This is a genomic window from Arthrobacter gallicola, assembly GCF_014836775.1.
In the GTDB taxonomy this organism is placed as follows: domain Bacteria; phylum Actinomycetota; class Actinomycetes; order Actinomycetales; family Micrococcaceae; genus Arthrobacter_B; species Arthrobacter_B gallicola.
Genome location: NZ_JACSQD010000005.1, coordinates 147,514 through 231,550 on the forward strand (window position 1 = coordinate 147,514; position 84,037 = coordinate 231,550).

General features: G+C 66.1%; 71 protein-coding genes, 2 tRNA genes and 1 riboswitch. Of the genes, 30 read left to right on the forward strand and 43 right to left on the reverse strand.

The features are described 5' to 3' along the window. The 5 genes from H9639_RS11840 to dusB form a co-directional block, all read right to left on the reverse strand. A tRNA-Asn gene (locus H9639_RS11840) sits at positions 1–72 on the reverse strand. Positions 73–199: 127 nt separating this feature from the next. Beyond that, a tRNA-Asn gene (locus H9639_RS11845) sits at positions 200–272 on the reverse strand. 105 nt (positions 273–377) lie between these two features. After that, positions 378–2,369, reverse strand: coding sequence for a DNA primase (dnaG, locus tag H9639_RS11850; RefSeq protein ID WP_191808276.1), 1,992 nt, complete (start codon positions 2,367–2,369; stop codon positions 378–380). Between the two features lie 61 nt (positions 2,370–2,430). After that, positions 2,431–3,714: a deoxyguanosinetriphosphate triphosphohydrolase gene (locus H9639_RS11855; protein ID WP_191808277.1), complete on the reverse strand. Its 1,284-nt coding sequence runs from the start codon at positions 3,712–3,714 to the stop codon at positions 2,431–2,433. 6 nt (positions 3,715–3,720) lie between these two features. Next, positions 3,721–4,893 (reverse strand): tRNA dihydrouridine synthase DusB, encoded by a 1,173-nt coding sequence (gene dusB, locus H9639_RS11860; RefSeq protein ID WP_191808278.1) that lies wholly within the window; start codon positions 4,891–4,893, stop codon positions 3,721–3,723. 220 nt (positions 4,894–5,113) lie between these two features. On the opposite strand from dusB, the gene H9639_RS11865 reads away from it, so the two are divergent. After that, a complete protein-coding gene (locus tag H9639_RS11865) occupies positions 5,114–6,562 on the forward strand; it encodes a short-chain fatty acid transporter (protein WP_191808279.1) in 1,449 nt (482 codons plus the stop codon). Here H9639_RS11865 and H9639_RS11870 read toward each other — a convergent pair. Then, positions 6,537–7,919, reverse strand: coding sequence for a YibE/F family protein (locus H9639_RS11870; RefSeq protein ID WP_404799755.1), 1,383 nt, complete (start codon positions 7,917–7,919; stop codon positions 6,537–6,539). The two genes, H9639_RS11865 and H9639_RS11870, sit on opposite strands and share 26 nt — an antisense overlap. 207 nt (positions 7,920–8,126) lie before the next feature. Here H9639_RS11870 and H9639_RS11875 point away from each other — a divergent pair, with 207 nt between their 5' ends. From H9639_RS11875 to H9639_RS11885, 3 genes are read left to right on the forward strand one after another with little or no spacing between them, the layout of a single operon-like run. After that, positions 8,127–8,804, forward strand: coding sequence for an ATP-binding cassette domain-containing protein (locus H9639_RS11875; protein ID WP_191808281.1), 678 nt, complete (start codon positions 8,127–8,129; stop codon positions 8,802–8,804). Next, positions 8,804–10,927 (forward strand): YhgE/Pip family protein, encoded by a 2,124-nt coding sequence (locus H9639_RS11880; protein ID WP_191808282.1) that lies wholly within the window; start codon positions 8,804–8,806, stop codon positions 10,925–10,927. Before H9639_RS11875 ends, H9639_RS11880 begins: the two co-directional genes overlap by 1 nt. Positions 10,928–10,979: 52 nt before the next feature. Then, on the forward strand, positions 10,980–11,543 hold the full coding sequence (locus H9639_RS11885) for a TetR/AcrR family transcriptional regulator (protein ID WP_191808283.1): 564 nt from the start codon (positions 10,980–10,982) through the stop codon (positions 11,541–11,543). 37 nt (positions 11,544–11,580) lie between these two features. Here H9639_RS11885 and H9639_RS11890 read toward each other — a convergent pair whose 3' ends face one another. From H9639_RS11890 to H9639_RS11900, 3 genes are all read right to left on the reverse strand, one after another. Further along, positions 11,581–12,486, reverse strand: coding sequence for a GNAT family N-acetyltransferase (locus tag H9639_RS11890; protein WP_191808284.1), 906 nt, complete (start codon positions 12,484–12,486; stop codon positions 11,581–11,583). Next, positions 12,486–13,874: a glycine--tRNA ligase gene (locus tag H9639_RS11895; protein WP_191808285.1), complete on the reverse strand. Its 1,389-nt coding sequence runs from the start codon at positions 13,872–13,874 to the stop codon at positions 12,486–12,488. The genes H9639_RS11890 and H9639_RS11895 overlap by 1 nt, the downstream gene beginning before the upstream one ends. 158 nt (positions 13,875–14,032) lie before the next feature. Beyond that, positions 14,033–15,019, reverse strand: coding sequence for a DMT family transporter (locus H9639_RS11900; protein ID WP_191808286.1), 987 nt, complete (start codon positions 15,017–15,019; stop codon positions 14,033–14,035). 108 nt (positions 15,020–15,127) lie between these two features. On the opposite strand from H9639_RS11900, the gene H9639_RS11905 reads away from it, so the two are divergent. Continuing rightward, a complete protein-coding gene (locus tag H9639_RS11905) occupies positions 15,128–15,358 on the forward strand; it encodes an RNA-binding S4 domain-containing protein (protein ID WP_191808287.1) in 231 nt (76 codons plus the stop codon). A gap of 4 nt (positions 15,359–15,362) precedes the next feature. On the opposite strand, the gene H9639_RS11910 is transcribed toward H9639_RS11905, so the two are convergent. Beyond that, positions 15,363–16,016, reverse strand: coding sequence for an alpha/beta hydrolase (locus H9639_RS11910; RefSeq protein ID WP_191808288.1), 654 nt, complete (start codon positions 16,014–16,016; stop codon positions 15,363–15,365). 74 nt (positions 16,017–16,090) lie between these two features. On the opposite strand from H9639_RS11910, the gene H9639_RS11915 reads away from it, so the two are divergent. After that, positions 16,091–17,005: an SGNH/GDSL hydrolase family protein gene (locus H9639_RS11915; RefSeq protein ID WP_191808289.1), complete on the forward strand. Its 915-nt coding sequence runs from the start codon at positions 16,091–16,093 to the stop codon at positions 17,003–17,005. A 13-nt stretch (positions 17,006–17,018) separates the two neighbouring features. Here H9639_RS11915 and metX read toward each other — a convergent pair whose 3' ends face one another. After that, entirely contained in the window at positions 17,019–18,155 is a 1,137-nt protein-coding gene (metX, locus tag H9639_RS11920) for a homoserine O-acetyltransferase MetX (protein ID WP_191808290.1), read from the reverse strand. Continuing rightward, positions 18,152–19,468, reverse strand: coding sequence for a bifunctional o-acetylhomoserine/o-acetylserine sulfhydrylase (locus tag H9639_RS11925; RefSeq protein WP_191808291.1), 1,317 nt, complete (start codon positions 19,466–19,468; stop codon positions 18,152–18,154). The genes metX and H9639_RS11925 overlap by 4 nt, the downstream gene beginning before the upstream one ends. A gap of 67 nt (positions 19,469–19,535) precedes the next feature. Beyond that, a riboswitch (SAM riboswitch) is annotated at positions 19,536–19,653 on the reverse strand. Positions 19,654–19,798: 145 nt separating this feature from the next. On the opposite strand from H9639_RS11925, the gene H9639_RS11930 reads away from it, so the two are divergent. Further along, positions 19,799–20,440 (forward strand): VOC family protein, encoded by a 642-nt coding sequence (locus tag H9639_RS11930; RefSeq protein WP_191808292.1) that lies wholly within the window; start codon positions 19,799–19,801, stop codon positions 20,438–20,440. Positions 20,441–21,661: 1,221 nt separating this feature from the next. Further along, positions 21,662–22,234 (forward strand): hypothetical protein, encoded by a 573-nt coding sequence (locus tag H9639_RS11935; RefSeq protein WP_191808293.1) that lies wholly within the window; start codon positions 21,662–21,664, stop codon positions 22,232–22,234. Between the two features lie 364 nt (positions 22,235–22,598). Here H9639_RS11935 and H9639_RS11940 read toward each other — a convergent pair whose 3' ends face one another. Together H9639_RS11940 and H9639_RS11945 are read right to left on the reverse strand one after the other, a co-directional pair. Beyond that, positions 22,599–24,416, reverse strand: coding sequence for a glycoside hydrolase family 2 protein (locus H9639_RS11940; RefSeq protein ID WP_191808294.1), 1,818 nt, complete (start codon positions 24,414–24,416; stop codon positions 22,599–22,601). 6 nt (positions 24,417–24,422) lie between these two features. Beyond that, positions 24,423–25,208, reverse strand: coding sequence for a CPBP family intramembrane glutamic endopeptidase (locus tag H9639_RS11945; protein WP_191808295.1), 786 nt, complete (start codon positions 25,206–25,208; stop codon positions 24,423–24,425). 158 nt (positions 25,209–25,366) lie between these two features. Here H9639_RS11945 and hutH point away from each other — a divergent pair, with 158 nt between their 5' ends. Then, complete coding sequence (gene hutH / locus H9639_RS11950) at positions 25,367–26,941, forward strand: histidine ammonia-lyase (RefSeq protein WP_318242073.1); 1,575 nt, start codon at positions 25,367–25,369, stop codon at positions 26,939–26,941. A gap of 9 nt (positions 26,942–26,950) precedes the next feature. Next, positions 26,951–27,256 carry an acylphosphatase gene (locus tag H9639_RS11955; protein ID WP_191808296.1) on the forward strand — a complete coding sequence of 102 codons (306 nt, stop codon included), beginning with the start codon at positions 26,951–26,953 and terminating at the stop codon, positions 27,254–27,256. 360 nt (positions 27,257–27,616) lie between these two features. On the opposite strand, the gene H9639_RS11960 is transcribed toward H9639_RS11955, so the two are convergent. From H9639_RS11960 to ligA, 11 genes are all read right to left on the reverse strand, one after another. After that, a complete protein-coding gene (locus tag H9639_RS11960; protein WP_191808297.1) occupies positions 27,617–28,591 on the reverse strand; it encodes a hypothetical protein in 975 nt (324 codons plus the stop codon). A 185-nt stretch (positions 28,592–28,776) separates the two neighbouring features. Further along, on the reverse strand, positions 28,777–29,868 hold the full coding sequence (locus H9639_RS11965) for an NAD(P)/FAD-dependent oxidoreductase (RefSeq protein ID WP_191808298.1): 1,092 nt from the start codon (positions 29,866–29,868) through the stop codon (positions 28,777–28,779). Further along, positions 29,861–30,676, reverse strand: a complete 816-nt coding sequence (locus H9639_RS11970) for a protein phosphatase 2C domain-containing protein (protein WP_191808299.1) — start codon at positions 30,674–30,676, stop codon at positions 29,861–29,863. Before H9639_RS11970 ends, H9639_RS11965 begins: the two co-directional genes overlap by 8 nt. 5 nt (positions 30,677–30,681) lie before the next feature. Further along, complete coding sequence (locus H9639_RS11975; protein WP_191808300.1) at positions 30,682–31,578, reverse strand: aminoglycoside phosphotransferase family protein; 897 nt, start codon at positions 31,576–31,578, stop codon at positions 30,682–30,684. A 125-nt stretch (positions 31,579–31,703) separates the two neighbouring features. Continuing rightward, positions 31,704–33,221, reverse strand: a complete 1,518-nt coding sequence (gene gatB / locus H9639_RS11980) for an Asp-tRNA(Asn)/Glu-tRNA(Gln) amidotransferase subunit GatB (RefSeq protein WP_191808301.1) — start codon at positions 33,219–33,221, stop codon at positions 31,704–31,706. Next, a complete protein-coding gene (gene gatA, locus H9639_RS11985) occupies positions 33,221–34,723 on the reverse strand; it encodes an Asp-tRNA(Asn)/Glu-tRNA(Gln) amidotransferase subunit GatA (RefSeq protein ID WP_191808302.1) in 1,503 nt (500 codons plus the stop codon). Before gatA ends, gatB begins: the two co-directional genes overlap by 1 nt. 7 nt (positions 34,724–34,730) lie before the next feature. Then, positions 34,731–35,027 (reverse strand): Asp-tRNA(Asn)/Glu-tRNA(Gln) amidotransferase subunit GatC, encoded by a 297-nt coding sequence (gene gatC, locus H9639_RS11990; protein ID WP_091606413.1) that lies wholly within the window; start codon positions 35,025–35,027, stop codon positions 34,731–34,733. Positions 35,028–35,226: 199 nt separating this feature from the next. Further along, positions 35,227–35,721, reverse strand: a complete 495-nt coding sequence (locus H9639_RS11995; RefSeq protein WP_191808303.1) for a GNAT family N-acetyltransferase — start codon at positions 35,719–35,721, stop codon at positions 35,227–35,229. Positions 35,722–35,860: 139 nt separating this feature from the next. After that, on the reverse strand, positions 35,861–36,307 hold the full coding sequence (locus H9639_RS12000) for a TraR/DksA family transcriptional regulator (RefSeq protein WP_191808304.1): 447 nt from the start codon (positions 36,305–36,307) through the stop codon (positions 35,861–35,863). 123 nt (positions 36,308–36,430) lie between these two features. Beyond that, positions 36,431–37,231 (reverse strand): inositol monophosphatase family protein, encoded by an 801-nt coding sequence (locus H9639_RS12005; protein WP_191808305.1) that lies wholly within the window; start codon positions 37,229–37,231, stop codon positions 36,431–36,433. Continuing rightward, a complete protein-coding gene (ligA, locus tag H9639_RS12010; RefSeq protein WP_318242074.1) occupies positions 37,228–39,453 on the reverse strand; it encodes an NAD-dependent DNA ligase LigA in 2,226 nt (741 codons plus the stop codon). Before ligA ends, H9639_RS12005 begins: the two co-directional genes overlap by 4 nt. 175 nt (positions 39,454–39,628) lie before the next feature. On the opposite strand from ligA, the gene H9639_RS12015 reads away from it, so the two are divergent. Both H9639_RS12015 and H9639_RS12020 read left to right on the forward strand, forming a co-directional pair. Then, on the forward strand, positions 39,629–40,072 hold the full coding sequence (locus H9639_RS12015; RefSeq protein ID WP_191808306.1) for a YciI family protein: 444 nt from the start codon (positions 39,629–39,631) through the stop codon (positions 40,070–40,072). A 136-nt stretch (positions 40,073–40,208) separates the two neighbouring features. Then, positions 40,209–41,405, forward strand: a complete 1,197-nt coding sequence (locus H9639_RS12020) for an RNA polymerase sigma factor (RefSeq protein WP_225219560.1) — start codon at positions 40,209–40,211, stop codon at positions 41,403–41,405. Positions 41,406–41,462: 57 nt separating this feature from the next. On the opposite strand, the gene H9639_RS12025 is transcribed toward H9639_RS12020, so the two are convergent. The 5 genes from H9639_RS12025 to H9639_RS12045 form a co-directional block, all read right to left on the reverse strand. After that, positions 41,463–42,332, reverse strand: a complete 870-nt coding sequence (locus tag H9639_RS12025; protein ID WP_191808308.1) for a PP2C family protein-serine/threonine phosphatase — start codon at positions 42,330–42,332, stop codon at positions 41,463–41,465. Between the two features lie 215 nt (positions 42,333–42,547). Further along, positions 42,548–43,690 carry an adenylate/guanylate cyclase domain-containing protein gene (locus H9639_RS12030; RefSeq protein ID WP_191808309.1) on the reverse strand — a complete coding sequence of 381 codons (1,143 nt, stop codon included), beginning with the start codon at positions 43,688–43,690 and terminating at the stop codon, positions 42,548–42,550. Next, positions 43,683–44,246: a PH domain-containing protein gene (locus tag H9639_RS12035; protein ID WP_225219562.1), complete on the reverse strand. Its 564-nt coding sequence runs from the start codon at positions 44,244–44,246 to the stop codon at positions 43,683–43,685. Before H9639_RS12035 ends, H9639_RS12030 begins: the two co-directional genes overlap by 8 nt. A gap of 28 nt (positions 44,247–44,274) precedes the next feature. Continuing rightward, positions 44,275–45,159, reverse strand: coding sequence for a biotin--[acetyl-CoA-carboxylase] ligase (locus H9639_RS12040; RefSeq protein ID WP_191808311.1), 885 nt, complete (start codon positions 45,157–45,159; stop codon positions 44,275–44,277). A gap of 162 nt (positions 45,160–45,321) precedes the next feature. Beyond that, positions 45,322–46,173 (reverse strand): SDR family oxidoreductase, encoded by an 852-nt coding sequence (locus H9639_RS12045; protein ID WP_191808312.1) that lies wholly within the window; start codon positions 46,171–46,173, stop codon positions 45,322–45,324. Positions 46,174–46,478: 305 nt separating this feature from the next. Here H9639_RS12045 and H9639_RS12050 point away from each other — a divergent pair, with 305 nt between their 5' ends. The 6 genes from H9639_RS12050 to H9639_RS12075 all read left to right on the forward strand — a co-directional run bounded on the left by H9639_RS12050 (position 46,479) and on the right by H9639_RS12075 (position 54,738). Continuing rightward, positions 46,479–48,074, forward strand: coding sequence for an acyl-CoA carboxylase subunit beta (locus tag H9639_RS12050; RefSeq protein WP_191808313.1), 1,596 nt, complete (start codon positions 46,479–46,481; stop codon positions 48,072–48,074). Further along, positions 48,071–48,319 (forward strand): acyl-CoA carboxylase subunit epsilon, encoded by a 249-nt coding sequence (locus H9639_RS12055; RefSeq protein WP_191808314.1) that lies wholly within the window; start codon positions 48,071–48,073, stop codon positions 48,317–48,319. Before H9639_RS12050 ends, H9639_RS12055 begins: the two co-directional genes overlap by 4 nt. A gap of 48 nt (positions 48,320–48,367) precedes the next feature. Further along, a complete protein-coding gene (locus tag H9639_RS12060) occupies positions 48,368–50,056 on the forward strand; it encodes a DUF885 domain-containing protein (RefSeq protein ID WP_191808427.1) in 1,689 nt (562 codons plus the stop codon). 306 nt (positions 50,057–50,362) lie between these two features. Beyond that, complete coding sequence (locus tag H9639_RS12065; protein WP_191808315.1) at positions 50,363–51,799, forward strand: dicarboxylate/amino acid:cation symporter; 1,437 nt, start codon at positions 50,363–50,365, stop codon at positions 51,797–51,799. A 107-nt stretch (positions 51,800–51,906) separates the two neighbouring features. Then, on the forward strand, positions 51,907–52,536 hold the full coding sequence (locus H9639_RS12070) for a Maf family protein (protein ID WP_404799753.1): 630 nt from the start codon (positions 51,907–51,909) through the stop codon (positions 52,534–52,536). 1,068 nt (positions 52,537–53,604) lie between these two features. Then, a complete protein-coding gene (locus tag H9639_RS12075) occupies positions 53,605–54,738 on the forward strand; it encodes an IS110 family RNA-guided transposase (protein WP_191808316.1) in 1,134 nt (377 codons plus the stop codon). A gap of 267 nt (positions 54,739–55,005) precedes the next feature. Here the strand turns inward: H9639_RS12075 and H9639_RS12080 are convergent, their stop codons facing one another. Next, positions 55,006–55,938, reverse strand: coding sequence for a DUF559 domain-containing protein (locus tag H9639_RS12080; protein ID WP_191808317.1), 933 nt, complete (start codon positions 55,936–55,938; stop codon positions 55,006–55,008). A gap of 231 nt (positions 55,939–56,169) precedes the next feature. On the opposite strand from H9639_RS12080, the gene H9639_RS12085 reads away from it, so the two are divergent. After that, the gene (locus H9639_RS12085; protein ID WP_191808318.1) at positions 56,170–57,954 is read left to right on the forward strand and encodes an acetyl/propionyl/methylcrotonyl-CoA carboxylase subunit alpha; all 1,785 of its coding nucleotides are present in this window, start codon (positions 56,170–56,172) and stop codon (positions 57,952–57,954) included. Between the two features lie 349 nt (positions 57,955–58,303). On the opposite strand, the gene H9639_RS12090 is transcribed toward H9639_RS12085, so the two are convergent. Together H9639_RS12090 and H9639_RS12095 are read right to left on the reverse strand one after the other, a co-directional pair. After that, positions 58,304–59,704: an MFS transporter gene (locus H9639_RS12090; RefSeq protein ID WP_191808319.1), complete on the reverse strand. Its 1,401-nt coding sequence runs from the start codon at positions 59,702–59,704 to the stop codon at positions 58,304–58,306. Positions 59,705–59,962: 258 nt separating this feature from the next. Further along, positions 59,963–61,366: an NAD(P)H-quinone dehydrogenase gene (locus H9639_RS12095; protein WP_191808320.1), complete on the reverse strand. Its 1,404-nt coding sequence runs from the start codon at positions 61,364–61,366 to the stop codon at positions 59,963–59,965. Between the two features lie 92 nt (positions 61,367–61,458). Between H9639_RS12095 and H9639_RS12100 the strand changes: the two genes are divergently transcribed. Both H9639_RS12100 and H9639_RS12105 read left to right on the forward strand, forming a co-directional pair. After that, positions 61,459–62,262, forward strand: a complete 804-nt coding sequence (locus H9639_RS12100) for a purine-nucleoside phosphorylase (protein WP_191808321.1) — start codon at positions 61,459–61,461, stop codon at positions 62,260–62,262. A 29-nt stretch (positions 62,263–62,291) separates the two neighbouring features. After that, positions 62,292–64,052, forward strand: coding sequence for a phospho-sugar mutase (locus H9639_RS12105; RefSeq protein WP_191808322.1), 1,761 nt, complete (start codon positions 62,292–62,294; stop codon positions 64,050–64,052). Positions 64,053–64,124: 72 nt separating this feature from the next. Here H9639_RS12105 and H9639_RS12110 read toward each other — a convergent pair whose 3' ends face one another. The 3 genes from H9639_RS12110 to H9639_RS12120 all read right to left on the reverse strand — a co-directional run bounded on the left by H9639_RS12110 (position 64,125) and on the right by H9639_RS12120 (position 67,352). Then, complete coding sequence (locus tag H9639_RS12110) at positions 64,125–65,690, reverse strand: putative bifunctional diguanylate cyclase/phosphodiesterase (protein WP_191808323.1); 1,566 nt, start codon at positions 65,688–65,690, stop codon at positions 64,125–64,127. Next, complete coding sequence (locus H9639_RS12115; protein ID WP_225219515.1) at positions 65,683–66,108, reverse strand: DUF7793 family protein; 426 nt, start codon at positions 66,106–66,108, stop codon at positions 65,683–65,685. Before H9639_RS12115 ends, H9639_RS12110 begins: the two co-directional genes overlap by 8 nt. A gap of 206 nt (positions 66,109–66,314) precedes the next feature. Next, the gene (locus H9639_RS12120; RefSeq protein ID WP_191808324.1) at positions 66,315–67,352 is read right to left on the reverse strand and encodes a hypothetical protein; all 1,038 of its coding nucleotides are present in this window, start codon (positions 67,350–67,352) and stop codon (positions 66,315–66,317) included. A gap of 240 nt (positions 67,353–67,592) precedes the next feature. Here H9639_RS12120 and H9639_RS12125 point away from each other — a divergent pair, with 240 nt between their 5' ends. The 4 genes from H9639_RS12125 to H9639_RS12140 all read left to right on the forward strand — a co-directional run bounded on the left by H9639_RS12125 (position 67,593) and on the right by H9639_RS12140 (position 69,263). After that, positions 67,593–67,733, forward strand: coding sequence for a hypothetical protein (locus H9639_RS12125; protein ID WP_191808325.1), 141 nt, complete (start codon positions 67,593–67,595; stop codon positions 67,731–67,733). A 201-nt stretch (positions 67,734–67,934) separates the two neighbouring features. Beyond that, positions 67,935–68,642 (forward strand): deoxyribose-phosphate aldolase, encoded by a 708-nt coding sequence (gene deoC / locus H9639_RS12130; protein WP_191808326.1) that lies wholly within the window; start codon positions 67,935–67,937, stop codon positions 68,640–68,642. 42 nt (positions 68,643–68,684) lie between these two features. Continuing rightward, positions 68,685–68,936: a hypothetical protein gene (locus tag H9639_RS12135; RefSeq protein WP_191808327.1), complete on the forward strand. Its 252-nt coding sequence runs from the start codon at positions 68,685–68,687 to the stop codon at positions 68,934–68,936. A gap of 189 nt (positions 68,937–69,125) precedes the next feature. After that, complete coding sequence (locus tag H9639_RS12140) at positions 69,126–69,263, forward strand: hypothetical protein (protein ID WP_191808328.1); 138 nt, start codon at positions 69,126–69,128, stop codon at positions 69,261–69,263. Here H9639_RS12140 and mfd read toward each other — a convergent pair. Then, positions 69,260–72,856 (reverse strand): transcription-repair coupling factor, encoded by a 3,597-nt coding sequence (gene mfd / locus H9639_RS12145; RefSeq protein WP_191808329.1) that lies wholly within the window; start codon positions 72,854–72,856, stop codon positions 69,260–69,262. The genes H9639_RS12140 and mfd overlap by 4 nt on opposite strands. Positions 72,857–73,041: 185 nt before the next feature. Beyond that, a complete protein-coding gene (locus H9639_RS12150) occupies positions 73,042–74,748 on the reverse strand; it encodes a M28 family metallopeptidase (RefSeq protein ID WP_225219516.1) in 1,707 nt (568 codons plus the stop codon). A 566-nt stretch (positions 74,749–75,314) separates the two neighbouring features. Here H9639_RS12150 and H9639_RS12155 point away from each other — a divergent pair. The 4 genes from H9639_RS12155 (at position 75,315) to nhaA (ending at position 78,326) form a co-directional block, all read left to right on the forward strand. Continuing rightward, the gene (locus H9639_RS12155; protein WP_191808330.1) at positions 75,315–75,983 is read left to right on the forward strand and encodes a hypothetical protein; all 669 of its coding nucleotides are present in this window, start codon (positions 75,315–75,317) and stop codon (positions 75,981–75,983) included. A 112-nt stretch (positions 75,984–76,095) separates the two neighbouring features. Continuing rightward, a complete protein-coding gene (locus H9639_RS12160) occupies positions 76,096–76,593 on the forward strand; it encodes a DUF2505 domain-containing protein (RefSeq protein ID WP_191808331.1) in 498 nt (165 codons plus the stop codon). 30 nt (positions 76,594–76,623) lie between these two features. Further along, a complete protein-coding gene (locus tag H9639_RS12165) occupies positions 76,624–76,845 on the forward strand; it encodes an SCO4848 family membrane protein (protein WP_191808332.1) in 222 nt (73 codons plus the stop codon). 122 nt (positions 76,846–76,967) lie between these two features. Beyond that, positions 76,968–78,326, forward strand: a complete 1,359-nt coding sequence (gene nhaA, locus H9639_RS12170; RefSeq protein ID WP_191808333.1) for a Na+/H+ antiporter NhaA — start codon at positions 76,968–76,970, stop codon at positions 78,324–78,326. A gap of 16 nt (positions 78,327–78,342) precedes the next feature. Here nhaA and H9639_RS12175 read toward each other — a convergent pair whose 3' ends face one another. The 5 genes from H9639_RS12175 to H9639_RS12195 all read right to left on the reverse strand — a co-directional run bounded on the left by H9639_RS12175 (position 78,343) and on the right by H9639_RS12195 (position 82,265). After that, the gene (locus H9639_RS12175) at positions 78,343–79,371 is read right to left on the reverse strand and encodes a hypothetical protein (RefSeq protein ID WP_191808334.1); all 1,029 of its coding nucleotides are present in this window, start codon (positions 79,369–79,371) and stop codon (positions 78,343–78,345) included. Further along, positions 79,368–80,285, reverse strand: a complete 918-nt coding sequence (locus tag H9639_RS12180) for a hypothetical protein (protein WP_191808335.1) — start codon at positions 80,283–80,285, stop codon at positions 79,368–79,370. Before H9639_RS12180 ends, H9639_RS12175 begins: the two co-directional genes overlap by 4 nt. Then, entirely contained in the window at positions 80,285–81,076 is a 792-nt protein-coding gene (locus H9639_RS12185; RefSeq protein WP_191808336.1) for a signal peptidase I, read from the reverse strand. The genes H9639_RS12180 and H9639_RS12185 overlap by 1 nt, the downstream gene beginning before the upstream one ends. Before the next feature lie 8 nt (positions 81,077–81,084). Continuing rightward, on the reverse strand, positions 81,085–81,636 hold the full coding sequence (locus tag H9639_RS12190; RefSeq protein ID WP_191808337.1) for a hypothetical protein: 552 nt from the start codon (positions 81,634–81,636) through the stop codon (positions 81,085–81,087). Between the two features lie 83 nt (positions 81,637–81,719). Then, entirely contained in the window at positions 81,720–82,265 is a 546-nt protein-coding gene (locus H9639_RS12195; RefSeq protein WP_191808338.1) for an alternate-type signal peptide domain-containing protein, read from the reverse strand. A gap of 337 nt (positions 82,266–82,602) precedes the next feature. On the opposite strand from H9639_RS12195, the gene H9639_RS12200 reads away from it, so the two are divergent. Then, positions 82,603–84,000, forward strand: a complete 1,398-nt coding sequence (locus H9639_RS12200) for an NAD-dependent succinate-semialdehyde dehydrogenase (protein WP_191808339.1) — start codon at positions 82,603–82,605, stop codon at positions 83,998–84,000. Positions 84,001–84,037 lie beyond the last annotated feature (37 nt).

The window sequence follows — 84,037 nt, forward strand, 5'->3', positions numbered from 1 at the left end:
TCCCCCGACTGGACTCGAACCAGTAACCCTTCGATTAACAGTCGAATGCTCTGCCAATTGAGCTACGGGGGAAAGCGGCGACATCAGTCTACAGGACTTTCAGGCTGTCACCGAACCGTTGATCCTGCCTCCCGCCGTCGGACACCCGGCAGGAAGAAGGCCCCTGACCTGCGATATCAACAGGTCAGGAGCCTATTTGCTCCCCCGACTGGACTCGAACCAGTAACCCTTCGATTAACAGTCGAATGCTCTGCCAATTGAGCTACGGGGGAAAGCGCGACTATTACTCTACAGAGGATCCGCCGAGAAACGAAATCCAGGCCCTCCCCGGCGGGCCGGCAGCGCGGACAACCCACCGGGAACGTTTTGGCGCCGCCCTACTGAATCTCCCGCAGCGCCCGGCGCTGCATCTCCAGTTCCATGAGTTCACGGTTCAGCTGCTGGAACAGCGCCGGATCAGCCCCCGGATCCAGCCGCTGGAGCTGGCCGAGTTTCTCCGCCTTGAGGTGGGTCACCTGGAGTTCAAACAGCCGGTTGAGGATGTCGCGGCAGTACAGCGCCAGGGCGTCGGCATCCCTGGCCGGAATCGGCGTCACCGCCAGTTCGCTGACAAACCCGCGCAGCGCATCCGGAAGCTCCTGCCGCACCTGTTCCACCCACGCGGCCGGCGAACCCGGAACCGTGCCGGCAGCGCGGATCGCATTGTGCACTGCCACATAGGCCGGGACGGTGAAGCGTGCGGCTTTGAACCTCTCCCACTGCCCCTCGTCCAGCATTCCGGGCTGCTGCAGGACAACCTCCAGGGACTGACGTTCCATCCGTGCCGCCGGATCGTTGGGATCAGGGCGTGCGAACGCCTGCTGCGCCTGCTCCGGCACCTGCCCGGGTGCCTCACCGGGAGACTGCTGGCCGGTGTGCTGGCCGGTGTGCTGGCCCGGATGCTGCCCGCCGGGCCGCTGGGAGCGGTCCGGGCCACCGCGCTGCGCACCGCTTCCGGCATCCCGGGCGTCCTGGCGGGTGCCGGTTCCCTCGCGCTGCCGTTTGGCGGCCGAGTTGACCGCGCGCAGGACGTCGTCCACTTCGCTGCCCAGCCAGCCGGCCAGTTCCCGGGCGTAGGCGGGGCGCATCGCGGGATCACGGATGTCCGCAACGACCGGAGCTGCTGCGCGCAGGGCCGCGATGCGGCCCTCCACGGTGTTGAGATCGAATTTGGCCAGCGTGGAGCGGATCGCGAACTCGAACAGCGGGCGCCGGGAGCGGATCAGTTCCGCGACGGCGGCGTCCCCCTGCTGCTGCCGGATGTCGCAGGGATCCATCCCGTTCGGGTCCACGGCCACGAAGGTCTGCGCGGTGAAGCGCTGGTCCTCCTCAAAGGCGCGCAGGGCTGCCTTCTGGCCGGCGGCGTCGCCGTCGAAGGTGAAAATCACCTCTCCCCCGGTGCCGTCGTCGGACAGCAGGCGGCGGGCAATCTTGATGTGATCCGTGCCGAAGGCCGTGCCGCAGGTCGCGACGGCGGTGGTGATCCCGGCCAGGTGGCAGGCCATCACATCGGTGTAGCCCTCCACCACCACCAGCTGACGGTCCTTGGCGATGGACCGTTTGGCGAGGTCGATCCCGTATAGCACCTGCGATTTCTTATAGAGCGGGGTTTCCGGGGTGTTGAGGTACTTGGGGCCTTGGTCATCTTCGTAGAGCTTGCGCGCCCCGAAGCCGATCACCGCTCCGGTGAGGTCACGGATGGGCCAGATCAGCCGGCCGCGGAACCGGTCATAGAAACGGGAGGCATCGGATCCGGTGGAGAACATACCGGTCTGCGCCAGCTCCTCGCGGGTGAACCCCTTGCCGGTGAGGTGCTTGAGCAGCGAGTCCCAGCTCTGCGGGGCATAGCCCACACCGAAATGCTCCGCGGCCGCCGGATCGAAGCCGCGTTCCTGCAGGAAACTGCGGGCCGCCGCGGCACCGGGCGTCAGCAGCTGGGTCCGGAAGAACTCAGCGGCTACCTTGTGGGCATCGAGCAGGCGCTGCCGCTTGCCCACGTCCTCTCGCCGGGGCCCGGTTCCGCCGTCCTCGTACCGCAGTTCGTAGCCCAGCCGGGCGGCCAGCTTCTCCACGGTTTCGGAGAAGGAGCCGTGGTCCATCTTCTGGACAAAGGAGATGACATCGCCGCTCTCCCCGCAGCCGAAACAGTGGTAGGTCCCCACCTGCGGACGGACGTGGAAGGACGGGGAGCGTTCGTCGTGGAAGGGGCACAGCCCCTTGTAGGAGCCGATCCCGGCGGACTTCAGCGTGACATATCCATCCACAACCGCCTTGATGTCGGTGCGGGAACGTACTTCGTCAATGTCTTCGCGTTTAATCAGGCCGGCCATATATCCAGCTTATTCTCCGGTGCCAAATTGGCCGGTCAGGATGCCTGCCGCTGTGGAGAACTCACCACAGTGCCGGGACCGGGCCCACCAGGCGCTCATGCAGCGCCAGCGCCGAGCCGTCCGTGAGTGAGGCGACCTGGTCGATCACCACACGCAGCCGGGCGCCGTCGTCGTCCGCCGCCCGCCAGTCCGCGGCGAACATCGGTTCCAGGTGGCGGTCCCCGGTGGCGGCGAGCTGGGCCACCAGGTTGGTGAGGACCTCGCGCTGGCGTTCGTAGAGCGGCTGGCGCTGGTCGGTGGTCATCACGAACGTGGTGGCCAGGCCCTTCATCACCGCGATTTCGAGCTGTGTCTCCTCCGGGACCACCATTTCGGCGTTGTACCGGGTCAGCGGGTCGGTGCCATAAATTCCGCGGGTCGCTTCCAGGGCGCTGGAGCAAAAGCGGCCGATGAGCTGGCTGGTCATGTCCTTCAGCGCGGCCATCGCCCGGCGGCTTCCATCGGATTCACGGACCCAGACGGCTTCGGCTTCGAGCCGCGCCAGTGCTGCCTCGACAGCCGCCGTTTCGGCCGTGGGAACGTACCACTGCTGGGTGTAGCCGATCACCCGGGCGCGCTGGTCCGGATTATCCAGCCACTTGAGCTGCACGTGCCCGGCAACGATGGCGTCCTCGACGTCGTGCACGGAGTAGGAGATGTCATCGGCCAGGTCCATGACCTGGGCTTCCAGGCAGGAACGGCCGGCCGGGGCACCGTCCCGCAGCCAGGTGAAAACCGGCAGATCGTCCTCGTACACCCCGAACTTGGTGGTGCGCTGCCCGTTGACCAGGGGGGCGTCGACGGCGGACCACGGGTATTTGCAGGAGGCGTCCAGGCTGGCCCGGGTCAGGTTCAGGCCCGCTGGCGAACCGTCGGGTGCGATGATCTTCGGTTCCAGCCGGGTCAGCAGCCGCAGGGTCTGGGCGTTGCCCTCAAACCCTCCGATGGCGTGCGCGATGTCGTTCAGCGCCGTCTCGCCGTTGTGGCCGAAGGGAGGGTGGCCCAGGTCGTGCGAGAGGCAGGCGGCATCAACGACGTCGGGATCGCAGCCCAGCGCGTTACCCAGTTCCCGCCCCACCTGGGCCACTTCCAGGCTGTGGGTCAGACGGGTCCGCACGAAGTCGTCGGTATCCGGGGCAACCACCTGGGTCTTCGCGCCGAGCCGGCGCAGGGCCGAGGAATGCAGCACCCGGGCCCGGTCGCGGCCAAACTGGGTGCGGTTGGTGTTCTTCGCCGGCTCGTCGACCCAGCGTGCCAGGTCGACGTCGGTGTAGCCTGCGGTGCGGAAAGCCTGCGGAAAGGTCATGGAGAATTAGCCGCCTGATACGTCGAGTTCGGCTGCCGCGATGATGGCTTTTTGGGCGGGGTTCAGTTCCCGGCCGTCAAGCCAGCCTTCGGGCAGGGCTGTCTTTTTGGGTGTTCCGGCCCGGCCGCGGGGACCTTCGGCGTCCGCGCCCGGGTACGGAGCGGTGGGGTCCAGCTCGGCGAGGAGCCCGCGCAGGACCTCGAGGGAGGGCACAGTGGCCAGCTTAGCCCGGAGGTCTCCGCCCACCACGTAGCCCTTGAAGTACCAGGCCATGTGTTTGCGGATATCCCGCAGGGCAATTACTTCGTCGCCGAAGGTCTCCACCAGCAGTTCGGCATGGCGGTAGACGCTGTCCGCCACTTCCTTCAGGCCGGGCCGGTGCCGCTCGTCGCGGCCCTCGAAAGCTGCCTGGAGGTCGGCGAAGAGCCAGGGGCGGCCCTGGCAGCCGCGGCCGATGACGACGCCGTCCACGCCTGTCTCATCCACCATCCGGACAGCGTCCTCCGCGGACCAGATATCTCCGTTGCCCAGCACCGGAACGTCCGGCAGTGCGTCGCGCAGCTCGGCAATGGCATTCCAGTCCGCCTTGCCCGAATAGAACTGGGACGCGGTGCGGCCGTGCAGGGTCACCGCCGCCACCCCGGCGTCGCGGGCGATCCGGCCGGCCTCGAGGAAGGTGAGGTGGTCGTCGTCGATGCCCTTGCGCATCTTGATGGTCAGCGGGACATTGCCCTTGGACGCTTCTCGGACGGCGGTCTGGACGATGGCAGTGAACAGGTCCAGCTTCCAGGGCAGCGCGGACCCGCCACCCTTGCGGGTGACCTTGGGAACCGGGCAGCCGAAGTTGAGGTCGATGTGGTCTGCGCGGTCTTCTTCCACCAGGATCCGGATGGCAGCGCCGACGGTGACCGGGTCCACACCATAGAGCTGGACGGAGCGGATCGATTCGTCGTCATCGTGCTCGATGATGCGCATCGATTCCGGCGAGCGTTCCACCAGGGCCCTGGACGTCACCATTTCAGTGACGTACAGCCCGCCGCCGTATTCACGGCACAGCCGGCGGAAGGCCCGGTTGGTAATGCCGGCCATGGGCGCCAGGATCACCGGCGTGTCCACGGTCAGCGGGCCCAGCTTCAAAGGCGGCAGTTCAAGCTTGAGGTTTGGGGTCGCAACAGTCACGTTTCTATTCTCTCAATACTGTGCAAATCCAAGTCCGGTGCGGATCAAACCTGTGCAAACCCTCCACGGGCCGCGGGGTGTCCTGAGCTGCGGATCGGAACCGTTGACACCGGCCAGCCTCCCTCCTAGGGTTCAGGTGCCACAGCAAGGCACTCCCGTGCCGTGAGGCACTTCCGTTTCAAGAGGTTCCAGCGCTGCAACCCGGAAATGAGGTCTCTCCATGTCAACTGCCACTCATCGGTCCGCCAGCTCCGAAAGAGGACTGGCCCGCACTGCCCAAGCTCTGGCCCGCTGGACTGAAAAGTGGTTTCCGGACGCGTACATCTTCGCTCTCGGCGGCGTCGTCATCATAGCGCTGGCTGCTCTGGTCAACGGCTCGTCGGCGCAGTCCGTGGTGGATGCCTTCGGTAACGGGTTCTGGGACCTGACGGCTTTCACCCTGCAGATGTCCATGGTGGTCCTCACCGGCTACGTCGTCGCGACCTCTCCCCCTGTGGCCAGGCTGATCAGCCGCCTGGCCCGCGTACCGCAGAGCGCTGCGACGGCGGTGAGTTTCGTGGCTCTCCTGTCGATGTCCGTTTCGGTGCTGAACTGGGGGCTCAGCATCGTGTTCGGAGGATTGCTGGCGCGGGCCATTGCCCGGCGCACGGACCTGCGGGTTGACTACCGGGCCCTGGGCGCGGCCGCGTTTATGGGCCTTGGGGCGGTCTGGGCGCTGGGACTGTCCTCTTCTGCCGCCCAGCTGCAGGCGACGGCAGCGTCCCTGCCTCCTGCCCTGCTGGAAATCACCGGTGTGCTGGACTTCGGCAAGACCATCTTCACCTGGCAGTCCATGCTCACCTGCCTCATCCTGATCGCCCTGACCACGGTAATCGCGCACTTCTCCGCCCCTACGGGAGATGCCATCCGCACCGCGAAGGACCTCGGCGTGGACCTGGACGATCAGCCGGAACCAGCCGCACAACGGGAACGGCCCGGTGAGTGGCTGGAGTACAGCGCGATCCTGCCCGTTCTGCTGGGGCTGCTGACTGCGGGCTGGCTCGTCTCGCAGTTTGCCTCCAAGCCGTTCCTCAGCGTGATCTCCAGCCTCAACGCCTATCTGCTGGTGTTCCTCGTGCTGGGACTTGTCCTGCACCGGACGCCCAGGAATTTCCTGCAGGCCGTCACCAAAGCCGTCCCGGCCACGGCCGGGATCCTCGTGCAGTTTCCCCTCTATGCATCCATGGCTGCCATCCTCACCAAGGCGGAAGGAGCCGGCGGTGTGACCCTGTCGGAGCATCTGGCCGGGTTCTTCACCGACATCGGATCGGGCGGGGCTTTCGCGGTCGTCATCGCCGTGTACACCATGATTCTCGGGATTTTTGTGCCGTCCGGCGGCGGCAAATGGCTGGTTGAGGCACCGTACGTGATGCAGTCCGCGACGGATGTGGACATGAACCTGGGCTGGACGGTGCAGATCTACAACGTGGCGGAAGCCCTCCCGAACCTGATCAACCCGTTCTTTATGCTGCCCCTGCTGGCCGTGCTGAAGCTGCGGGCACGGGACCTGGTGGGGTTCACCTTCCTGCAGTTCATCTTCCACCTGCCGGTGGTGCTGCTGCTGGTCTGGCTGCTTGGCATGACCTTCAGCTTCGAACCGCCGGTCATTCCCGAGCCGGCCGCCCCCTGAGGGCCGCCCGTTCGCGCAGGCCCGGCTGGGCTCCGGTAGTGGGGTCGATTCCCTGCCCCGGACCAGCCGGTGCCGCGGCGGAAACGGCATCCTCCCCGCCGGCATCCTCCGCGTCCTGCGCCGCCGTTTCTCCGCTCCGCGGGCTGCCTACGGCCTTGACCACCAGGACGGCGACGGCGGTGGTCACCGGGATCGCCAGCACCAGGCCGATAGAGCCGACCAGGGTCCGGATCACCTCTTCCGCAAGCTCCCCGCCGGTCAGGGATTCCAGCACGGTGCGGTCGTAGAGCGAGACCAGGATCAGGACCGGCAGCGCGGCACCGGCGTAGGCGAACGCGATGGTGTAAACAGTGGACGCAATATGGTCCCGGCCCACCCGCATGGCACCGCTGAACAGCCGCTTCGCCGAGGCACCGGGGGCCAGTTCATACATTTCCCAGACCGCGGAGGACTGGGTGATCGTGACGTCGTTCAGCACGCCCAGGCCGGAGATGATGAGCCCGCACAGAATGATGCCGGAGATGGAGAGCTGATCCGAGGCGTTGATCAGCGTGTAGGCATTTTCATTGTCGACGCCGATCAGATGGGCCGCGTCGGTAGCCCAGGCCGCCAGCCCGGCAGTGATGGCCAGCCCGAACAGTGTCCCCAGCAGTGCGGTGGAGGTTCGGGCGGAGAATCCGTGGGCGAAGTAGAGGACGCCGATCATGATGACGCTGGATCCCACCAGCCCGAGCAGCAGCGGCGGCTTGCCCTCCACCAGGCCCGGGAGGATGAACCCGGCGAGTACGGCGTAGGCTCCGCCCAGGCCGATCAGCGCCCGCAGGCCGCGCCAGCGCGCGACGGCGATCACCACCGCCGCATAGAGGACCGCCAGGACGGCAATGGGCACGCTGCGCACGAAGTCCATAAAGATATAGGGCGGCGCGCCGCTGTCCACCATCACGTTTTCCAGGTTGAGGTACCGGACGGTGTCGCCGGCTTCGATGGCATTGGTTTTTGCTACTTCCGGCGGCACCTCGACCGGAACAGCTGCTCCGCCGCCGGAGGGAAGTGTGTACGCGACCTGGCACTGGGGAGCCTGAACCCCTGCCTGGGTGAGGGTTGCCGAGGATGGGCAGTCCTCCACGGACACCCGCTGGACGGAACCGGTGTCGATGCTGACACCGTCTGCCGTGGCGTACGGATCGGCAACGTTGATTTCCTGTGCCTGCCCGTCCGGCCAGAGCAGCAGCATGCCGGTGACGGCCAGCAGTCCCAGGGGAACCAGGATCCAGGCCAGCAGCCGGTTGGCACGGCGCCGGGCTGCGAGCGCGGCCCGGGTGGGTTCGCCCGCGGTGGGGAGATGACTGTGTCCCAAAGTGTTCCTCACTGGTTCCTCGGCGGACCAGGTGCCCGCAGGGGTAAGCGTCCCCATTCTTCCAAGCCGGAGTACGGATGCCGAATCCGGTGCAGCATCCCGCCCAAAAGTGCGTTAGACTGACTGGTCAGATTAAAACTGACTGGTCAGTACAAAAACGTTCCAGTCCCGGCCGGGGTTTTCCCCCGAATCCCAGAAAGGCACCTAGTGCAACCGGTAATCACCGCGGAAGGCCTCAGCCTCTCCGCCGCCCGGGGCCGCGTCTACGGCCCGCTCAGCTTTGACGTAGCCGATCCCCTCAGCGTGCTCTGCGGCCCCGTCGGCAGCGGCCGCACCAGCCTGCTGCTTACCCTCTCGGGCCGGATGAAAGCCGGCAGCGGCAGCCTGACCGTCCTGGAGCGTTCCCTCCCCCGGGACGCCCGGGCGGTTCAGAAACAGACGGCAATCGCCGGTTTCGAGGGCATTGATGACCTGGAGCCCGGCGTCACCGTCGGCCAGGCTGTCCGTGAGCGGCTCGCCTGGCTCTCCCCCTGGTGGAGCTTCGTTCCCAAAGCCACGGACCGCCAGGTCACCCGCGCCTGCGCACCCGTGTTCGGGGAGACCGCCATTCCCGGCGCGTCCACCGTGATCTGGGATCTGGGCGAGGCAGAGAAGTTCCTGCTGCGCCTCTCCCTGGCGATGCTCAGCACGCCGCAGATCCTGTTCGTTGATGACATCGAGCAGCTTCACAGCGAAACCGCACGCCGCCTGGTCTGGGAATGCCTGGCCGCCATTGCCGCCGCCGGCACCGCCGTCGTTGTTGGCGCTGCGTCCCTGGAAAACGACCTCTGGGACTCTCTCCCCATCCAACCGTCCGCACTGCTGCTCAGCCAGGAGGCCCGCTGATGTTCGCCCTGTTTTCCCCCGGTACGGAGCTGAGCCGGTTCCGCCGCGGCACCCTGCCCAAGATCGCCGTCGTCGTGATGCTTTTTATCCCCCTGATCTACGGCGCACTGTACCTCTGGGCCTTCGATTCACCCGACAAAAACCTGGACGGACTCTCCGTTGCCCTGGTCAATGAAGATGCCGGGGCCGACCAGGACGGTGAGTTCCTCAATGCCGGCGAGGAACTGACGCAGAAGCTCCTGGACGGCGCGGATCTCGACTGGCACCCGACGGATGCAGCGGACGCCGCAGACGGTGTGGAGGACGGCACCTACTACCTCTCGCTGACCATCCCCGAAGACTTTTCCGCCAGCGCCGTTTCCGTCGGCACGGACAACCCCGTGCCGGCACGGCTGAAGGTCGATTACAACGACTCCAACAACTTCCTGGCGGGCGTGCTGGGTAAGCAGGCCATGGCCCAGGTCCAGGCCGCTGTCTCCTCTGAACTCGGCAACCAGGTGGCCTCGACCATGCTGGTGGGCCTGAACGACGCCGGAACCGGGCTCCGTGACGCTGCCGACGGCGCCGGGGAACTCAGCACGGGCATCGACTCGGCCGTCGACGGCGCAGGCCAGCTCGTCGCCGGACTCGGCAGCCTGGCTGACGGCACGCTCACCCTGCAGGACGGCGCCTTCCGCCTGTCCTCCGGAGCCGGCCAGCTGGCCTCCGGCCTCAGCGAACTGACCGCGGGCACCTCACAGGTGGCCGCAGGCAGCAACGCCCTTTCCGCCGGCGCCGATTCACTGGCCACCGGAACCTCCACCCTCGCAGCCGGCGCTTCCGACGTCGCGAACGGTGCCGCTTCCCTCAACAGCAACCTCGGGACCCTCTCGGACAAGCTGGGCGCAGCCGTCCCGCAGGCAAAGTCCCTGGACGCCGGCGCCGCGCAGGTCTCCACCGGACTGGACCAGGTCGTCTCCGCGCTCAAGGCCCAGGACCCCAGCAACCCGCTCCTGGCCCAGCTCGAACCGTTGGCTGCGGGCGCACAGCAGGTGGCCGGCGGCACCTCAACCCTGCAGTCGGGAATTGCCGAAGCGGCAGCCGGTGCCGGGCAGCTCTCCGCCGGCAGCTCCACGCTCTCCAGCGGCGCGGCCCAGGTGGCCGCCGGCGCACAGTCCGCCGCGGGCGGCGCAGCCGAACTCTCCGGGGGCGCCGCAACGCTCGCTTCCGGCGCTGCACAGGTTGATGCCGGTGCACGCAGTGCCGAAAGCGGCGCCAATGAGCTCGCCACCGGTGCCAGCACCCTCAGCAGCGGCACCACGGACCTGGCCTCCGGCGCCGGGGAACTGCTCGACGGCGGCACGGCCCTCTCCGAAGGCGCCGAACAGCTCTCCGACGGCAGCCACACCCTCGCTGATGCCCTCGCGGCCGGCGGCCAGGCACTGCCGGAGGACTCCAGCGACCTGATCGACGCCAAGGCATCCGTCGCGGCGAGCCCGGTGGAGCTGGACACGGAGTACACTTCGGAGGCTTCCAGCTTCGGTGAAGGTTTTGCCCCCTTCTTCCTGGCCCTGGCCACCTTCGTCGGCGCGCTCATCACCTGGCTGCTCCTGCGTGCCCTGCCCACCCGGGCACTGGCCGCCGGCGTCTCCGGCTTCCGCGCCGCCACCACCGGCCTGGTTCCGGCACTGGCGATCGGTCTGGGCCAGGTGCTCATCATGATGGCAGTGCTGGTCTGGGGCCTGGATATCCACCCCGCCTATCTGCTCGGCACCGGAGCCTTCCTGTACCTGACCACGGTGGCGTTCCTTGTCCTGCAGCAGATGCTGATCATTGTGCTTGGCACCGCGGCCGGCCGGGTTGCCTCCCTGGTCCTGCTGATGCTTCAGCTGAGCTCCTCCGGCGGCACCTACCCGGTGGAAACCACCCCCGGGTTCTTCCAGGCGCTCCACCCGTTTATGCCGGCCACGTACGTGGTCAACGGTCTGCGGGCTCTGATCACCGGCGGCGTGGACGCCCGGATGTGGATCGCCGTCGCATTCCTGGCCATTCTGACCGCAGTCTGCGTCGCGATCAGCGCACTGAGCGCCGGCAAGCAGCGCATGTGGACGATCAAGCGGCTGCACCCGGAGCTGCACCTCTAAGATCAATCATGGAAACAACGCATCACCCAACCCGGATAAAAGGACACATGGCATGGCACGGGTAACAGGCACCAAGCGGTCAATCCTCGACGCCGCGGTGGAGCTGGCATCCCTGAATGGGATCACCGGCACCACCATGGAGGATGTGGCCGTGCGTGCCGGCGTCGCCAAGGGCAGCGTTTATTACAACTTCTCCTCCAAGGACAAGCTGTTCGAACAGCTGCTGCTGGACGGTGTTGGCACCCTGGCGGAGACCCTGCGCGAGGCCCGGGGAACAAAAACCGGCACCCCCGCCCTGCGGTCCATGGTGGACGCCATCCTGGAACTGGTTGCCAGCAACCAGCCGATGGCGAAGCTGATCGCGGCGGAGATTTTCCGGACCGACCGGTCCTGGCAGTCTCCGCTGCAGCTGGTGCGCCGGGAAGCGCTCGCGGAGTTCGTGGCGGTAATCCAGCACGCCCATCCCGACCGCCCCGACGCGGAGCTGATGGCAGGCACCGTGTTCGGAGCGGTCCTGGTGGGCGGCATCGAATGGCTGGTCTTCAGCCCGGACCGTTCCCTGCAGGAGGTCTCCGATTCGGTGATGTTTATGCTCTCCGGCAATCTGACCGCCTAGCCGCCGAAGCTGGCCGCCGCTGTTTGTGCGCAGCAGGCTAGCTGCTGAGAATCAAGGTGTCCTTGCCGTCCTGCCGCGCAGCGCCCGTTGCCAGAAGCGGTTCGAGCACCCGGACCAGCGCCGTCATCGAATCATCGACTTCCAGCTGCACCGGGTACTGGTAGGCGACCATGGCCAGCAGGGAGGCCACTGCCGCTTCCGCCTCGGATTCCTCCAGGGTGGTGTCATAACCCAGCAGCACGTCCGCCGGAGCGTCCGTGCGTTCGGAGGTGTAGCTGACGGCGAAGGCGGCAATCCTGCCGCCCTCGGCCTTCGGCTTGTCCCGCAGCACCACGGCACCGGCGGCACCGGCCGCGTCGTTCAGCAGCATCTGCTGCGCGCGGCCCAGGCTCATATCCGAGCGGTCCCAGGCGTGGACGGCATTGTAGAAATCCGCCACGGCACGGGTCAGTTCCACCGACCCGGTGGCCGCCTCATCCAGCTGGGGCCCGTGGTCCTCGAAAACCGGCAGCTTCAGCCTGCCGGGTTCCACGACCACCACGCGGGAGCGCTGGATCGGTTCCAGGCCGGCTGCGGCCGCAAACGCCGCCCCCGGAGTGCCGGGCTCAACCTTCGCGCGCAGCTTGGTGACGCCCGACGGCGCGTTCTCGGCTTCCTTGCGGAGCATGCCAAGCAGGGTGGACCCGAGTCCGGCGCGGCGGTTCTCCCGCGCCACCTCGATGTACACCCACAGCCGGTCCGGGTGCAGGCTGGTCTCATAGACCACCCCTGCCGCCACCGGCACGCCGTCGTCCTCCGCCACGATGCAGCGGCTCCACGGCTCGTTGGAGGAGGGCCGCAGCACGGCCCGGAAGTGCCCGGCTTCGCCGGTCTCCGGATCGCCCCAAAGCTGGACCAGCGCAAGGTCATCGTCCTCGCGCCATTCGCGGAAAGTCAGTGCCATTACGCTCCAATCAGCCGTTCGGCGAGGTAACCCTCAACCTTGTCCAGGCTGACGCGCTCCTGGGCCATGGAATCGCGCTCGCGCACGGTCACGGCCTGGTCTTCGAGGGTGTCGAAGTCCACGGTGATGCAGAACGGGGTACCGATCTCGTCCTGGCGGCGGTAGCGGCGGCCAATCGCGCCGGCGTCGTCGAAGTCGATGTTCCAGTTGCGGCGCAGCTGCGCGGCGAGGTCCTTGGCCTTCGGGGACAGGTCCTCGTTGCGGCTCAGCGGCAGCACCGCGGCCTTGACCGGGGCCAGGCGCGGATCCAGGCGCAGCACGGTGCGCTTGTCCACGCCGCCCTTGGCATTGGGGGCCTCGTCCTCGGTGTAGGCGTCCACCAGGAACGCCATGAAGGAGCGGGTCAGGCCGGCGGCGGGCTCGATCACGTACGGGGTGAACCGTTCGTTGGTGGCCTGGTTGAAGTAGCTCAGCTCGGTGCCGGAGTGCTTGGAGTGCGTGCCCAGGTCGAAGTCGGTGCGGTTGGCAATGCCTTCCAGCTCGCCCCACTCGGAGCCCTGGAAACCGAAGCGGTATTCGATGTCCGTGGTGCCCTTGGAGTAGTGGCTGAGCTTCTCCAGCGGGTGCTCGAACAGGCGCAGGTTCTCCGGGTCGATGCCCAGGTCCGTGTACCAGTTCTTCCGGGTTTCAATCCAGTACTTGTGCCATTCCTCGTCCGTGCCGGGTTCAACGAAGAACTCCATTTCCATCTGCTCGAACTCGCGGGTGCGGAAGATGAAGTTGCCCGGGGTGATCTCGTTGCGGAAGCTCTTGCCGATCTGGCCGATGCCGAACGGCGGCTTCTTGCGGGAGGTGGTGAGGACGTTGTTGAAGTTCACAAAGATGCCCTGCGCAGTTTCCGGACGCAGGTAGTGCATGCCTTCTTCGCTGGCAACCGGGCCCAGGAAGGTCTTGAGCAGGCCGGAGAATTCCTGCGGCTCGGTCCACTGGCCCTTGGTGCCGCAGTTGGCGCATGCGATGTCCGCCAGGCCGTTTTCCGGAGCGCGGCCCTTCTTCTCTTCGTATTCCTCTTCGAGGTGGTCAGCGCGGTAGCGCTTGTGGCAGCTCAGGCACTCGACCAGCGGGTCGGAGAAAACCTCGACGTGGCCGGAGGCTTCCCAGACCGCGCGCGGGAGGATGACGGCGGAATCCAGGCCGACGACGTCGTCGCGTCCGCGGACCATGGACTGCCACCACTGCTTCTTGATGTTCTCCTTGAGCTCTACACCGAGGGGCCCGTAGTCCCAGGCGGAACGCGACCCACCGTAGATCTCACCCGACTGGAAAACGAAGCCCCTGCGCTTGGCGAGGGAGATGATCGGATCCAGTTTGGATTTGGTCGAAGCCATGGAATGGTACCGCCGTTCTTTCTGCTCATGCTGGCCGCTGGGTGCGGTCCGCTTCTGATCCCGTTCCCGCTCCTGAAACCCCGGCGGACGTGCACGGGGAGGGCGGCGAAGGGCAAAACCTATAGGTACCAGCTTAAGGTCACGGCGGCGAAAGGGGGCTATCGGCGCGCACGCCGGCGCAGCGGGCGGACTCCGGGCATGTTCCAGGGCAGGGTTGCGACGACGATCGCGGCCAGCGTCAACGCCGTGCCGAAGACGGTTGCCGCAACCACCGTGGAGCCGGGAGCCGGGAAAACAAGGTCCAGCAGCAGTGAGCCGGTCAGCTGACCGCCGATCAGGCCCAGGCTGGTCAGCAGCACACCGAGGGTCCGCACCAGCAGGGCACCCACCCCAATGAAGATGCAGCCCAGCGGCCCGCCAAGGTAGTACCACCAGGTGTCCGGCAGCGCATTTCCGGTTCCCGAGACGGCGACCTTCACCAGCCAGAGAACCAGCAGCGCCGCAAAGCCTGCCACGAAGTTCAGCAGCGTGGCGGTGATGGGCGATCCGTAGTGCATGCCGGTGGTCCCGTTCATCGCCTGCTGGAAGCTCATGGCCATGCCGGCGCTGAGCGGCAGCAGGACGGCCAGGAGCCAGTCCCCGGTTCCACCGCCGCCGGTGATTTTCGGGCTAACCGCCCACGCGACGGCCAAGATGGTCAGGACCGCTCCGACCACGCGCATCAGCGTCAGCGCTTTCTTCCCGCCGGGCCCAATGCCCATCCGGTCCACGACGAGTCCGGTGAGGGTCTGCCCGGCCACCGTCGCCACGGTAAACACGGCGACGCCGAGGATGGCGATGGTCAGGGTCTGCGTGAGGACGAACCATGCGCCGATCACCCCGGCCAGAATGTAGATCCTCGGGAACCGCCGCTCGCGCAGCGCCGGGAGGATCTGTCCGAAGCCTGCCCTGCCGCGCGGCAGGAGCACGCTGACCAGGATCATAACGGCCAGGCCCATGCCGAAGTTGACCAGCGCCGCTCCCAGGCTGTCATCCAGCGCTGCCCCCAGTTCTCCGTTGACCCGGGACTGGGCGGGGATGGCCATTCCGGCCAGCAAAGCGAGGGGAAGGCCGGCAGCGGCGGGAAGGCGAGAGGGCTGAAGCACCGTTAAACCTTACTCCTGCCCGGGTGGCGGGGCGTCCCGCCGGTGCAGGGGGGGGTGTCCCGCCGGCAGTGGTGCAGGCGCCGGCACGATTTCCGGCAGAATAGAGCCATGAGCTCAACCGATCCCCAAGACCTGCCCATCCGCGACGACATGATCCGCCTCGGCCAGGCGCTGAAGCTGGCGAACCTCGCCGAAGACGGCATTGATGCCAAAGAACTGATCGAGAACGGCATGGTCAAGGTCAACGGCGAGATCGAGGAACGCCGCGGCCGCCAGCTTCATGCCGGTGACACCATCGAGGTCAACGGGGAAGCGGTCCGGATCGCCTCCGAAAGCTAGGCGCCTAGCGCCGGCCCAGCACCGTGTGCGTCAGGAACTCCTTGACGTGCCCCAACTCCTGCATGCTGATGCTGTGTCCCATGCCCGCGTAGAGGACCTTCGTCAGCTTCGTGTACCCGTTCAGCCAGCCGTGGGTGTACTCCACCCGCGGTTCATCAATGACCGGATCGGCCTGGTCCCGGCCCCAGAAGAACGGCACCTTCAGTTCCGCAAGTTCCTCGTCGTGGAAGAAGGCATTACCTTCAGCCGGGACCACAAACCCTGAGAGGCCGACGACGGCGGCGAACTCCTCGGGCCGGTGCCGCAGCAGGGTGCTGGCCACGGCCATACCCATCGAGAACCCGAGCAGCGAGACGCTGGTGTGTTGGTCCCTGATGCTGTCCAGCCAATCGGAGACGTCCTGCACGGCGGAGACCACCCGGTCAACGGAGAAGTCGGGCTCGTTCATCAGCGGGAACCAGGTGTAGCCGGGTCCCAGCGCCATGGGCGCGCGGACCGAAGCAATGGTGAACTCTCCGGGCAGGTATTCGGCCAGGCCCATGAGGTCTTCTTCGTTGGCCAGGTATCCATGGAAGAGAACCAGCAGCGGAGTTCCGGCCCGCTCCGCCTCAGGCTTGGAGAAGAGCACAACCGGATTCCAAGGAGTGTTTTCAGTCATGATTTCCATTCTGGCATGCGCCTGGGCCCAACCTACGGTCGCGTAGCCGGCGCCCGGACAGCGATCATGGAGGAGTGACCCAAAATCCTCAGCATCTTTCACCGCGCCCCGACAACAGCACCGCCGAGCCAGCGCCCGGAGCGGTTCCTGCGCCGTCGGGGGAACACCCCGGACATCCCTTCAACCGCTACGTTGCGCTCGGTGATTCATTCACCGAAGGCATTGGCGACCCGAGTCCGGAAAGCCCGGGCGGGCACCGCGGCTGGGCGGACCGGGTGGCGGAGGAGCTCGCCCACGGGCACCCTGACTTCGCCTACGCCAACCTGGCCATCCGCGGCCGGCTGCTGAACCAGATCATCGACGAGCAGGTCCAGCCCGCCATTGACCTGCACCCGGACCTGATAACCATCTGCGCCGGCGGCAACGACGTCATCCGCCCCGGCGGTGATCCGGACCGGCTGGCAGAGAAGATGGACAGCACCATCGCCCAGCTCCGCGACACCGGGGCCACCGTTGTCCTCTTCACCGGACCCGACATCGGGGCGACGCCGGTGCTCGGCAGCGTCCGCGGCCGCGTCGCCATTTACAACGAGAATCTGCGCACCGTGGCCGCACGCCATGATGCAGTGCTGGCGGACATGTGGGCTCTGCGTGAACTCAGCAATCCGCAGATGTGGGCCCCGGACCGGCTGCATTTCTCACCGCTCGGACACCACACGATTGCTGCCATGGTGCTCGATACTCTCGGCGTCGACCACAGCCTGGAACCCCAGGAGGTCAAGGAACTCACGCACAAGAACTGGCGGACCGCGCGCTCGGAAGACCTCGACTGGGCCCGGGAGTACCTGGTCCCCTGGGTGGTCCGGCGCGTGCGCAAACGCTCCTCGGGTGACGGCATCTCGGCCAAACGCCCGGATGCCGGACCGTTCTTCGGCTCCGGCATGCCGCAGGGTTCAAGCGAGGCAGCCGACACCCTGGGTGAGGCGTAGCCGAGGGGTTTACTTAGGCGAAGAAGTCCTGGTCCAGGACGGCCTTGAGCTGCAGGATATCGGTGAGGAAACCGTCGTGGCCGATCGGCGCGTTGATCAGATGGACCGTGTTCTCTCCGGGCAGGGCGGCGGCCAGCTCGACGGACTGCTCCGGGAAGTACAGCCGGTCGCTGTCGACGGCGGCAACCAGGAATTCTGCTTCGGTGACCGAGAGTGCCTCAGCCAGGCTTCCCCGCCCGCGGGTGACGTCGTGGCTCATCAGCGCTTCGGTGAGGATGACGTAGCTGTTGGCGTCGAACCGGCTGGCGAGTTTCTGCCCCTGGTGGTCCAGGTAGCTCTCCACCTGATAGCGGCCGCGCTGGGCCGGGAGTTCCGCTGCCAGCGGGTCCTCCCCCGGCTGCGGCGTCCGGCCGAACCGGTACTGCAGTTCGGCCTCGGACCGGTAGGTGATGTGGGCGATCCGGCGGGCCAGGCCCAGGCCGGCCAGCGGTGCACGTCCGTTGTAGTAGTCGCCGCCGTTGAAATCAGGGTCCAGCCGGATCGCCGCGACCTGGGCCTGGGCGAACGCGATCTGTTCCCCGGTGCTCGCGGCCGTGGCAGCAATGACTGCGCAGCGGGCAACGCGGGACGGTTCGGTCACCGCCCACTCCAGGGCGCGGGCCCCGCCGAGTGATCCGCCCAGCACGGCGTGCCAGCGGCGGATACCCAGCTGGTCCGCCAGCCGGGCTTCCGCCCGCACGGAATCGCGGATGGTGACGAAGGGGAACCGGGATCCCCAGGGCAGCCCGTCCGGGTCCGCCGAGGCAGGTCCGGTGGAGCCGTAGCAGCCGCCCACCATGTTGATCGAGACCACGAAGAAACGGTCCGTGTCCACCGTGCAGCCCGGCCCGACGAACCCGTCCCACCAGCCAGGTTCATCGGTCTGCCCCTGGGCGACGTGCGTGCTGCCGGTCAGGGCATGCGGAATCAGGACTGCGTTGGAGGCATCGGCGTTCAGCTGCCCCCAGGTTTCATAGCCCAGCACTACGTCAGGCAGAATGCCGCCGGTCTCCAGCTCCAGGGTCCCGATCGAGGCGTACTGCAGCACCCCGTCGATGGTGCTGACGGGGTGCTGCGGTGCGGGGGGATACGTTGTCACGCTGTACTTCATGCTCCCTTGGCTGCGCGGAAACCGGCGTCGAGGTCCGCGATGATGTCATCCAGGTGTTCCAGGCCAACCGAGAGACGCACGAGGCCCGGGCTGACACCCGCGGCGGCCTGTGCTTCGGCACCCAGCTGGCTGTGGGTGGTCGACGCCGGGTGGATCACCAGCGACCGGACGTCCCCTACGTTTGCCACGTGGGAGTGCAGTTCCAGTGCGTCGACGAACCGTTTGCCGGCTTCCACTCCCCCGGCGATTTCGAAGGAGACGATCGCCCCGGTGCCGCGGGGACCGTATTTACGGCCGCGTTCGTACCACGGGCTGGACTCAAGGCCTGCGTACGCAACCGAGACGACGTCGTCGTGCCCTTCCAGCCAGCGCGCGACGGCGACGGCGTTGCTCACGTGCCGTTCCACGCGCAGGCTGAGGGTTTCCAGGCCCTGTCCGATGAGGAAGGCGTTGAACGGCGAGACCGCGGAGCCCAGGTCGCGCAGCAGCTGCACGCGTGCCTTCAGGATGTAGGCCAGGTTGGCGCCCAGCGCACCGTTGGCGCCGAGGTCGCGTGCGTAGACCAGGCCGTTGTAGCTCTCATCCGGAGTGTTGAAGCCGGGGAACTTCTCCGGGTCCGCTCCGAAGTCGAAGTTGCCGGAGTCCACAATCACGCCGGCGATCGCGGTGCCGTGCCCGCCCAGGTACTTGGTGGCTGAATGCACCACAATGTCGGCGCCCCATTCGATGGGACGGATCAGGTAGGGCGTGGAGAGGGTGTTGTCCACGATCAGCGGGACGCCGGCGTCGTGGGCAACGGCGGAGATCCCTTCCAGATCCAGGACGTCCTGGCGCGGGTTGGAGACCACCTCACCGAAGAACGCCTTGGTGTTTGGCTGGACGGCGGCACGCCACTGCTCCAGATTGTCCGGATCGGCCACGAAGGTGACGTCGATGCCGAACTTCTTCAGCGTGTGCTTGAACAGGTTGTACGTTCCCCCGTACAGGCTGGGGCTGGCCACAATGTGGTCCCCCGCCTCCGCAAGGTTGAGAATCGCATAGGTCTCAGCGGCCTGACCCGAGGCCAGCAGCAGCGCTCCCAGGCCACCTTCCAGCGACGCGATGCGGTTCTCCACTGCTTCCTGCGTCGGGTTCCCGATCCGTGTGTAGATCGGGGCGAGTTCCGCCAGGGCAAAGCGGTTGGCAGCCGCTTCAGCACTGGGGAAAACGAAGGACGAGGTCTGGTAAATCGGCAGGGCGCGGGCGCCGGTGACGGCGTCGGGCTCCTGTCCTGCGTGGATCTGGCGGGTTTCGAACGACCAATTGGCAGACATTGTGCTCCCTTTATGACCAGGGGCCCCACAGGAACCGATGCCGGAGGTACTCCGGGTACAGACGTGTGGCCCGCGCTTGCCGTGACATCCTTTTGATGTCCAGCCAGGTCTTCACCCGGGGCACCCCACCGCGGTTGGAGGGTTGCCGGCCAGCAAGCCGGGGCTATCTGCTGGCACTCATGACCTGTACCCATAGAACCAACGCACGGGCAGTTGCGCAACCCATGTGACGCAACGTGAATCCGTCGTCATTTGGTAACGGAGGCTTCTTTTTCCGTGCTTAGGGTCGCCTTAGTCGAGACACAGGTCACAACGTGTCAAGATGTTCGCATGCGCCTGGATCACGTCTCTTACGCCTGCGAATCCGACGGCCTGCTGGCCACCACGGAACGCATTGCTGCTGCCCTTGGAACCGAGTACGTCAAGGGCGGGGTGCATCCCCGCTTTGGCACCCGCAACATGATCCTCCCCCTGGCTAACCACCAGTACATCGAGGTGGTGGAGGTCCTGAACCACCCCGCGTCTGACAAGGCCCCTTTTGGCCAGGCTGTCCGGGCCCGGTCTGAGGCCGGCGGCGGCTGGATGGGCTGGTGTGTTGAGGTCGAGGACCTGGCCCCCTTCGAGGAACGCCTGGGCCGGGCTGCGGTTCCCGGGAACCGAAAATTCCCCGACGGCCAGGAACTGACCTGGCGGCAGATCGGCATCAACGGTCTGATCGCTGACCCGCAGGTTCCCTACATGCTGCGCTGGGATGAGGACAAAGCCGATCTGCACCCGTCCCGTGCCCTCAACGGAACGGTCTCCCTGGAGTCCTTGACCATTGCCGGCTCGGCCGCGCGGGTCACCGAGTGGCTGGGTATGCCCGTCGAGGAGCCGCTGGAATCCGTGGACGTCACCTGGGTTTCCCCGAAGGGCACCCCCGGCATCATGTCAGTGACTTTCGGGACTCCTGCCGGGCTCGTCGAGATCTAAGCCCCGAACTTTTAGCTGAGGTTGGACGGACTGGCCTGTGCCGGTCCGTCCAACCTTTTTGCTGTCCCGGGGCGCCTCGAGCGGGCCTTTCCTCCGTTGCGGGGCTTTCCTCCGCTTTGGGACAATCCCCCGCGGCCATTTCCCTCCCTTTGGGACTCCCCCTCCACACGGGGACACCACGCGCGGCCATTTCCCTCCGTTGGGAGTTCCCTCCGCTTTGGGACAATCCCCCCGCGGCCATTTCCCTCCCCTTTGGGACTCCCCTTGGACTCCCCGTCGCTCGGGGACACCACGCGCGCCCGTTTCCCTCCGTTTGGGACTTCCCTCCACTTTGGGACAATCCGCCGCGGCCGTTTCCCTCCCCTTTGGGACTTCCCTGTCGATCGGGGACACCACGCGCGGGCGTTTCCCTCCCTTTGGGACTTCCCTCCACTTTGGGACAATCCCCCGCCGCCATTTCCCTCCCCTTTGGGACTTCCCTGCCGATCGGGGACACCACGCGCGGCCATTTCCCTCACTTTGGGACTTCCCTCCGCTTTGGGACAATCCCCCGCGGCCATTTCCCTCCCCTTTGGGACTTCCCTGTCGATCGGGGACACCACGCGCGGGCGATTCCCTCCGTTCCGGGACTTCCCCGCCATTTTGGGACAATCCTGCGCGGCGCCGCGGCAGGAAAGTCCCAAACTGGGAGGGATGTCCCGAAAGGCAGGGTTTTGCGCGTGCCCGGATGATTCCGGGCAGCATCGCACCCAAGACAGGTTTTCCACAGAATGTCCCTTCCTGGGCTCAGGCCTGTGAAGAGCAGTGCACGGTTGTCGTATGTCGATGACCTTTCTGTATTCAGCTGAGGCAGACCTGAACGGGGGAAGCCGCCGTACCCTCGCACGCCGATGCAAATCAGGTGAGTTAATCCGGCTACGACAGGGCGTCTACATTCCGGCGGCCGAGTGGCTGAACCTGCCCCCTTGGGAGCGCGACCGCATTCGGCTGGCAGCGGCAGCCCCACCCGGGCAGACCTGCCGCGTTCTGATCCAGCAGTCGGCGGCCGCGATGTGGGGAATTCCAACCATCGGTTCACTTTCCGAAATCATGCTGTTGGCTCAAGGTGAGACGCATGGGCGGTGCCGAGGAGACCTTCGCTGGGCAGAGCGCCGTTTGCTGGAGCCGGCCACGTCCATCGACGGGGTTCCCGTTACGAGCAGGGCCCAGACAGTGCTGGATATGGCAGCTTATCTGCCCTTCGAACGCGCCGTTCCCGCGATGTACCATGTTCTTCGCCCTGACCGTAGCCGGGGGCTGCCGGCGCTGGCTCTGGACAACTTGCGAGATCTTGCCCAGGGACTGCCCTCCCAGGCCAAACGGATCCGGGCCCTGCACGTCATCGACTTCGCCAATCCGCGCTCAGAATCTCCGGGTGAGTCCTACTCCCGAGCCCTGCTCCACCGGCACGGCTTCGCTGTACCTGAGCTGCAGCACGAGTTCACCACTCCCGCAGGCCGCTTTCGCACCGATTTCTTCTGGCAGGACCAGGCCCTGGTGGGCGAGTTCGACGGCGCCGTCAAGTACGGTGCATCCAAGTACGGTTCGGTGAAGGACGGTCCTGCCCCCACTATTCAGGTCCCGTCGAGGGAAGCCCTGCTCCGGGAAAAACGCCGGGAAGACGCCATCCGTGCAACGGGCGTAGGGTTCGTACGCTGGACTTGGGCCGACGTACTCAGGCCGCCACAGGACCCGGAGGGCCTGGCACAAATACTGACTCGGGCAGGACTGCCCAGAGCCCGACGGCGGCAGTGAGGGCGGCGGTGAATCACACCCCGGGTGCCCGCGATGCTCAAAGCGGAGCTCCGTAGGACACGCACCACCGCGTCCGTAGCGAGGCACGTGCCTCTGCCCTACACCTCGGCTCCCCTACGCGTTCACACCCCGACCTGTCGATTCCCCACGCTCCCACCACCCCCTTATGCCCCATGCCTTATGCCCCATGCCGTCTGCCCTAGCTCCAGGCCGGCCCGGCCCCGGGCCGCTCCCCTACGCGCCTATACCCCTACCTGTCGATTCCCTATGCTCCCACCGGGCCCTTATGCCCTAGCCCCAGACCCGTCCCAGCCCCGGGGCGCTCGCTTACACACCTCGCCTATACGCCCCTACGCCCTACGCCCTACGCCGAGACCGACAGCGCCCGAACCAGCGCAGCATTGATGTCCCGGACCATGCCCGGATCCAGTTTCAGGACCTTCCGGTCGTAAGTGAGCAGCCCGTTGACTTCATCCTCGACGTCGCTGAGCTGGGTGTAGACCGTGGCTGCCAGTCCCTGCTTCACCGCAGGTTCAATCTGGGTGCGGTGCAGTTCCGTGAAGGCGCGTCCGAGTTCCTCCCGGCTGTGCAGGGTCTTTCCGTAGCCAAAGACCTCCGTGTTCCAAGTGTGTCCCGGCACCGGAAAACTGAAGCCGCCGTATTCGGAAAGCACAACCGCCCGGGGATCCCGCTGCCAGCGTTTCCGGACGTGGAAGGGAACCGCGTAGACATGCAGGCTTTTGGCGTCGCCGGCACCCTGGTCATGCCAGCCGCTGGCATGGTCAATCCCGCGGGTGGGATCCAACGAGCGCAGCTCCGCAGCAATCGCCGCGGCGTCGAATTGGCCCCAGCCTTCGTTGAATGGAACCCACATCACGAGACTTGGCACGCTGCGCAGCAGTTCCACTGTCTCCCGCATTTCCCGCCGGAAAGTTTCCCTCCCGGCTGCATCACTGCGGCCGAACTTGGCGTACCGGCGGTCGCTGCGGCTTCCGCGGCCCGGGAGCCGCAGCAATTCCGGCGCCCGGCCGTCGCCCAGGCCGCCGTTCACCAGGTCCTGCCAGACGAGCATGCCCAGCCGGTCGCAGTGGTAGTACCAGCGCAGCGGTTCGACCTTGATGTGCTTGCGCAGCATCGTGAACCCCAGGTCCTTGGCCGTCTGGATATCGTGGATCATGGCTGCATCGGCGGGAGCGGTATAGAGTCCATCGGGCCAATACCCCTGGTCCAGCAGTCCGGCGTGAAAGTACGGCTGGCCGTTGAGCAGCAGCCGCTGATGCCCACCCCGGTCCGCGCCCATTCCGAAAGTGCGCAGACCGAAATAGCTCTGCACCCTGTCCTCCCCGAGCCGCACGCTCACCGTGTAGAGGAAGGGATCCTCCGGACTCCACAAACGCGGTTCCGGCAGCTGCAGGAGCAGCGGTTCCCCCGGCGCCGCCCAGCCGTGGGCGACCTCCGTTCCGTCTGCCGTCACTGTGATTTCCGCACGGCCGACATCCAACCCCGCATCCACCCCCACACCGGCGTGGACCGTGAACTCGGCACCGTCCAACGACGCCAGCGGCGTGATCACCAGCCGCCGCACCCAGGTCGCGGGAACAGCTTCCAGCCAAACGGTCTGCCAGATTCCGGACTGCGCCGTGTACCAAATCCCCCCGCGCTCCAGTTTTTGCTTTCCCCGTGAGGCACCGTTGGTGTCGGATCCGTCGAGCACCCGCACCACAAGTTCCTGTTCCCGGCCGGGACGCAGCAGGTCGGTCACATCGAGGGTGAAGGGCAGGTACCCGCCGTCGTGCCTTCCTGCGGCGCGGCCGTTGAGGGTCACCGTGCAGGCCTGGTCGACCGCCCCAAAGTGAAGCAGCACCCGCCTACCCGTATCACCCGCAGCGTCGCCGCCCGCCGCCGGCAGCAGGCCGGACACCGAAAAGGTACGCCGGTACCAGAGCGCTTCCTGCGGCTGCAGTTGGCGTTCGACGCCGGAGAGCGGCGCTTCGGGCGAAAACGGCACCAGGATTTTCCCGTCCCAGGTCTCGGGCTGCTCCAGGACGCCGGCAGGAGTGAACGCGTAGTCCCAGCTTCCGTTGAGGTTGCTCCAGTTCTCCCGAACCAGCTGCGGGCGGGGATATTCCGGCAGCACATTGCCGGGGTCCAGAGCCGCGCCCCAGACTGTCTTCAGGGCCATACGGCGTTAGTCTCCAATTCCGATTGCTGAGCCAAACAGGGCAAAACCTACAAATCCGGCAATATCCACCAGTGCATGGGCGATGACCAGCGGCATCACGCGTTTGGTCTTGTAATAGACGTACCCGAAAAGCAGTCCCATCACGAAGTTGCCGATGCCGGGACCGATCCCCTGATACAGGTGGTAGCTGGCGCGGATCAGCGCACTCGTGAGGATCATGGCGGGCACTCCCCAGCCCAGCGCCCGGAGCCGGGTGAACAGGTAGCCCACTACGATTACCTCTTCCAGGACCGCATGCCGCAGCGCGGAGAGGATCAGCACCGGCAGGGTCCACCAGTAGGTATCCAAGGCCGCAGGAATCAGCGCCGTCGTAATTCCCAGTGCCCGGCCGGCAGCGTAGACGCCGAGCGTCCCTGCGCCGATCACGGCCGCGAGCCCTACACCGAGGCCGAAGTCCCGCACCGGGCGGGAGAACGTGAATCCGATCCGCCGGAAGGCGGACTTGCCGGGCTCCGTGAGCAGGAACAGCACCAGCGCCACGGGCATCAGCGAGAAGAAAATTCCCAGCAGCTGGTACAGCAAATCGAAAAACGGGCTCTGCGCCAGGACTGGGTTCAGAGTGGTCGTTTGGCCGGCAAGGGGTCCCTGCGTCATCTTGTCCGCCAGCCGGACGATGGCATACACCCCGGATTGGCCCAGCGAGAGTCCCAGCACGATAAGAATTTCCGCAGTGATTCTCCGGCGTGCCCGCGGTTCCAGGGCAGGGGCGGGAACGGTGGAGGCTGGGCGCATGTGCCTATTCTGCCTGATCCGCGGCTCACCTGCCCGGGCAGGAACGCTTGCGGAAGGCGGACGAATGCATTTCACTGGATGAAATGCCAGTACCATTCTTCGGCATTTGATTCCGTTCCCGTTGCACGCCGCATCGGATCCAGGCATTGTGAGGTTTCGTGATTTCCCCCCAAAGCACCGCCGTTACCGTGGCCATCGGCCCCGGCCCGCTCGACCCCGCCTCAATTCTCGCCGTCGCCCGGAACGGTGCCGCGGTCCAGCTTGCACCGGAAGCCCTGACGGCAATGGAGTCCTCCCGCACGGTCATCGAGGCCCTCGCAGCGGACACTCTGCCCCACTATGGGGTCTCCACCGGGTTTGGGGCACTCGCCACCAAACAAATCCCCACAGACCAGCGGGCAGAGCTGCAGCGCTCCCTGGTCCGCAGCCACGCGGCGTCCACGGGTGCGGAGGTGGACCGGGAGGTCGTCCGCGCTCTGATGGTCAACCGGCTCTCCACCCTCGCGACCGGACGCACCGGTGTCCGCCCCGCCGTCGCTCAGGCGTATGCAGCACTGCTCAACGCCGGCATCACGCCCACGATCGGCGAATACGGTTCGCTGGGCTGTTCCGGTGACCTCGCTCCACTGTCGCACTGCGCCCTGGCGCTGATGGGCGAAGGCCGGGTGCACGACGCCGGTGGGCAGGCCATGGACGCGGCCCAGGCGCTGGCGGCGGCTGGGCTGGAACCCCTGGAGCTACGGGAGAAGGAGGGCTTGGCGCTGATCAATGGCACCGACGGCATGCTGGGGATGCTGACCCTGGCCATCGCGGACCTGCAGCAGCTGCTGGCCGTCGCGGATATCGCCGCGGCCATGAGCGTGGAGGGACTGCTTGGGACTGCCGCTGTTTTCGCGGCAGATCTGCAGGGGCTGCGTCCGCAGCCGGGCCAGGCTGAGTCCGCAGCCAACATCCGGGCGGTGCTCGCCGGCTCTGCACTGGTGGAAGAGCAGAACGGGGAAACCTTCACCCGGGTCCAGGACGCCTATTCACTGCGCTGCGCACCCCAGGTGCACGGCGCGGCCCGGTCCACCCTCGCCCACGCCGAGCATGTAGCTGCGTGTGAGCGGGCGTCCGCCATCGATAATCCGGTGGTCACGGTGGACGGGCGGGTGGAATCGAACGGCAATTTCCACGGCGCCCCGGTGGGCTACGTCCTGGATTTCCTCGCGATCGCCGTCGCCGACGTTGCCTCCATGAGTGAGCGGCGGACTGACCGTTTCCTGGACCGTAACCGCAGCCACGGACTGAACCCGTTCCTGGCCCATGATCCCGGTGTCGACTCCGGCCACATGATCGCCCAGTACACCCAGGCCGGTATTGTCTCGGAGCTCAAGCGGCTGGCGGTTCCCGCGTCCGTGGATTCCATTCCCTCCTCTGCCATGCAGGAGGACCACGTCTCGATGGGTTGGGCCGCCGGACTGAAACTGCGCCGTGCGCTCGACGGTCTGGCACGGGTGCTGGCCGTGGAACTGCTGACATCAGCGCGTGCCCTGGATATGCGCGACGGCGGCATCGACACCGCCCGGACCGCTCCGGTCTCCACCGCAGTGCGCCGGATTATCCGCACCCAGGTCCAAGGACCGGGTCCGGACCGCTTCCTGGCACCGGAGATTGAAGCGGTTTATGCCCTGGTGTCCAGCGGGAGCCTGCTGGAAGCGGCGAACGGTGTGCTGGCGCAGCCGCTGGACTAAGCTGCGGGAATGGATTCAGGGCAGTCAACGCAGGAGCCAGGCAACAGCATCCGGGTCACGGCCGCAGTCAACGGGATGGTCCAAGGTGTGGGCTTCCGCTACTGGGTAATGCGGCGGGCGTTAAACCTGGGGCTGACCGGGACGGTGATCAACCGAGCCGACGGGTCCGTCCTCATCACGGCGGAAGGTCTGCCCTCGGCTGTGGACGGTCTCCTGGAGCAGGTGCGGTCCCCATCTGCTCCGGGCGCGGTTCACGACGTCGAAGAACACCGTTCCGCTGCCACGGGAGAATTTGAGGGTTTCGCCGCCGGATAAGCCGCCGCAGTAATGGGAGCAATTTACGGCGGCAGGGCCGGATAAAATGCGCCGCGGTGCTGAGCGGAAACAATGCGCGGCAGTGTAGAAAAAAGTGTCCGGACATGAAGAACGCCGGCAGACTATGGGCTGGTTGGGGGGAACAACCCTAGTCTGCCGGCGCCGGATAGTTCACTACGCTATCCATTCATCACTCGCACCCTTATGAGGTATTAACTACATTAGGACACCGGTCTGGAAGGCTCCTGTCAGCAAGCTGGCAACTCCCTGAGAACGGCTGCTCTGTCCTCCGGGCATAGCTCCCGTACCACCTTGAGGCTGACCTCGTTCGGCTGACTCCTGGGCCGTGGCCTGAGAGTCTTACGCTGCTTTCCGGAGCCCTTGGCCGGACTGCGCGTCCTGGCCGGGCTTCGTGCCTCGGCCCGACTGTGCGCCCTGGCCGGGCTTCGGGCCTTGGCCCGACTGTGCGCTCTGGCCGGGCTTCGTGTCCTGACTGGCTTGTGCACCGGACTGTGTGCCGCCGGCCGGGGATCCGCCGGTCTGGGTTCCAGTTGACTGCTTTCCAGCAGGTGCCTGGATCCCCTCAGTCTTATTGCCCTTGCCCCGCTTCTTTTTCTTGGACGCAGCCTTTTTGTTCACGGGGGATTTCACGGCTGGAGCTTTGGGCGCTGCGGACTCGGCCGCACCCGGCTTACTTCCGGAGGCACCTGCCGGGCTCCCGGAGCTGGAAGGCTTCGAGGCCTGTGCAGCCTTCCCCGGACCAGCAGCCTTCGCGGCCTGAGCAGTCTTTGCGGTCTGAGCTGACTTTGCTGACTTTGCAGACTTCCCCGGACCAGCAGACTTCGCGGCCTTCGCAGCCTGAGCAGTCTTCGCCGGCTGTCCAGGCCCGGAAGCTGCTTGCCCACCGGCACTTTTCGCCGGGGAAGCCGAAACCACTGCGGCCGTCTCCTCACCCAAGATAGACGCGGACTGCGGCTGGCGGGTGTGAGGCCGGCTCGAGAGGGGGCTGCTGAGGCGGGCGTCGTGGCGCGCCGGCAGCAGGGCTTCCATGAGCTCCTCCGTGGCGGAGCGCGTGGTGTCCAGGAACACGGCTGCTGCTGCGTCGTCCGGGGCGGTCTCCGTCCGGTGGATGGCGGAACGTTTCACCAGCCGGTACAGGGCCGAGGCAACCACCAGCAGGGCAATGCCGGTGCCGTACATCAAGGTCAGGGAGAGGGCCAGTGAAGTCGTCCCGCCGGAGAAGAACCCATATCCCGCAATTGCCAGGACCAGCCAGATAATGCTGACAACAGTGCAGACAGAACGCACTTTGATGTAGAAGGGACGTTGCTGCACGTCCGCAATCTGCGGCGGCAAAATATCAGGCACTGATGAGACCTCTCAAAGCACAAAACGGCAGGACTAAAAGTGGAAGTTGGCCGGGGCCATCCTGCTCTTCAACTGTAAGGACCGCCACGGACCTTGCTGACCATTCCCGCGCCCTTTGGCCGATTTGTTACTTACAGTCGATGAGATCTTGCTCACAGTCCATCGCGGGCGGGTGAGAGCGCCGCGGCGGCATCAACCGGGGTCCGCCTGCCGAGCAGTTGGGCCGCGGCCAATTCGGCAATTCCGGACGAGGTTTGAAACCCGTAACCGCCCTGCCCGGCGAGCCAGTAGAACCCGGGAACGACGTCGTCGTATCCCACCACAGGCAGACCGTCCGGAGCTTCGGTGCGCAGACCCGTCCAGGCACGCCGGACTTCCCCAAGCCCCAGAGACGTCACGGAATTGACCAGGGAGATCAGCGCATCGATGTCCTCGGGGCGGTGCCGGGCGTCCTCCGAGTGGCTGGGAACAGCTTCGGAGGGAGAGACCAGCACACCGTCGGCATCGGGCCGGTAATAAAAGGTTTCCAGCGCGCTTGCCACCATGGGACCGTCCGGTGCCGGCGGGTTGGCCGCCTCCACGATCGCGGCGGTCCGGCGGTAAGGCTGCAGGCGCCTCGAACGGGCTCCAAAGACGCCGGCGACGGAATCCGCCCAGGCGCCGGCGGCGTTCACCACGGTGGAGGCTCGGAACCTCTCCCCCGCCGCGGTGACCAGCCAGTCCCCGGATGCAGTCCATTCTGCCGTCTCCACCCGGCACCCGGTCAGGATGCGGCCGCCGAAGGATTCGATGCGTCTGTGGTGCCAGTCCAACAGAAGGCCGGTATCGCAGGATACTGAGGTGGTGTCCAGGCCGGCGGCCGCGAAGGCTCCGGCGTGCAGTTCCGGTGCCAGCCCGGCGGCCTCGGCCATGGTGATCGGGTGCATGTGTCCGCTGGCCTGGTCGCGGACGTCCTCTTCGTCGCCCACCAGGAGGAAGGAGCGAGGCGTCAGCATCGGCTGCGGCAGCTCCGCTTCCAGTTCCCGGATCAGGGCAAGCGTCCGTACGGTCAGATCCTGCACCGGAGGCGGCCCGTAACTGGGGATCAGCTGCCGGGCGGAGCGGGAGGAGGTGTGGTACGCCAGGGTGTCTTCGGCTTCAAGCAGCACGACGCCGGTGTCCGGGGCCAGCGCTGAAGCCAGCGACAGCCCGGCAATGCCACCGCCGATAATCAGGACCTGTGTCTGCGGAGGAGGACTAGGCACCGGGCACCACCGTCAGAATGGTCGCATCGTCAGCTTTCTCCCCGGCTGCCAGCTGCCGGCCGCGAAGCTCCAGCAGGAGCCGCTGGGCACCGATGGGAGTCGAGGCAGCACGCAGGAGGCCCGCTGGTCCGTCCACCAGGCCCAGCTCGACGGCGCGCCACGCGCCGTCGGAGACCAGGACCAGCCGGCGTGGCCGCGGCAGCCGCTGAAGGTGCGCGTGCTGGACAGCTTCCGGTTCCCGCCGCGCCACCCACAGCCGGCCCGGCGTATTCCGCAGTTCTCTGTCCCGGCGGAGCAGTTCCTGGGTCTGTTCGGGACCGGCCGGCTGTTCCCGGTGCACCCGCAGGTCTGCCGGCTCGCTGGTCACATGGGCCACGGATCTATCCTCCAGCTCGAGAACGGCGTGGCAGTCGGCGAGCACCAGCACCTCCACACCGCCGCCGGTCAGCTGTGCCAGGCACAGCGCTGCACTCGGGAACCTGGCCCGCTCCCCCGCGGCGCGTTCCTCCGCCACCGCATCCACCCGGCGGAGGGCGTCCGCAAGGACGGCACGGGCCGCTGAGTGCTCAGATTCAGCGGCAGCCGCCGAACGGGCAGCTTCCCCCAGCAGCAGGTCCAGTGTCCGGGCATACCAGGACGGATTGGACGGTCCCGGAAGATCAAGTTCGGGAAGCAGGGAGGTGGCTCCGTCTATCACCCAGGCGCTGGCTCCGGCGAACCCGCAGCTGTCCTCAATAACGTGCCCGTCACCTTCGGTCTGGACGCGGACGGAATGTCTCCAGTTGATGGGCATAGCCCATTGTGGCATGCACCCTAAAGCCACGTGAGATCGTCGGTGAGGATCTCCATCAGGGTCTCGGATCCCACCAGATACAGTCCCGGATGTCTTTCGGCTCCCGCCAGGAGATTCGAGGCCATGCAGACAGCCCAGCCGCGGGCCCGCAGCCAGACAGCGGGATCGCCGTCGTACTGGCTGCCCAGGAAACCGTGCAGGCGCCGGCGGCCCACGCCGTCGAAAACCAGCCAGGCGGCGGCAAGGTCGGTGGCCGGGTCCCCGGCGGTCAGATCCCCGAAGTCGATGACCGCCTGCAGGGTTCCGTTTTTGGCGATCAGGTTGGCGGGGTGCAGATCGCCGTGCAGCCACACGGGGTTACCGTTCCACGGCGGCAACGCGGCTGCCTGCTCCCAGATCTCGGTGATGCGGGCCGCGTGCGGGACCATGCCGGAGCGCAGCCGTTCCTGAACCGCCTGGCTGCGGGTGGCCAGGGGCCCGCCCACCACGGGGTTGGGCGGATAGTCCCGGGGCGCCTCACGGTGGAAGGTATTCAGGAAATCCCCCAGCGGTGCAGCCAGGGCGACGTTCCGGTCCCGCGGCTGGGAGGAGACGTCCAAGCCGTCAAACCACTCGCTGATGCTCCACGGGTACGGATAGGACTCCTCCGGTACACCCGCGTACAGCGGGACTGAGGTTCCGATTTTCAGGGACGCCGTGAGTTCGGGAAGCCAGCGCTGTTCTTTTTCCATCAGGCCGGCAACGCTCTGCCGGCGGGGAAGGCGGACCACCAGCTCCGGACCGAGCCGGTAGACGTGGTTCACCCACCCGTCCCCCACTTGTGTCAGCGGGTGGTGCGCCAGCTGCGGAAACTGGCTCTGCAACAGGGCACGGACCAGATCTGCATCCACTGCAAGCTGGGCCGGGACCGTAGACATGCTGAGCACCCTACCCTGCGCCCCGTCCCGTGCACAGACGCCTTAACGCAGCCCGGCTCCCGGTCCGGAACTCCCCGCAGGGAAGCACCGGGCCGGAAGCCGGAGCAGGAGTGAACAGGCCTGGGTCAGCCCTGCACACCCAGGCGTTCGAGGATCAGTTCGCGGACCCGGCCGGCGTCGGCCTGGCCGCGGGTGGCCTTCATCACGCCGCCGACGATCGCGCCGACAGCCTGGATCTTGCCGCCGCGGATCTTGTCTGCAACATCCGGAGCAGCCGCCAGGGCGGCGTCGATGGCTTCGAGCAGGGCTCCGTCATCAGAGACGACGGCGAGGCCGCGCTTTTCGATGACTTCCTCCGGGCTGCCTTCGCCGGCGAGGACGCCGTCCAGGACCTGGCGGGCCAGCTTGTCGTTGATCTTGCCGGCCTGGACCAGGCGGTCCAGCTCAACTATCAGTTCCGGAGTGACACCGGTATCCACCGGATCCACTTCGGCTTCCTTGGCACGCCGGGCCACTTCACCCATCCACCATTTGCGGGCCACCTGGGCGGAGGCGCCCGCTGCAATGGTTTCCTCGATGGCTTCCATCACTCCGGCGTTGACGACGTCGCGGAACTCGGCGTCGGAGTAGCCCCAGTCGGTCTTGAGCCGCTTGCGGCGCTCGGCCGGCGGCTCGGGCAGGCGGGAGCGCAGCTCTTCGATCCACTCCGGGGTGGTGACCACGGGCAGCAGGTCCGGTTCCGGGAAGTACCGGTAGTCATCGGCGTCGGACTTGGGCCGGCCCGACGTCGTCGAGCGCGTGTCCTCATGCCAGTGACGGGTTTCCTGGACGATCTTCTCGCCGGATTCCAGGACGGCGGCATGCCGCTGGATTTCGAAGCGGACCGCGCGTTCGACGGCGCGCAGCGAGTTCACGTTCTTGGTTTCGGACCGCGTGCCGAACTTTTCCTGGCCGTACGGGCGCAGGGAGACGTTGGCGTCGCAGCGGACGTTGCCGCGCTCCATCTTGGCGTCGGAAACACCGAGGTTCTTGACGATTTCCCGGATGGCAGCCACGTAAGCCTTGGCGAGCTCCGGTGCGCGGGAACCGGCGCCCTCGATCGGCTTGGTCACGATTTCCACCAGCGGTACACCGGCCCGGTTGTAGTCCACCAGGGAGAAGTCGGCGCCCTGGATGCGGCCTGCCGCACCGCCCATGTGGGTGAGCTTTCCGGCGTCTTCCTCCATGTGCGCGCGCTCGATCTCGACGCGGAACACGGTGCCGTCTTCGAGTTCAACATCCAGCCAGCCGTCGTACGCAATGGGATCTTCGTACTGGGAGGTCTGGAAGTTCTTGGGGGTGTCCGGGTAGAAGTACTGCTTCCGGGCGAAAGTGCAGGATTCGGCGATCTTGCAGTTCAGCGCCAGGCCGATCAGGATCGAGTACTCCACGGCGGTCTTGTTCACCACCGGCAGCACGCCGGGCAGGCCGAGGTCCACCGGAGTCACGTTCGTGTTCGGTTCGTCGCCGAAGACGTTCGGGGCGTCGGAGAACATCTTGGTTTTGGTGTTGAGCTCCACATGGACCTCAAACCCGAGAACCGGATCGTACTTCTCGATGGCCGTCTCGAAGGGAAGGGTCTCTTCCTGGGTGTGCACGGACATTACTTCACTCCTCCGAGTACGGGGGCTGAGGCCAGCAGCGGGCCGCCCCACTTCTGCTCCAACAGGCCTTCCAGGGCTGCGCCGGCCCGGTACAGGCGCACGTCCTCGCGGGCGGGTGCCAGGAACTGGATGCCCACCGGCAGCCCGTCGGCCAGGCCGCCGGGAATGGAGATGCCCGGGACGCCGGCCATGTTGGCCGGAATGGTGGCGACGTCGTTGAGGTACATGGCCAGCGGATCGTCCAGCTTCTCGCCGAGCTTGAACGCCGTGTTCGGCGAGGTCGGGGAGATCAGCACGTCAGCCTGTGCAAACGCGGCATTGAAATCGCGCTGGATCAGGGTGCGGACCTTCTGGGCCGAGCCGTAATAGGCGTCGTAGTACCCGGCGGAAAGGGCGTAGGTGCCCAGGATGATCCGGCGCTTGACCTCGTCGCCGAAGCCGGCGGCGCGGGTAGCACCCATCACGCGCTCGATCGTGAGCGGCGGTTCGGCGGGCAGCCGGCGCATACCGTACCGGACGCCGTCGTACTTCGCCAGGTTCGAGGAGGCCTCGGACGGCATGATCAGGTAGTAGGCGCCCAGGGCGTACTTGAAGTTCGGGCAGGAGACCTCAACGATTTCCGCGCCGGCGTCCTTGAGCAGTTCCAGCGACTCGTCAAAGCGGGCCTGCACGCCGGGCTGGTAGCCCTCGCCCTGCAGTTCCTTAATGACGCCGATGCGCATGCCGGCGACGCTGCCGTTGCGGGCAGCCTCCACCAGGTTGCCCACCGGGTCGGTGAGGGACGTGGAGTCGCGCGGGTCGTGCCCGCCGATGACTTCCTGCAGCAGGGCGGCATCCAGCACGGTCCGGGAGACCGGGCCGATCTGATCCAGTGAGGACGCCATCGCGATCGCACCGTAGCGCGAAACTCCGCCGTAGGTCGGCTTCACGCCCACCGAACCGGTCACGGACGCGGGCTGGCGGATGGACCCGCCGGTGTCGGTACCGAGGGCCAGGGGCGCTTCGAAGGCGGCGACGGCGGCTGCCGAACCGCCGCCGGAGCCGCCGGGGATGCGGTCCAGGTCCCACGGGTTGCGGGTGGGGCCGTACGCCGAGTGCTCCGTGGAGGAGCCCATGGCGAATTCGTCCAGGTTGGTCTTGCCAAGCATCGGCATGCGCGCAGCGCGGATCCGGGAGATCACGGTGGCGTCGTAGGGGCTCATCCAGCCTTCGAGCATCTTCGAGCCGGCCGTGGTGGGCTGGCCCACCGTGACGATCAGGTCCTTGATGGCGATCGGAACGCCGGCCAGGGTGTGCAGCTCTTCGCCGGCGGCACGGGCCTTGTCCACACCGGAAGCCACTTCGAGGGCTTCGTCGGTGTTGACGTGCAGGAACGCGTGGATGTCGCCGTCAACGGCGGCAATGCGGTCCAGGTGCGCCTGGGTGACCTCGACGGCGGAGACTTCGCGGGAAGCCAGCTTTTCTGCCAGTACGGCAGCGCTGGAGGTAATCAGTTCACTCATGGAAGTCTTACTCCTCATCCAGGATGGCAGGGACCTTGAAGCGGCCTTCAGCATTGTCCGGCGCGCCGGACAGGGCCTGCTCATTGGTCAGCGTCTGCCCCACCACGTCCTCGCGGAACACATTCGCCAGCGGGATCGGGTGGGAGGTGGCCGGGATGTCCTCGCCGGCAACTTCGCTTACGGATTTGATCGAATCCACGATGACGTCGAGTTCGCCGGCCATTTTGTCCAGCTCGTCGTCGGTCATCTCAATGTGGGCCAGCCGCGCCAGATGCGCCACCGCCTCACGATTGATCTCAGACATGAGTCTCCCATGCGTCTTATGCAGTATTTTCGGCTTCCACCGGTATCCCTACCAGTCTACGGCGTGCGGCAACACAGTTCAGGCGGCATGCGCCGGACGCGCTGCGGGAGGCAGGGTCGTCGCGGTCCGTGTGCAGATATGGCGACCTTTTTTCGCGGAAGGTCGCCATACCTGCACACTGAGCAGCGGCTGCCGGGAACTAGAGCTCCAGGCGGAAGACCCAGAGGACGTAATCTTCGCCAGGCACGGTCCAGTCACGTTCCGGAACCCGCTCGAAACCAAGCGAGAGGTACATGCTGTGCGCTCCGAGCATGCTGGTCATGCTGGTCAGGGAGACAGCGTGGATGCCGTCCAGGCTGCGGGCATAGTCCACAATGGCGCTGACCAGCGCCCGGCCCACTCCCCCGCGCTGCACGGCAGGATCGACGGCGAGCATGCGGAATTCCAGTTCACCCTCGCCCGCAATGTCCGCGTAGGGCTGGCCGGCGAAGGTGACTGCCGCAGACCCGGCGACGGCGCCGTCCTTTTCGGCCACCCAGAGTTCTGCGTGCTCGGCACGGTGTTCCACGTTTTCGAGATCCTGGACATAGGGATTGTCCGCGTCGATGAACCCGGCCTTCAGGTAGGCGTCACGGGTAATCCGGCGAATGTCTTCAAAGTCTGCTGGGGTAGCCCGCCGGACGGTGATGCTCATGGGTGTTACGGATCCTTACGTGGGGGTTGATTTCCAGCGTAAATTCTATCCGCAGCCAGGCATCCGTCCGGCCGGAGAAGGCCTTTGGCCCAGGTGAGCCCGAACACACGGCGGCCTGACCATCCGGTGGCAGGAGGGTTTAGTGCCTCCTGGCGGCCGCCGAACAGGCCACGCAGTAGCGGGCCTCGGGCCGGATTTCCAGCCTGGCTTCCGGGATCGGCTCCCCACAGCGTTCACAGATTCCGTAGACCCCGTCATCCAGCCGCACCCGGGCCAGGAGCATCTCCGCCAGCGAGGCCTCCAGCGCCGCGAGCATCGACATTTCATTGGCACGTTCCACGGTGACCGTGGTGCCCTCGGGATCATGCTCATCATCCGCCGGGGTGTCCTTAGCAGCGGCCGTGACTTCCCGGATATCTGCCAGGACGGAGTCGATCTTCCTGCGGACGTCGGCGATATGTTCGTCGATAATCGCGGCGAACCGGGCGGTATCCAGGTCCGGCGGGGTCTGGGGTTTGGGTGCCGGGACGCGTGTGGTGACCGCGGACGGCGACTTCCGCGCTGCCGGAGTGAGTTTACGGGTCATGATGCATCCTCCCGGGCTCCAAGGAGCTGTGCTGAACTCCCCCAATTATCCGCGCCCTGGTGTCCGTGGCCATCCCCGGAAGGCCCCGCTTTCCTCAGGGCTTAAAGTCCGCCCGGGTCTTGCTTAGAGGCCCGACGGCGGCACCAGCCAGGCGCTTGTCACCGCGGCCAGCCGCTCGGCGTCGTCCATCCGCCGTGCCGACGTGCCGGGGCGGTGCACGGTGGCGCCGGCCTCCTCGGCGATCAACGCACCTGCAGCAAAGTCATGTTCGTTCAGGCCCCGCTCCAGGTAGGCGTCCAGGGTGCCATCGGCAACCAGGCACAGGTCCAGGGCGGCTGAGCCCATGCGGCGCAGGTCGGCGTAGCCTTCCATCAGCTCTGGCAGCGCGGCGTACTGTTCCGCGCGCACGCCTGCTTCATAGGAGAATCCGGTTCCCAGCAGCTTTCCAATCCGCTGCGGATCTGGTCCGGAAAGCTGGCGCAGGCTGCCCCGCTCCGAGAGCCAGGCACCGTGGCCCCGCGCTGCCCAGTAAACGCGGACCAGGGCCGGGGCATGGACGACGCCGGCCAGCCAGTCGCCGTCGCTGTTCACGGCGGCAACAGACGTGGCGTAGAACGGAATGTTCCGGATGAAGTTAGTGGTCCCGTCCAGCGGGTCCACCGACCAGCGGATGCCGGACGGATCCGCGGGGACACTCGCCTCCAGTTCCTCTCCCGTGATTTCGTCGAACGGGCGGAGCTTGTTGATGACCTCGCGGACCGCGTACTCGGCCTCCGTGTCGTAGGAGGTGACCCAGTCGCCGGCGGACCCCTTGTTCACGGCGTTTAGTCCCTCCTCTGACCGCCGTGCCAGGACGGCGGCTCCGGCGGCGGCCGCCTGCCGGGCGACGTCGAGCAGGTCCAGGGGATCGGGTGCGGGGCTCATGGTGTGTCCTCAGGTTCTCCGCTGTTCAGCGGGCCGTGCTCCAGCAACCGGCGGAACCCGTCCTCATCGAGCACGGGCACCCCCAGCGACTCTGCCTTATCCAGCTTGGTGCCGGCGTTCTCCCCCGCCACCAGGTAGTCGGTCTTTTTGGACACTGACCCGGAGGCCTTGCCGCCGCGGCTGATGATGGCTTCCTTGGCCTCGTCCCGGCTGAAGTTCGGTAGCGTTCCGGTCACCACAATGGTGAGTCCCTCCAGCGTGCGGGGCTGGGTTTCGTCGCGCTCATCGGCCATCCGCACACCGGCGCGTGCCCACGCGTCCACGATCTCCACGTGCCAGTCCTCGGCGAACCATTCCTCCAGCGCCGCAGCGATGGTGGGGCCCACCCCGTCCACGTGCGCGAGCTGCTCTTCGCTGGCCGCCCGGATGTTCTCCATGGACCCGAAGGCCGTCGCCAGGGCGCGGGCCGCCGTCGGGCCAACATGCCGGATGGACAGGGCCACCAGGACCCGCCACAGCGGCTGGGACTTCGCCTTTTCCAGTTCCTCGAAGAGCTTGCGGGTGTTGGCGGAGGGCTCGGACGGCTTCTTCGCGGTGCCCTTGGTGTAGAAGTACGGCACCAGTTCAGTGCCCACCACCACGCCCTTGGAGCGTTTGGGACGTTCGATCCGGACGTCGGCGAGGTCTTCGACCTTGAGATCAAAGAGCCCGGCTTCGCTGGTCAGCGGCGGGGTTTCCGGTTCGGCGGGTGAGGTCAGGGCGATCGCTGCTTCCCAGCCCAGGGCCTCAATGTCGAACGCGCCGCGGCCGGCCAGGTGGAACACGCGCTCGCGCAGCTGGGACGGGCAGGAACGGGCGTTGGGGCAGCGGATGTCGACGTCGCCCTCCTTGGCCGGCTTCAGCTCCGTGCCGCAGGAGGGGCAGTGGGTGGGCATCACGAAATCACGGACGGGCGGATCCTGCGCCTCGCGCAGCGCGATCACCGGACCCACAATCTCGGGGATCACGTCCCCGGCCTTGCGCAGCACCACGATGTCGCCGATCTTGACGCCCTTGGCCTTGACCACGTCCTGGTTGTGCAGGGTGGCCATCTCCACGGTGGAGCCGGCGACCTTGACCGGTTCCATGATGCCGTAGGGGGTGACCCGGCCGGTGCGTCCCACGTTCACCCGGATGTCCAGGAGCTTGGTGTTCACTTCCTCCGGCGGGTATTTGTAGGCCACGGACCAGCGCGGCACCCGGGAAGTGTGGCCGAGTGCGCGCTGCAGCGCGAAGTCGTCCACCTTGACCACAATGCCGTCAATCTCGTGTGCCAGGTCGTGGCGGTGTTCACCGTTGGTGGCGATGAATTCCAGGACCTCGTCGTAGGTGTCCAGAACCTTGTAGTACGGCGAGGTGGGCAGCCCCCAGGCTTTGAGCAGCTCGTAGGTCTCAGACTGGGTGTTGGCCCCCAGGCCTTCCCGGGCACCGATGCCGTGGACGTACATACTCAGCGGACGCTGCGCCGTGACGTTGGGATCCTTCTGCCGGAGCGAGCCGGCGGCGGCGTTGCGCGGGTTGGCGAACGGTGCCTTGCCCGCTTCGACCATGGTCTCGTTCAGGCGGGCGAACTCCTTGGAGGGAATGAACACCTCGCCGCGGATTTCCACCTCCGCGGGGAGGTTCGTGCCCTTGAGCCGGCGCGGGATGGAGGCGATGGTGAGCACGTTGTGGGTGATGTCCTCACCGGTGGTGCCGTCTCCGCGGGTGGCCGCGCGGACCAGTTCACCGTTGCGGTAGAGCAGGTTCACTGCCAGCCCGTCGATCTTCAATTCGGTGAGCCACTGAACCTTCGAGCCCGGGGCGATGGAGGCGATGGAGGCAACGGCCCGCTTCACCCAGGCGTCGAGCTCGTCCAGGGAGAAGACGTCTTCCAGGCTGTACATCCGGGACAGGTGTTCCACCGGAGCGAAGGCCGCGGAGACCTCGCCCCCGACTTCCTGGGTGGGCGAATCGTTGGTCACCAGCTCCGGGTGCAGCGCCTCGAGTTCTTCGAGCCGGCGGTACAGCTCATCGAACTCGGCATCAGAGACCAGTGGGGCGTCCTCGTTGTAGTACGCGAACCGGTACTTGCGAACCTGATCAGAGAGCGCCTCATACTCTTCGCGCAGGCCGCCGCTGGGCGGCGTATCCGTGCTGACGGCGTCGACCGCTTCTTCCGGGGATGTCTTAGCTGTGCTCACCTGTCCAATCTTGCCGTATGTACGACGGCGTTGGGAGCTTTGCTGCGGACGTTGGGGATGGTGCGTCCCCTCCGGACAAAGAAAATTTCCCCGCGCCGTCGATATCCAGGCGCCCCGTTCGACGGCATAGTAGGAGGCGCACCAAAGCGCTCCCCTCACGAGCAGGAGATAAGCCATGAAATACATGATGATTATGCGCTCCACGGATGCAGCACTTGAGGCGTCCAAGAGCATGCCGTTTGAGGAAATGATCAACCGGATGGGCGCCTACAACGAGTCGATGATCAATGCCGGCGTCCTGCTGGCCGGAGAGGGCCTGGCCGAGGTCACGGAGGACAACAACTTCGTCGTCGACTTCTCCGAGGATCCGCCGCTGGTCACCGATGGCCCGTACGGCGAGACCCACGAACTCTTCAACGGATTCTGGATCATTCAGGCGGCCTCGAAGCAGGAGGCGGCGGAGTGGGCCAGCCGCTGCCCGCTGGGGCCGGGGTCCAAGCTGGAAGTCCGGCGGGTTACCGATGCCTCCGACTTCGAGGATTTCTCCGACAACGAGTACATCCAGAAGGAAGAAGGCTGGCGCGAGCAGGAAGAGAAGCTCCGCGCGGAGAATGCCTAGCCCCGTGGACCCCCTGGACACCCCGGACGACGGCGCTGCGGCGGCGGGCGCGGCGGCAGAAAGGGCTGCGGCTGCGGCGGCGGGCGCGGCGGCAGAGAGGGCTGCGGCAGCGGCGGTCCGGGACCGGATTGACGCCATGTGGCGGATCGACGGTGCTGGGATTGTCGCGGCCCTGGCCCGTGCCACCGGGGACCTGGGGCTGGCAGAGGATGTCGCCCAGGAAGCGGTGGCCGAGGCGCTGGCCCGGTGGCCGGCGGAGGGCGTGCCGCGGAACCCGGCGGCCTGGCTCACCACTGTCGCCAAGCGCCGGGCAATTGATGCCTGGCGCCGGGCGGCACGGCTGCAGGACCGTTATACGGACCTGGGCCGGCGGCTGGAGGACGAGGCGGCACCGCAGTGGGATCCGCTGCCGGACGACGTCCTGAAACTTATTTTTGTAGCCTGTCATCCGGTGCTGTCCCGGGAGGCGCAGGTGGCCCTGACGCTGCGGATTGTGGGCGGACTGTCCGCCAGGGAGATCGCCCGGCTGTTCCTGCTGCCGGTGGCCACGGTGCAGCAGCGGATTGTCCGGGCGAAGAAGACCCTGGCCGCGGCCAGGGTTCCGTTTGATGTTCCGGAGCCGAATGAGTGGCGCGCCCGGCTCGGCGGGGTGCTCGCGGTGATCTACCTTCTGTTCACCGAGGGGTACGCTGCCTCGTCCGGACCGTCGTGGATGCGCCAGGAACCGGCGTCGGAGGCCCTGCGGCTGGGCCGGCTGCTGGCCCGGCTTGTTCCGCGGGAGCCGGAGGCGCTCGCCTTGGTGGCCCTGATGGAGTTCCAGGCGTCCAGGTTCCGTGCCCGGACCAGGGCGGACGGGTCTCCGGTCCTGCTTTCCGACCAGGACCGGACGCTGTGGGACCGGGGTCAGATCGAGCGCGGGCGGGCCGCCCTGGCCCAGGCTGACGCGCTGGGACGGGGCCGGGGAAACTATGCGCTGCAGGCCGCGATCGCGCAGTGCCATGCGGTTGCGCCGAGTGTCGAGGGCACCGACTGGCAGAGAATCGTGCTGCTGTACGAGGCGTTGGGCCGCCTGGCGCCGTCTCCGGTAGTGGAGCTGAACCGTGCCGTGGCGGTGTCCATGGCCACCGGACCGGCGACGGCGCTGGAGCTGGTGGACCGGCTTGCCGCCACGGGTGCCCTGCGCGGCTCACACCTGCTGCCCAGCGTGCGGGCGGAACTGCTGTCCCGTCTCGACCGGGAGGAAGAAGCGCGGGCAGAATTCAGTGCTGCCGCCGCACTGGCACGCAATGACCGGGAACGGGAGGTCCTGGAGCGGCGGGCCTTGGGGCTGTGACCGTTCCGTGAATCCGTTTTCCGGACGGATCAGTTTTCGAGATCGATTCCGGACGGATCAGTTTTCCGGAGCCGGGTCGGGGCTGGAGGTCCCCGGTCCAGAGGGGTCTGGCTGCTGCGGATCCTCTGCGGCCGGTCCGGACTGCGTCTCTGCGTCCGGATCCGGGTGACCCGGTGCCGGTTCGGCGTCGATCACCAGAACGGTGACGTTATCCCGGCCACCAGCACGCAGTGCGGCCTGGACCAGCGCCGCACAGGCGTCCTGCGGGTTGGAGACGGCGGAGAGGATCTGGAAGATGTGCCCGTCGCTGACCTCGCCCGTCAAACCGTCGGAGCAGACCATCAGGCGGTCCCCCGGCTCCACCGGAAGCAGCCAGAAATCCGCACTGGTGTCGTTGCCGGTGCCCAGTGCGCGGGTCACCACATGGCGGCGGGGGTGAACCAGCGCCTCATCCGGGGTGATCTGGCCAAGGTCCACAAGTTCCTGGACCTCGCTGTGGTCCACGGTGACCTGCTCCAGGACGCCGCGGGACAGCCGGTAGGTGCGGGAGTCTCCCACGTTGAAGACCAGCCAGTACGGCTGGGAATCCTCCTGGACCAGCACCGCTCCCGTCAGTGTGGTTCCGGCGCGGCCGCCGGTTTCCTCACGGATCTGCCGGTCGGCCTTAGCCAGCAGTTCCTCCACCTCGGCGGCGGGCACCTCGGGGAGGTGTTCGCCAACAATCCGGGAGTCGGCCAGGGTCCGCACGCAGATGCTGCTGGCCACCTCGCCTGCTTCGTGTCCGCCCATGCCGTCTGCGACCGCGAAGATCGGATCCGCGGCGATCAGTGAATCCTCGTTTAGTTCACGTCTCAGGCCGCGGTCGGAGGCATAGCCGAAGACCGCCTCGAGTTCCAACGCCTCGGCTGTCGTTTCGTCGGAGTTCATTCACGCCCTATCCGGAAGCTGTGCTGTGATGATGCGCTGTGGTGATGTGTCTAACGTTCTCCCCATTACCCTAACGGACCACCACCTCATCAGCGGTGCTGCGGCGGGTCACGGTGCTGCGGCGGGTCACACGGCCCGCCCGGCGGGGCGTGGACGGCGGGAGCGCCGCGAGCCCGGGACCCCGGCGGCAGCGGCGGCAGCGGCGGCACCGGACCTTAGTCCAGGATCAGCCCCTGCCCGGTCCCCCTGGCCAGGGTCACGGGGTGAATCTCGCCGAAACCGCGTACGTTGCGCGGCGGATGCGGGATCAGGACGAAGCTGTCATTATTACGCAGCGCCGCGGCCGTGGATGCGTCGGTCAGCACCGTTCCGGGTTCTGCCAGCGAGGTCAGCCGGGAGGCCAGGTTGACGGTCGGTCCGTAAATGTCACCCAGCCGGGACAGCACCCGCCCCCACACCACCGCCACCCGGGCGGAGGGAAGCAGCTCATCTTCGCTGAAGGCCTTGGCCAGCGCCAGGGAGATCTCCGCACCGGCTTCCGGGGTTTCCGCGTTGAACAGGACTTCATCACCGATGGTCTTCACCAGTCGTCCGCCGCCTACGGAGATGATTTCGGAGCACTTGTGCTCAAAACGCTGGACCATTTGGGCCAGTGTCTTCTCGTTCATCTGCCGCGACAGGCTCGTGTAGGACACCAGGTCCGCAAAGCCGACGGCGCGGGCCAGCGGCAGCGGATTGTCGTCGGCATCGGCGTCGTGGCTCGCCAGTCCCGCTTCGGCCCGGAGCGCCAGCCGCTGAATCGCGGCGTTCAGCTGCCGTTTCCAGGCATAGACAAGGGTCTTTTCCAGCGGCTCAATGAGGTCCGGCAGCGCTGCGACCAGTTTTTTACGCGCCTCCGCATCGGTGATTCCGCGCTGGACCACCATCTCCTCCACGAGGGCTTCGACCTGCCACACCACCATGCGGTCGGTCATCTGCCCGATCGAGCGCATGATCGAAATGGCAGCTTCCTCGGTGAGCTGTTCGTCGCGGACCAGCTGAATCACGGTGCTCAGTGCATCGCGGTCCGCCTCGGTGAAGAACACCGCGTCGTCGTCGAGGTTGGGGAACCCCATGGCCCGCCAGAGCTTGCGGGCGGAGAGCAGGGAGACACCGGCTCCGGCAGCTGCTTCCCGCCGCTTGAGCGTCCGCGGACCACCGATCAGCTGCGCTTCAAGTTTGCGCACGTCCTCCCGGTCAATTGCCCCCGGGGAATCCGCAAGCGTGGACTTCTCAGGCAGCGGCACGGCATTCATGGACAGGGTCAGCGGCTCGGGTTCGACGGCGTCGTCAGGCGCTTCGGAGCCCTGATCACTCATAGCCGCTCCAATCGTCGTCGTAACCCGTGCTTCCTTCAATATCTACACCATCGAACATCGCTGTCATGGGCAGCTGCTCTATGGTGGCCAACACAATCGACTTGAATTTATGCACCTCAGGCACGGAGGGATAGTCAATCACCCGGCCGCGGCCAAGGTCGATCCGCAGGGTTCCGGCCCGCTGCATCCGCTGCAGGATCCCCTGCCGCGCTTCCAGCTGGTAGATCGAGGCCAGCGGCAGATCGTGCTCACGGCGCCGAAGAATGCCCCGGCGCTGGATCAGCCGCCGGCTGGTCAGCACATAGCGGGTGGCGTTCCACCGCAGCACCGGCGGCACACAGAACCGTGCCAGCAGCAGAACGGTCAGGAGAACGACGGCGGGCCCCAGCACAAACGTCCAGTCCGCCACGGCGGCAGGAAGCGTGTCCCGGCCCAGGTACCCCAGCGCGAAGCCCCCTGCAGCACCGGCCGCAGCGGCCAGCAGGATCGGACCCAGCAGTGGTCCGGCATGTGGCCGCGCAGCCACAATCACCTGTTCCCCCGGCTCCAGCCTCATCCGCACCGGAGCCCGTTTGGGCGCGCGCTCATGCCTCAGCGGCCCGGAGATGCACCACGTCTGCCGCGGTCACCGCATGCCGGATGCCCTCGCCGTCGACAATCAGCAGCCCACCGTGGGGATCGAGCCCGACGGCGCGGCCCACCAGTTCCGATTCGCCCGGAAGTAAGGCCCGGACCTGCCGGCCCAGCGTGATCATCCGCGCCGCGATGCTCTCCTTCAGGGTCCGGCCAGCCGCCTGGGGCACATCCGCATCCCCGTCAACGGCGCAGAACCCGCGGTAGTCCTCGGTGAACCGAAGCAGATAATCCTCCAGCAGGACGTTCCGGTCCGTGGTGGAGGCGTATTCCATCAGCAGACTGGTGGCGGTGCTTACCGGCTGGTCCTCGTCGGTAAGAGAGACGTTCAGACCGGTGCCGACCACGACGGCGGGCGGATTGCCGGAGGTCTCCGGAACCACCTGCGCCAGGACGCCGGCCAGCTTCCGGCCGTCCACCATGACGTCGTTGGGCCACTTCAGCTTGGGCTCCACGCCCGTGCGGGCGGCGATGCTCTCGGTGAGCGATAACGCTGAGAGCAGGGACAGCCATCCATAGGACTGGGTCGGCAGCGGCCGCCCCGAAGGATTAACCGGGCGCAGCAGGACACTGACGAACAGCGAGGACCGTTCCGGCGCTTCCCAGGTGCGGCCCAGCCGGCCCCGGCCGGCGGTTTGGAGTTCCGCGGTCAGCACGGAGAGGTCGGGGTACGCCGACGGCACCAGCCGCGCGGCGTCGGCAAGGTCAACGTTTGTGGATCCGGTCTCGGAAACCACGTCCAGCCGGGACAGGGGTCCTGCGGGGGCAACAAGGCGCGCCTGGAGCCGCTCCGGTTCCAGGGGTGGACGCTCCATGCTGGAGTAGTGCAAATGCATGCCTCCGATCTTACGCGCCGGGTCCCCCGGTCAGGCGGACCGGGTCCGCCTGACGCCGGGCTGCACCGGCCGGGCGTCGGGCTGCACCGGCCAGCGCCGGGCGGCCGGTGCCGGGCTGCACCGGCCAGCGCCGGGCGGGCGGGCCAGCCGGGCGGGCGCCGCTTAGAGGAAGAAGTCCGCCATGAGCTGGTCTTCCGGCGCACCGAGACTGTACTTGGTGAAGTCAGTGACCCCCTCTTCGGACAGGACCTGTTCGTCGGTGTAGAAGTTGCCGGTCGCTTCCTTCCCGGGGCGGGTCAGGATGGCGTGCGCGGCGTCGGCCATGATGTCGGCGCTGCGGGAAACCCGGGCAAGTTCGGAGCCGCCGGGCATGTTGCGGATGGCAGCGGTGTCAATGGAGGTGCACGGCCAGAGCGAGTTGACCCCGATCCCGTCCTTTCGCAGTTCTTCCGCCAGGCCCAGCGTGGTCAGGGACATGCCGTATTTGGCCATGGTGTAGGCGAGGTAGCTGCCGGCCCATTTCGGGTCCAGGTTCAGCGGCGGGGAAAGGGTAAGGATATGGCCGTTGTCGGAGTTCCGCAGGGCCTGCAGGGAGGACTTGGAGAGCAGGAACGTTCCCCGCGCGTTGATGTCCTGCATCAGGTCGTAGCTCTTCATGGTGACGTCGTCCGTGCCGCGCAGATCGATGGCGGAGGCATTGTTCAAAACGATGTCGATCCCGCCGAACCGTTCCACCGTGGCCGCGACAGCGTTGGCGACATCCTCGTCGCTGCGGACGTCCCCAATAATCGGCAGGGCTTTGCCGCCGGCTGCTTCCAGCTGCTCCGCGGCGGTGTAGACCGTGCCCTCCAGCTTGGGATGCGGTTCACCGGTCTTCGCGAGCATGGCGATGTTGGCGCCGTCGGCAGCCGCCCTCAGGGCGATGGCCAGGCCAATGCCCCGGCTGCCGCCGGACATCAGGATGGTGCGTCCAGCGAGGGAACGCGGGTTCGAAGAGGCTGTGTTCGAGGTCATACGGACAGGGTAATGCACTCGCGGCAAATATGTTACTCGTGAGTAACATCGGGTCCATAGCGGTTGCACCCACCCCCGCCCCAGCGGAATGGCCCCGGCCTTCCCGGCACCCACACCTGCCTTCACTGAGCCAACGCGCCGGGACCGAAATTGTAGGATTCCTACACCCGGGATGGGTGTTGCCGCTCACTAGACTGGGTAGAACGCGCGCCCCGTTGTGTAAAACCTACTGAAACCCACTTCAGGGATGCACCAGCAGGGCGGCACCGACCGGCAGCCATCCCCCAGAAGCACCCGGAGAGCACATGAGCATCGACCAGGACATCGACCTGCAGACCACCGCAGGCAAAATTGCGGACTTCCGGCGCCGCCAGGCCCTGGCCGCAGCACCTTCCGGGCCCGCTGCCATCGAGAAGCAGCATGCCCGGGGCAAGCACACCGCCCGCGAGCGCATCGACCTGCTGCTGGACGAGGGCTCATTTGTCGAATTCGATGCCCTGGCGGTCCACCGCTCCACCGCCTTCGGGATGGAAAAGAAAAAGCCGCTCGGCGACGGACTGGTCTCCGGCTACGGCACCGTCGACGGCCGCCCGGTGGCGGTCTACAGCCAGGACTTCACCGTGTACGGCGGTTCGCTGAGCCAGGTCAACGGCGAAAAGATCGTCAAGGTGCAGGAACACGCCCTGCGCAACGGCTGCCCGGTCATCGGCATCCTGGACGGCGGCGGCGCCCGCATCCAGGAAGGCGTGGCCTCCCTGGCGATGTTCGCCGATATCTTCCGCAACAATGTCCACGCGTCCGGCGTCGTACCCCAGATCTCCCTGATCATGGGCCCGTCGGCCGGCGGTGCCGCCTATTCTCCCGCCCTGACCGACTACGTGGTGATGGTGGACAAGACCTCCCACATGTTCATCACCGGACCGGACGTGATCAAGACCGTCACCGGTGAAGACGTGGACATGGAAACCCTCGGCGGCGCACGGCAGCACAACGCCAACACCGGCACCTCCACGTACCTGGCCTCCGATGAGGAGGACGCCATCGACTTCGTGCGGGAGCTGCTGGACTTCCTGCCCTCCAACAACCTGGCCGAGGCGCCGCTGGCGGCGTTCGACCAGGACATGGAGATCACCGACGGCGACCTCGCCCTGGACTCGCTCATCCCGGACTCGGCGAACCAGCCCTATGACATGCGCACGGTCATTGAACAGGTGGTCGACGACGGTCATTTCCTGGAGATGCAGGCCCTGTACGCTCCGAACGTGATCATCGGCTACGGCCGGCTCGAAGGCCACACGGTGGGCATCGTCGCCAACCAGCCCCTGCAGTTCGCCGGCACCCTGGACATCAATGCCTCGGAGAAGGCGGCGCGGTTTGTCCGGAACTGCGATGCGTTCAACATCCCCATCCTCACCTTCGTGGACGTTCCCGGCTTCCTGCCCGGCAAGGACCAGGAGTTCCAGGGCATCATCCGCCGCGGCGCCAAGCTGCTCTACGCCTACGCTGAAGCCACCGTGCCGAAGCTGACCGTGATCACCCGCAAGGCCTACGGCGGCGCATACATCGTGATGGGCTCCAAGAAGCTGGGGGCTGATCTCAACGTCGCCTGGCCCACCGCGCAGATCGGCGTGATGGGCGCCCAGGGTGCAGTGAACATCCTGTACCGCGGGCAGCTGGCAGCGGCGGCTGCGGAAGGCCGCGACGTCGACGAAGTCCGGCAGGGCTTTATCAACGCCTACGAAGAAGAGCTGCTCAACCCGTACCAGTCAGCGGAGCTGGGCTATGTCGACGCCGTGATCGCGCCGTCGGAAACCCGGCTACAGCTGATCCGCGGCCTGCGTGCCCTGCGGGACAAGCGTGCCGCACTCCCGCACAAGAAGCACGGAAACATCCCGCTGTGAGCACCGTAAACGACGCCGCCGGCGCCCCTGAAGAGCCGCTGTTCCAGGTACTGGCCGGCAACCCGACGGATGAGGAACTGGCTGTCCTGGCCGCCGTCGTCGTCGGTCTCAGCGCCGGTGCCGCAGACCCGGAACCGCAGCATGCGGCGGACCCGGCGAGCACCCGCCGCGCCTGGACCAGACGGCGCCAGCTCAGCCTGCGGCCCGCTCCCGGACCGGGCTCGTGGCGGCGCAGCTACCGCTGACCCGTTACGCTCGGGAGTGTGACTGAACAGACAACCTCGCCAGAATCCCTGTCCACCGCCGGGACGCGCACCCCTACCGCCATTGATGCCGTCGCCGAAGCATTCACCGAAAACCTGCTGCACCTGGATCCATCCTTCGCGACCACGCTGGGCATCCCGGGCCATGAAACGGAGTACGCCGACTACTCCCCCGCCGGCCTGGAATCCACGGCCGAAGCGATGCGGGAGACCCTCGACCGGCTTGAGGATCTCCAGCCCGCGGACGACGTCGACCGTGTCACCCTCGATGCCATGCGTGAACGCCTGGGCCTCGCCCTGGAAATCCACGACTCCGGCTGGGACCTCGCCGACCTGAACAACATCGCGTCCCCCGCCCAGGACATCCGCGCGATCTTCGATCTGATGCCCACGGACACCGTGGACGCCTGGGAGCACATCTCCGGCCGCCTGCACAACCTGCCCGACGCCGTCGCCGGGTACATCACCTCACTGCGCAGCGGCGCCGAGCAGGGCCGCGTGGCCGCCCGCCGCCAGGTGGAAATCGTGATGGAGCAGGCCGGAAAGTACGCCGAAGACGGCGGCTTCTTTGATGCGTTTGTTTCGCAGGCAGCCCTCGCCGACGGTGGTGAACTGCCGGACGCACTGCAGTCCTCACTGCGGCAGAACGCCGACGGCGCCCGCGCCGCCTACCGCTCGCTGGTGGACTTCCTCAGCGGGGAACTGCTCCCCGCCGCACCGGAGAAGGACGCCGTGGGAGCCGAGCGCTACGCGCTGATGTCCCGCCAGTTCCTCGGCTCCGCCGTCGATCTGGAGGAAACCTACCAGTGGGGTGTCGCGGAGCTGGACCGCATCATCGCCGAGCAGGAGGAGGTGGCCCACCAGATTCAGCCCGGCGCCTCGGTCCGCGAGGCCATGGACCTGCTCGACGCCGATCCGGGCCGCCAGCTGAACGGCACCGAAGAGCTGCGCACCTGGATGCAGGAACTCTCCGACCGGGCGGTGGCCGAACTCTCCGGCACCCACTTCGACATCACCGGCCCGATGCGCAAGCTGGAATGCAGGATCGCCCCCACCAATGAGGGTGGGATCTACTACACCGGACCCAGCGATGACTTCTCCCGGCCGGGCCGCATGTGGTGGTCAGTTCCCGAGGGCGAAGACACCTTCACCACGTGGAAGGAAACCACCACCGTCTACCATGAGGGCGTTCCGGGCCACCACCTGCAGATCGCCACCGCGGTGGCTTCCCGCGGTTTGCTCAACAGCTGGCGCCGCAACGTGTGCTGGGTGTCCGGCCACGGCGAAGGCTGGGCGCTCTACGCCGAACGGCTGATGGCCGAACTTGGCTACCTGAACGACCCCGGAGACCGGATGGGGATGCTCGACGCGCAGCGGATGCGCGCTGCCCGCGTGGTCTTCGACATCGGCGTGCACCTGGAGCTGGAGGTTCCGGAGCGCTGGGGCTCGGGCACCTGGACCCCGGAAAAGGGCTACGACTTCCTCAAGCAGAACATCGCAATCTCCGAGGGCCAGCTGAACTTCGAGTTCACCCGCTACCTCGGCTGGCCGGGCCAGGCACCTGCCTACAAGCTGGGACAGCGGCTCTGGGAGCAGATTCGGGACGAAGTCCGTGCCCGCGAAGGAGAGGCCTTCGACGAGAAGGCATTCCACACCAAGGCGCTGCAGCTCGGGTCGGTCGGCCTGGACACCCTGCGCCGGGCGCTGCTGGAGGGCTAGGTCCTCTGCCGAATAAGCACGGGGTGCCGGCTTCTCAGCGGGCACCCCGTGCGCGTTCCGGGCAGGCAGCGCCAGCTGGGGGCACCGCGCAGGGCCAACCGAGCGCCCCGCCGAGCGCCCCGCCGTCGTCGTCTTTTGGCTGCGAGAATCATCACAGGCGGGGCTGGAATAATGCCAGATGCCGGCTAATCACCGCCATATTCCGGCGTTCTAGCCGAAAACCGCGCGACCGGGCTGAATTCGCTGACGTAACATTTCGCAACCCTAAAAAGACTCTGGTAATGGGCCTCGTCTAGCATTTTCTACGTGACTTCTCCACAGACACCCCCACAGTCCCCGGCCGACGCCGCCACCCGCCGCCGGCTCCCCCGCTGGGCCACAGCCTTTGGCCCGCAGATCATCGCCGCGCTGGTGGTTGGCCTCTGCCTGGGCCTGCTGGCCAAGTCCATGGGCGAAACCGGCGGCGAACCGAACTGGCTCACCACCACGCTGGCCACCATCGGCTCCAGCTACGTCTCGCTGTTGAAGGCAGCCGTGGTTCCGCTGATCTTCACCGCCGTCGTCAGTTCCATCGCCAACCTCCGCCAGGTATCCAATGCAGCCCGGCTCGCCTGGCAGACCCTGCTGTGGTTCGGCATCACGGCGCTGATCGCCGTCGGCATCGGCATCGCCCTGGGTGTGCTGCTGCAGCCCGGCGCCACCGCGGACGCCGCCACGCCGGACGGTTACGAAGGCAGCACCGGCAGCTGGGTTGGGTTCCTGACCGGCCTCATCCCGGGCAACTTCCTGGGCCTGACCGCGTCCACCACGGAGTCCCTGACAACTTCGCTGAACTTCAACGTGCTGCAGGTCCTGGTCATCGCGATCGCCGTCGGCATTGCCGCGCTGAAGGTGGGCAAGCCCGCCGCGCCGTTCCTGGCCCTGAACGCCTCGGCCCTGGCTGTTATCCAGAAGGTTCTCTGGTGGATCATCCGCCTCGCACCGCTGGGTACCGTCGGCCTGATCGGTCGCGCCGTGGCCACCTACGGCTGGGACACCATCGGCTCCCTTGGCACCTTCACCGTGGCCGTCTACCTCGGCCTGGCCCTGGTCCTCTTTGTGGTCTACCCGGTGCTGATCAAGAGCCAGGGCCTCTCGGTCCGGCAGTGGTTCTCCGGCGCCTGGCCGGCCATCCAGCTCGGCTTCGTTTCCCGCTCTTCCGTTGGCACCCTGCCCCTGACCCAGCGGGTCACGGAGCGCAACCTCGGCGTTCCCCGGGCCTACGCATCCTTCGCCGTCCCCCTGGGCGCCACCACCAAGATGGACGGCTGCGCAGCCATCTACCCGGCCATCGCAGCGATCTTCGTGGCCCAGTTCTTCGGCATTGACCTGAGCATCGGCCAGTACCTGCTGATCGCCGTCGTCGCCGTCCTGGGCTCCGCAGCGACTGCCGGAACCACCGGCGCCGTCGTGATGCTGACCCTGACCCTGTCCACCCTGGGACTGCCGCTGGACGGCGTCGCGCTGCTCCTGGCGATCGATCCGATCATCGACATGGGCCGCACCGCCGTGAACGTTGCCGGACAGACTGTGGTTCCCACCATCGTCGCCAAGCGCAACGGCCTGCTGCAGCACGAGCTGTACAACGCCAAGCGCACCGGAGACCCGTTCGACGACGATTCCGATGATCCCACCAGCAACACCGAGTCCCCCGCCGAGCAGGGCGAAACGTCCCTTTCTTCGGAGGCCCCCGCACGCGCCTAAACCGGTGTAGGGTGCAGGTACTCGCATCTTTTTGGAATGGCCGTCCCGACGCCGGGGCGGCCATTCCGCTTTCCCGGGCACCTCATCCGCCCACTAGGCTGGGAAGCGTGACTGACCTGACGCTGATCCTTGCCTCCGCTTCCCCCGCCCGCACCAAGCTTCTGTCCAACGCGGGCATCGCCCACCGTGTGCTCGTCTCCGACGTGGATGAGGACGCGGTCACGGCCCGCTACGGGCTGACCGACCCGCACGACACCGCTCTCCTCCTGGCCCGCGCCAAGGCGGAGGCCGTGGCCTCGCTTCCGGAGGCGGAGGGCGCTCTGGTTCTCGGCTGCGACTCGGTGTTCGAATTCGACGGCGAGGCACACGGCAAGCCGTGGGAAGCCGACGTCGCCCGCGAACGCATCCGCCGAATGAGCGGCAATTACGGGGTGCTCCACACCGGCCACTGGCTGATCGACTGCCGGGACACGGACGACGACGGCTCCGGCGCCACCCTGGGTGCAGTCAGCTCCGCGGAAGTGCACTTCGCCAAGCTTCTCGACGAGGAAATTGAGGCGTATGTCGCCACCGGCGAACCGCTGGAGGTTGCCGGCTCTTTCACTATCGACTCCCTTGGCGGGGCTTTCATCGAACGCGTGGTCGGGGATCCGCATGCTGTCGTCGGGCTCTCCGTTTCCACGCTCCGGCACCTCCTGGCCAGTGCCGGCGTCGGGGTTACATCTCTCTGGAAGTAGTCCTCGTCAGCTGTGCCCTGTCCGGCGGGGTGGCCTCCTGCCGGTCCGGCCCTGAGGGCGGGGGTTTCCGGCGGGGCGGCTGCCGCCCCGGCCCTGCCCCGACGCGCCGCGGCCGCCCCCTGCCACCGAGCCGACCACCGCCGCGCGGCCACCACCGCCCGACGCCCATGCCCGACGCTCAGTGTGCAGATATGGCGACCTCCCGCCCCAAACCCGACGCTCGATGTGCAGATATGGCGACCTTCCGCGAGGGGAAGTCGCCATACCTGCACATCCACCGAGCCGGCCACCCCTGCACCGCCGCCCCGGCGCACCCCCTGCCACCCAGCCGACCACCGCCGCGCGGCCCCCACACCCCAACACCCCGCCACCACCGCCCACCGCCCACCGCCCAGAGTCTCCACACCACCCGCCCTTGCCGGACGCTCGATGTGCAGATATGGCGACCTTCCGCGAGGTGAAGTCGCCGTACCTGCACATCCACCGAGCCGGCCACTTCGTCCCGTCCGCCGACCCCGTGTGTGCAGCAGTCCAGGCACTCCGAACCGGCCTCCCCCGCAGACGAAAGCGCAACGCCCAGAGTCTCCACACCATTCACCCCTGCCCGACGCTCGATGTGCAGATATGGCGACTTTCGGCCCCAGACCGGACGCTCGATGTGCAGGTATGGCGACCTTCCGCGAGGTGAAGTCGCCATACCTGCACATCCACCGAGCTGGCCACTTCGTCCCGTCCGCCGCACGGTGTGTGCAGCAGTCCAGGCCATCCAAACCGGCCTTCCCCCGCAGACGAAAGCGCAACGCCCAGAGTCTCCACACCATTCACCCCCCGTTACCTTTTTCGTAGCCCGGGTCCTGATGCAGGATATGGGTGTGTTGGCCGGTCGGTTCCGGCATGGTTTTTGCCCCCAGTCACCCATGATCCGGGGGGTGTTGCCACCGGAACCGACATGGCAGCGGGGGAAACGCTAATAGAGGCACGACAATGGGTCCTTCGTAACGTGGATGCGACTCCTGCCGCCGGAACCAGCCAACGCGTCAGTCTCAGCACGAGCTACCGGGGGTAATCATGATCTTGGAGCAAGAGAGTGTCGACGTTTTCCTTGGCCTGGACGTCGGTAAGACCGGCCACCACGCCGTGGCTCTGAACCGGGCCGGGAAGGTCCTGGTCGTCGTGGATCAACCCGCGACGATCGGAGCGTTGCCTGTTGCGGTCGCGCAGGCAGCCGGAGCGACCGTGGGGTATCTGCCGGGGTTGGCGATGCGCAGGATCGCGGACCTGCACCCGGGGCAGGCGAAAACCGATGCCCGGGACGCGGCCATCATTGCCGAAGCCGCCCGGTCGATGCCGCATACGCTGCGGTCGGTGGAACTGGACGATGAAACCCTGGCCGAACTCGGAGTGCTCTGCGGGTTCGATGACGACCTCGCCGGACAGATCACCGCCACCTCCAACCGGATCCGCGGGCTTCTCACCCAAATCCATCCCGCCCTGGAACGGGCGCTGGGTCCGCATCTGGACCATCCGGCGGTCGCGGATCTGCTCACCCGCTATCCGACCCCGCAGGCGTTGAAGACCGCCGGCCGCGGACACGTGAAAGCACGGTTGAAGAAGCATGCGCCACGGGCTGCTGATCGTCTCACGGAGGCAATATTCGATGCTCTGGGCCAGCAGACGGTCGTGGTCGTCGGCACCGGCGCAGCCGGGATCGTGCTGCCCAAACTGGCCGAGCAGCTCCTTGCGCTGCGCCGGCAGCGCGACGAGATCACCGCCCAGGTCGAGGCTCTCGTGGAGGCCCACCCTCTTTACGAGGTCCTGACCTCGATGCCCGGCATCGGAGTCAGGACCTGCGCACGAATCCTCACCGAAGTCACCGGCAAACACTTCGCCTCCGCCGCCCATCTAGCCTCCTACGCCGGAATCGCCCCGGTCACCCGCCGCTCCGGAACCTCGATCCGGGGTGAGCATCCGAGCCGGCGGGGCAATAAGAAACTCAAGCGTGCCCTGTTCCTCTCTGCCTTCGCCGCCCTGCATCATCCGGCCTCAAGGGCGTACTACGACCGGAAACGTGCTGAGGGTAAACGGCATAACCAAGCGATCATTGCTCTTGCCCGGCGTCGTTCTGATGTCCTCTTCGCCATGCTCCGCGACGGAACACTCTATGAAGACCCGGCGCCTAAGAATCTGCCTTCAGCCGCTTGACGAAAACCATAGAGGCACCCCCCCCGCCCGACGCTCGATGTGCAGATATGGCGACCTCCCGGCCCAAACCGGACGCTCGATGTGCAGGTATGGCGACCTCCCGCGAGGTGAAGTCGCCATACCTGCACATCCACCGAGCCGGCCACCCCTGGGCCACCGCCGCGCGGCCCCCACACCCCCACCATCCCTGCACCGCCACACCCCCACCGCCCCCGACATGAACCCCACCCCGGCTACCTCCCGCGGGAAAGCACCACACCTATACGCTCACGGCGTCCAACCGCCGCGAACCAGCGCCTGCCGGACCTTGCCCACCACCCACTCCGGTCCTTGGGCCACATCGAACTTGTTGATCCGGACCTGATGCCACCCCAGTTGATGGGTGAGCAGATCCCGGTGATGGTCCCGGCTCTGCTGCGCCGGGGTGAGGTGATGCGCGCCGTCGTACTCGATGCAGGTTCGATACTGGCGGCAGCCCAGATCAACCCACAGCGCAGGATCACCCGTTTCATCAAGGATGGCGGTGTTCGGCGTGAACTCCGGCAGGCCGGCACGGCCGAGCAGCAGCCGGATCCGTGTCTCCGGCGGCGAGTCCACGCCCACCCGCATCAGGCCGACGGCGGCACGGAGCCTGGGCAGCCCGGGAACCCCTGCCTTCGCTGAGACATACCTGCGCAGCTCCTCCACCGGCAGCAGCGCCGTCCTCCGGCTGCCGAAGTTGCGCTGGTGCTCGCTGATGACCCAGTCGCCCGCCGCTACCAGGTCTTCCAGACTCAGCACGGTCGACAAGTCGAGCAGGGTCCGGGCCAACGATGTCACGGGCAGCCCGGAACAAACGGTCAACTCACCGGGCTCCAGCAGCAGCCGGTGCCCCGTGACGTTCCGTCTCCGCGGCACCGCCAGGGTGGACGCCCTGCTGAGATGAATCGTCGGTTCGGCCTGCAGAAGCCGGGGAAGCGGCAGGCCGTGAAGCCGGGCCGCCGTGACGTGAGACAGAAACGCGTCCGGAAGCAGGTCAAGGTAGGGCCGGCAGCGCTCGGCCAGGTCCGGCTCCGCGTCCCTGCGGAGCCGGATTTCCCGGCTGGGAATCAACAGGTCCTTCGCCCGGAGCCTTGATCGTCGAAGCCCCAGACTCCGGGCGCGCCCCAGCGTAAAGGAGTTTTCCGGCAGATTGGCGGGAAGCGGTTTGGCACGAGTCATACCCCTATTACCGCCCCTCAGCGGAAATCGAGGCGGCGGGGCTGTGGATAGACCGTTTTTCCACAGCCGGCCCCCACGGGGTTGCGTGCCCCTCCACGTCACACCAACGCAATACGTTTGTAGGGTTTCCACAACGAAACCAGCGGCCCCACGCAGAAACAGCACGGTTTATGGCGGGAGAGCACAAAAGCGCGCTAGGCTCCCAACAGATCAAAGGAGCCACTGCATTTCATGAGCCAGTTCACCACAGCCCCCCTGGGCAAGGTCCTGATTGCCAACCGCGGCGAAATTGCCGTCCGGATTATCCGGGCAGCACGCGACGAGGGAATCGACACGGTTGCCGTTTACGCGGAACCTGACCGGGACGCGCTGCACGTCCGGCTCGCGGACGAGGCCTACGCCCTCGGCGGCAGCACGGCCGCAGAGACCTACCTCGACATGGACAAGCTGCTGGCCGCCGCAGAGCGGTCCGGCGCGGACTCCATCCACCCCGGTTACGGTTTCCTTTCCGAAAACGCAGAATTCGCCCGCCGCGTCATCGCGGCCGGACTGACCTGGATCGGGCCCCCGCCCGCGGCCATCGACCAGCTGGGCGACAAGGTCCAGGCACGGCATCTGGCCGCCAAGGTCGGCGCTCCCCTGGTTCCGGGCACAGCGGACCCGGTCACCAGCGCCGATGAGGTGCTGGCATTCGCCCAGGAACACGGTCTTCCGGTAGCCATCAAGGCTGCCTTCGGCGGCGGCGGCCGCGGCATCAAGGTGGCACGTACGCTCGAGGAAATCCCCGAACTCTACGACTCCGCCGTCCGCGAAGCCACGGCAGCGTTTGGCCGCGGCGAGTGCTTCATTGAACGGTTCCTTGACTCGCCCCGGCACGTCGAAACCCAGTGCCTGGCAGACGCGTACGGCAACGTCGTCGTTATCTCCACCCGCGACTGCTCGCTGCAGCGCCGGAACCAGAAACTGGTCGAGGAGGCCCCGGCCCCGTTCCTCACGGCCGAGCAGAACCAGCGCCTGTACGACTCCTCCAAGGCACTGCTCCGGGAAGCCGGTTACCAGGGTGCCGGAACCTGTGAGTTCCTGGTCGGCACCGACGGCACCATTTCCTTCCTTGAGGTCAACACCCGCCTGCAGGTGGAACACCCGGTGTCTGAGGAAGTCACCGGAATCGACCTTGTCCGCGAACAGTTCCGCATCGCCCGCGGTGAGGAGCTCGGCTACACCGACCCGGAGGTCCGCGGACACTCCTTTGAGTTCCGGATCAACGGTGAAGACGCCGGCCGCGGCTTTATGCCCTCGCCCGGGACGGTGGAAACACTGCGCCTTCCCACCGGACCCGGCGTGCGTGTGGATTCCGGCATCGAAGCCGGCGAAGTAGTGGGCGGGAACTTCGATTCCATGCTTGCCAAGCTGATCATCACCGGCTCCACCCGCACCCAGGCGCTCCAGCGCGCCCGGCGCGCACTCCAGGAAATGGAGATCACCGGTCTCCCCACGGTTCTGCCGTTCCACGCCGCTGTGGTCTCGGACCCGGCCTTCGCTCCCGAGGAAGGCCCGTTCAGCGTGCACACGCGCTGGATTGAGACCGAATTCAACAACACCATTCCGGCGTTCTCCGGCGAGCCCGCGGCAGGAACGGGCGACGACGCTTCCCGGCAGCGCCTCACCGTCGAAGTTGGCGGGAAGCGGCTGGAAGTGGTCCTGCCCGCCGGACTGGCGGCGGCCCCCTCCCGCGGGGCTTCCGCGGCCAACGGCAAGCAGCGCAAGGGCCGGGCCCGGTCCGCCTCCGCCGCGGCAACCGGTAACGACCTCACATCCCCCATGCAGGGAACCATCGTCAAGGTGGCTGTGGAGGACGGTACCGTCGTGGCCGAAGGCGACCTAGTGGTGGTTCTGGAGGCCATGAAGATGGAGCAGCCGCTGACAGCCCACAAGTCCGGCACGGTGAGCGGTCTGAGTGCCCTGCCCGGCGCAACGGTGTCCGCCGGAGCGGTCATCGCCACCATCGTCGACTAACACAGCGTTGACGAAGGCCCGGATCCGCTTGGATCCGGGCCTTCGCGCGTTTGGGGGTGGACGACGACGGCGGGACGGCGGCACGACGGGACGGCGAGACGGCGGCACGACGGGACGCCGCTCACTTACCTGCGTAACCGGCACAGCGACGACGCTGGGACGCCGGCACAGCGCGCCGCCCCCGCAACTCCCCCACAAACGACACCGGCCGCCCCCGCAACTCCCCCACAACGACGCCGGCCGCCGCAGCGGCCCGGGAAAACCGGGTGCTGCAGCGGCCGAGGAGGCCCGGAAAGGTCCGGGACCGTTCTGGCGGACGGCTCTAGCGGACCGTACTGGCGAACGACTCCTAGCTGGAGTGGTTCACGTAGTCGACGTCCTTCGTCTCACGGGTCACCAGCAGAGCAATGAAAGTCAGCACCGCCATGGAGGAGAGGTAGACGCCCACCAGCCACGGGCTGCCGTCAGCGGCCTGCCAGAGGGCGACGGCGATGAACGGTGCAACGGCAGCGCCCAGGATCGAGGACACGTTGTACGCGATCGCCGATCCGGTGTACCGCACGTTGGTCGGGAAGAGCTCCGGCAGGACGGCGCCCATCGGTCCGAAGGTCAGGCCCATCAGGGTGAAACCGAGGATCAGCAGTGCCATGGTGCCGGCGAACCCGCCACCGAACAGCGGGGCGAAGCTGAAGCCGAAGACGAAGATGCCCGCGGTGACCACCAGCAGGGTCTTGCGGCGGCCGAACTTCTCCGCCAGCGGACCGGCAACCATGGTGAAGATACCGAAGAAGACGACGCCGACGATCAGCATGATCAGGAAGTCGTTCCGGGCGTAGCCGAGCCCGGCAGCGAACGTATCGGGGTCGAAGGCCTTGCCCGCAGCCTCGGCCTTGGCCTGCGCCTCTTCGGCAGTCTTGGCAGCGGTGCCGTAGGAAAGGGTGAACGTGGTCATCAGGTAGAAGAGCACGTAGGTGGCCAGCATGATGAAGGTACCGGCGATCATCGGCCGCCAGGAGAACTTGAATGCAGCGGCCAGCGGCAGCTTGCTGACTTCACCGGAATCGACCACCTTCTGGAAGGCAGGGGTCTCCACCAGCTTCAGCCGGACGTACAGGCCGATAATGACCATGACGGCGCTGGCCAGGAACGGAATACGCCAGCCCCAGGACATAAACTGCTCTTCGCTGAGGTTGAAGCTCAGGACCAGGAACAGGCCGTTGGCCAGGATGAAGCCGATCGGTGCGCCCAGCTGCGGGAACGTGCCATAGATGGCGCGCTTGTTGGCCGGAGCGTTCTCCGTAGCCAGAAGGGCCGCGCCGGACCATTCGCCGCCGAGGGCCAGGCCCTGGGCAAAGCGCATCACAACCAGCAGGGCCGGAGCCCAGAAGGTCCAGCCGGCAACGTTGGCAGTCGGCAGGCAGCCGATCAGGAATGTGGCGATCCCCATGGTCAGCAGCGAAGCCACCAGCGTGCCCTTGCGTCCTACCTTGTCCCCGAAGTGCCCGAAGATAATCGAACCCAGCGGGCGGGCAATGAACGCCACCCCGAAGACGGCGAAGGAGCTCAGCAGAGCGGTAACCCCTTCGGCGTTCGGGAAGAAGAGGACGGGGAAAACGAGCACGGCCGCGGTCGCGTAGACGTAGAAGTCGTAGAACTCGATCGAGGTGCCGACCAGGGACGCGACGATGACGCGTCCGCGGGAATTGGCCGGGGCCTTTGCAGCCTCGGCACTGGAGGTTTCTGTTGACATGGGAAGTCTTTCGGGTGCGGGATGGAAACAGAGTTCATCCTAAAACCCGGCGTCCGCCATTCGGACATCCGTCCACTATTTGGACACCGGGTGCGTCACACCTTGACAGACACCCCAGAATGCAGCAAAAGGCCCGGCACCGGATCGTGAGAACGTCCGGTGCCGGGCCTGCCTGGCCGCCGCGGAATGCGGGTGCCGCCACTGCCGCGGATTGCGCTTGCCGTAACCGCGGCCGCAGCCGCAGCTGCAGCCGCAGACCTAGAGGTGTACGTGCAGGCGGCGTGCGGCCTCCGAAATCGAGCCCGTGAGCGAGGGGTACACGGTGAAGGTGTTTGCCACGTCATCAACGTGCAGCTTCTGGGTCACCGCCAGGGCGATCGGGAAAATCAGTTCCGAGGCGCGCGGGCCGACGACGACGCCGCCGATCACGGTCCCGGATCCCTTCCGCGCGATGATCTTCACGAACCCTTCCTTCACGTCCATCATCTTGGCCCGGGCGTTCGTGTGCAGGGAGAGTTTGATGACGTCGCCCTGGTAGCGGCCGGCTGCAATGTCCGCTTCCGAAACACCAACGGACGCGATCTCCGGAGAGGTGAAGATGTTCGAGGCGACGTTCTTGAGTTTCAGCGGCTTCACGCTGTCGCCCATCAGGTGGGCAATGGCGATGCGGCCCTGCATGGCCGCGACGGAGGCCAGGTTGAAGACTCCGGTGCAGTCTCCGGCCGCGTACACGTTCGACGCCGTGGTGCGGGAGACGCCGTCGACCTTGATCTGTCCCTGCTCGTCCAGGGCGATTCCGGCCTCTTCCAGGCCGATGTCCCGGGTGTTGGGGATGGCACCGACAGCGACGAGGCAGTGCGATCCCTCGACCGTGCGCCCGTCGGAGAGGGTGACGAGTACGCCGTCGCCGGTGTTCTTGACCGATTCGGCGCGCGAGCGGGACAGCACCGTCATACCGCGGGCCTGGAAGACATCCTCCAGGACACGGGCGGCGTCGGCGTCTTCACCGGGGAGCACCCGGTCCCGGCTGGAAATCAGCGTGACCCGTGAGCCGAGGCCGTTGTATGCGGAGGCGAACTCGGCGCCGGTGACACCCGAACCGATGACAATCAGGTGTTCGGGAACCTCGGTGAGGTTGTAGATCTGCTTCCACGTGAAGATCCGTTCGCCGTCCGGCATGGACGTTTCCAGTTCGCGCGGGTTGGCGCCGGTGGAGATCAGCAGCGCCTCGGCCTCCACAGTGGTGGTGCCTTCGTCCGAAGTCACCTCGATGGTGCGGTTGTCCAGCAGCCGTCCCTCGCCCACCAGCACCTTCACGCCCATACGCTCCAGGGTGCGCCGGATGTCATTGGACTGTTCCTTGGCCAGGGCGAGCAGGCGGTGGTTAACCATCTTCAGGTCCGCCACCACCGGTTTGCTGGCGTCACCGAAATCGACGCCCAGGTTCGAGGCCGAGCTCATGCGGGTCATCACGTCGGCGGTGGCAATGAGGGTTTTGGACGGTACGACGTCGGTAAGGACGGCGGAGCCTCCCAGCCCGTTGCGCTCCACGATGGTGACATCTGCACCCAGGGACGCAGCCACCATGGCCGCCTCATATCCGCCCGGGCCGCCGCCCAGGATCGCAATTTTTCTGGCAGTAAAGTCTAGTTGGCTCGTCACAAGTGTCCATTCTGTCCCATCCTGGACCCCCTCTCAAACGACCCGTTCCCTTACCGCCCGCGGAAAGCGGCTCCAGCAGGTAAGTTGTACGGGTGAGCAACGACGAACCTTTTGAACTTGCCCGGCAGGCCGCTGCGTACATTGCCGAGAAAACCGGTGTGCCCTCCCACGATTTTGCCCTGGTCCTGGGCAGCGGCTGGGGGGACGCCGCGGACCTGATCGGTGAGACCACCGCCACCCTTCCGGCGTCGGACATCCCCGGCTTTTCCGCGCCCGCGGTGGAAGGACACGTGGGAACCATCCGTTCCGTCCTGACACCGGGTGGTAAGCGCGCCCTGGTCCTGGGCGCCCGCACACACTATTACGAGGGCAAGGGCGTGCGCGCCGTCGTCCACGGCGTCCGTACGGCCGCAGCAGCAGGTGCCAAAGTGATGGTCCTGACCAACGGCTGCGGCGGCCTGAACCCGGAGTGGAAGCCCGGCACGCCCGTGCTGATCAGCGACCACATCAACCTCACCGCCACGTCACCGCTGGAGGGAGCGACGTTCGTCGACCTCACCGACCTCTACTCCCCCCGCCTGCGGGACCTGGCACGCACCGTCGATCCGAGTCTCCAGGAGGGTGTGTACGCTCAGTTCCCCGGCCCCCACTATGAGACGCCGGCCGAAGTCCGCTACGCCAAAACCATCGGCGCAGACCTCGTGGGCATGTCCACGGCGCTCGAAGCGATCGCCGCGCGGCACGCAGGCATGGAAGTCTTCGGGATCAGCCTGGTGACCAACCTCGCCGCGGGCATCAGCCCGGAACCGCTCAGCCACCAGGAGGTCCTGGAAGCCGGTGCCGAGGCCGGCCCGCGCATCTCCAAGCTGCTTGCCGGAATTATCGGCGCCCTTTAGCGCCGTCCTTATCTGATCAGAGGCATCCCATGACGTTGACCGCAATGGAACTGCAGGAGCTGCTGACCGAAGCACGCCTCTGGGCGGACGAAGATCCAGATCCGGCCACGGCCGCGGAACTGCGCGCGCTGATCACCCGGGCAGGTGCTCCGGGGCCCGACGGCGAGGCCGCCGTTGCGGACCTGACGGACCGGTTCACCGGCACCCTGGAGTTCGGCACCGCCGGACTGCGCGCGGCGCTCGGCGCGGGTCCGCGGCGCATGAACCGGGCAGTGGTCCGGCGGACGGCGGCCGGGATTGCCGCCTTCCTGCAGAGCAAGGCCGACGGCTGGACCCCCAGCGCCGTGATCGGCTACGACGCCCGGTACAACTCCCGGGCCTTTGCCCTGGACACCGCCGCCGTGTTCAGCGCGGCCGGCATCGAAGCTTTCCTGCTGCCTTCCGCGCTTCCCACCCCCGTCCTCGCCTATGCGGTCCGGGCCCTGGATACCGACGCCGGGGTCATGGTCACGGCGAGCCACAACCCGGCACTGGACAACGGCTACAAGGTGTATCTGGGCGGACGGACGGTCAAGGGTCCGGGACGCGGGGCCCAGATTGTCCCGCCGTACGACGCCGAGATCGCCGCCCGCATCGATTACACCGTTCCGCTGTCCTCAATCGACACGGCGCCTGAGGGCTGGACGGATGTCTCCGATTCCATCGTCGCCGACTACATCAATGCTGTGGACGCGCTGGCCAGCCATGACGGCTACCCGGCACGTGACCTGTCGATCGTGCTCACCCCCATGCACGGCGTCGGCGGTGAAACCATGTCCGCTGTCCTGCGCGACGCCGGTTTCACGTCCGTCCGCACGGTGGCGGCACAGGCCGAACCCGACCCCGACTTCCCCACCGTGGCCTTCCCCAATCCGGAAGAGCCCGGAGCCCTGGACCTGGCACTCGCCATGGCCGCTGAGACGGGCGCCGACGTCGTCCTCGCCAACGATCCGGACGCCGACCGGGCTGCGGTGGCAGCCAAGGATCCCGCCACCGGCGAATGGCGGATGCTCCGCGGCGACGAAACCGGCGCACTGCTGGGCGCCCACCTTGCCGAGCGGATCCGTTCGGGCCATCTGAAGCTGCGGAATGATTCAGGCCGGGTCCCGGTGTTCGCCAACTCGATCGTGTCCTCCCGGCTGCTCGCCCGGATCGCGGCTGCGGCTGGCTTCGGGCATCAGGAAACCCTCACCGGGTTCAAATGGATCGCCCGGGTTCCCGGACTGGTCTACGGCTATGAAGAGGCGCTCGGATACTGCGTGGCTCCGGCCCTGGTCCGGGACAAGGACGGAATCTCTGCCGCCCTGTTGATCGCGGAGCTGGCCGCCGCCTTGAAGGCACGCGGGCGGACCCTGTTCGATCTGCTGGATGACCTGGCGCTGGAGCACGGGCTGCATGCCTCCGATCAGCTCTCCATCCGGGTGGCTGACCTGTCCCTGATTCCGCGGATGATGACGCGTCTGCGGGAGCAGTCTCCGGCGTCGCTGGCCGGCTCCCCCGTTGTCTCTGCGGTGGACCTCTCTGCCGGCTCCGAGTCGCTGCCCCCGACCGACGGAATGCTCTACCTCACCGAGGACGCCACCCGGATCATTGTGCGCCCCTCCGGCACTGAGCCCAAGCTCAAGTGCTACCTGGAGGTCATTGAACCGGTGGGCGGCCGGGAGGACCTGCCGCGCTCACGCGCCGCCGCCGCCCGACGGCTGTCCGCCGCCAAGGCGGATATTGCCGCTGCCCTGGGACTCGAGGCCTGAGCCTGGTGGCCTAACCGGCAGCGCGGCTGCCTGCGTGGGCGCCCCTGCTCACCCCGCAGCGGACTGCCCTGCTCATCCCGCGGTGGACGCAGCAGCGGAAGCCTGCACCAGCGGCAGAGTGGTTCCCGATTCCAGGATGGCCGCCACCTGCTCGGCTTCCAGCGGCTTGCTGAAGTAATAGCCCTGTCCGCTGCGGCAGCCCAGCACCAAAAGGTCCGCTGCCTGGTCCAGGGTTTCAATTCCCTCAAAGACGGCTTCCATCCCTGCTGCCTGGATGAGTCCGTGGACCGCGTCAACAAACTGCAGCTGACCGGGATCGGCGCTGATCTCGCGGATCAGGCTGCGGTCCACCTTTACTGTCTGCACAGGCAGCCGGCGCAGATAGCTGATGGAAGAGTAGCCGGTGCCGAAGTCGTCGATTTCGATGCCGACTCCCAGAGCATTCAGGGATCTGAGCGAATACATCTCCACGTCCCCGCCGCTGACGAACGCGCTTTCGGTGATCTCGATGACCAGACGTCCTGGCGCGATTCCGGTCTCTGAGAGGGCACGGCGGACGTGGTCCACCAGGTCCAGGCGCTGAAGTTCCTTGGCCGAAAGGTTGACCCGCAGCTTGAAGTCCGGCTCGAGGGAAAGCTGTGCTTCCCAGCGGGCTACCTGTTCAAGGGCGGCACGCAGGACCCACCGCCCGACGTCCAGGATGATGCCTGTCTCCTCGGCGATCGAGATGAACTCGTCCGGCATGATCAGTCCGCGCTGCGGATGCCGCCACCTGATGAGTGCTTCCACCCCGGTCATCCGGCCCGTGGCGAGCTCCACCACCGGCTGGAAGGCCAGGAACAGCTCATTACGGCCGATGCCTTGACGAAGTTCGGTAGCAGTGTCCCGGCGCAGCTGCCGGGCGTAGAGCATCACCGGTTCGAAGGCCATATTCTGGCTTCGCCCCGCCTCTTTAGCCGCATACATGGCGGTGTCTGCGCGGACCATGATGTCTTGGGACGTCTCGCCCGGAAGGGCTGAATGGACACCGATGCTCGCGCGCGGCCAAACGTCCAGCTCTTCCACCCGGATATGCGGGGCCAGCGCCTGCTGAATTCGGGCAGCGACGTCCATGGCCGTGTTCAGGCCGGCATCCCTGAGCAGTACGGCGAACTCGTCTCCCCCGAGCCGGGCAACGGTGTCCGAGTCCCGGGCGGCGCTGCGGATCCGTTCTGCCACAACACCGAGGACCTGGTCTCCGGTCTGGTGCCCGAAGGTATCGTTGATGTCCTTGAAGTCGTCCAGGTCGATCATCAGGACCGACGGCCCGTGGGCTGGTGCAGCGAGAATTGCGGTTTCGATTTCCTGCATGAGGGCAGCTCGATTGGCAGTACCCGTCAGGGGATCTGTCAGAGCCATGTGCTGCATCTGCAGGTGTGCGGCTTGGAGTTCCTGGGTGCGCGCCTCCACCCGGTCCTCGAACTCCTGGTACACGGAGTTCAATTCCTCCGCCAAGAGGTTGATACCGGTGATTACCGCGTCCACGTCGTCGCGCGCAGGCGAGGTGCTGATGCGCGTTGTGAGGTCTCCCGCCGCAATCCGGACGATGCCTTCGACAACCTGCTGGAGCCGGTTGTCCGTCGGCGTGTTTTTAGACATCCGCGTATGTCCCAAGCCAGGCGACTGCTTCGTCTACGCGCGTGAAATACTTCGTGGGGAATGAGGGCGCGTCTCCTCCCAGCAGGAAGTTGGCGATGACCCGGTCCACCGGAGTGGCGCCCAGAACGGCAACGGCCAGGGCGGCCCGCGAGCTGCCGAAAACAGCGCGGGCACTCCTCGAAATCGAATCCACGCCTGTGAGGTCCAGCAAGAGCGGTTTCAGCCCCTGTGGCTGCAGTTCTTCGAACTTTTTAGCTGCCTGAGCCGCCATATCTCCAGTGACCGTGTAACCCGCCGGCAGCACGATGCTGATGTAGCCGGCGCGGTTATTCACTTCCGGGTCACAGGTCCGCCCAAGCTGAAGCGTGATGTCCCTGTTGTCTCCAAGGACCGTGTCAGTGCTTTCTCCTACCGTCATTACGCCCCCCATGCGCTCGACGAGCAGCTGATCTTGGGCGCAAAGGCGCAAGACATCCGGCTGCTAACAAATCCAAATGGTTCATTTTTTCCGAAAAAACAATACAAAGCTGCCTTAGTAAGACCAGGCGGATCCAACCTTCTTATTTCTGGCTCCTTGTCTGCCATAGCGTAGCCGGTTGTTGAGCATCATTCACGCCTTCGGCACTATGTCCCCGATGGAGCAGCAATTTCCGCCAGGAAAATACGCGCCTGGTCGGCGCGGGTCACAGCTCCGGCTTTGTCAAACAATTCAGCGCTGGCACGGGCCTGCGACGTGGCCCCTTCTTTATCCCCGTCGTCGTTGAGGATTCGGGCATAAATCAGACGTGCATCCCCCTCACTGAGCGGTGACATCGACCCTGTACGTTCTATCGCTTCGGACATTTGCACCCGGGCTCCGCTCACATCTCCAATCAGGTAGCTCCAGTGTGCACGAATCACGGAAATATCGAGTTCGTCCTGGGGAGTCCCGCCACTGATGGAAATCGCCATTTCAGCACGTTCAATACACTGCAGAGTCTCGGGTGTCACGAGGTTTGCGGTCAGCCGCATAAAAGCGGAGGCCTTGTTGAACAACGCCCAGAGGCTCAGGTCCTGGCTGGGTGAGAAACAGGAAGCGGCTAGATCGTGATAGTGGGTGGCTTCAGGATTCCGCCCGAGCAGAAAGGCGACGTTCCCGATGGACCAGTACGCTTTGCCTGCTTTGTCAGCGGCGGTTTCGCCGTCAATCATCGTCGCCAGGAGCTCGGCTTCGTGCCAGGCGTCATCCAAGCTGCCGCTTTCGGCAAGGACGGCAACCAGGACCTGCTGCGCTTCCAGCTTGCCTCTGCTTCCGTACCCGGTCTCCGGGAAATCCAAGGCCGCTTCCCGGGCAATTTCCAAAGCCTCGGGAAGCTGCCCGATACTGCGCAACCCAACGGACCTCAGTGCCTTGGCCTTCGCCGCCAGTTCCGCGTCGTGGTGCGCCAGGGCATGTTCTGTGAGCAGGCGCGCTGTCTCCGCGCTATCGTCCATCAGCCCCAGCTCGCGCTGGCACTCTGCCAGGAGATAGGTCATGCGCCACCAGCCAGTATCATCCCCCCTGGACTCTGCACTTTCGGCAGCCTTCCGGGTGTGATCCATGGCAGCGGTGTATTCCCGCTGCTCCCATAGTTGGCGGGCCTTGTACTCATTGAGGATGAAGTCATCTGCAGTCAAAGCCACGGCTCTTTCTCGCTCTCGCCAACGGGCTGCTTTCCGAGCACCTTGCGGTCCATGATGCTCGTTAACCGGTGCAATCCACTCAAGCATTAGGCTGCCACAGCGACGGTTAGGCTCTGATCTTACAACGACACATAACCCTGAGCTAGATAAGACGTCAATACCGTGAGTATTAACCTATTTGCTGGGTTACCATTATCTGGTCAGCAATCTGGGCATTATTCTCACCACCTAGGAGTACTAATGAAGAAGTTTGGCGTATCCGTTCTTCTCGCGGCAGCTATCGCAGCCGTAGGCGTGGCGGCACCTGCAAATGCCGCTCCTTCTTTCGGCAACAGCGGTGGAAACATCGCTCAGCCGCTCGTTGGCAACTGGCCTTACTAGGCCCCGAAAGTGGGCCGGGCAGATCGGATACGGTCTGCCCGGCCCTTTTTGTCTAAATAGGCACCCTAATAGACATCCCGGCGCCGCTTTTTGATGAACTCCCAGTACCGCCTCCGGCCGCGAGGCTCCACCAAACCACTCCCCCGGCACTTAGCCTCCGCCATATGGGAGGATGGGAAGCCCAGTTTGGAAAGGACCGCCATGCCCACGAACACCGTGCCTGGAGAGACTCCACAGACCTCCGACCTCGCCTCCTACATCGACCACACGCTGCTGAAGCCGGACGCTTCGCGGGAGGACATCCTGCGGGTCTGCGATGAGGCAGCCGAATACCGGTTCAAATCCGTATGCGTTAACCCGGTGTGGGTCAGCACGGTCCACACCGCCCTGAAGGACACCGGGGTGGACACCTGCTCCGTTGTGGGGTTTCCGCTCGGCGCAACCACCACCGAGGTCAAGGTCTTTGAGGCGCAGGGCGCTCTGCAGGACGGCGCCGACGAGATTGACATGGTCATCGACATTGCCGCGGCCCGCCGCGGTGACAGGGACGCACTGGTCCGCGACATCGCTTCGGTCGCCGAAGCGGTCCACGAGGCCGGAGGCATCCTGAAGGTCATCATCGAAACCGCACTGCTCACCGATGAGCAGAAGGTTCTGGCCTGTGAGGCCTCGGTGGAGGCCGGAGCGGACTTCGTCAAGACGTCCACGGGCTTCAACGGCGGCGGAGCCACCGCAGAGGACGTCGCGCTGATGCGCCGGACGGTTGGCCCGGAGCTTGGTGTGAAGGCTTCCGGCGGGGTCCGCAGCCGCGAAGATGCGCTCACCATGATCGACGCCGGAGCCACCCGAATTGGAGCCAGCTCAGGTATCGCTATTGTTAAGGGTGGTAACGGCGGGTCCGGTTACTGATCCGTCCGCCGCTGAAAACTTTTTTTGAAACGGAGAACTCCCATGGCAGGTACCACGGCTAAGCAGCCCACTCACTCGGGCGAAGGACACCTGGTCAAGAACCTCGTTACGTTCGTCATCTTCTTCGGGCTCTTCGTCCTGGCCATCTACTCGCTGAACTGGCTGTCGCTCGACGTTGTCTGGCCGATGGCCGCGTGCCTCGTGCTCGGCACCATCGCGTACCTGGTCCCGTTCATGATGGGCCGCTCGGACAGCGCCACCGAACTGGCAGAGGGCAAGGGCCACAACGAATAGTCTGCAGCTGCTTTCCGAAAGGCACATTGCCTCGGCCGCTTCCACGGCCAGGCAATGTGCCTTTCGTGTTTTTCGGCAGCACTGTCCGGAAAGACGCGTAATATGAACGCCCCTCCGGGTAACAATCGCTGAGGAACAGGTAGTAAGTACTCTTCGGAATCTGCAGCCGTGGTTCTTACAGTTCTCGGCATGAGTGCAACACTAACCCGCAGGGAATGGCGCCTGGAGCGCAGCCGGAAACAGCGTTTCGCCCGGATCTCCTATTCGGTGATCGGCGTGCTGGTGCTGGCCGCCGCCGTCGTTTTTGCGGTCGCCGTCAGGTCCTAGTCCTTGAAGATTGCGTCCAGCACCTGGTGCGCCCAGTCCAAGATTTCCGCGTCCTGCAGGTCCCGGCCGCCGATCCGTGCCGTCTTCGGCTTGGGAATGAGCACGGCGTTCAGCGCCGGCTTCACCTGGGACCCCGGATACATCCGCTGCAGGCGCATGGTCTTGGACTCGGGCAGGTCCCCGGGTGAGAACCGGATGAAGTTCCCCTGCAGCGCGACGTCGGTGAGCCCGGCCTCCCGGGCATCAACCCGGAAGCGGGCGACGTCGATCAGGTTCTTCACGGCCTGCGGCGGCTCGCCGTAGCGGTCCACCAGCTCCGCGAGGACCTCATCGATCGCCTCATTCGTGATGGCCGACGCGAGCTTGCGGTACGCCTCCAGCCGCAGCCGCTCCCCCGGCACGTAGTCGTGCGGCAGGTGCGCGTTGACCGGCAGCTCGATCTTCATTTCCGCGGCCTTTTCCTCGGCCTCGCCGCGGTAGTCCGCCACGGCCTCGCCGACCAGCCGGATGTAGAGGTCAAAGCCAACACCGGCGATATGCCCTGACTGTTCTCCACCGAGCAGGTTGCCCGCACCGCGGATCTCCAGGTCCTTCATGGCCAGCTGCATACCGGCCCCCAGTTCGTTGTGCGCAGCCACGGCCTTGAGCCGCTCCAGCGCCACCTCGCCCAGCGGTTTCTCCGCCGGGTACAGGAAGTAGGCGTAGGCACGTTCCCGTCCCCGGCCCACACGTCCGCGCAGCTGGTGCAGCTGGGACAGCCCAAAGTGGTCCGCCCGGTCCACGATCAGCGTGTTGGCGTTGGAGATATCCAGGCCGGTTTCGATGATGGTGGTGCAGACCAGCACGTCGAACCGCTTTTCCCAGAAGTCCACAATGATCTGCTCAAGCTTCGCTTCGCTCATCTGGCCGTGCGCGACGGCGATCCGGGCTTCCGGCACCAGCTCCTGCAGGTGCGCGGCGGTCCGGTCGATCGAGGAGACCCGGTTGTGCACAAAGAACACCTGCCCTTCGCGCATCAGCTCGCGGCGGATCGCGGCCGAGGCCTGCTTGTCCGTGTACGGACCAACATAGGTGAGCACCGGGTGCCGTTCCTCCGGCGGGGTGGCCAGCGTGGAGGTTTCCCGGATGCCGGTCAGCGACATTTCCAGTGTCCGCGGGATCGGCGTCGCACTCATGGCCAGCACGTCCACGTTGGTGCGCATCTTCTTCAGCGCTTCCTTGTGCTCGACGCCGAACCGCTGCTCCTCATCCACGATGACCAGTCCCAGGTCCTTAAACTGGATCTCGGGCGAGAGCAGGCGGTGGGTTCCGATGATCACGTCCACGGTGCCGGTCCGCACGCCCTCAATAACTTCCTTGGCCTGCTTGGCGGTCTGGAACCGGGACAGGGAAGCGACCCGGACGGGGAACCCGGAGAACCGTTCGGTGAAGGTCTCCATGTGCTGCTGGGCCAGCAGCGTGGTGGGCACCAGCACCGCCACCTGCTTGCCGTCCTGCACGGCCTTGAACGCCGCCCGCACCGCAATCTCGGTCTTGCCGTAGCCCACATCGCCGGAGACCAGGCGGTCCATGGGAATCTCACGTTCCATGTCCGCCTTGACCTCGTTGATGGTCGTCAGCTGGTCCGGGGTCTCGATGTAGGGGAAGGCTTCCTCCAGTTCGCGCTGCCACGGGGTGTCCGGCCCGAAGGCATGACCCCGGGACGCCATCCGGGCAGAGTAGAGCCGGATGAGTTCCCCGGCGATTTCCTTGACGGCCTTGCGGGCCCGGCTCTTGGTTTTCGCCCAGTCCGAGCCGCCCATCTTGGACAGCACCGGTGTTTCGCCGCCCACATACCGGGTGATCTGATCCAGCTGGTCCGTGGGCACAAACAGCCGGTCGCCGGGCGCCCCGCGCTTGGCAGGAGCGTATTCCAGCACCAGGTACTCGCGGACAGTTTTGTTCACACCGGCACCGGTGGCGCGCTGCAGCAGCTCCACGAAGCGGCCCACGCCGTGCTGTTCGTGCACCACGTAGTCGCCTTCCTGCAGCTGCAGGGGGTCGACGGCGTTCCTCCGGCGGGAGGGCATCTTGCGCATGTCGCGGGTGGAGTATGCGCTGGCCCGGCCCAGCAGATCCGCCTCGGTCAGCAGGCCGGTCTTGAGGTTGTCGAAGACGAAGCCGCGGCCCGCGCTGGCAGTGGTGATTTCGATGATGCCCGGCTGCGGTTCGGAATCGAGTGATTCCACCCGGGAGGCGGGGATGTCATTGTCAGCGAACAGCTCCGCGAGCCGGGACGCCGGGCCGGGGCCTTCGGTCACCACCACGATGCGCCACTGGTCCCGGACCCGGGAACCGATGAACTCCATCATTTCTGCGACGTCGCCCTTGTAGCCGCGCGGCTCCCGCGCGTTGATCGTCAGGGTGTCGATGTCCAGGACGGTTTCTTCGTCCGGGTTGAAGGACGTGATTGCCCACCAGGAGACGTCGTTCTGCAGCGCCGCTGTCCGGGTGTCAGCGAGCGACCGGAAGCTGGCGGCATCCAGGTCCGCGCTGAGGCCGGCGGACAGATCCACCGGCGCCGCACCGCCGTCGGACGCTGTGGCCCACGCGGCGGCCAGGAATTCCTCGTTGGTGGACTCCAGGTCGTGGGCGCGGGCGCGGACCTTCTCCGGTTCGATCACCACGCAGATGGATCCCGCCGGCAGCTCGCTCATCAGCGGAACCATCTCATCAACCAGCACCGGGGCCAGGGATTCCATGCCTTCCACCGCAATGCCGCCGGCCAGTTTCTCCAGCATGTCCGCAGCGGCCGGCATCTCATCCTTGAGCTTGGCGGCCCGACTCATGACGGACGGCGTAATCAGCAGCTCACGGCACGGCGGAGCGTACAGCTCCTTGGGGTGGATCACGTCCTCCCCGGTGAGGGTGCGCTGATCGGCGACGGCGAACCAGCGCATCGATTCCACTTCGTCGCCGAAGAAGTCGATGCGGATGGGATGGTCATCGGTGGGCGGGAAAACGTCCAGGATGCCGCCGCGCACGGCGAACTCGCCGCGGTGGGACACCATGTCCACCCGCGCATAGGCGGCATCTGCGAGCGCCTGAACCACGGAGTCGAACGGCCGCTCGTCGCCAACCGCCAGGGACACCGGTTCCAGGTCCCCGAGGCCCTTCACCAGCGGCTGCACTACCGCCCGGACCGGCGCCACCACAATCTGTACCGGGTCATTGCCGGGATGGGCCAGCCGGCGCAGGACGGAGAGCCTGCGGCCCACGGTGTCCGAACGCGGTGAGAGGCGTTCGTGCGGGAGGGTCTCCCAGCTGGGGAACTCCTCGATACCGGCCAGCGGAAGGTAACTGCGCAGGGCAGCCGCGAGGTCCTCGGCTTCACGCCCGGTAGCGGTGACGGCCAGGACCACCGGGGCGGCGCCGTCGGCCGTTTCAGCGGCCAGCCCGTCCACCATTTCGGCCAGCAGCGCGGCCCGCATCCCCTGCGGAGCGCCGATTTCCAGGTCCTGGCTGCGCTTGGCCAGCGGCCGCGCCGCGTGGGCGCGAAGGCGTGCATAGGACGGGTCCTCGGCCAGGGCTGCGCGCAGTCCGTTCAGGCTCATCTTCGGTGTTTCTCCTTCAGTGCAGGGCAACACAAGAACCCGAAGTTGGCAGTCAACCCCGGGTGGTCTTTCCAGCGTACCCGCTGCGTGCCGCGGGTTGTTCCGCATCCCGCTCTCGGCGGAACAGCAAAGGAGGCCGCCCCGGGCGGGACGGCCTCCAATGCCTCAGCCGGGTAACCCGAGGGTTACCGCAGTGCCTCGTGGCCCAGGTAGTCAGGCTGCGCAGGTGCGGTGCGTGCCGCCCCTGCCCCGCCCCTGAGATCGGCCTCCGTTTGCGCGAACGTCAGCACCGCGTGCGCGGCGGCGTCGGACATCTCGTCCATGGCCTTGTTGCTGATGTTGCTCCGGGTGTCACACACCGAGTGGTAGCACGGGTCATAGGCCGTGCCGGCAGTCCCGCCGAAGATCGCTGCTTCCTCCGCCGTCTTGATCCCTTCAGCACCGGTAAACAGGCCACCGGCCGGAATCCCGTTGTTAATGAACGCCTGATAGTCGGAGCGGCCGCTGAACTCGGTGGGCGCTGAGGCGAGGCCAACCGAGGCAAAGTAGCTCTCGAAGACTTCCTCGATCGCGGCTGAACCGGTGGGCCCGGCCGTGCCGAAGGCATCACCGTCTCCGTCGTAGACAAAGCGGACGAAGTTCGGGGAGCCAACCATGTCGAAGTTCAGGTTTGCCAGTGTGTTCTGCAGACCGGTTTCATCGAGCTGGGACACGTAGTGCGTCGAGCCGACCAGGCCGTCCTCTTCCGCACCCCAGAATGCGAACCGCACCTGGTTCTCCAGTTTGAACTTGCCGGTCTTGCCGAGCTGGATGGCGGTTTCGAGGATGGCCGCGGAGCCGCTGCCGTTGTCATTGATGCCCGGGCCCTCAGCCACTGAGTCCAGGTGCGCGCCGACCACTACCTGCCGCGTCGGGTCGCCCTTGGGTGTATCGGCGATGACGTTGAAGGTCTCGGTGGCCTTGATGGCGGAGTCAACGGACAGCCGGAGCGTCAAGCCCGGCGTGCCGGCGAGGGTCTCTCCGAGGGCGAAGGTGGTGCCCACGGCCGGAATGGCCGACAGTTCGCTGCCGAGCGTTCCGTTAATCAGCCCGGTGCGGTCATCCCCCGGGACCTCATTTCCCTGGTTGAAGATGATGGCGCCGGAGGCACCGGCCGCCGCCGCGTTGGCAACCTTGTCGCCGAAGGCGCAGGTTCCCCGCTGCAGCAGCGCGATGTTGCCCGGAGTGAACCCGGCAAAGTCCGCAGCTTCACAGCCGGAGCTGTTGGCCCGGGTTCCGGTGAGGTTAATGTCGACGGCGGTGACCGCCGCGGTAACGTCCCCGCTGCCGGAGTAACTCATGGTGAGGTAGTCCGTTCCTGCGGTGTAGGCGGCCGGGTTCGGCGATACCTGCTCCAGGGCGTCACTGTTGAGGACGAACTGCTCGTAGGTGAAGGCCTGCCGGAACGGCTGATAGCCGGCCTTGCGCAGCTGGGATTCCACGTACCGGGCACTGGCTTCATAGCCCGGTGTTCCGGCGGCGCGGTTGCCGTTGTTGGCGTCCGCGGCGGCCTGGAAAGCGTCCAGATGGCCTAGCAGTCCCTTGAGCGTTACCTTGTCCCGCAGTTTCTCCGAGTCCGATTTTCCGGGCTTTCCGGGCTTGTCGGGTTTACCCGGCTTGTCCGGCTTATCTGGTTTGCCGGGCTTGTCCGGCTTGCCGTTACCGGGCTGCCCTTGCCCGGGCTTACCGTTGCCCTGCCCCTGCTGGTTGCCCTGCCCCTGCTGCGTGCCCTGGCCGGCTTTGCCGCCGGAGTTTACCTCGGCGGCAAAGGCGGCCGGCGCTGCTGCCGAAACCGTCAGGACAATGCTGGCCGCGAGTGCTGCCCCGCGCACCGATCTGCTGAGTTTCATCATTCCCCTATGTGAGTGCCAATGAATGGATACGGTGTGCCGTCCTTCGCCCCCGAGGCTGCAACCGTGCGGTGATGCTAGTTGACGGTTCGGGCAGCTAACAGAGCCGGGACGCAGGGGCCGAAAATCGTGGTTTTTTCCTGCCGATATCTCGGCCGACCCTTCCCTTTCCCCGTGTTCATGGACTAAATTCCCGCGCTGGCTCGCTCAGTGCGCAGATATGGCGACCATTTCGGCCGCCAAGTCACCAAAGCTGCACTTTGAGCACGGAAAAACACCGCGGAGCGACCACCTACGCAGATTGCCCGGTGCGCAAGTTCCCCGGCGCGCAGACCGCCTACGCAGACCGCTCGGTGCTCGAAGCAGGCCCCGCACCGCGAGAAATTAACGGTCCTCCGGGCACCAAGCCAGATTCTGTGTAAGTTTCCCGCACCGGTTGGAGTGCAGATCCGGGTGCCCGCCCTGGCACGGACCGGAGTGTGGATTTTCCGGAGCCCGGCTGCCACGCTGGAATGGCACCCGGGGATCACCGCAACCGCCTTTTCCCAGCGCATCGGAGGCCTGCCCCCATGGAACGCAAAACGGCACGTAAAACCCCGCTCCTGCTCATAGCATTCGCCGCCCTGGCCCTCTTCTTCACTGCCTGTTCCGGTGGAGGCAGTGAGGAAGGCATGTCCAGTTCGCCGGCAGCGTCGACGCAGGAGTCCGTGGATCCGGCCTGCGAGTCGGGGCCGGAAGCCACCTCGGCCTCCTGTCAGGCTGCCGGGCCGGGCACCACAGTGGCAGCAAGCCGCTGCTCGTCCTCCTCTCCCAGCGCCCTCGAGGGCGGCGTGATTGAAGGGGCCTTTGGTCCGTGGTGCGAGAACGCCATCGCCAGCGCTTATGACACGGAACTGATCCCGGCCGGTGCTGAAGCCGAACTCACGATTAAGGAAACGGATCTGGAGACAACCGTGGAGATGCAGGTCCAGGATTTCGCAGCGGATACAACCTTCTCCGGGATGCTCCATGATCAGGCCTGCGGGGCAGATGCTTCGGATGCCGGGCCGGAGTACGTCCAGGAGGACGTCAGCGAAAATGTTCCTGCCGGGTTGGCACTGGACTTCACCACGGACTCCAACGGCTCCGCGGACGCCTCCGTGACGGTGCCGTGGACCCTGCCGGACAACGGGTCGGGCAAGTCCATCGTCATCATGTCCCCGGAGAACGAGGCTGCCGGCTGCGTGACGATTCCCTGAGCGGCCGCGCGGCAGGCAGCGTTGGAGGCTGCGGCGTTTCACCGACTAGGATGTTTGGCGGGTCCGGGGCTTCGGCGCCGGTCCCGCCGCACACCACCTATCGGAGGACCCAATGGCCCTGACTGCTTCCACCACCCTGCCTTACGACGCCGCCACGCTGACCAAGACCTTTACGGATGAGGACTTCGTCCGCAGCATCAGTGAGCACGTAGGCGGCTCGCTGGTCTCGCTGGTGGTCGACGGCGACATCGCCGGCCCGTTCACGCTCACCGCCGTCCGCACTCTCCCCACGGACCGCCTGCCGGACATGGCCAAGAAGCTGGTGGGCGCGTCCCTGACCGTGACCCAGAAGGAGTCCTGGGAAGCTCCCGCTGCGGACGGTTCCCGCACCGCATCCATCGACCTGTCCATCGGCGGCGTTCCTCTGAAGGTCAACGCGGTTCAGCGCCTGGTGGTTGTCCCCGAAGGTACCCGGACCGACGTCGAAGGCAGCGTCAGCTCCTCGATTCCGTTCCTGGGAGACAAGATTGCCAAGTCCGCGGAACCGATGATCGGCAAGGCCCTGACCATCCAGGCCACGCAGGCCGGCAAATGGATCGAAAACAACTAGGTCCGCGCACGGCCTGAAAGCGAGAACTCCTTGGTACTGTCTGCTCCCCTGGCGTTTGTCCTCATTGTGGCCGGCCTCTGGTCGATCATTGTCTGGCCTCCGTTCCTGAAGCGCGTCCTGAAGGATCCCGCAGCCCGGGATGCCAACGGCGCCCCCACCCGGTACATGACCGTGAACCTGATGATGATCAGCACGGCGATTATTTTCGGCCTGGCCACCGCGGTCATCGGCGTCCGCGCTTTGGCCGCGTAGCTGCTGTTCCTTCCCCTGCACTGCTATCGGTGCGGGGGAAGGTAAGCTGGTTCGAAGGTGAGCCGGGAAGTCTGGTCGGCAGTAGTTCTGCCGTACCCGATTACGTTTAGGAGCCTGCCTTCATGGCCTCACACAAGCCCTCCGGGGCATCCCCCGTCATCCTTGGCCGGTCCAGCTACCGCGAGTACCTGCGCATCGGAGAGATCCTGCGCAAGGAAACCGTTGGCGGCATCCTGCTGCTCATCGCCACGGTGGCCGCCCTCATCTGGGCCAATTCCCCTGCCTCGGACAGCTACTTCACCATCCGGGATTTCAGCTTCGGCTATGAACCGTGGCATCTGGACCTCACGGTGGGGGCCTGGGCAGCAGACGGGCTGCTGGCGATCTTCTTCTTCCTGGTCGGCCTGGAGCTCAAGAAGGAGTTCGTGGCCGGGGACCTGCGGCAGGTCAGCAAGGCCATCGTGCCGGTGGCTGCTGCGTTTGGCGGGGTCATCGTCCCGGCGCTCATCTATGTTGCCGTGAACCTGGTGTCCGGCTCGGACGGACTGCGCGGCTGGGCCATTCCAACCGCCACAGATATTGCCTTCGCCCTGGCTGTCCTGGCCGTCATCAGCTCGCATCTGCCGAGCGCCCTGCGGATTTTCCTGCTGACCCTCGCGGTGGTTGATGACCTGATCGCCATCACGATCATTGCGTTCTTCTACTCGGAGGACGTCAAACCGATGATGTTGCTGCTGATGCTGCTTCCCCTTGCAGCGTTCACGGTCCTGGTCCAGCGCGCACCGCGGTTCTTCGGCACCCGCCGCTGGGCGTTCTGGGTGTTCCTGGCTCCGCTCGGAATTACTGTCTGGATCCTGATGCACGCTTCCGGTGTCCATGCGACCGTTGCCGGGGTTCTGCTGGGCTTCGCCGTTCCGGTGCTGCGCCGCGGCCCGGCCGGCAAGCCGCTCCCCCACTCTGAGGACAAGCCGGGCCTGGCGGAGATCTTCGAGCACCGGTTCCGGCCGATCTCCACCGGCTTCGCCGTCCCCGTCTTCGCGTTCTTCTCCGCCGGTGTTGCGATTGGCGGACTCGATGGTTTGGGCCGCGCCCTGACCGATCCCGTGGCCGTGGGCATCATCCTGGCGCTGGTGCTTGGCAAGCCGATCGGTGTCCTGCTGACCACCTGGATCCTCACCAGCGTAACCAAGGCGCGGCTGGACGCTTCGGTGAAGTGGGTCGATCTGACCGGCATCGGCATCCTCGCGGGCATCGGTTTCACGGTGTCACTGCTGGTCAACGATCTCAGCTTCGACGTCGGCTCAGCCCATAACGACGACGCGAAGGTCGCCATCCTGGCCGCCTCAGTCACCGCGGCCGTGCTGGCCTCAATCCTGCTGACCATCCGCAACCGCCGGTATGCGGTGCTCGACGCCGCCGAACGCGTCGACGCGGACCACAACGGGATCCCGGACGTCTTCGAGGAGGACGAGCGGGGCTAAGCTGCTCCTGGCTGGCCTACCAGCAGTTGTGACCGCTCCCCCACAGGTTGTATGTAATGTAGGCCGGGTCGCCTGCGCCGCTGGCATTCATCGGCTGAACCCTCACCGTGTACTCGCCGTTGGAGGCGGTTGCTTGTGCGAAACGGAGGACTGTCTGGGTATCCGTTGTAGTTAGCTCCAGGCCTTGGACCGGGGTCTTTCCCTTCGAAAGGATCGTCAGCCGATATGCGGTAGCACCTGCCGCAGGACGCCAGCTCAGGGCGAGGGTGGAATATTTGTCCACCACTTGCAGAGGGGGAACAGGACAGGTGATGGCCGTGTTCCCCACGGTACCCAGGCCGCTTTGCGTATCGGCCCAAGGCCAACAATTGTTCAACTCTTCGTGGGCATATTGGAAAGTCCAGTATTGCGGGTCGCCGGCAACAGTTCCGTTCATGGGCATCACCCGGACGGTGTATCTGGTGTAGTACGGCGTGGACGTCTCCGAGGCGTGAAAATTGTCCGCTCTCGAAGGTGAGCGCGGGAACATGAACTTGGCGCTCGTTGCCGTGACAGTCTGCACCTGGTCATAGGCAAATTCGCTGCTTGTAGATGTCACGCGCACTACGTATCCGGTAGGCGTAGTTCCTGTCGTCGGAGCCAGCCAGTTGAAACTATATTCCGCCACTGTATCGTTCGCCATCCCGGCCTTATCCTCGGTCGGGACGCAGAAATCACCGTTCACAGGTTTTGCGGTGGGTTTGCCGGGCAGCCCGCTCAGCACCGGGTTGGGACCGACAGTCGGAGTGGTTGGCGCCGGAGTTGTTGGCGGGGTCGTCGGCGGCGGCGGAGTCGTCGGCGGGGGCGTCGGCTTCGCCGCGCCGGCGACAACCGAAATACTGGCGTTACCCGTCTGGCTCCACAACGCATACGCGGCCGTGCCGCCGATGCCCAGGACGACTGTCAGAACGAAGGCCACCACGGCCGTCCGGGAACCGGGAAGCTCCCGGAAACGGCCGAGAAATCCCCGCTGAGCGGGGCGGTCGCGGTCTTCGGTCGGTTTCATGAGGTCCTTCGAGTCGTACCAATCCGGTGGACTGCTCCGCCGAAGAACACGGCAGCGAGCAGGGTCATCAAGGCGCCCGCCAGGGTGCGGGTAATCGGTTCCACTGTACTTTCAATAAACCCAGCGGGGTTCATCGTCTCCGGCACCGTGCCGCCTACCGCCTTAGGCACCGCGCCCAAGCCCGAGCCAGCAGCGGCAGCGGCCTGCCCTGCCGGGAAGACCGCACCGGGCGTGCCCGCTACGACCACAGCCGCGGTGTTCCCGCCGCCACGGTCGCTGGACGGAACAGCCACGGATGGGAGAGTTTGGGACGGGCCCGGGTTCCCGGTCTGCGGATCAACCGGCGTCACACCGTCCACGGCGTCACATGCGGACCGGTCGCCGGAGTCCGCAGCATCCAGCAGCAGAACAATTTGGAACCGTGCCTGCTTACCCATGGTCTGATTGGGAGCCTGAGCTGTTAGCCCGGTGGTCAGATCCAGCCGGCGGGTAGCACCCGGCGCCAGCGAATTGCCGATTCGAAGGTCCACGCACTCGCCCGCGGCCCCAAGGAGCGTTCCGCTATCTGAGCTGCCAGCCCCGGACGGCGCAAGCCGCATAAAGCCCTGGAGTTCAGCATCCATGTTGGTTGTCAGGGCCGCGGCGGAGAGCTGAGCGGGTTCTTTTGCGGTGTTCCGCACCCAGATGGAGCCGGTGGTAGTGCCTCCGGGCACGTAGCGGATATCGGTGGCAAAGACTGAACCGGACGCTGAGGCGCCAAAGGTTGTTCCGTCGAGGCTGATTTGCAGGAAGTCGTCAGCTGCATGGGCTGCTGGGGTTCCGGCGAGCATCGCTGCTGCAACCAGGCCGCCGGCGGCGGCTGCCGAAGCGGCTCGTCGTAGCGGGTGCCTGTGGGCACCCCTGGCCGGTTTCATTAGACCCGAACGCTCCTGCGGCCCATTTCGGCGGAGGCGTAGTAGTCGCCATGGTTGCGGTGATAGTCCCCGTGCTCGCAGTCGTCGCAGTCGAAGAGGACGATGTCGTGGGCGTCAATCTGATCGTCAGCCGCACCGAACCGGTGGCGGGGGCTGTGGGGAACCGGGAGCGGATCTGATTCGCTGGCCGGTTCGAAGGGCTCCGGAGACTCCGGGCTTTCCAGGACGGCCGGTTCGTTGCGGCGCCGCTTGTTCTGCAGCGCGCCACGGACCAGCAGGACAACTCCGTAACCCAGGAGCCCGACGGCGGCCCACTGGCCGATCTCGCCGCGTTCGCTGTTGCCCAGGCTGTTGGCCACGAATCCCACGTAGGGAACGGCGTACAGGAGCTTGCCGCGGATCTGGGCCTCCTGCACGGGGGCGGCATCAGCAAGGGAGTTGTTGTCGCCCTTAGTGGTGAAGGTCCGCTCGCCGTTCTGGCCGGTGGAGATGCCGGTGATGCGGTGGGTGATCACGGCGGGTTTGCCGGATTCGATCTGGAAGGTGATGATGTCACCGGTCCGCAGGGCGTCCGCGGGGGTGGGCTGAACCACCAGGAACGTTCCGGGGGCGTACTTCGGCGCCATGGAGCTGGTGAGCACGGTGTAGGTCTGGGATCCGGTGACCAACGGGGCAATGATCAGCACCAGTGCGGCCAGGGAGGCAACACACATGGCCACGAGGCTGACGGCGGTGCCGGCCAGCTTGAGTGCCCGAACGGCCGGGGAGGCGGTGCTGTGTCCAGTTGACATGGGTTTTCCTAACCTACTTGTGCGACTGAGAGCGGGATGTTGATGGTGGAAGCCTGTCCCTGGATGTTCGCCGATGCGGTGAGGGACACTTTGAAGCAAATGACACCGGAACCGCCCTTGGGGATGTCCGTGGTTTGGGCCTGCGAGCTGGTGAACAGTGCTGCGTTGCATGCACCCAAATCGGCTCCGGCTACCGCGCGGTGTTCAACGCTCCAGAGAGCCGGCGATGAAGTTTGCGCCGCATCTGCGGAGGCCCGGACGGTGAAAGGGCCACCGGCGTTGGAATCGTTGGTGAGGACTACTCCGGTATAGGCAGAGTCCCCGGCGTTGACGGGGCCTGTCTTGAGTCCTAGGGTTGCCGGCTGGCCGTTGGCCTGGGTCATCAGAACCGTGCCCGTGCCGTTGTCCATCTTGACGTCGAAGCTGGCTGCCTGGATGGTTCCGGCGTTCGCGGCTGCTCCTGCGTTCCACAGAGCGTAGCTTCCCTGGACGGTCATCAGCCCGAGCACTACTGCGGCGAAGATCAGGCCTGCCGCTTTCAGTGCTCGAAGGCTTTTCATGAAGTCCATCTCCAGGGAACAGGCTGTGCGCGGAGCGTGCGCACCGCGCACAGCCAGGGGTTAGAACAAGGTGACTCTGTTGGCTACGGCGCCGGTGTGGCGGCGGTCGGAACGTTCTGCTCCAGTTCGAAGCCGATGGCACGGAAGTCGTACTTGGCGTTGGTGCTCTCGCGGAGGTCCGCTTCGAACACGAACGAAATGCTGGCTTCGATGTCCTCAACGCTCTCCGTGAGCGTAGTGTCGACGTCTTTGCCGCCCTTCTTCAGGCTGACTCCGCTGACGGTGACGTTCTTTGGATCGAACAGATCGGCGCCCTCGAGTCCGTTCACGCTGTCACCGGTGACCGTCAGGTCCGCGGAGAGATTGTCGCCTACGAGGGTTACGTCGAGGTTCTGGGTGTAAGTCAGGGTCTCGCCGGGAACGACCGTGTACTTGCTGATGTCGGCGATTTTGCCGCTTACGCTGCTGGTCCAGAAGCCCTCCTCCCCCACCAGATTCAGATCACCGGAGGCGATCGTGCCGGCGTCGGCGTTTGCAGTCTGGTTCCAGACCGCCAGGGTTCCGCCGCCGCCGAGGAGCAGTGCCACGCCTACGCCGGTTGCCAGTGCGCCTTTTGCCATCTTGTTCATTGTGTTCCCCTTGTTCTTGGTAAGACCGTTTCGGCTCTGGAAGGTTTTCCTTGCCGCTGAGTAATACTTTGCCGCCCGGTCCTCAAGAAATAACGCCGTCCACCCACAGGGTTCATGAAACATTCCGGCAAAGCTCAAGAGCACCGCAAGCCACGGTCAACATCTGCGCAATCGGCCCTCCATGGTGCGTGTAAGCGCGGATTCAGCGGCTCAGAACGCCCTGGACAACGGTGTCCGTGGCGTCCGGGCCCTGTCACCTCCCGGCGGTTTTGTTTCCCTGGCCGCCGATACAAGGCATGATGAATTAACCCCACTTTTATGCGTAAGGAGTACGGACGTGAGCACCACTTCCAACACAACGGCCAGGTCCTACCGGGTAGTGAACCCCGCTACCGGTGAACCCGGCGAGGAATTCCCCACGGCCACGGACGCCGAGGTCCAGGAGGCCCTGGCGGCGTCGCAGGCAGCGTTCGAGTCCTGGCGTGAAGTTTCCCTTGAGGAGCGGAGCCGGATCGTGGCGCGGGTCGGTGAGCTGTTCACCGAACGCGCGGATGAGCTGGCCGCCATCATCACCGAGGAAATGGGCAAGCCGCTTGCCGAATCCCGCGGCGAGGCTGAGTTCTGCACCGACATCTTCGACTACTTCGCCACCGAAGGCCCCGGGCTGGCCGCGGATCAGGAGATCAAGGCGATCGGCGGCGGCCGGGCAATGATCCAGAAGCTGCCCGTCGGCCCGCTGCTGGGCATCATGCCGTGGAACTTCCCCTACTACCAGGTGGCCCGCTTCGCGGCGCCGAACCTGATGCTGGGCAACACCATCATCCTCAAGCACGCCGAGTCCTGCCCCAAGTCGGCGCTGGCGATCCAGAAGATCATGGACGACGCCGGTGTCCCCCAGGGCGTGTACATCAACCTCTTCGCCAATTACGGCCAGATCGCGGACATCATCGCCGATCCGCGTATCCAGGGCGTCTCGCTGACCGGTTCCGAACGGGCCGGTTCGATCATCGGCGAACTCGCCGGCAAGAACCTGAAGAAGGTTGTCCTGGAACTGGGCGGCTCCGATCCCTATGTAGTGCTCGACGCCGAGGACGTGAAGGCAGCTGCCGGCCAGGCCTGGGCCACCCGCCTGGAGAACACCGGCCAGGCCTGCAACTCCAACAAGCGGATGATCGTGATGGAGGACATCTTTGACGAGTTCGTTGCGGAGCTGACCACCCTGGCCAAGGACCTCAAGCCGGGCAACCCGGCCGAAGAAGCCGAGGGCACCTACACGCCGCTGGCATCCCGTGCCGCAGCTGAAGGGCTGGCGGAGCAGATCCAGGACGCCGTGAGCAAGGGCGCCACCCTGCACGCCGGCGGCACGTTGCAGGACGGCCCCGGCGCTTACCTGGCCCCGGCAGTGCTCACCGGTGTCACGCCGGAGATGCGCGCCTACCGCGAAGAGCTCTTCGGCCCGGTGGCTGTGGTGTACAAGGTCGCCAGCGACGAAGAGGCCGTGAAGCTCGCCAATGACAGCGACTACGGCCTGGGCGGCGCCGTCTTCTCCACCGATGAGGAGCGCGCCCGCCGGGCAGCCAGGCAGCTGGAGGTCGGCATGGCCAATGTGAACGGCATCGGCGAAGGCGCTGACATCCCGTTCGGCGGTGTGAAGCGCTCCGGTTACGGCCGCGAGCTGGGCCCGCTGGGCATGGACGAGTTCGTCAACAAGCGGCTCTTCTACATCGCTGACTAACGCAGCGCGTTCCTCAGGGGCGGCCCCGGCCTACCCC

What these genes read in the sequence shown, in the direction of transcription:
- dnaG (WP_191808276.1), bottom strand. Translation starts at nt 2,369, where the DNA reads ATGGCCGGCCTGATTAAACGCGAAGACATTGACGAAGTACGTTCCCGC.
- H9639_RS11855 (WP_191808277.1), bottom strand. Translation starts at nt 3,714, where the DNA reads ATGACCTTTCCGCAGGCTTTCCGCACCGCAGGCTACACCGACGTCGAC.
- H9639_RS11865 (WP_191808279.1), top strand. Translation starts at nt 5,114, where the DNA reads ATGTCAACTGCCACTCATCGGTCCGCCAGCTCCGAAAGAGGACTGGCC.
- H9639_RS11880 (WP_191808282.1), top strand. Translation starts at nt 8,804, where the DNA reads ATGTTCGCCCTGTTTTCCCCCGGTACGGAGCTGAGCCGGTTCCGCCGC.
- H9639_RS11885 (WP_191808283.1), top strand. Translation starts at nt 10,980, where the DNA reads ATGGCACGGGTAACAGGCACCAAGCGGTCAATCCTCGACGCCGCGGTG.
- H9639_RS11890 (WP_191808284.1), bottom strand. Translation starts at nt 12,486, where the DNA reads ATGGCACTGACTTTCCGCGAATGGCGCGAGGACGATGACCTTGCGCTG.
- H9639_RS11895 (WP_191808285.1), bottom strand. Translation starts at nt 13,874, where the DNA reads ATGGCTTCGACCAAATCCAAACTGGATCCGATCATCTCCCTCGCCAAG.
- H9639_RS11905 (WP_191808287.1), top strand. Translation starts at nt 15,128, where the DNA reads ATGAGCTCAACCGATCCCCAAGACCTGCCCATCCGCGACGACATGATC.
- H9639_RS11910 (WP_191808288.1), bottom strand. Translation starts at nt 16,016, where the DNA reads ATGACTGAAAACACTCCTTGGAATCCGGTTGTGCTCTTCTCCAAGCCT.
- metX (WP_191808290.1), bottom strand. Translation starts at nt 18,155, where the DNA reads ATGAAGTACAGCGTGACAACGTATCCCCCCGCACCGCAGCACCCCGTC.
- H9639_RS11925 (WP_191808291.1), bottom strand. Translation starts at nt 19,468, where the DNA reads ATGTCTGCCAATTGGTCGTTCGAAACCCGCCAGATCCACGCAGGACAG.
- H9639_RS11930 (WP_191808292.1), top strand. Translation starts at nt 19,799, where the DNA reads ATGCGCCTGGATCACGTCTCTTACGCCTGCGAATCCGACGGCCTGCTG.
- H9639_RS11935 (WP_191808293.1), top strand. Translation starts at nt 21,662, where the DNA reads ATGGCAGCTTATCTGCCCTTCGAACGCGCCGTTCCCGCGATGTACCAT.
- H9639_RS11940 (WP_191808294.1), bottom strand. Translation starts at nt 24,416, where the DNA reads ATGGCCCTGAAGACAGTCTGGGGCGCGGCTCTGGACCCCGGCAATGTG.
- H9639_RS11945 (WP_191808295.1), bottom strand. Translation starts at nt 25,208, where the DNA reads ATGCGCCCAGCCTCCACCGTTCCCGCCCCTGCCCTGGAACCGCGGGCA.
- H9639_RS11955 (WP_191808296.1), top strand. Translation starts at nt 26,951, where the DNA reads ATGGATTCAGGGCAGTCAACGCAGGAGCCAGGCAACAGCATCCGGGTC.
- H9639_RS11970 (WP_191808299.1), bottom strand. Translation starts at nt 30,676, where the DNA reads ATGCCACAATGGGCTATGCCCATCAACTGGAGACATTCCGTCCGCGTC.
- H9639_RS11975 (WP_191808300.1), bottom strand. Translation starts at nt 31,578, where the DNA reads ATGTCTACGGTCCCGGCCCAGCTTGCAGTGGATGCAGATCTGGTCCGT.
- gatB (WP_191808301.1), bottom strand. Translation starts at nt 33,221, where the DNA reads ATGTCCGTGCACACCCAGGAAGAGACCCTTCCCTTCGAGACGGCCATC.
- gatA (WP_191808302.1), bottom strand. Translation starts at nt 34,723, where the DNA reads ATGAGTGAACTGATTACCTCCAGCGCTGCCGTACTGGCAGAAAAGCTG.
- gatC (WP_091606413.1), bottom strand. Translation starts at nt 35,027, where the DNA reads ATGTCTGAGATCAATCGTGAGGCGGTGGCGCATCTGGCGCGGCTGGCC.
- H9639_RS11995 (WP_191808303.1), bottom strand. Translation starts at nt 35,721, where the DNA reads ATGAGCATCACCGTCCGGCGGGCTACCCCAGCAGACTTTGAAGACATT.
- H9639_RS12000 (WP_191808304.1), bottom strand. Translation starts at nt 36,307, where the DNA reads ATGACCCGTAAACTCACTCCGGCAGCGCGGAAGTCGCCGTCCGCGGTC.
- H9639_RS12005 (WP_191808305.1), bottom strand. Translation starts at nt 37,231, where the DNA reads ATGAGCCCCGCACCCGATCCCCTGGACCTGCTCGACGTCGCCCGGCAG.
- H9639_RS12015 (WP_191808306.1), top strand. Translation starts at nt 39,629, where the DNA reads ATGAAATACATGATGATTATGCGCTCCACGGATGCAGCACTTGAGGCG.
- H9639_RS12020 (WP_225219560.1), top strand. Translation starts at nt 40,209, where the DNA reads ATGTGGCGGATCGACGGTGCTGGGATTGTCGCGGCCCTGGCCCGTGCC.
- H9639_RS12025 (WP_191808308.1), bottom strand. Translation starts at nt 42,332, where the DNA reads ATGAACTCCGACGAAACGACAGCCGAGGCGTTGGAACTCGAGGCGGTC.
- H9639_RS12030 (WP_191808309.1), bottom strand. Translation starts at nt 43,690, where the DNA reads ATGAGTGATCAGGGCTCCGAAGCGCCTGACGACGCCGTCGAACCCGAG.
- H9639_RS12035 (WP_225219562.1), bottom strand. Translation starts at nt 44,246, where the DNA reads ATGAGGCTGGAGCCGGGGGAACAGGTGATTGTGGCTGCGCGGCCACAT.
- H9639_RS12040 (WP_191808311.1), bottom strand. Translation starts at nt 45,159, where the DNA reads ATGCATTTGCACTACTCCAGCATGGAGCGTCCACCCCTGGAACCGGAG.
- H9639_RS12045 (WP_191808312.1), bottom strand. Translation starts at nt 46,173, where the DNA reads ATGACCTCGAACACAGCCTCTTCGAACCCGCGTTCCCTCGCTGGACGC.
- H9639_RS12050 (WP_191808313.1), top strand. Translation starts at nt 46,479, where the DNA reads ATGAGCATCGACCAGGACATCGACCTGCAGACCACCGCAGGCAAAATT.
- H9639_RS12075 (WP_191808316.1), top strand. Translation starts at nt 53,605, where the DNA reads ATGATCTTGGAGCAAGAGAGTGTCGACGTTTTCCTTGGCCTGGACGTC.
- H9639_RS12080 (WP_191808317.1), bottom strand. Translation starts at nt 55,938, where the DNA reads ATGACTCGTGCCAAACCGCTTCCCGCCAATCTGCCGGAAAACTCCTTT.
- H9639_RS12085 (WP_191808318.1), top strand. Translation starts at nt 56,170, where the DNA reads ATGAGCCAGTTCACCACAGCCCCCCTGGGCAAGGTCCTGATTGCCAAC.
- H9639_RS12090 (WP_191808319.1), bottom strand. Translation starts at nt 59,704, where the DNA reads ATGTCAACAGAAACCTCCAGTGCCGAGGCTGCAAAGGCCCCGGCCAAT.
- H9639_RS12105 (WP_191808322.1), top strand. Translation starts at nt 62,292, where the DNA reads ATGACGTTGACCGCAATGGAACTGCAGGAGCTGCTGACCGAAGCACGC.
- H9639_RS12110 (WP_191808323.1), bottom strand. Translation starts at nt 65,690, where the DNA reads ATGTCTAAAAACACGCCGACGGACAACCGGCTCCAGCAGGTTGTCGAA.
- H9639_RS12115 (WP_225219515.1), bottom strand. Translation starts at nt 66,108, where the DNA reads ATGACGGTAGGAGAAAGCACTGACACGGTCCTTGGAGACAACAGGGAC.
- H9639_RS12125 (WP_191808325.1), top strand. Translation starts at nt 67,593, where the DNA reads ATGAAGAAGTTTGGCGTATCCGTTCTTCTCGCGGCAGCTATCGCAGCC.
- deoC (WP_191808326.1), top strand. Translation starts at nt 67,935, where the DNA reads ATGCCCACGAACACCGTGCCTGGAGAGACTCCACAGACCTCCGACCTC.
- H9639_RS12135 (WP_191808327.1), top strand. Translation starts at nt 68,685, where the DNA reads ATGGCAGGTACCACGGCTAAGCAGCCCACTCACTCGGGCGAAGGACAC.
- H9639_RS12140 (WP_191808328.1), top strand. Translation starts at nt 69,126, where the DNA reads ATGAGTGCAACACTAACCCGCAGGGAATGGCGCCTGGAGCGCAGCCGG.
- mfd (WP_191808329.1), bottom strand. Translation starts at nt 72,856, where the DNA reads ATGAGCCTGAACGGACTGCGCGCAGCCCTGGCCGAGGACCCGTCCTAT.
- H9639_RS12150 (WP_225219516.1), bottom strand. Translation starts at nt 74,748, where the DNA reads ATGATGAAACTCAGCAGATCGGTGCGCGGGGCAGCACTCGCGGCCAGC.
- H9639_RS12155 (WP_191808330.1), top strand. Translation starts at nt 75,315, where the DNA reads ATGGAACGCAAAACGGCACGTAAAACCCCGCTCCTGCTCATAGCATTC.
- H9639_RS12160 (WP_191808331.1), top strand. Translation starts at nt 76,096, where the DNA reads ATGGCCCTGACTGCTTCCACCACCCTGCCTTACGACGCCGCCACGCTG.
- nhaA (WP_191808333.1), top strand. Translation starts at nt 76,968, where the DNA reads ATGGCCTCACACAAGCCCTCCGGGGCATCCCCCGTCATCCTTGGCCGG.
- H9639_RS12175 (WP_191808334.1), bottom strand. Translation starts at nt 79,371, where the DNA reads ATGAAACCGACCGAAGACCGCGACCGCCCCGCTCAGCGGGGATTTCTC.
- H9639_RS12180 (WP_191808335.1), bottom strand. Translation starts at nt 80,285, where the DNA reads ATGAAACCGGCCAGGGGTGCCCACAGGCACCCGCTACGACGAGCCGCT.
- H9639_RS12185 (WP_191808336.1), bottom strand. Translation starts at nt 81,076, where the DNA reads ATGTCAACTGGACACAGCACCGCCTCCCCGGCCGTTCGGGCACTCAAG.
- H9639_RS12190 (WP_191808337.1), bottom strand. Translation starts at nt 81,636, where the DNA reads ATGAAAAGCCTTCGAGCACTGAAAGCGGCAGGCCTGATCTTCGCCGCA.
- H9639_RS12195 (WP_191808338.1), bottom strand. Translation starts at nt 82,265, where the DNA reads ATGAACAAGATGGCAAAAGGCGCACTGGCAACCGGCGTAGGCGTGGCA.